The organism is Pseudidiomarina sp. (assembly GCF_048268165.1).
GTDB lineage: Bacteria > Pseudomonadota > Gammaproteobacteria > Enterobacterales > Alteromonadaceae > Pseudidiomarina.
Genome location: NZ_JBLWWA010000001.1, coordinates 346,030 through 461,372, shown reverse-complemented (window position 1 = coordinate 461,372; position 115,343 = coordinate 346,030). Strand labels below are relative to the sequence as shown.

The window sequence follows — 115,343 nt, the reverse complement described above, 5'->3', positions numbered from 1 at the left end:
TCTTGTAACAATTTAAGAATGATGCTGGTTAGATTGACAATATTGAATACAGTTCCCGACACGCTGCCGACAACTATGGCATAAGCTAAGCCGAGTAGCTCTGCAAGCAAGAACCAGCGGCGAATGCGGGTGGGATCATTTAATACAATTGAGCCAACCGTAAAGATAATCGAAGATATGTATGCTAACAGTAATGGTATAAGCGGTTCATGATTGCTCAGTTCCCAACCAAAAAAAATAAAATTTATCGCAACGAAACCCCACAACACAATGGGCCCGCGCCAACGCAGTGCGATCATATTACGCACCACCGCCATTGCCGTCACAACGCCGCCAGCTACCGCACCCAGCATAAAGAAATGTACAGACAAAGCGCCTAACGCGCAGGCGCTGACGATACGATATCGATTCGCGGTGGTCTGCCGGTAGGCGATGAAATTAGCGATTAACGCAAGTAATCCAAAAGTTTCAGCTACAGATATCACAATTCACCATAAAAAAACGGTAATGAAAGCGCGCTGCCTCCATTACCGTTAGCATTAAACAAATAATTACTTACGGTCTGCTGCGCTCGCGTCACGAATACCGCGAAACTCATTGCCCGAATACCAATTTGGCCAGTCGTTGCTATTCGCTAACTCATTCCCTACCCAGTAATAAAGCCATAAGTCTTGTTGTACACCGCGCAGATCCCAATCCGGATCAAATTCATCAGCTGGTTTGTGATAAGCCACTTCCACGTATTCCGCGCGCTTCTGCTTACCATATTCTTCGCCAAACTCAATGTGGTCGTTGCCGCCTTTAGCATACAGCATCGGTACACCGCGTTTAGCTAGATTAAAGTGATCTGAGCGATAGAATGAACCCGCCTCTGGTGTGGGCTCAGGCGCAATATAGCGGTCTTGATGCGCAACATACTTGGCCAGATACTCTTCCATTTCAGAATTGCCATGCCCTACTACAACCATGTCTTTCATTGGGCCGTATACGTTAAGCACATCAATATTAATACCACCAACCGCTTTGCTCAGTGGCAACATTGGGTTGTCCGCATACCAATCCGAACCTAATAAACCACGTTCTTCGGCGGTTACTAACACAAATACGACTGAACGTTCAGGTTGCGGCTGGCTTGCAAAAAATTCAGCTAACGCCATAACTCCAGCAGTTCCGCTGGCGTTATCTTGCGCACCATTGAAAATGCCATCGTCAGGGTTCACCGGATCAACGCCCATGTGGTCCCAGTGTGCCATATAAATCACGTGTTCTTCCGGCTTCGATTTACCTTCAATGTAGCCAATTAAATTCGGTGAATTGAGGTAATCAAACTTAGTCGCTACACTCAACGACATTGCCGTTTCTAACGGAACTGGCGCGAAGTCAGCTTGTTGTGCGGCGGTGCGCATCTCATCATAACTACTACCCAGTCGCGCAAATAACGCATCGGCGCTTTCCTCGGTAATCCAACCTTCAATAGCAACGCGGTCCATGTTTTTGTTGTCACGCGCTAAATCGAAGCGCATCGGCGAACCACCGGCAATAACGCCCCAGCCATAACCCGCCGGACCCGTTTCATGAATCACAATTGCGCCAGCGGCACCTTGACGGGCGGCCTCTTCAAACTTGTAGGTCCAACGCCCGTAATAGGTCATAGCATTGCCATTAAATACTTCGGGGTCTTGTGTGTCATAGCCAGGATCGTTTACCAGCATCACCACAGTTTTGCCTTCAACATCAAGGCCTTCATAGTCATTCCAGCCAAACTCCGGCGCCACGATGCCGTAACCAACAAAAACCATTTCGCTATCCGTAAGTTCAGTTTCTTCTTGAACACGCGGGCTCCAGGCCATCATTTCTGTACGGTAATCAAAGAGTTCTAAATCGTCGGTATTAAAGTTCATCGCCGACACTTGTGTTGGCAACATGCGTACCAAAGGTACTGGTTGTTGATATGAATCGTTTTCAGCATCGTAAGGTTTTAACCCCCATTCACGGAATTTTCCTTCCACAAATGCAACGGTTTTCTTCTCGCCTTCTGATGCTGGTGCCCGCCCTTCAAATTCGTCCGAACTTAACGTTTGGAGATAATCGGTATAGTTTTCATTAAAGCTATACGGATCGACATTTGCGTGCGGCTGTTCTGTTGTTTGATTTGTTTGTTCTGCTGGGCTGCACGCAACGAGCACAAGCCCTGCTGCAGCGAACACCGAAAGGTGTTTCATCATGTTATTCCCCTTATTCACAGCGTTTAAATTTACGCCCTAGATTTATGTTATAGCGTTCAAAATAGCCTTTGTTTACTTCAACCGCACTATAGTACGGCACCCCAGGTCGATAGGCTGGACACAAATCTGGATCAATACTCGGGCAAGGCTCCATTGTAATAATGGAGACAATCTCCATATCTTTGTTTAAATATGCGATATCTAATGGAATCCGAGTATTGTACATCCAGAAGCCAGCACTGCCTGGGCGCTCATCTTGGTAACGAAACCACATACCGGCGTGGGCCGCTAACTCATCCCGCGCCATTAAACCACGTGCGCGACTTTCAAATGTGTCAGCAATTTCAACCTGAATACGATGATCATGCCCTTCAATACACAGCTCGGTCGCTGCCGCTGCGTGCGCAAACCAAGGTAATAGCAGTATTCCAATCCAAAATGGTTTCATAGGCCACCTATGTAATGACTATCTTGTTGAGCAGACTTAGTATCGCCTGAATGGCGCCAGAAAAAAAGGCAAAAAAAAGCCCCCAACGAAGGAGGCTTAACGGGAGCGACGATTACTTACTCAATAGTGACGGTGGTTACCGTACCATCAGCGTTTACCGTCACATTTTGCGCACTGACAAAATTAATGGTGTCATCAACTTCAGGATCATCTGAAGTGTCGCACGTCCAAGCTGCTGTATAGTCGCCGGCAGCAACAAAGCCAATTGCAAAGTTATAAGCTGTTGCGCCATCGAAGGTCACCCCAGTTGCAGTATAAGGTTCTGCTGTCTCACTGCCGCCAAAGTCAGCCATGGTGTCCAGCGCAACATCAGCACCTGAATAAAGGTAAACTGCCGCGACTGACTCGCTGGTATCTGCCGGTGCGACTGTGCACTGATTATCAATCAGTAGCGCTTCAGCCAAGGTGCCTTCAATATGCCCAACTTCCATATTATCAACTAACCGCACACCACGTGGTTTAAGGAAATAACCTTCCTGCCCAACCGGATTAACCAATGCTTGGCGCAAATCAAACTCGATGGTGTAAGCAACATTACTGCCCGCATCAAGTGTGAAGCTATCAAACTTCAGTTCGTTTGAAGGCACGGACAATGGAATACGCGTATCACCTACCAGCACATATGAACCTTCAGCCATTTCTAAGCGCAATTGGCCATAGTTGCCTGCAGGAACCTCAACGCCAGCGAGCAAGTCTTCGGACTCCGATCCCGTGAATTCAAATAAGTTAATCCCGCGCGTGTTTGGAATCACATCACCGTTGGCATCCAGACAGGCATCGTTCGCCTCAATGGTGTTGGTATCTTCACCAATGGTAAAAGTTTGCGGCCCTTGTGCATTGCCAACTAGCTCTACGCTGTGAAAACAAGCCCAAACCTCATCAGCGGCATCCACAGGCGCGTCACTAATAGCCAAACTGAACATTGCTGTGTTCGAGTCGTCAGAATCTGAGCCACATGCTGCAACCAATGTTGATGCTGCAATCACCGCAGCCAATGTCGTAAGTTTTCGATTTGTTAACATAAATCACCTTTTGGATTATGAAAGTTGAATTAGGTATAACACAGTGTGACTTACTTTATACGACTTTTACTTGCCCTTTACCTGCTTTGACAGCGAAAGCTGTATTCAGGTCAAATTACAAGCTCTAGGCACCAGAATCATTGATTGTCAGTGGAATCCAGCTTAAAGTAGCCCAATTAATGAAACCAACATGAAGACAACATGACCCAACAAAACGCAGAGCTCACGTCGCTGCGCCCCGCCCCACACGCCATATCTAAATTGCGCTGCGTAACGGCTATTGGCGGTGGTCACGGGCTTGGCCGAGTGCTGTCCACGCTAGCTTTTTTGGAGCGCAGATTAATTGGTATCGTGGCCACAACCGATGACGGTGGTGCCAGTGGTATGTTGCGCCGTAGCCATGAGTGTATCGCTTGGGGTGACATTCGGAACTGTCTGTCCCAGCTCGCGCAACACCCTTTGGCTGCTGACGTTCTCAATTATCGCTTTTCTTCCGAGCATGAGTTGCATGGCCACAACTTGGGTAACCTATTGCTGTACACGCTTGATCAAGTGAGTGCGCGGCCGTTAGACGGAATTCAATTGCTAAGTCGGTTGTTGAACATCAATACCCGTTTATTACCCATGTCGGAAATGCCGGTGGATCTTGTCGCAGCGACGCATGACGGGCTGGAATGCTTTGGTGAACTGCACGTTGACGGGCTGCTGCATATGCCGCAAAAGCTCGCATTATCGCATGCCGTAACCGCAACACCCGAGGCGCTTGCTCACATTCGCCGCAGCGAACTTATTATTTTAGGCCCGGGTAGTTTTCTCACTTCAGTAATGCCGCCGCTGTTGGTGGACGAATTCGCGCAAACTATCGCAGATAGCAAAGCACCAGTCATATTTATTGATAATCTGGCTGCGGAAAATAGTCCGGCGGGCGAACTATCTGTCAGTCAGCGCTTGCAGTGGATGACGGAACAGCTCGGCATGCCGTTAGTTGACGCGGTGATCACCAATCACCCCGACCAACAACTCAGCGTGCCAGTTTTTAATCACGTAAATGCTGCAACCGAAGCACCGCAACGCCATGAACCGAATTCATTACTTGCAGCGCTCAATGCTGCAGTAACGCACTTTAGTTAAGGAATATCTATGCGTTTTAAACAGTTAATTGCTGCCTCCTGTGTTTTGGCAGCCCTGCAACTTCCGGCTCAAGCTCAATCGCTCGGGCTTGATGTGATTTACGACAAAACCGTACCTACGTTAGAACAGGCGCTCGGTTATCCAGCGGGTTCACGTATCAGCAGCCCGGACGCAATTGAAGGTTATTTTAAACAGTTAGCAGAAAGCTACCCTGAGCGTGTGAAACTTGAATACTACGGCAAGTCATGGGAAGGTCGTAACCTCTATTATGTAGTAATTTCAAACCCAACCCACATTGCCAATTTCGCTGAGTATCAGCAAGGCATGAAGCAACTGAGCGCCGCTGATTCAACCAAGGCGTCAACTGCACAAAACCTTATTAAAACCCTGCCAGCGAGCGTTTGGCTGTCTTATGGCGTGCATGGGAATGAAATCTCTTCTCCAGAAGCTGCAATGTTAACCGCTTATCACTTGGTTGCCGCAACCGATGAAGCCACCAAGAGTTATCTCGATAACGCCATGGTATTTATTGACCCGGTGCAAAACCCCGATGGTCGCTCACGTTTCGTGTCACGCTATTACATGACGACGGGGCTTGAACACAGCGCTGATCGCAACTCAGCCGAGCACAACGAACCATGGCCGAGTGGGCGTTCAAATCATTACCTGTTTGACCTTAACCGTGATTGGCTAGCGTTAACGCAACCTGAAATCAGTGGTCAAGTTGATGCGTTACTTGAAAATATGCCATTGGTTTTTGTCGACTTACACGAAATGGGTGGCGATACCAGCTATTACTTCACACCTGAAGCAGACCCGTACAACCCATTAATCACACCGAAGCAACGTGAAACCTTATGGGCTATTGGTGAAAACAATGGGCGTTGGTTCGATCAGCGCGGTTATGACTATTTCACCCGTGAAATATTTGATGCCTTCTATCCTGGTTATGGCGCCAGTTGGCCGCTCTATCACGGCAGTATTTCCATGACTTACGAAATGGCTTCAGCCCGTGGCCATGTATTCCGTACCAAGGATGGCGAAATATTAACTTACGGTGATGGTGTTCAACGTCACTTTGTTGCATCCATGGCAACCATTGAAAGTGTTGCACAGCAACGTCAACAATTGCTGCAAAACTTCTGGAACTACCGTGAACAAGGTATCGAGTTAGGTAAAGAAAGCAAAAAACGTGTTTACCTGTTCTCCGGTCAAAATGACGCTGCGGGCACGCAACGCCTTTCAGGCTTGCTTACACGCCACGGCGTTGAAGTTCAACAAGCCACCGAAGCCTTTAATGTATGCGGCGTTGACTACCCGGCCGGCAGTTTCTGGGTCGATTCAGCGCAACCAGCACACTATATGGTTCGCACGTTGTTAGACCAAGAAATCGCAATGGACGATGACTTCCTTGCAGAGCAAGAACGTCGCCGCGCCAATAACTTGCCCGATGAAATTTACGATGTAACGGCTTGGTCGCTACCGCTGATGTTTAACCTTGAATACCAAACGTGTAACCGGGTTCCTCGCGCCGACAGTATGGTGGCCTCACGTGATTTAATTAAACCGGGTAAAGTTATCAATAAAGACGCGCAAGTTGCTTACATTGTGCCATGGGGCGATATGAACGCTGGTCGTTTCCTGACTGCAGCGCTACGTGCTGGCAATACAGTAAAACGCGCCGATATGGCATTCACCCATAAAAGTGGACAACGCTACCCTGCTGGCAGCTTAATTTTAACCTTAGCTGAAAACCCGCAGTTGGCATCTAACATTGAACAAATGGCGGAAGCTTCCGGTGCAACCGTGATTGGTGTCGACAGCAGTTGGGTAACAGATGGCCCAAGTTTCGGTTCGAACAACACCAAGCGTGTTCATGCGCCGAATATTGCGATGCTTTGGGACGAGCCCGTATCGAGCCTCAACGCGGGGCACACCCGCTTTGTACTTGAGCAGCAATTTGGTTACCCAGTAACTGCAATGCGTGCGAAGCAGCTTTCTACAGCTGACTTATCACATTATCAAGTACTGATCGTACCGAGTGTGTACGGTAAATTGGACGCTGCATTTGGAGAGCAAGGCAACGAAAACATCACCAAATGGGTTGAACGCGGCGGGGTTTTAATTACGCTTGGCAATGCTACTCAGTGGGCGGTTGACGGTGATTTGTTGAACAGCGCAATTGAGCGTGTCATTAACGAAGACCCTCAAGGACACGGCGACGAAAAGCGTGTTGATGGTTTAGTTATTGAGTCAAAAGCACAACTGATGCACTACATTACGCCAGATGCTGCCGATCCGTACTGGACATCAGGTGTTCTTACCAATCTCGATGTGGACCAAGAACATTGGCTGAGCGCGGGAGTGAAACCAAACTTAGTGAGCATCACTGTTGGCAACCAAATCTATCGTCCGCTTAGCATTGAGCACGGACGCAACATTGTGAGCTATTCAGAAGATGTTTTAGCCAGTGGCTATTTATGGGCCGAAAACAAGAAGCAGTTGCAATATAAGCCCTACTTAATGTGGCAACCGCGTCAGAAAGGTATGGTAATTAGCTTTACCCAAGAACCAACTTATCGCGCATACTTGGATGGTTTAAATGTACTGCTATTGAACGCTATATTCGGCGGTGCCGCTCACGCGACACCACTACGTTAATAGCGTTGTAAGCTACTCTTCTTTGTCGGCGCCAATGCGAGATGCAACGGCGCCGCGCTGATCTTTATATTTTGCGTCTTTACGCTTGCTGTAAGGGCGCAAACAATCTTTATCAAGTAATTCAAAACTCAATGCACCAATTTTCATAAGTGGCCGCAAGGCCAACGGTAATTTCCCGCTATTAAAGAATTCCAGCACCACCTGCCCCGACCAACCTGGGTCAATCCGATGTGCAGTCACGTGCACCATCAAACCCAAACGAGCCAACGATGACCGACCATCGAGCCAACCCACCATATTCGCCGGTAGGGTTACCGACTCGTGCGTTACCGCCAAAGCGAATTCACCGGGATGAATAAAGAACGCCTGGTCGGGTGTTAATACAATCGCGTCACTCATGACCGACTTAATTGCCCGATCAATTTCGTCACGCGGCCCGCTGATATCGATAAAGGCGGCGGCATGGTCCTGTAACACCCTAAACTCATTCCCTAAATGAATATCAACTGTTACGCCGCTAATGTCTTCTGAAAGCGGTCGAGGCTCTAATCCGATGCGACCATCGTCGAGGTATTCTTCTATTTGACCATCCGTTAAACGCATGAGGGCAAATTCTCCTTGTTATTATTCTAAGCTGTGCGCTTTTTATAGGCTTGGCGATAAAGTTCGACTGCCAATTTATAGGCACTGTCTTTCATCAGCTTGCTTAATGGCGCAACGGGCTGGGTAGCAACGAGTGGGTTACCTTCATCAAGACCCGCACGTATGCGCGCATCTAAGGGCCACTGCCCCAGCAATGGTACTTGCTCTCGCTCAGCAACGCGAACGCCACCGTCAACACCGAAGATAGCATCTTGATGTCCGCATTGACTACACTGATAGTAACTCATATTTTCCAGCAAACCGGTGATTGGCACACCGACTTTACGGAACATGGTGATGCCTTTTTCTGCATCAGCAAGCGCCACTGTTTGTGGCGTGGTGACAATCACTGCGCCGGTAATCGGAAGCTTCTGCGCAAAAGTAAGCTGAATGTCACCGGTACCCGGCGGCATATCAACAATCAGATAGTCGAGTCGCGGCCACTTGGTGTCGCGAAATAATTGTTGTAACGCCGCGCTAGCCATTGGACCGCGCCAGATAGCAGCGTCTTTGGTATCAGTCAGGTAGCCCAACGAGCTTGCCCAAATACCGTGCCGCTGATGCGGAATCATTTTTTGCTGCGCGTTAATCTCCAATTTTTGCTCTTGCCCACCCAGCATGGTGGGCAGCGACGGACCGTAAACGTCCGCGTCTAAAATACCAACATTGGCACCCAGTTGCTGCAATGCCAACGCCAATTGCACGCTGACTGAAGATTTACCCACACCACCTTTACCGGACGAGATAACAATCACGTTACCAAAGGTCATTGGCAGTTCAGGTTGAGAATTGGGTAGTTTTTCGATCGCTAATTTTAGCTGCCATTTTAACTGGCCTAAATCGGCATCTGCACGCAAGGGCTCAAGCACGCGTTCATCTGCTGCAAACGGTAAGGTTAACGTTGCATGACCTGCTTCGATACGAACCCAGCTAGATGGAATCGGTGCACCCCACTCAGGCAACGCGACACGTTCAAGCGCCGCAGCGAGTGTTTGTTCCGTAATTAAGGGCGCGTTCGACTCAGGTGCAGCGGTGTCGGGGCTTTTGGATTTTTTAAAACGACCAAACATTAATTTCTCCCGCAACTGGCATGAAACCCGCATGATACGGCTAGTTCGGCTGGATTGCCAGCGCTGATTCAGGTACACTTCAAGGCTTTCAGCAACTCGGAATTAATGGATAAATTCATGCCGACAGCAACCCGCAAAATACTGGTGACTAACGCACTCCCATACGCCAACGGCCCGATTCATATCGGCCATATGTTGGGCTATATACAAGCCGACATTTGGGTGCGTTTCCAAAAACTTCGTGGCCATGAATGCCACTATGTGTGTGCGGATGATGCGCACGGCACCCCTATTATGCTTAAAGCGCAGCAACTTGGTATTGCGCCGGAGCAAATGATTGCCGATATGAATGCTGCACACCAAGCAGATTTTGCTGATTTTCATGTTGCGTTTGATCACTATCATTCAACCCACAGTGATGAGAACCGCGAGCTGGCTGAACTCATTTACACCCGTTTGCGTGATAACGGTTACATTAAGACCAAAACCATCGAACAGCTATTCGACCCCGAAAAAGAGATGTTTCTGCCTGATCGTTTCGTTAAAGGTAGCTGCCCAAAATGTGGTGCTGAAGACCAATATGGCGATAACTGTGACGTGTGCGGTGCAACCTATGCACCTACAGAATTAAAGAATCCTAAATCGGCAGTTTCCGGTGCGACACCCGAACTTCGTCAATCAGAACATTACTTCTTTGATTTGCCTGCATTCGAACAAATGCTCAAAGAATGGACCCGCTCCGGTTCATTGCAAGACGAAATGGCCAACAAGCTTAATGAGTGGTTTGAGTCCGGGTTACAAATGTGGGACATAAGCCGTGATGCACCTTATTTCGGCTTTGAAATTCCTGATGCCCCAGGCAAGTATTTCTACGTGTGGTTAGACGCGCCGATTGGCTATATGGGCAGCTTCAAGCATTATTGCAACACCACTGGCAACGCTGATTTTGACAGCTACTGGCAAGTTGATAGCGATGCAGAGCTTTATCATTTCATCGGTAAAGACATCATCTACTTCCACAGCCTATTTTGGCCGGCCATGCTCAAAGGTGCGGATTTCCGTCAGCCTACTAATGTATGGGCGCACGGATTTATTACCGTGAACGGCACCAAAATGTCAAAATCGAAAGGTACTTTTGTGATGGCACGCACTTATCTGGATCATCTTGATCCCGATTATCTGCGTTACTATTTTGCCGCGAAGCTAACCAATCGTATCGACGACCTTGATCTCAACCTTACCGACTTTGCCCAGCGCGTGAATGCTGACCTAGTGGGTAAAGTGGTTAATATCGCCAGCCGTTGCGCTGGATTTATTAGTAAAAAATTCGATGGCAAACTGGCAGATACAATTACCGACACGACCCTGATTGATGAATTCAAGGCAGCTGGTGAAGGCTTTGCCCAGGCTTACGAGAAACGCGAGTTCTCAAAAGCAATGCGCGACATCATGGCACTCGCCGATAAAGCAAATTTCTATATTGCCGAAAAAGAGCCATGGCAATTGATTAAAGACCCAGCCAAAGCTGCAGAAGTGCATGAGATTTGCTCAATTGGCATCAATTTATTCCGCCTGCTGATGATTTACCTGACCCCTGTGGTGCCAGCGCTCGCTGAGCGCGTGCAAGCCTTCTTGAATGACTCATTCACTTGGGAAAGCCATCAGGAAACTTTATTGGGCCACAGTATTAGCCCATTTAAAGCGCTCTTACAACGCATTGAAATGGATAAAGTAAACGCTATGATTGATGACTCAAAAGCACAAAACGAAACAGCTCCGGCAGTTACCAGTAACGGTGAACTTGAGCGTGACCCTATCAGCGCCGAGATCAGCTTTGACGATTTTGCCAAAGTTGACTTGCGCATTGCACGTATTGCCAATGCCGAACACGTTGAAGGCGCCGATAAACTGCTAAAACTCACGCTCGATATAGGCGGCGAAACACGCCAAGTGTTTGCCGGTATCAAATCTGCCTACGACCCAGAAAAACTGATTGGCCAACACACAGTTATGGTTGCCAACCTTGCCCCACGCAAAATGCGCTTTGGCATGTCAGAAGGCATGGTACTGGCAGCAGGCCCAGGCGGCGAAGAACTCTACATTCTTAATCCGCACGACGGTGCTAAACCAGGGATGCGGGTTAAATAATGGTCGCTACCGTTCACCTGCATGCAGGAAAAGAAAAATCACTGCGTCGCTTGCACCCTTGGGTATTTAGCGGCGCAATCGCTCGTGTGAAAGGCCAACCGAATGCTGGCGAAACAGTATCCATCCATAGCGCCGAAGGTGACTGGTTGGGCTACGCCGCTTGGTCACCACAGTCACAGATTCGTGCGCGCGTATGGAGTTTCAATCAAGGCGAAACCATCAACGCTGAGTTTTTCAATAAGCGCGTCGCGGGTGCAAAAGCGTTACGTGATGGCCTGCAAATAAATAGCAACGCCTACCGTGTCGTGGCGGCTGAAGCCGACGAACTGCCCGGTGTCACAATCGATAAATACGACAACTGGTTGGTGTGTCAGTTATTGAGTACCGGCGCTGAATATTGGCGCGAAGCTATTGTTGCTGCGTTGCGTGCTAACTTTCCTGAATGCAATATTTATGAGCGTTCTGATGTTGATGTGCGCCGCAAAGAAGGCTTAGAGCCGCTGGTTCAAGTTCTGTACAGCACCGATGGTGAACTCCCCCCTGCCACGCTGTGGATTGAAGAGAACGGGTTGCAACTCGGTGTCGACATTCAATCTGGTCACAAAACTGGCTACTACCTTGATCAACGCGACAGTCGTGCTGCCATTCAAAAGTATGTGCAGGGCAAGCGCGTTCTCAATGCCTTTAGTTATACCGGCGGTTTTGGTTTATACGCAGCTGCGGCGGGCGCGGAAGAAGTGGTTAACCTCGACGTTTCGGCACCTGCACTTGCGCAAGCAACCATTAATCATGAACGTAATAACTTGCCAGCGGCCAACTTGGTTAACCGCCAAGAAGATGTGTTTGAAGCGCTACGTAGCTTTCATCAGTCTGGACAGAAATTTGACGTTATCGTGCTTGACCCGCCAAAGTTTGTCGACAGTAAAGCAAACTTGACCCGCGCCTGTCGGGGCTATAAAGACATTAATCGGCTTGCTTGTATGATTCTGAAGCCTGGTGGCACCCTCTTCACGTTTTCGTGTTCAGGTCTTTTATCCGGTGATTTATTTCAAAAAGTAGTGGCTGACGCAGCGCTCGATGCCAAGCGTCCGTTACACATTATTGAGCATTTGTTTCAGGGTGCTGACCACCCTGTGCGTACCAACTTTCCTGAATCGCTTTATTTAAAGGGTTTGGTACTTCGCGGCTGAGTCCGTTAGTATTACTCGTGTAGCATGACTCACGAAATATCTCGCAATAAGGTGGTTAAGCATGAGCACAGCAACAATTTTCGATAAAATCATCGCGAAAGAAATTCCAGCAGAGATTGTCTATGAAGACGAGCTCAGTTTGGCGTTCAAAGACATTAATCCGCAAGCCCCCGTGCATTTGCTGATCATTCCCAAGCAACGCATTGCAACCATCAATGATATTGAAGAGCATGATCGTGAGTTGATTGGCCACCTTTACATCGTTGCTGCGCGGTTAGCCCAGCAATTTGGTTTTGCCAAAGACGGTTACCGGGTGGTTATGAACTGCAATGAAGACGGCGGGCAGTCGGTTTACCACATTCACCTTCACTTGTTGGCTGGTGTAACAATGGGCTGGCCACCGTTTGCCAATAACCGCCCGAAGCAATTAGGTTAGTTGATATGTCGCGTCCACCATTTGAAAAACCTAGCGCCGCCGAATTAAAGCAACGTTTGTCAGACATGCAGTACTATGTTACGCAGCAAGATGGCACCGAACCGCCTTTCCAAAATGCATATTGGAACGAACAGCGACGCGGAATTTATGTCGATGTTGTAAGCGGTGAACCGCTCTACTCATCCAATGATAAATTTGACTCAAGTTGCGGCTGGCCGAGTTTCACCAAAACGATTACCGAAAACGCGGTTGCCAAGAAAGATGATATGAAATTTGGCATGGTTCGCACGGAAATTCGCAGCGCTCAAGCTGATTCTCATTTAGGACATGTGTTTGATGATGGCCCACTACCATTGGGCACGCGGCATTGTGTGAATTCAGCTGCCGTGGAATTTATTCCACTCGAAGAAATGGAAGCGCGGGGGTATGGCGATTGGATCGCTCACATTAAGTGAACGATCCAACCTTAGCCCTTAGTTATTTCCTGCAGCGATACCTTCCCGACGTGGGTCGGCACCACCATACAAACGCCCGTCCGATAGCAAGCTAATACCATGCAATCCGCTATTTAAGTCTTGCACGCGCACCTGATGCCCGCGCTCGCGCAGCGCTTCCGCTAAACCTTCTACTTCGGTATTGCGCTCTAAGCTGGTCACCCCGTTTAAATTCGTCGCGTGCGGTAAATCAATAGCTGCTTGCATATCGAGATTCCAGTCCAATAGCGCAACCAATGTTTGCGCTACATAATCAATAATCCGCGCACCACCGGGTGAACCTACGGCATGTACCGGCTGCCCTTCATTATTGAACACAATCATCGGTGACATTGAACTACGTGGCCGCTTGCCAGCTTCAACACGATTGGCAACTGGTTTTCCGTCAACTTCAGGAACAATCGAAAAGTCGGTGAGTTGGTTATTCAGCAAGAAACCAGCCGCCATCACACCTGAACCAAAACCCATTTCAATGCTGGAGGTCATTGAGAAAACGTTACCTTCAGCGTCCACAATACTCACGTGAGTGGTATTCGGTAACTCAGGCGATTGGTCATCGGCGTAACTGTATTCTGTGAACACACCCGCTTCCGCCGCCCCCATGTCACGCGCGCTAATCAGCTGCGCACGTTCACTCAAATAGCTTTTATCGAGCATGGCGTTAACTGGTACGTCAATAAAATCGTTATCGGCAATGTACCGATTGCGATCGGCGAATGCTAAACGTGAAGCTTGGGTGAAGTAATGCACCGCATTCTCAGAATTAACCGCCCATTGCCCTACAGGAAAATTCTCCAAAATACCAAGAATCTGCAACACCGTAACGCCACCCGAGCTTGGTGGCCCCATACCACAAACTTCATACACACGATATGCCGCACAGACCGGATCACGCACCTTCGCGCGGTACTGCACGAGGTCATCATGGGTTAATTTTCCGGGATTTAATGGCGCGTTCTGTACCGCGTCAACAATTGCATCCGCAACAGGGCCTTGATAAAAACCATCCGCACCATTGGCCGCAATCAAGCGCAATGTTTGCGCGTAGTCGGGATTCCTTTTGACAGTGCCCGCCTTTAAGGGTTCACCATTTGGATAAAAGTAATTATTACCTGGCTCCATAGCCAACAAGCCAGGGCTAAGCTCTAATTCAAGCAAACGCTGCAGTCGTTGCGAGACCACAAATCCATTCTCGGCAGCATCGATGGAGCTTGCAAACAAGTTCTGCCAAGGTAATTTACCCCATTGCGTATGCGCCAACTCAAGTCCACGCACGATCCCTGGAGTACCGACAGAGCGTCCGCCTGTTACGGCGTCCATGAAACTTTCTGGTGGCTGCCCTTGCGCATCTAAAAACAACTCAGGAGTTGCGTTCAAAGGCGCCGTTTCACGCGCATCAATGGTATAGAGTTTCTGGTCAGCAGCATGCCAATACAATATGAATCCACCGCCACCTAAGCCGGACGACTGCGGTTCAGTTAACCCCAGCATCGCTTGCACAGCTACACCCGCATCAATCGCGCTGCCACCAGCCGCAAGTATCTGTTCACCCGCCTTAGCCGCCGCTGGTGTTGCTGCGGCCGCCATATGCTTGGTTGCATACACCCCAGATTTTTCGGTAAAACCCGTAGCAGCTTCTGGGTCAGCTGCTGTTTCTACGGGTTCTGATTTGGCGTTTAGTTTTGATTCTGGTTTTGGCTCGGGTTGCGCTGCTTGTTCAGTGCACCCAAAAAGTGCAGTAGAAAGCACGAACAGAACGAAAAACAACATGTAGCGCATTGTTACTATCCTTATACACGGCAAAATATAACGCGAACGTTTACAGCGAAAGTCATAACCATCTATCATACGTAGACTCACGCTGTTGAACAACGATAAATCCTAGAGGATCCGCATGTCAGAACGCCTCCAAGTTATTATTTGCGCGCTGGTTATCGCCATGATTGCATTGTGGCTGCCCTACTACCAACTTGAAGCTGGCTCCCTATTGAACCAGTATGACTATGCGCGATCAGAAGTCTGGCAGCAGCCATGGCGAATTCTTACCGCACATGTGTTTCACCTGGACGCAACACATGCCATTTACAATGCAGTGGGATTGATTATTGTCACGGGTTTATTTGCGCACCACTTTACCGTGCGTACATGGTTCAACGCCCTCGCCATCATTGCTCTTGTATGTGTTACCACTGTTTGGCTGATTGGCCTGCCTGAGCGTTTTGTCGGCCTATCAGGCCTCATTCATGGGCTCTTGCTAACGAGCTTGTTGCTAGAATGGTCAAAGCAAGGTTATGCCAAAACTGACTGGCTATCGCCTTTAGCAATCGGTTTATTGTGTTTCAAGGTTCTATTGGAAATGCTTAACCTGATGCACAGCAGCGTATTGTTGAGCGCAGGAGACGAATTTGGGTATATTCATTTAGGAGGCTTACTCGGAGGTATCATTGCATGGCGTTTACATAGAAAACGCCTGGCTTCGATTGCAGCACAACCGAAACCAGACGCGTCAACACCGCCCAATGATTAACGACTAGTCGATTACAGCACAATGCGTTCTTTGTTTAAATCAAGCATACGCGGGCCAATTCCTTTCACTTGCATCAATTGATTGATATCAGTGAATTGGCCCAACTGATTACGTAGCTCAATAATATCCTTGGCACGCTTGATGCCCACGCCCGTTAACCCATAAGCAAGCTGTTCAGCATCTGCCGTATTAATGTTTATTGGGTTAACTTGGCTTACCGACTGCACTGGCGCAGCGATTAAGGGGGCTGCTTGTAATGGCGAAATCAGTACCAGCGGCGATAGCATTGAAGCAAAAATTAATGTTTTCCGTAACATAACACTCTCCTAATTAACTAAAATGTTGCGTCGCTTAAAGCGCCACATACCATGCAAGATCAATAAGTTCGTGCATGGTTAGGAGTGTATCTGCTGGGACAAAATGTGGCTAAGAAATATTACGGATTAAGCTGTCAGTGATTGATTAATCGCATGTAGTGCGGCGACTGGGTCGTCTGCCTGCGTTATTGGACGACCAATAACCAATACTTCAATACCTAACGCAGCCGCTTCAGGTGGCGTCATAATGCGACGTTGATCGCCCCGCTCAGCACCCACCGGACGAATACCCGGTGTAACACGAATAAAATCATGACCACACGCATCAGCAATCGATTGCGCTTCCCACGCTGAACAAACAACGCCGTCAAGCCCAGCCGACTTCGCCAATTGAGCTAAATGCAATACATGCTGTTCGGCAGAACTACTGATACCTATTTCACGCAGGTCGTCTTCGGTCATGCTGGTTAATACCGTCACGGCAATTACTAACGGTGGATTCGGCATATCTGCAACTGCTTCACGCGCGGCTTCAAGCATGCGTTTGCCGCCACTTGCATGCACGTTAACCATCCAAACACCGAGTTCAGCAGCGGCATGCACTGCTTTTTTCACCGTGGTCGGAATATCGTGAAATTTTAAATCTAAAAATACTTTAAAGCCGCGTTGAACCAGCTCGCGAACAAAGTCAGGTCCGGCGCTGGTAAACAATTCTTTGCCTACCTTTAGACCACATTCTTGCGGTGACAGTTTGTCGATCAAAGGCCACGCTGATTGTGCATCGGCATAATCAAGTGCCACAAAAACGGTTGTTTGCGTTGTCATTTATTCTCCATCTAAACCAATAATAGGCTTAATCTCACCCCATGTACGACACGACGGGCAATGCCAATACAAGGTACTTCCTGAAAACCCACAATGCCGACAGCGGTACTTCGGTCGTTGTTTCATTTGCTGTTGCACCATGCGTTGTAGCATTTTTAAACTATCACGGGCTTTACCTATGTCTGCCGCGCGAATATGAAAGTCCATCAGCTTATGGAAACCCTTCATAGTTGGGTTTTCCATTAAGGTGTTTTGCACAAATTGCTCGGCGGCTTCAATGCCGTTTTCACGCGCAATCATTTCAGACAACATCACAGCCGCAGAGGTAGAATGCGCACTTTTTATGCACTTATGCAGAAACTGAATCAAGCCGCCAACGTCATCCAATTCATCATAACAAGCTTTGATAAGCGGCAAGGCTTCACTAATAAATTCAGGGTCTTCATCCAAAATACCGACCAGTAATTTTTGTGCCTTGCGATAAGCCCCTTGGTTGTACCACATGCGCCCTAGGGCTAGAGCTGCGCGAACGCAATCAGGATCATGTTGGCGGGCTTTAAGATAATATTTTTCAGCGTGCTCAGTGTCATTTTGACGTTCGGCAAGCTCGCAATACAATTGCGCAACGAGTACCTCGGCGCTGCGGTCGTAGCGCATCAGTTTCAGTGCAACCTTTATCGCTTTATCCCATTCATGGGTCGACTCATACAGTTCCAGTAAGTGTCGTTGGCATGCCTCACGGAATTGTTTATCGCTTTGCAAAGCCAAAAGCATTTCTTCAGCGCGGTCATAAATGCCCGCAGCTAAATAATCCAAGCCAAGCTCAAACATCGCCTGGCGTCGCTCTTGCTCACTAATCGCTGGACGCGACGTTAAATTTTGATGAATTTTTATGGCGCGATCAAGCTCACCTCGGCGTCGGAATAACTTGCCGAGAGCCCAATGTGTTTCCAACGTATCGGAGTCGACATCAAGCAACTCGATGAATAAATCGACTGCTTTATCGGGTTGGTCAGACAGGAGTAAATGAAGGCCAGTAACATACTGACGCGAGAACTGTTCTTGCTCTTGACGGTTTTCGTTGCGAACACTGTTACGCCCCATGAACCAACCATAGGCAGCTGCAACCGGAAGCAGAAGAAACAGTAGCTCTAACATTACGGTGCGCTCTTAGAACTCACCAATTGTTTTTTCATCTTGCGCAGGTCTCGTCGTAACATGACTTGCGCACCGAGCATGCTTAATAAACCAATAATAAAGCCTAACGTTAAAAATATCGCAGCCACGGTGGCAACGCTTACTTGTTGCTGAACCACGATAAAATCAACGGTGATTACGTGCTTATTGAGCGCGCCAAATGCTACTGCAATCAGAAATAGTATAATCAAGGGAAGGCTAACAAAAACGAATCGAATCATATTCTTTCCTGTCTCGCGCATATAAAAAAACGGCATGCTTACTATAGCATGCCGTTCTCGTTAACTCGACGTTAAAATTATCCGATATTATCGACCCGCTCTCGCAGTTCTTTGCCTGGTTTAAAGTGTGGTACGTATTTACCATCAAGCTGCACTTTTTCACCAGTTTTCGGATTACGCCCTTCACGTGGTGCCCGATAATGCAGTGAGAAACTTCCGAATCCACGTATTTCGATACGCCCACCAGAGGCCATATACTGCGCCATCTGTTCGATAAGCTCCTTCACCGCATCTTCAACCTGACGCGGAGAAAGCTCTGGGTACAACTTCGATAACTGGGAAATCAGTTCCGATTTTGTCATCACATGCTCCTCTACTAATGCGTCAATGCTTTCAGGTTCACATAAAGCGTATATTAATCGTCGCTTTTAGCCGCTTTGAAGGCTTCAGCCATTGCGTTAGTGAAGTCAGCATCGTCTGATTGCTTGCTGTTCACTGTATCAAGAGCTTCTTTCTCTTCAACTTCGTCTTTAGCACGAATTGACAGGCTTAAGGTACGGTTCTTACGGTCAACGCCCATGAAACGAGCTTCAACTTCGTCACCAACTTTCAATTCAGTGGTTGCATCTTCAATGCGCTCACGTGAAATATCAGCAACTCGAACATAACCTTCAACGCTATCACCTAGCTCAACTTTGGCACCTTTGGCATCAACTTCGATGACTTTACCTTTAACAATAGCACCTTTTTTGTTGGCCGCTAGGTAATTGTTGAACGGATCTTCTTCTAATTGCTTAATACCTAAAGAGATACGCTCACGCTCAGCGTCAACTTGCAGAACTACAGCTGTAACTTCTTCGCTCTTCTTGAAGTCGCGAACCGCTTCTTCACCAGTAGCGTTCCAGCTAATGTCTGACAAGTGAACCAAACCATCAATACCGCCATCAAGACCGATGAAGATACCGAAGTCAGTGATTGACTTGATCTTGCCTGAAACTTTGTCGCCCTTGTTGAAGTTCTTCGCGAACTCTTCCCACGGGTTAGCTTTACACTGTTTCAAACCAAGTGAAATACGACGACGTTCTTCGTCAATTTCAAGAACCATAACTTCAACAACGTCATCCAAGTTAACAACTTTAGAAGGATGTACGTTTTTGTTGGTCCAATCCATTTCAGATACGTGAACCAAACCTTCAACGCCTTCTTCGATTTCAACGAAGCAACCGTAGTCAGTTAAGTTGGTCACACGACCAGTCAAACGATGCCCTTCAGGGTAACGTGCTGCGATATCAGCCCATGGATCAGCGCCTAATTGCTTAAGGCCAAGTGATACACGAGTACGTTCACGATCGAATTTCAATACTTTCACATTGATTTCGTCGCCAACATTTACCACTTCGCTTGGGTGCTTAACGCGCTTCCAAGCCATATCAGTGATGTGCAATAAGCCGTCAACGCCGCCTAAATCTACGAATGCACCGTAATCAGTAAGGTTCTTAACGATACCCTTAACTTCTTGGCCTTCTTGTAGATTTTCAAGCAGTTCATCACGCTCTGCACTGTTCTCAGTTTCAATAACTGCACGACGTGAAACAACAACGTTGTTGCGCTTCTGGTCAAGCTTGATAACTTTGAACTCTAATTCTTTGTTTTCTAGGTGTGTCGTTTCTCGAACTGGACGAACGTCTACCAATGAGCCTGGTAAAAACGCACGAACGCCACCTAAATCAACAGTGAAGCCACCTTTAACTTTACCGCTAATTAAACCGGTAACAGTTTCTTGGTCTTCATAAGCTTTTTCCAGCTGTAACCAAGCTTCGTAACGCTTCGCTTTCTCGCGTGACAAGATTGTTTCGCCGAAACCATCTTCAACCGCGTCAAGAGCTACATCAATCTGGTCGCCAACTTGAACTTCTACAACGCCTTCAGCGTTACGGAATTGTTCAACAGGGATAGCGCTTTCAGATTTCAGGCCTGCGTCTACAAGTACTACGTCGCGGTTAATCGCAACGATGGTGCCTTTAACAATTGAACCCGGGCGAGTTTCGACCGTCTTTAGGCTTTCTTCAAACAGCTGTGCAAAATTTTCTGTCATATGTGTTAACTACTTTCAGTTAAGTACGTCCACCAAGCACTCCCGAATGGCGGGGTTGTTCAAATTAATCTGTTCGCATTCCTTGCTACAGACCCCTAAGCTGGTAGCTACTATTAGCTACCGGTCTCAGATTTTGAGAGCTTGCCGTGGGCAAACTCGAGAATTTGATCCACCACATCATCGATGCTCAAATTCGTTGAATCTATAAATAGCGAACCCTCAGCAGCACGCATTGGCGCAACCGAGCGGTTGGTATCCCGATCATCGCGTTCGCGAATTTCGGTGATTAATTGGTCGATTTTAGCATCTATTCCCTTTTCCTGCAATTGCTCAAAGCGGCGTTTTGCACGCTCTTCGGCGCTAGCAGTTAAGAAAATCTTTGCCGCAGCATCTTTAAACACCACAGTGCCCATATCGCGGCCATCCGCAACCAAGCCAGGTAACTCTTTAAACGCACGCTGACGGCGCAGTAGCGCTTCACGAACGCGCGGTAAAGCTGCAACTTTGGAGGCCATATTCGCAACATCCTGGGTACGAATGGTCATGGTGACATCTTCGCCTTCCAGAATAATGTGCGTTAGCTCCGGATCTTCCTCAACATCAAATTTCACATCCAATGAACCGGCTAATGCCACAAGGCTTTCTTCATCATCAGGCGCAAAGCCATGATGCAAAGCAGCCAACGCTAAAACGCGATAAATCGCGCCGCTGTCGAGCAGGTGCCAACCGAGTTTATCCGCAAGAATGCGACTGACAGTTCCTTTGCCAGAGCCACTCGGGCCATCAATCGTGATAACGGGTGTGTTTTTGGTCATGCGATCCTCTACCAAATAAAAGCGCCGCAATTATACGGAACTGGCAGAAAATTGCATCCTAAATTGGTGATACTTCGGTGAAATGTTCATGAACTTTGCGTGATCTGGCAAAAGTCAGTGAAGAAATTCGGGTAAGTTTTACGGCAACAATTCGGGTCTAGAATGGTTACACCAACCTCGCTAAAACCCAACAAAGCGAAGCTCATGGCCATTCTGTGATCGTTATAGGTGTCGATAATGCCATGTTGCAAATGAGCCGGTGGCGTAATTGAAATTGCGTCTTCCGTTTCGACAACATGCGCGCCTACCTTACGCAGTTCTGCTGCCATCGCTTGCAGGCGGTCAGTTTCTTTAATGCGCCAATTGGCGATATTACGAATGTGAGTTGTTCCCTGTGCAAACAACGCGAGCGTGGCAAAGGTCATTGCGGCATCTGGAATCGCATTCAAATCGGCATCAAGCGCGCGCAAAACGCCCTTTTTAACCGTAATTGAATGTTCGTCAATGGTCACTTGCGCGCCCATTTGTGCCAAATAATCCGCGAATTTCACATCGCCTTGAATGCTATGGCGCCCCACACCGTGAACTGTCAGCGGTCCGCCGCCAAGAGCACCCGCCGCGAGCCAGTAAGATGCAGCGCTGGCATCGCCTTCCACCCAGTAAACACCCGGGCTCTGGTAAACCTGCTGGCCTGGAATCATAAATTCTTGGCGACAGATTTGGTGCACAACAATGCCAAAGCGTTCAAGCATCGACAATGTCAGTTCAATATATGGCCATGACACCACTGTACCCGTTAGCTTGAGTACGCTGTCTGTTTCTAGTAACGGCAACGCCATTAATAGGGCTGAAATATACTGACTGGACTCGGTGCCATCAATTTCAATCATGCCACTGGTTAAGCCACCGGAAATTTCAAGCGGCGGGTAACCTTCCTGCTGCAGACAATCAATTTGGGCACCGCCAGCACGCAACGACTCAATCAACGCTGCGATGGGTCGCTCTTGCATGCGTGCATCGCCCGTTAATATACAACGATTGCCGTGCAAAGTTGCACTCAGCACCGCAAGCAGCGGCCGCATGGCAGTACCCGCGTTACCTAAATCTAAGGCTTCAGGGTGCTGCGGCCAATTCCCACCACAGCCAGAAATGGTGATGTGCGTTGGATCATGCTCAGCAATGGCAGCAGTCACCCCCAAGTCGCCCAGCGCTTCTAACATGCGTTGGGTATCATCACTTCTTAATACGTTGGTAAGCACCGTACTTTGACCTGCGCCGCATAACGCAGCCATAAGTAGTGCGCGGTTGGCAATGCTTTTGGAACCCGGCAAGGTCACGTTACCATGACATTGCCGCAGTTTTTTGAGGGTAATTGAACCAGTATCAGCCATGCAGCAAGGTCGTCATGGCATCAATAAATGCCTGATTTTCTGCCGGCAGACCAATGCTTACGCGCAAATGGCGCGGCAACTGATATCCAGCAACTGGGCGTACAATAACGCCAGCATGCAACAGCTTTTGATAAATGTCTGCTGCTGCATCACCCACTTCAATGGTCAAGAAGTTGCCATGCGAAGGGATATAATTTAAGCCGTTCTGTTCACAAAACGCCACCAATTGCTTCATGCCTTCTTGGTTTACGCGGATTGATTCATCAAGATAAGCTTGGTCGTCGAGCACCACTTCAGCCGCGCGCAGACTTAAGCTATTCATGTTGAATGGCTGACGAATGCGGTTCATTAAATCAGCCACTTCAGGATGCGAAATTGCATACCCTGCCCGCAACCCCGCTAACCCATAAGCTTTAGAGAACGTACGGCTAACAATTAGATTCGGATACTGTGCCACCCACTCTACCGATGGCGCGCGTTCTGCTGCTTCAACATATTCATAATAAGCTTCGTCCAGCACCACCAACACATTGGACGGCACCTTCGCGATAAAGTCTGCCAGCTCTTCTTTACTGAGAAACGTGCCAGTTGGGTTGTTTGGGTTGGCAATAAAAATCATCCGCGTGTTCGGCGTAATTGCCTTCAACATTGCGGGCAAGTCATGGCCATAGTCTTTCGCAGGTACCGCAATACCTTTCGCGCCAATGGCTTGTGTAACCAGAGGATAAACGACAAAGGCGTGTTGCGCGAAGATAACCTCATGGCTGGCATCAACAAACGTACGCGCCAGTAGTTCCAACACGTCATTCGACCCATTACCTAAAGTTATTTGGTTGGTATTCACACCGAGCTTTTCGGCCAATTTAGTCTTTAAATAAAACCCATTTGCATCGGGGTAACGGGCTAAACCTTTTAGAGCGTCCTGCAATGCCTGCTTCACCTTCTCACTCAATCCCAGCGGGTTTTCGTTAGAGGCTAATTTAATAATATTTTTAATCCCAAGCTCACGCTCAACCTCTTCAATAGGTTTTCCCGCTTGATATGGGCTTAAAGTACGAACCCCAAGGTTCGCCAGTTCTTTCGCATTAAAATCAGTCATAAAGCTCTCGTTGTTCGTTTACTTCGTTGTTCGTCCACTTCGTTATTCGTCCGCTCCGCTATTCGAACAGTGCGAAGCACGGACGAACAGTGAACAAAGTGAACGGACGAAAACCGAATAACGCTTTTGTGTTTAGGCCTTGCGCTCAAATTCGCGCATGAATCCAATCAGCGCATCAACGCCAGCCATCGGCATCGCATTATATATGCTCGCCCGCATGCCGCCGACAAACCGATGGCCTTTTAACCCTAACAACCCAGCCTGTTGGGCTTGCTGCAAGAATTCACCATCAAGGCGTTCGTCAGCTAACAAGAATGGTACGTTCATTATTGAACGATAGTTAGGGTTAACTGGATTACTGTAGAAGTCAGAACTGTCAATAAAGTCATACAGCTTGGCCGCTTTCGCATGATTCATTTGCCCCATGGCAGCAATGCCACCTTGGCGTTTGAGCCATTGGAATACAAGTGCTGACAAGTACCACGCAAAGGTGTTCGGCGTGTTATACATCGAACGTTCCTTGGCTTGCACCGTATAATCCATAATCGTTGACGTATTACCCTGTGGATGCCCAAGTAAGTCATCGCGCACAATCGCAATAGCAAAACCCGATGGCCCGATATTTTTCTGTGCACCCGCATAAATCACACCAAAGCGGCTGACATCAAGCGGTTCAGAGAGAATATTGGAAGACATATCAGCAACCAGCGGTGCTGGCACATCAGGTATTGCATGTACCGCGATACCATCAACGGTCTCGTTCGGGCAATAATGAAAATACGCCGCGTTTTCTGAGAGTTGCCATGCATCGGCAGACGCAATCGCTTTGCCCTGATCCGTTTGAACTGCAGCACCCACTACGTTGACGTGCTGCACATACTTTTTGGCTTCACGAATGGCAAACTCAGACCAAATGCCACAATTCAAATAATCTACCGTGGCGTTCGGCCCGGCAATATTCTGTGGCACAGCACTGAATTGTCCGCGACCGCCACCGTGCATAAATAACACGCGGTAATTATCGGGAATATCCATTAAATCGCGCAAGTCCTGCTCGGCTTGTTCTGCAAGCCGAATGAACGCGGGATCACGATGACTAATTTCGAGTACTGAAATGCCCAAGTCGTTCCAGTTAAGGAATTCCTCTTGGGCTTGTTTCATAACCTCTGCCGGCAACATTGCCGGCCCCGCAGAAAAGTTAAACGGGGCACCCATGCAATTATTCCTCAGTTACTGCGTCATCATCCGCATCATCGTCTAATGGCTCGCTGCTCTCTTCACCTTCTGCAGGCTCGTTCAGCAACGCATCGGTTTCATCATCTTCATCAACTTCATCAATACGCTGCATGCCGACAACTTGTTCATCTGCACCGGTACGAATTAAGCGAACACCCTGAGTGTTACGCCCTACTACCGACACTTCAAGAACGCGCGTCCGTACCAGCGTGCCTTTGTTGCTGATAAGCATAATCTGGTTGGCTTCAACCACTTCCATGGCACCAACAACCTGACCATTTCGCTCACTTACTTTGATTGAAACGACACCTTTAGTGGCGCGGCTCTTCGCCGGATAATCGGTAATCGGCGTGCGTTTACCAAAACCGTTCTCAGTTACGGTAAGAATGCTTGGCACTTCGTCTTCAATGGTTCGCGGCACGATGAGTGATACCACACTTTGCCCTTCAGCAAGGCGAATACCACGTACACCGGTTGCGGTACGACCCATTGAGCGCACTTGGTCTTCACTAAAGCGCACCACTTTACCACCGTCTGAGAACAACATGATCTCATCACCGGCAGTGGTCACATCAACACCAATCAGTTCATCGCCATCATTCAAGTTCAGGGCGATAATACCGCCACTGCGCGGACGCGAATAAGCTTCCATTGGTGTCTTCTTGACCGTGCCCTTACGGGTGGCCATAACAATGTATTTGTCGTCTGGATAATCACGCGTTGGCAGAATTGCGGTAATACGCTCATCAGCCTCTAGCGGCAACAAGTTTACAATTGGGCGGCCGCGCGCCGTGCGTGTCGCCAACGGTAATTGATAAACCTTCATCCAGTAGATACGACCCCGCGTTGAGAAACACAGAATCGTGTCATGTGTATTGGCAACCCATAACCGTTCAATGAAGTCTTCGTCTTTCATCTTCGTGGCGGACTTGCCTTTACCACCGCGACGTTGCGCTTCATATTCAGTTAATGGTTGATACTTCACATAACCGTGATGTGACAATGTCACCACCACGTCTTCTTCATTAATCAGATCTTCCATGCTGATATCGTGGGCAGCAGCCGTGATTTCTGTGCGGCGCGCGTCACCATATTCAGCTTTAATTTTTTCTAACTCTTCACGGATAACTTCCATTAAACGTTCTGAGTTATTCAAGATGTACAGCAACTCTTCAATCTGTTGCAGCAACGACTTGTATTCTTCCAGGATTTTTTCGTGCTCAAGGCCTGTTAACTTGTGTAGGCGCAAGTCCAAAATCGCTTGGGCTTGTTCTTCAGTTAAGTAGTATTGGCCATCGCGAATACCGAATTCCACACTGAGGTGATCAGGGCGTGCCGCGTCAACACCAGCGCGCTCAAGCATCGCTGCTACATCGCCAAGATTCCACGCACGCCCGCTTAATCCAGCTTTTGCATCAGCGGCAGTTTGTGAACGGCGAATCAATTCAATAATTTCATCAATGTTAGCCAGCGCAATCGCTAAACCTTCAAGAATGTGTGCCCGCTCCCGCGCTTTACGTAACTCGTAAACTGAGCGACGGGTAACCACTTCACGACGATGCAGAATGAAGCATTCAAGCATGTCACGCAGGTTAAACAGGCGCGGCTGGTTTTTATCCAAAGCAACCATGTTAATCCCGAATACCACTTGCATTTGGGTATTGGCATACAGGTGATTCAGGACAACTTCAGCAACTTCACCACGTTTTAGTTCGATAACAATGCGCATGCCGTCTTTATCAGACTCGTCACGCAAACCACTGATACCCTCTAAGCGTTTTTCTTTAACCAACTCAGCAATTTTCTCAATCAATCGGGCTTTGTTCACCTGATACGGAATTTCCGTAACGATGATTGCTTCACGATTATTGCTGTCGGTTTCAACTTCAGCGGTTGCACGCAAATGAATGCGGCCACGCCCAGTTTTATAGGCTTCAATAATACCTGCACGACCTGAAATACTTGCCGCAGTCGGGAAGTCAGGGCCAGGTATATAATCCATCAATTCTTCAATTTGAATATCTGGATTGTCGATCATTGCCAAACAGCCATTTACAACTTCAGTTAAGTTGTGCGGCGGAATGTTGGTCGCCATACCTACCGCAATACCGGACGAGCCGTTTACTAATAGGTTGGGAACACGGGTTGGCAATACATCTGGAATTTGTTCTGTGCCGTCATAGTTTGGCACAAAGTCGACCGTTTCCTTGTCGAGATCGGAGAGCAGTTCGCTGGCAATTTTAGCCATACGAATTTCGGTATAACGCATTGCTGCTGCCGAGTCACCGTCTACAGAACCAAAGTTACCTTGGCCATCAACCAACATGTAACGTAGCGAGAACGGCTGTGCCATCCGTACAATCGTGTCGTAAACGGCGCTATCACCGTGGGGGTGATACTTACCAATTACGTCACCGACAATACGCGCTGACTTTTTATACGGCTTGTTAAAATCATTGCGCAATTCGTTCATCGCGAATAAAACGCGACGGTGAACTGGCTTGAGACCATCACGAACGTCCGGCAATGCACGGCCTACAATTACACTCATGGCATAATCGAGGTAAGAACTTTTTAACTCATCTTCAATATTGACCGGAACGACTTCTCTGGCGAGATCACTCATAGTAGTTATATCCCTAAACGATCTGTCTTCTTTCTTATAATTCGTAAGATTACGCATTGTACCCATAGAGGGCTGCTATCGCATCTTTTTTTATCCCTGTAGGTTGAGTACACTGTACCGACTTTTAAGCCTTAGCAGAAGCCCTATGAAAGCAAATTCGAATGTTGATCCTGCAGAAATCGAAAAATTTAGTGCCATCGCATCACGTTGGTGGGACCCCGAAGGTGAGTTTAAGCCGCTTCACTTAATTAATCCGCTGCGCCTTGATTACATCATGCAGCATTGCGATGGTGTGTTTTCAAAGCAGGTTCTTGATATCGGCTGTGGTGGCGGACTGCTTGCTGAAGGTTTAGCGCGTGCGGGCGGCAAAGTTACCGGTATCGACTTAGCAGAGCAATCCTTGCAGGTTGCTCGTTTACACGCGTTGGAAAGCAAATTAGCTATTGATTACCAATGTATCGCCGCAGAAGAGTTTGCCAGCGAGCATCCACAGCAGTTCGACGTGGTTACTTGTCTGGAAATGCTCGAGCACGTTCCTGACCCCAGTGCTATCGTGCAAGCCGCAGCTGATGCGGTAAAACCCGGTGGTTACGTGTTTTTTTCAACCTTAAATCGCAACGTGAAATCCTGGTTACTTGGTATCGTCGCGGCCGAATACGTGCTCGGCTGGGTTCCTAAAGGCACCCATCAGCATCAAAAGTTTATTCAACCTTCTGAACTGCTGCGCATGTCCGATGCAGCTGGTTTAGACCCGCTTGCAATGACTGGCATGCATTATTTGCCTTGGCGTGGCTTTTATCTTGATCAAACCAATGTGGATGTGAACTATATCGTATGCCTGCGCAAACCCAACTAAATATGAAACGCGCAACAGCGCCTACAGCTGTCTTATTTGACCTTGATGGCACCCTGCTGGACACTGCACCAGACTTAGGCGCTGCGTTAAATGCAGTGCTTCAGGCAGAACAGCGGCCGCTGGTATCAGCTGCAGAATATACACCGTTAGCATCGCACGGTTCCGCCGGGTTGTTGCGTTATGCATACGGTGATGAATTCGAGCGCCGCCGCGATGAATTGCGAGACGCGTTTCTAACAGCATATGCCCGTAACATTGCTGCAAACACCCAATTATTCGAAGGCGTCACACAGTTGTTGCTGCAACTGCAAGCCCAAAATATCGCTGTGGCTATTGTCACCAATAAACCCCATGCTTTAACTACCCAGTTGGTTCCTCACTACCCGGAACTGGCTGCAATCAAGGTTATCATTAGTGGCGATACTCTTGCGGTTGCGAAGCCCTATCCAGCGCCGTTATTGCACGCAGCTCAGTTGCTTGGCGTACCAAAACACCAATGTTGGTACGTGGGTGACGCACAACGCGATATTGAAGCGGGTCGTCGCGCCGATATGTTCACCGTATTGGCACGATATGGTTATATTAGTGTGCATGATGAGCCGCAAAATTGGGGGGCAGACGCGCACATTGATCATCCAGCAGAATTGACTAACTTGTGGTTGAGGTGACACCCAACCACAACATCTTGTGTGTTATCGGTGAAAACGCTCAAAATCTTGTAAAAGCCTTGTTATACGTGGCTTATAAATTTGTTATCTGAAGATGGGTGTTAACAGACAAAAAAATAATAAGAAATAAATTTTTATATCTTGATTTTCCTAAGTCGCTTTATTGGCAAGCGTTTTAGCGAAAGCCCCCACTAATCCCGATCCAAATCAGTCATTTCACCACAGTAAATTCACTTGATCAGTGTGCGATAAGTGCTAGGATACAGGTCATTCGATCAACCCAAGATATTGTGTAAAAAACGCACGAGCGACCCCCTAAGACACCATATCTTGTGGCTAGACTAACAAATCATAACAACAACGAATATGGATGCGCCTCATGAATCAACAGCTCTTCGTAACTAAACGTAGCGGCGAACGTGAACCCCTGAATTTGGACAAAATCCACCGCGTTATCAGTTGGGCTGCCGAAGGGCTCAACAACGTGTCAGTTTCACAAGTTGAAATCAAATCACATATTCAGTTTTACGACGGCATTAAAACTGAAGATATTCATGAAACCATTATCAAGGCAGCGGCAGATTTAATATCTGAAGAAGCGCCTGATTACCAATACATGGCCGCTCGCCTCGCAATATTCCATTTGCGCAAATTAGCCTATGGCAAATTTGAGCCACCGCATTTATATGACCAAGTTACAAAAATGGTTGCTGGCGGTCGCTATGACAAGCATTTGCTGGATGACTACAGCAAAGAAGAATTCGAACAGATGAATGATTTCATCGACCATGCTCGCGATTTAAACTTCTCTTACGCTGCAGTAAAGCAGCTTGAGGGCAAATATTTGGTGCAAAACCGTGTCAGTGGCGAAATCTATGAGAGCGCTCAGTTCTTGTATTTATTGGTTGCTGCCTGCTTGTTTGCAAACTACCCAAAAGAAACGCGCCTGAGCTACGTAAAACGTTTTTATGACGCGACCTCGCTGTTTAAAATTTCATTACCAACGCCAATTATGTCGGGCGTACGTACACCAACGCGCCAATTCAGTTCGTGCGTATTAATTGAAGCTGGCGACAGTCTCGATTCGATTAACGCAACCGCTAGCGCTATCGTGAAGTACGTGTCACAACGCGCCGGTATCGGCATCAATGCAGGTCGTATTCGCGCTTTAGGTAGCCCTATTCGCAGCGGTGAAGCCTTCCATACAGGCTGTATCCCATTTTATAAATACTTCCAAACCGCTGTTAAAAGCTGTTCGCAAGGTGGGGTTCGTGGCGGCGCAGCCACCCTTTTCTATCCACTGTGGCATCTTGAAGTTGAAAGCCTGTTGGTATTGAAAAATAACCGTGGTGTTGAAGAAAACCGCGTGCGTCACTTGGACTACGGTGTGCAATTTAACCGGGTCATGTATCAGCGTTTGATCAAAGACGATTACATCACACTGTTTAGCCCGTCTGATGTACCGGGTCTGTACGATGCCTTCTTCGCAGATCAAGACGAATTTGAACGCTTATACAAACAGTACGAAGCCGACGAGTCGATTCGTAAAAAACGTATTAAAGCGATTGAATTATTTAGCTTATTTATGCAGGAACGTGCCAGCACTGGCCGTATCTATTTGCAAAACGTAGACCATTGCAACACCCATAGCCCATTTGATCCTAAAGTGGCGCCGATTCGCCAGAGCAACTTATGTCTGGAAATCGCCCTGCCAACCAAACCGTTGGCGCACGTGAACGATGAAGAAGGTGAAATTGCCCTTTGCACGCTGTCCGCCTTTAATCTAGGCGCGATCAAATCACTGGATGACTTAGAAGAGATGGCTGAATTAGCCGTGCGCGCGCTCGACAGCCTACTCGACTACCAAGAATATCCAGTACCGGCAGCGCGTAACGCCACCATGGGGCGTCGTACCTTAGGTATCGGTGTCATTAACTACGCGTATTACCTCGCGAAACACGGTGTACGTTATTCGGACGGTTCAGCCAATGCACTTACGCACCGTACATTTGAAGCCATTCAGTTCTATCTTATGAAGGCTTCAATGAACTTAGCGAAAGAACTTGGTGCCTGTCCTAAATTTAACGAAACCACGTATTCGAAAGGCATTATGCCAACCGATACCTATAAAAGAGACCTCGACGCAGTTTGCAGCGAAGCGTTGCATTTAGATTGGGATGGCTTGCGCGCTGGTATTAAGAAATACGGCATGCGTAATTCAACGTTGTCGGCATTGATGCCGTCAGAAACCTCATCACAAATTTCGAATGCAACTAACGGCATTGAACCGCCACGCGGGCACATCAGTATTAAAGCATCGAAAGATGGCATCACCAAGCAGGTGGTTCCCGAGTACGAAACGCTAAAAGACGCTTACGAATTGCTGTGGCAAATTCCGAGTAATAAAGGATACATCGAGCTTGTCGGTATTATGCAAAAATTCGTCGACCAGACCATTTCAGCAAATACCAACTATGACCCAAGTAAATTTGAGGGTGGCAAGGTTCCTATGCGCCAGTTGCTACAAGATTTGTTGTATGCGTACAAACTGGGTGTGAAGACCTTGTACTACCACAATACTCGAGACGGTGCTTCTGACAATCAAGTCGATTTGCGTGACAAAGTAGATGCAAAAACGCGTGAACAGGAAAACCAACAAGCAACCGTAGCAATAATAGAAGAAGACGATGATTGCGCCGGCGGAGCCTGCAAAATTTAACGTTCGAGAAGAACAGTAAAAGGTGCGCTAAAATATGAGTTATTCGACGTTTAATAAAAATCAAATTAACCCGCTACTGGAGCCAATGTTTTTTGGTAACTCAGTGAACGTAGCGCGTTATGACCAACAAAAACACAGCATTTTTGAAAAGCTTATCGAAAAGCAAATCAGTTTCTTTTGGCGTCCAGAAGAAATTGACGTTAGCCGAGATCGCGTTGACTTTAACGCGTTAACGGAAAGTGAAAAGCACATTTTCATCTCAAACTTAAAATATCAAACGTTGCTTGATTCTGTGCAAGGTCGTAGCCCTAACATCGCGCTGCTGCCGATTGTTTCTATCCCGGAACTTGAAACCTGGATAGAGACTTGGTCGTTCTTTGAAACCATTCACTCACGTTCATATACGCATATATTGCGTAACTTATTTACTGACCCAAGTGAAGTATTCGAAGACATCGTCATCAACGAAGAAATTCAGATGCGTGCCAATGATATTTCGCAATACTACGATGACCTGATCTTTTATACGCAAATGTGGCAAACCCACGGCGAAGGTCAATGGGAAGTGGACGGCGAGGTACATAACGTCACCATTCGTGAGCTCAAGAAGAAGCTTTTCTTGTGCATCAACTCAGTGAATGCATTGGAAGCAGTACGCTTTTATGTCAGCTTTGCCTGCACCTTTGCGTTTGCTGAACGCGATTTAATGGAAGGCAACTCAAAAATCATTCGCCTGATTGCCCGTGACGAAAACCTTCACTTGGTTTCCACTCAGCAAATTATAAACTTGTGGCAATACGGTAAAGACGACCCTGAAATGAAAGAAATATCTGAAGAGCTACGCGAAGAAGCCCTGCAGATTTTTATGAAAGCCGTCGAACAAGAGAAGCAATGGGCGCATTACTTATTCCGTAATGGCTCAATGATTGGTTTGAATGAAGAAATGTTATGCCAATACGTTGAATACATTGCCAACATGCGCATGGAAGCTATTGGTTTCGATGCACCGTTCAAGCAACGCAGCAACCCGCTACCTTGGATGAACAAGTATTTGGTATCAGATAACGTACAAGTTGCACCACAAGAGTCTGAAATCACTTCATATCTGGTCGGCCAAATTGACAGCGAAGTCAGTGCTGCAGACTTGGGAGACTTCGAACTCTAATCGTCCTATGAGCCAGCTCTATAAGGTTAAAGTCAACGGTCAGCATGAGCTGACCGTTGACGCTTCAAAAGGTACAACCCTGCTCGAAGCTATGGAACAAGCTGGGTTAGACCCCCACTATCATTGCCGCAATGGTTTTTGTGGTGCATGCCGCGTGCAGCTTGTATCCGGCGATGTCAATTACGTTAATGACCCACTCGCATTCATTCGTCCAGGCGACTGTTTGGCATGCTGTTGCGTACCTGCCACGGATATTGAAATCAATCAATAACCAGCTATCGAACTTTTCGATAACCCAAATCAACTAAAGTCATTGGAATCACGCCCGAATTTATAGGACAATCAGCAGCAATTATTGCTTTCGAAACGAGGAGTAGCGAATGTTTACTGTAATCTTTGGCCGTCCAGGCTGTCCGTTTTGTGTACGCGCAAAACAAATCGCTGAAAAGCTAGAAGAAAATCGTGATGATTTCGAGTTTAATTACATCGATATGCAGGCCGAAGGTATCAGCAAAGCCGACTTAGAAAAAACCGTTGGTCAACCCGTACTCACCGTGCCACAAGTCTTTATCGATGAAAAACACATCGGTGGCTGTGATGAATTTGAAGCTTATGCCCGCGAACATTTAGGTTTGTACGCTCGTTAATGCCTGGCGCACCCGTTTTTCTGAGATAGGGAAACGGGTGCCTAACGTCTGTGCAAAAAAGCTCACACGCAGCTCTTCTATCATCCAACGAATATCGCGTACACTTTCCGGCAGCTTCTGTCCTTTTGGAAATTTACTCAGCAATGCCTGATAATCTTGCTGTAAATCCGTAATGGTTATGGTGTGTAATCGGTCTTTATTTGGGTCAACCGGTAACTTCTCTAAGCGCCGTTCAATGGCCTTCAAGTAGCGCGGAATATCCGCCAAGCGCTCTACCCCAACATCACTCACGAACCCCTTATAAACAAGGTGATCAAGCTGATCTTTAATGTCGCCATGGGCTTGAATTTGATCCAGGCTCACTTTGCCCTTTAACCGCTTGCGAATTGCCTGACTTTGCATCAAGCAAGGCTCAACGGCCTGCGCAATGGCGCTAACACGTTCATTAAGCTCAGCCCTCGCCAATTCGTATAAAGCTTTATACGAATCAGAATCTCTTGCTGGGTGGGCATCAATCATTGCGTCCAGTGCGGCGACAATACAATCCTGAATCAAATCATCGACTTTTCCCCAAGGGTTATAATACATCGCCAACTTCGCCTTATTCGACAACGATTGCTGCAAATAGCGCACCGGAGAAGGCAACTGGGCTAATAGCAGCTGACGCAAACCTTGCTTATGGGCTTGTTCAGCCTGTGCAAGCGTGTCAAACAACTCCTGACGCACACCTTCGCCATCAGGCACCAACGCTGGGTATGCCTTAATCGCATAACCACGCTGCTGTTGCTCCAGAGTTTCTGGCAATGCACCGAACACCCATTCGGTGGCGGCGCGCTGCTGCTTGTCCTGTGGCTGCGCAACCGCTTGCTTTAATGCGTCTTTTACCTGGCCCTGCATATTCTGCTGCAACTGCACGAGGTCTCGGCTTTGACGTAACGTGTTACCTTGTTCATCAACCACCGCAAAGTTTACCTTCAAATGACGCGGTATCTGCGCGGCATCCCATGCATCAGCGGGTATAGTCACCCCTGTCATACGCCGCAATTTGGCAGCGAGTGCATCCAAAAGCGCTTGCTTGGCGATAAGTTCCGCGTTGCAATCCGCAATAAAGGCTTGCGCATAATTTGGTGCCGGCACAAAGTTGCGCCGCAAAGTTTTTGGCAGCGACTTTATCCAGGCCACAACAAGATCAGTACGTAATGCTGGAATAAGCCAGTCAAAGCCTTCAGGCTTCACTTGATTCAGCAGCGCTACCGGCACTTCAACGGTTACTCCATCATCTTCGGCGTTGGGGTCAAATACATAACGTACATGCAGCTTTAAGTTACCCTGCTGCCAAGTATCCGGATAGTCCAGTGATGTTACATGGCTGGCATCCTGCGCCATCAAGTCATCACGCTCAAACTGCAGTAACTTCGGTTGCTGTTTTACAGCCTTATGCCACCAGCCTGCCAGCAGTTGTTCATTATAAATACCAGCCGGAATATCGTGGTCATAGGCTGTAAATAGCGCTTCATCGTCAACCAAGATATCTCTTCTACGCGACTTATCCTCAAGCTCTCGTACTTGCGAAATCAACGCTAAATTATGTGCAACAAATGGCAGCGGCCGCTTTAATTCACCTTGAACCAGCCCTTCACGAATGAAAATCTCACGTGCGGCAACGGCGTCTATCGGTCCGTACTGCACCTTGCGGCGTGGTACGATAATTAAACCAAACAAAGTCACTTGTTCATCGGCAACGACCGAGCCCTGCTTCTTGGAAAAATGCGGTTCAAAATAATTACGCTTTACCAGATGCTCGGCAGCTGGCTCAATCCACTCAGGCTCAATACGCGCATTCATTCGCGCAAATAAACGGGAAGTTTCAACCAACTCAGCAGCCATGACCCATTTCGGTGACTTTTTGAATAACCCCGAACCCGGGAAAATATAAAATTTACGGTTACGGGCGCCGAGGTATTCATGGCCCTCTTGCTTCTGCCCTAATTGCGACAGCATACCGGTTAATAAAGCACGATGAATGGCTTCATAACTGGCCGGTTCTTGATTGATACGAAACCCTAATCCACGAACAGTTTGCCGCACCTGAGTATAGACATCTTGCCATTCACGAACGCGCAGAACATGCAGAAACTCTTGCTTTAAGCGCTTTCTGAATTGCGTTTTAGACAATTCATGCTGCAGGTTTGATAAATACTGCCAGAGCTTCAAAAAGCTCATAAAGTCAGAATCTTTATCGTGAAACCGCTGATGGAACTCATCCGCTTTCTGCGCTCCTTGTTGTGGGCGCTCGCGCGGGTCTTGAATACTCAACGCAGAAACCATCACCATCACTTCTTGCATGCAACCGAATTCGTTTGCCGCAAGCACCATACGCGCCAAACGCGGATCCAAAGGTAATTGCGCAAGTTGTCGCCCGACAGCAGTTAACCGCGGCCCTTGGTAACCGCGCTTATTCTTCTTAGGGCGCGCTGCCGAAGCTAAGGCATGCAACTCTTGTAAGAGGTTCAAGCCGTCATTGATATAGCGTTCATCAGGGCGCTCAATAAACGGAAACTTGCGAATATCGCCCAGTTTGGCTGACGTCATTTGCAAAATAACGGCCGCTAGATTGGTTCTCAGAATTTCAGGGTCGGTATAAGCGGGGCGAGCCAACAAATCTTCTTCACTGTACAGACGAATACACACACCAGGTGCAACGCGGCCGCAACGCCCCGCACGTTGATTTGCGCTCGCTTGTGATATTTTCTCTATGGGGAGTCGTTGTACTTTGGTTCGGTAACTGTAACGGCTTATCCGTGCCGTACCTGGGTCAATCACGTAGCGAATTCCCGGTACCGTCAGCGATGTTTCGGCAACGTTGGTTGCAATCACGACTCGGCGGCCGCTATGTGATTGAAATATTCTATTTTGCTCAGCTGCAGATAACCGTGCGAATAACGGCAATATCTCGGTATTCGCCAGTTTTAACTCACTAATCGCTTCAGCAAAATCGCGAATTTCGCGCTCGCCACTGGCAAATAGCAATACGTCCCCCGCAGCTTCGCGCTGCAACTCCAATAACGCATCACACACGCCTTGCACCACGTCAGCGTCATCTTCACTGGCGTCGGCATCTTGCAGCGGCCGATAGCGCACTTCTACTGGATAGGTGCGCCCACTGACAGTAATAATTGGTGCTTGATTAAAATGTTTGGAAAATCGCTCTGTTTCTATGGTCGCTGACGTAACAATCAGCTTTAACTCAGGGCGTTTGGGTAAAATGGTGGCTAATACGCCAAGCAGAAAATCAATGTTCAAACTGCGTTCGTGCGCTTCATCAATAATGATTGCATCGTACTTCGACAGCAGGCGATCATTTTGGAGCTCCGCCAACAACATGCCATCAGTAACCAGTTTAATACGGGTGCCTGGCGCCGTTTGATCGTGAAAACGCACCTTATACCCCACCACCGCACCCAGCTCAGTCTCGAGTTCTTGCGCAATACGTGCCGCTACGCTTCGAGCCGCTAGTCGCCGCGGTTGAGTGTGACCAATCATGCGTCCTTCATCGGCGTTACCATAGCCCAACTCAAGCAGCATTTTCGGTAACTGAGTGGTTTTCCCTGATCCCGTTTCACCCGCAATGATCACCACTTGATGCTTCTCAATGGCGGCTTGAATCGTTTGCTTTTCTTGTACAACGGGTAAGTCAGCTGGAAATTGAATGGCGCGCACGTGTGTCCTAACTCATTAAAAAGGCTGACGCTAGTTTACCAGCGTCAGCCTTTGATGTTAACGGCGAATGTTATCGGTACGTGTAGCCATCACGTAAATGCAGGTCTATTGCGCGTAATATATCCGTGCGGGTTATGACTCCAACCAACTGTCTGTCGGTGTTGATTACTGGGTACATCTTCGGTTTGTTGGCAGTCATTTGCTGCGCCAAATCGGTTACCGATGTGTTTGCATCCACCGTCACAACTTCACCTTGATACATGCAATCACTCACGGTTGCGCTTTGTTCATTGTGGTAGGTGTCACGCAACATTGCGGCTAAACAGTCTTGCTCCGACAAAAAGCCAACCAGTTTGTTTTGCGTATCAACTACAGGCCCGCCACGCTGACTGCTTTGCAGCAATATCGACACGGCAGCCTCAATTGACATATCAGGCGCAAAACGAACCGGATGCCGATTCATATAATCCACAACTTTTAATGAATGCATGGTATACCTCTCATTCTTCACCAACCATGCATTCAGTATAGTCAATCGTTGTAAATGGCAACCTCAAGCGGTTGATTTGCAACGCGCTTAGCGCGGTACATACCTTCAGTATTGAATGGCATATGCACATTACCATCTTTATCGACAATAATAACGCCACCGGTGCCACCTGCTGGCAACAACACGTCATGAATGACTGTATCACCAGCAGTCACCACGTCGAGTTGTTGGTATTTCATGCGTGAACAAATATCTGCGGCAACTTGATAACGAATAAAATATTCACCGTGCCCTGTTGCAGAAACCGCACAGCTGGCATTGTCAGCCCATGTACCCGCACCAATAATAGGCGAATCACCAACACGACCATAGCGCTTACCGGTCATGCCGCCAGTTGAAGTCGCGGCGGCCAAGTTACCGTGTTTATCTAAGGCAACAGCACCAACGGTGCCGTATTTAAAGTTATCATCCATAGTCGCCCAAGCTTGCTTGTCTTGAGGGTTGCCAACTTGTTTCTTCATGCGCTGTAACGACTCATAACGCCATTCTGTATTGAAGTAGCTGTTGTCAACGAGTTCTAAACCCTGCTCTTTCGCAAAGGTTTCAGCGCCTTCGCCGCTAAGCATCACGTGTACCGACTCTTCCATTATTTTACGAGCTAAAGCAATTGGGCTTTTCACCGTTTTCACACTAGCCACAGCTCCAGCTTCGCGAGTGGCGCCATTCATGATTGAAGCATCTAACTCGTGAATCCCATCCCAGTTATATACAGCACCGCGACCTGAGTTAAAAAGTGGCGAGTCTTCCATAATTTGTACCGCAGTCACCACCGCATCCATACTGGTGCCGCCATTGGCAAGAACCGCGTGTCCGGCATTAATTGCTTCGGTAAGCTTTGCCGTATAGGCGCGCTCACGCTCCGGCGTCATACTCTCACGCGTGATGGTTCCCGCACCACCGTGAATAGCAATTGAAAACTTAGCATTATCATTAGCGTTTTGAGCGAGAGCATTTGGTGCAAGTAAAGCTGCGCCAGATACCAAAACCGCAGATACTAAAAGCGAGCTTACAGTTGTAGGGAGTTTCAGGTGTTTCATAGTTGCCTCAACGTTTTAATACTATAGCCTTCAACTCTAACTTGCTGCTGCCACCTGAGCAAGGGACACCGACCCCGAAATAGCGGCCATTTAACGCGGGTTAATGCGTCATGTACCCCCTCGAAGTAACTAGGTATCTGAGTGCGTTGTTAATCTTTGTCATTAAAAGGTGCATAAGGTAGTCTTGTTAATACGAGTAAATGCCGCAAAGTAACAGGAAAACGATGACTCAGCCGACTTTCTATTGGCACGATTATGAAACTTGGGGTGCGAATCCACAAACCGACCGGCCAGCACAATTTGCTGGTTTGCGAACCACCTTAGATTTCGAACCGGTTGGCCGCCCCTTAACCATTTATTGTCAACCGACCCCTGACTTTTTACCGCACCCTGAGGCTGTTTTAATTACTGGTATAACGCCACAACATGCGTTAGCTCAAGGCATGTGCGAATCAGCTTTTGCTGAGAAAATTGCGACACAAATGAGTGAACCGAACACCACCATTATCGGATACAACAATATTTCCTTCGATGATGAAGTTACGCGCAACTTGTTTTACCGAAACTTCATTGATCCTTATGCGCACACGTGGCAGGACAATAATTCGCGGTGGGACTTAATTGATCTGATGCGTGCCTGTTATGCACTGCGCCCTGAGGGTATCGAATGGCCGTACCATGATGATGGCCGCGTCAGCATGAGGCTAGAAGATCTTACCCGTGCTAATGGCATTGAACATGGCCAAGCTCATGACGCCATGGCTGATGTGCATGCCACCATCGCCATTGCCAAAAAAGTGAAAGCTGCGCAACCACGCTTATTTGATTATGCCTACGGCTTACGCCGCAAGCAGGCTGTAAAAGAACTGGTGCAGTTGACAACCTTTACCCCATTAGCGCACATCAGTGGCTTTTATGGCGCAAACAACGGCTATTTGAGCGTCATTATGCCGTTGGCTTTTCACCCAGAACAGCCGAACACGGTTATCTATTGGGATTTGCGTTGCAATCCAGACCACATTGCCACCTTGTCCGATAGCGAACTGGTTGAGCGTCGATTCAGCCGCCGTGCCGAACTTTTCGAGCAAGGGCTGGAACACTTCGGGGGCGGCAGCTTTGCATTAAACAAATGCCCTTTTGTCGCGCCGCTCAAAGTAATTGATGAGAACGCTCAAGCCCGCTGGAATATTAACTTTGACGCGATTGAGCAGCACCGTCAGCAGCTTCTGGCCAGCCCCGAGTTGCGAGAGCGCGTAATAGCAGCAACCATTCACAGCCGGGAATTTGAACCGACCAATGACCCCGATCTTATGCTGTATGGCGGCGACTTTTTTAGTGACCAAGATCGTTCAAACATGGCCATAATTCGTGCTACCGAACCGAATCAACTGGCTGGCCTTGAACTTAACTTTGTTGATAAACGTTTACCTGAAATGCTGTTCCGTTTTCGCGCACGAAACTACCCAGCAACACTTACTGACAGTGAGTTGCAACGCTGGCGTACGTTCTGCCAGAATCGACTGATGGCGCCGCCAGGCCGCGCGTTAAGTGCCGAACAATTTATGCACACACTTGAACAATTGTCACAACAACATGCAAACTCCAGCAAGAATATGCGCTTGTTGCAGGACTTGTACCGTTACGTACAAAGTTTGTAGTTTCTAACAGAACACCAAAGGGATACGCCCATGAGCCCATCGTCACTGCATTTTGATTACATTGTTGTTGGCGGCGGTACCGCCGGGTGTGTGTTAGCAAACCGACTTACCGAAGATGGACGTTTTAAAGTCGCGCTATTTGAAGCGGGTGGAGACGGCAAGTCATCGTTCAGCGACATGCCCGGTGGCGTTATTCGCTTTATGCATAGTCGCGTGTTTAATTGGCTTTATCGCAGTCAGGACACCCCACCCTTACGAAACGGGAAAGGCCTTTATACACCGCGCGGCAAAGGGCTTGGCGGCAGCAGTATGATTAACGCCATGATTTATACGCGCGGTGTGCCCAGCGACTATGAACACTGGGCCGCAAATAGTTCGTCAGATTGGGGCTGGTCGAATGTATTGCAGCGCTTTCGTAAGCTGGAATGCAATCAACGCGGCGCCAACGCGTTTCATGGCGATAAAGGCCCCCTGCATGTCAGCGATGTGCCAACCTATTTCACTGCAGCCCAAAAGTTTATTGATGCTGGTGTGGCAGCGGGTATTCCAAATAACCCCGACTTCAATGGCGCCACACTGTATGGTGTTGGCGCGTTTCAGTTCACGATATACAACAACGCCCGTTGGAGCGCGCGCAAGGCATTTCTTGACCCAGCGCGGACGCGGACAAACTTGACGGTATTTACCAATAGCTTGGTTGAACGCGTCACCTTTGAAGGCAACACAGCAACCGGTATCCAATTTCGTCAAAACGACAAGGCTTACGTGGCGCGAGCTGAACGTGAAGTGATTGTTAGTGGTGGCGCAATCAACTCACCGCAACTATTGATGCTATCAGGTATCGGCCCAGCCGAGCATTTGCAGCAACATAATATTCAAGTGATAGCGGACCGCACCGACGTTGGCAAAAATCTGCAAGACCACGTCGATGTGATGGTGCATTATCGCAATCGGTGCAAAGACGGCATTAGTTTAACGCCGCTTGGACTGCTCAAAATGACCGCTGCTTGGTGGCAGTATCGCACCAAGCGTACCGGCCCTCTCGCTGTATCACCCGCTGAAGTGGGTGGGTTCTTAAAAAGCCGCTCAGAATTGTCAGATCCAGACCTGCAGCTGCATTTTGTTTCCACCCGTTTTAATGACAGCGGTTGGGACTTGCGTCCAGCTTTTCATCATGGTTTTGCCTGTCATGTCTGCGTATTACGGCCAAAGGCCCGAGGTGAGCTGCTTTTAGCTAGCGACAACCCCGCGGAGCCACCGACATTTCGTTATAACTTTCTAAACAATGAACAAGACCGTGCAGCCCTGCTCTCGGGAGTTCGTCAAGTTCGAGAAATTATGCAGCAAGCCCCACTTAAGCAGCACAATGGCGGTGAGGTATGGCCAGGCCCTACGCAATCAGATAAAGAGCTTTTGGAGCGAATCGAGAGCAATATTGGTTTGATCTATCACCCCACCAGCACGTGCCGTATGGGTAACGATGCGCACGCCGTGGTTGATGCCAAGCTTCGCGTTAATGGCGTTAGTGGATTGCGGGTTATTGATGCGTCAATCATGCCGACGGTTTTGAGTGGAAATACGAACGCGCCCACAATGGTTATTGCCGATATTGGCGCCGACTATATTCTAGCCGACGCCGACATATCGAACGAACAACACTAGTGGATAGGCTTACCGAAGCGCGCGAAGAAGCGCGCTAAGGCTGGAATGAGAATCAACGCACCCAGCATGTTCCATAAGAACATGAAGGTAAGCAGAATACCCATATCCGCTTGGAATTTAATCGGTGAGAAAATCCAAGTCGCAACACCAATAGCTAGCGTTAACCCAGTGAAGCCAACCGCTTTACCGGTGCTATCAAGCGCATATTTGTAACTGTCATTCAAATGCATGCCCTGCGCCAAGCCTTCGCGGATTTTGGTGTAAATATAGATACCATAGTCGACACCAATCCCCACACCGAGCGCAATAACCGGCAACGTCGCTACTTTCACACCAATACCGAGTACCGCCATTAAGCCTTGGCTCATGATGGTTGTCAGCATCAACGGCAAGATAATACAGGTTACGGTGCGAATGCTGCGGAATGTAATCAAACACAACACAATAACCACGCCATAAACCCACAACAGCATTTTGGTTTGAGCCGCTTCAATCACCGAGTTTGTGGCAGCTTCAATACCTGAGTTACCCGCAGCCATCAACAGCTCTAAACCTTCTTGCTGATATTGCTGATTAAAGGCGTTGACCGACGCGACCACTGTTTGCAATGTCTCTGCTTTATGGTCATTCAAGTAAATGATAATCGGCACCATCGAACAGTCGGGGTTAATTAACCCTGGCGGCGTACGCCCCGTGTTGGCGTTCAGCACATACTGGTTACGATTAAGGCTAAACCATTTGAGGTTACCCTCATTCAAACCAAACGAGCCCATTTTAGCCACGTAAACCACTGATTTTACGTCTTGCACACCCGGTGTATTTTCCATGTGCCAGGTAAAGCGGTCCATAACTTCAAGGTTGTCGTACGCAATGCATTGGCTCGGCGCCGTTTCAGCCATCACTACAAAAATATCGGTACTGGAGCTGTAGTTATCAACAATAAACTTATTATCCAGATTATACCGGCTATCTGGGCGTAACTCCGGTGCGCCAGCGTCTAAGTCACCAATTTTTAATTGCTGGCTATACACAAGCCCCCACGTAACCCCAACCAATGCCAATACCAACGCACTGTATGCCCATTTGGGCTGCGAAAAGCGGCTAAAGGTGGTTAGCACCGGATGATCTTGTTCGCGTGCTTTACGGGTGTATTCAGTGCCTTTTGGCGAAATGCCAACATACGACATGATAATGGGCAACAAACCTAAGTTGGTCAGTACCACCACGGCAACACCAATACTTGCCGCAATTGCGAGCTCTTGTATCACCTCAATATCAATAACCATCAAGGTGGTGAAACCAATGGCATCAGAGATTAACGCAGTTAAACCTGCGATATAGAGCGAACGAAATGCCAACCGAGTGGCTGCAAATTTGTCATGGCCATCAACACGGTTGTTACTGATCGCATTAATGATCTGTACCCCGTGACTCACCCCGATAGCGAACACGAGAAATGGCACCAGCATTGAGTAGGGGTTAATGCCCGAACCAATCAGCTTAATAATACCTAACTGCCATACCACCGCGATTATTGAACACGACAACACCGCAAACGCACTGCGCCAGCAACGGCTGTACCAATAAAGCATCAGCAAGGTGATAACTATCGCGATAAAGAAGAACAAACCAACTTGATACGCACCTTCAATTAAATCACCAATAACTTTGGCAAAACCGGTGATATGAATTTTGACGTTTTCAGTTTGGTATTTATCCCGAATGTTCTCTTCTAATTTTTGCGAGAATTCCTGATAATTCAGCGCTTCGCCGGTATCTGGATTAATTTCATTTAGGGGTACGAAAATTAACGCCGACTTAAAGTTGTTGGCAACTAAATTTCCCACTTCGCCTGAGCGCAGCACGTTGGTGCGCAGCTTATCCAGTGACTCTTCAGAAGCATCCCAGTTGTCTGGAATAACCGGCCCACCCACAAAACCTTCTTCGGTTACTTCACTCCATCGCACATTGGGCGTCCACAGACTTTTCAAGCCACTGCGGTTAACCCCAGGAATAAAAAACACTTCGTCAGTAATTTCTTGCAGTGTTTTTTGGAATTCCGCGGCAAATATATCGCCTTCAGTTGTTTCAACTGCAATTCGAACCACGTTACCTAAGCTGGCTAAGTCTTCTTGGTGGGTAAAATAGTTCTGAATAAATTCATGCTGGGTTGGAATCATTTTGGTAAAGCTCGCCTCTGGGCGAACCATACTTGCATGCCAAGCTAAAAAAGCGGTTGCAACAGCAAACATCACAAACCACAACGGGCGGAAGTTGAAGAGCGCGCGCTCTAACCATACGCTTTTAGTTTCAATAGACTGTTCAGACATCGGCTATTGTTCCTTTGTTGTCGTTTGTTGAATTGAGCTAAATTGCGGAATTTCTATCACACCACGCTGCCCCACCACCGTCAAACTGCCATCTTTATTGGTGATCAGGTCAGTGAGTGCGGCGCCAGACGCGTGTGTCATATTTTCGATATCGCCTTGCTGATTTACCCAGCCAATCACACCGGCGTTACCAACCAAATAAACACCACCAGCGGCAGCATCAACAACTGCATTAATATTCACAGTGTCTTCCAGTTTAATTTGACTAAAGCTTTCGCCTTGATCAGCGCTCATGAAAATATTACCGCGCAAACCAACAATCCAAAGGTTTCCTTGAGCATCCACATGAAGGCCGAAGAACGACCCGTAATACGGTGAATCCAAAGTTTCCCAGGTAGAGCCTTGGTCAGCACTGCGAAATACCTGACCGCTTTCGCCGGCTAAATACACATAGTCATTATCCGCAGCCAACGCATTAAAATGAAAGCCATCCGGGTTCTCAACGTAATTATCCAGAATGTGCCAGCTGGCACCACCGTCCGTTGAACGAATAAGCGAACCATAGGCGCCTACCGCTAAAATCACTTGCGAAGATAATGCACGCACATCTAAGAATGGTTTGGTTGGGCCATCTTCTTCGGCAAGCGATGCCATTTCAAGCGCAAATGCAGCATTGTCGAGTGCCACGAACAATTCTTCTTCAGCATCAGGGTCTGAGCCATCAAGCTCTTCTTGTTGCGCGGTTAATTCTGCCACCAAATTTTGAAAATGCGTTTTTTGTAACTGGATGTATTCAAAACCATCAAGTTGTCGCTGCCAGGTTTTACCGCCATCTTTTGTGGCTGCAATCACACCATGGTGGCCCACGGCCCAACCTTGATTTGCGTCAGCGAAATCGACTGAGGTGAACAATACACTGGTAGGAACTTCGGCTTGTTGCCAAGGTTGATCATTGCTATCGCGGTAAATAATTACGCCGTAATCGCCAACTGCGATGGTTCTATCGCCAGCGTAGGTAATTTCCGTAAGCACTGTCTTAGGCGCTTTGGTGGCCTGCATTGCTGGTGCATAAATGACTTCATAGTCAGTGACAGTATCGGCTTGTGCGGCCGGCAATAGTGCATGCATTGCCGCCCCAACAAATGCCCCAGCATACGCTGTAGCTTTTATCATGGAACCCTCTTGATAATTCTGAGTCTTATAATTGTTTGGTAAATAGTTGCAAATTTCCAATTCGCGATACATGCTATGGAAAAATAACTAGAGGTCAAACCAGCTGCTACCTTACAACGAACCTCGTTCTAACGCTAGTATCAGTTGGGCATTTAAATTTGTTAAGATTTGATGTAGCTTTATTGCGTATAAAGAATGCGTATCTAGAACAACAAGGAAAAGCACAATGAATAAAATGATGCTGAAAGCCGGTATTTTCGCGCTATCTGTGGTGTCAGTGAGTGTCATGGCTAAAGTTAGCCCTGAAGAAGCTGCGCGCCTCGGTAATGACTTGACTCCGGTCGGTGCAGTAAAAGCAGCTAACCAAGACGGCAGTATTCCAGCTTGGGACGGCGGCTATAGCTTGCAAGCAGAAGGTGAAGCGCCAGAGCGCCTTGCTGACCCGTTTGCAGACGAACAACCGCTATACACCATTACTGCGGAAAACGTCTCACAATATCAAGATCTGCTTTCAGCAGGTCAAATGGCCATGTTTGAAAAGTACCCTGAGTACAAAATGCATGTCTATCCAACCCACCGCACAGCGGCTTACCCACAAGAAGTTTATGACGTGATTGCGAAAAACGCAGTGAACGCTGAGCTTGTTGCTGGCGGCAATGGTTTATCGAATTTTGATAAACACATTCCATTCCCGGTGCCAAAAAATGGTTTAGAAATCATTTGGAACCACGTTACCCGTTATCGCGGTGGCGCAGTACAACGTTTGGTTAACCAATTCCCAGTACTGGAAAACGGCGATTTTGTTCCAGTGCTACTGCGCGAGTCTTTGGTATTTCCTGAGTACCTGAAAACTGGCCGTGAAGCCGCGGACGACAACGTGCTGTTTTACTTTTTGCAAGAAGTACTTGCGCCAGCACGTTTAACTGGCACCGTACTGTTGGTTCATGAAACGATTGACCAAGTAAAAGAATCACGTCGCGCGTGGCTATACAACGCAGGACAACGTCGCGTTCGTAAAGCGCCATCAGTAGCCTATGACGGTCCAGGTACAGCTTCAGATGGGTTACGTACTTCTGACGGCCTTGACATGTTTAACGGCGCACCAGATAAATACAACTGGGAACTGATCGGTAAAAAAGAGATGCTTATTCCATACAACAACTACAAGTTGATGGATACCGACCTAAGCTATGACGATATCATTGGCCCGGGTCACATGAACCAAGACTACGTGCGTTACGAGAAGCACCGTGTTTGGGAAGTGAAAGGCACGTTGAAAGACGGTGAGCGTCATATCTATGCAACGCGCCACATGTTCATTGATGAAGACACGTGGACAGCGTCTGTGATTGATCATTACGACGGTCGCGGTGAATTATGGCGTGTAGCCGAAGCTTACAACACCCAGTTCTACTATAACGACACCCCGTGGATGGCTGCTGAAGCACTGTATGACCTGAACTCTGGTCGTTACATTCTGCTTGGCTTAGCGAACGAAGAAAGTGAATACATGAACTTCGATATCGAGCCAGAGCGTGGCGACTTCTCTACTGGCGCACTCCGCCGTATGGGTATTCGTTAAGCTTTAATGAAAACAGAGCACATAAAAAACCCAGCTTCGGCTGGGTTTTTCTTTTCTAACGCATAAAAACTACTTACGTTCTAAGCGTGCCAGCAAACTGGATGTGTCCCAACGCGAACCACCCATTTTCTGTACTTCAGCATAAAACTGATCTACCAGTGCCGTCATTGGCATACTTAACCCTTGACGTTCCGCCTCGCTCAAAGCAATTTTCAAATCCTTACGCATCCAATCAACCGCAAAACCATGTTCATAGTGTTGCGCCCACATGGTGTTATAACGATTTTTCATCTGCCATGAGCCTGCCGCACCCTGACTGATGGCATTAATCAACGTATCTGGGTCCAAACCAACTTTACGTGCCAGTTGCAGCCCCTCTGACAAGCCCTGCACAACCCCAGCAATACAAATTTGATTGACCATTTTAGCCAACTGACCATGTCCTGCTGGCCCCATATATTCACGGGTTTTGGCATAGCAAGCTAAGGCAGCATCAGCACGCTCTAGGGCGTCACGATCACCGCCGATCATAGCTGTTAACACACCGTTTTCTGCGCCTTGTTGACCACCTGATACAGGCGCATCCAGAAAACCGATGCCACGTTCTTTGGCTGCTTCTGCAAGCTCTTTCGCGAGCTCTGCCGAAGCGGTGGTGTGATCAACCAAAATACTACCGGCCTTCATGGTTGCCAAAACGCCATCATCGCCATAAACAACACTACGTACATCGTCATCATTACCAACGCATAACATGACCAGGGTTGCGCCCTCGGCTGCTTGCGCGGGTGTATCGGCAGACGTACCAGCATACTCACTGGCCCAGTCTTGGGCTTTGCTGTGGGTACGGTTATACACTGTGGTGGTAAAACCACCGCGCTGCAAATGACCTGCCATGGGATAGCCCATAACGCCTAAACCAATGAATGCGCATGTCATACTCATGTTACTACTCCCCAGTTCGTTCGAAACCTAATCTTTGACCGTACCCCGCAGGCACCGTCACATAAATTGCCTCAGTAAGCACAGAAACACTTACGGGGCCCTGAAAATGAATATCGCCGTCTAGTTCTACTGGATGCTCACTGTCTCCAATAGAGAATTGCTTGCCCGTACTAAATTCGAGAGCTGGTGTTTGCTCAACTTTATTTTGCATAACCCGCAATAATGCTTTGAGTTGCGCCCAGCGCTGCATTTGAGGAATACCAATGCGCGCCATTACTCCTTTGCCTCTATTCGCATTTGGATGCACCGGTATGCCACCACCAATATACCGCCCTAGCGCCACGATTTGACCGTCATCCCAATGCTGCTCATGGTGCACCCGCGAACGATGGTTGAACGAGCCGAATAGATAGCGCAACAAGGCAATTGAATAGCTCAAGCGCCCTGCGCTTTGTTTCAGCCATGCTGGCTGTAAATGCATTAAATCAACACTCAAGCCGGTGCCAACGTGGTTGACAAAATAGCATGTGTTGGCAACGCCCAAACACTCTTTAGATGTTGTGATAGGCTTTCGCATACGCCAGCGCCAATTGCACAACCCGTGGTCACGGGCAAAATCATTACCGGTACCAACGGGGATAACCGTTAATTTCACCGATGTTTTAACCACCACGTTTGCGACAATATTGACACTTCCATCACCACCAATCACCACACACTCACTGGCTGTTTGGCACGCTTCTCGCAGCAGCCCGATATCGTGATGACGACTTGCCGAGCTTGGTAAAACCACCACCGAACCTGCGTTTTGCTGGCTCAGGAAATAGGCTTCGAAATAAGCTTCATAGTGCCGTGCAAATCGTCGCGCACGGCTACTTAGTGCATTAAAGTAAATAACAATATCAGGCATGGTTAATTTGCCAGTGCAGGTAGCGGCCAATATCAACAAATGGCGACTGTTGGTTGTAGCGTAACTCCAGCGCTAATAACTCATCAAAACGCTGCTGGTCATCGCGGTTGCGTAAATAGTCGTGAAAACAGCGCACGCCAGTCTTTTGCGTAACCTGCAAACCAAGGTGTTCCAACCACTGCGCCACATCGGCTGGTGAAAGAGGTTGTTGCGGGCTCATTCGAACCGTCTTTTTAACCTTTAAGTCAGCTTGCACGTAGTCAAAATTACCGAAAATGATATTTGCTAATATTTTGGCATCGCGATTGTAAAACATCAGCGACAGTTGCCCTGCCGGGGCCAACAATTGTTTTAACGTAGCAAGCGCCTGTTGAGGCTCAGCAAGCCATTCCAGCACCGCATGGCACAGCACCACATCGAAGCGTTGCTGCAGCAAATTAGGCAGTTGTTGCAAGGGAGCAACGTGATATTCATAATGCGCTGAGAGCCCTTCGCGTTCATGCAAAGCTTTTGCTTCAGCCACAATTTCTGGTGATATATCGGTATGGGTTACCTGACACCCTGCGCGCGCAAACATCTGTGACAATTGCCCCATACCCCCGCCTACATCCAACACGCGCAACGATTTATTCTGGGCAGCATCCAACCAAGGCTGTAAATCGCGCTGCAGAACGGCCAAGCGCAATTTGCCTTTATTGGTGGCATAAATATTACGAGAAAACTTTCCAGTTATTCCCTCAAAACTATGGTCGTTCGACATGATGTATTAGGCCGGATTATCGATATCAATAAAATGATGCTGCAGGTCAAACCGGCTCGCTAAATGCTCACCCAAGGCTTTTATGCCGTACCGTTCGGTCGCATGATGCCCTGCAGCAAAATAAGCTACGCCTTGCTCGTGCGCACTGTGCGTTGTTTGCTCCGAAATTTCACCGCTAATAAAAGCGTCAAATCCAGCTGCGGCGGCTTGGTCAATATAACCTTGCCCACCACCTGTGCACCACGCAATTTTTTGAATCGGTGTGTCACAATCAATACGTACCGTTAATCTACGTTGTAAGCAGTTTTCAAGGTGTTCGCCCAGCTCGCGTGAGCTCATTGGCGTGGCCAACGTGCAGCCCATAACCACGCCTTCCGGTTCAGCTGATAGGAGTGCTTGCGGCTGTGGCCACCCAAAAAGCTTCGCCAACTGTGCGTTATTGCCAAATTCCGGGTGTACGTCTAACGGCAAGTGATAGCCAAATAGATTAATGTCCGCTTTGAGCAAAGCTTGAATCCGGCGTTTTTTCATGCCGGTGATAACGGCTGGTTCATTTTTCCAAAAATAACCATGGTGAACTAAAATCGCATCTGCTTTAAGCGCAATGGCTTGGTCAACCAATGCCTGACTGGCTGTTACCCCAGTGACAATGGCTTTGACCTGCTCGCAGCCTTCAATTTGCAAACCATTCGGGCAAAAATCACGAATACGGTCTATTTGTAATAAATCATTGAGATAATGTTGTAGCTCTGAACGTTGCACAATGTCCTCGTTTCAGCCTTTGAATTTCGATGAATATCGGATGTTTTTAGCATATTTTACTGACGAATGTTTCACACATTAGACAATATGCTCAAAAAACGGTATAAAAATGGAACACACTAACGTAATAGCGATAGGATAATATCCATGAGCAAACTTGATAAAGACCAAGTGCTTGCTGATTTTACTGCAGCATACCAGCAAGCTCACGGCAAAAAACCGAAAGTTGAAGCGAAAGGCGGCTGGTATAGCGTCGATGGCGGCAAAAATGTGCGCCTAGCTCAACTTGCTGAAGAAGCCGAGACACTAGCCGGTGGCAAAGCAGCTAAACCAGCTGCCAAGGCGACCAAAGCGGCAGCAAAACCTGCAGCAAAAAAAGAAACCAAGAAAGCTGCAGAACCAGCCAAGAAAGCACCAGCTAAAAAAGCGGCGGCTAAAAAGCCTGCTGCAAAAACTGCAAAAGCAAAAGTTAGCAAGAGTGCAAATGGTGGGCTTACAGCAAAAGAATTGTGGCGCCAGCGCTTAGAGCAAGATAGCACCTTATCGCGTTTACCACGCGGCTATGATTAAGCTTTAAAGCCAGTCATAACACCAAAAGAAAAAGGGAAATAAGCGCGCTTATTTCCCTTTTTTATTACTTTTCTTACGTTATTTCTTACCTGTTACTTCTTACCAATATAAAGGGTTATCTCCCCAACTGGCAGCCCGTATTTGTACATCTGAGTACGATTAATCATGTTGTCGGAATCTACCAGATACAGCCAGTCATCTAAATTAACCGCAAACGGTTCACCATCACGCTCAATGATCAGCGTGTAGCTCCAGTTCAATACGTTTCCTGCCGTAGTGCCTTCAGCGACACCTTCAACATCACTTGCACGCCCTTCATAGCTATTCTCACCGGTTTTTGTGATGTACCAGATACGCTCTTGCTGGCTGCCATCGGCATAATAAAATTGCTCGTCTAAAACACCCTCATTGCCGTTCCAAGTGCCTTTTAAATCCGCATGAAAGCGTTGAATAACTTTACCGCTATAGTCTTGCACCATACCGTACGCGACCAGGTCGCCATTGAAAAACTCTTCAAGTTTTAACTGGGGCTGTTCACCTTGATAATCTTCAATTTGTGCCGAGCACCCTACTAGCAACACTATTAGGGTCGCGATAAATGCCGTTTTTAGTACCATCAGGCGGTTCATTACTGTGCTCCTATGAGCGCGTTCCGCTCATCTTTGAATCGTGAGTTTTCAGAAAGCCAAATCGCTAAGAAATCATCGGTAAACTGCGCCGACTCAATGGTTCCCAATCGACCTTCCGGGCCATAAAACTCGGCATGCCCCGCATCATTTTCAACGACCGTAATGCAGTCGCCCTCGCGCACATCAGGCCACATATTGCGCAGTTCATCTAGCCATTGCTGATGCGCTTCAGTATTTTCAATTTTTAAGCGTTGCCATTCTTCGGCTGTGGTATCAACAAGATCATCGGCATCAATGTTACGGAGATAGCTCAGCTGCAAAGCCCGCTGCTCGGAGTCTTGGTAAGCCCCCGTATCGGTTCGAAGCTCGGCATCATAAACATCCCAGAACCAGACTTTTAAGCGTGTTTCACCCACCATTTTGAGATCATCAAATGCCGCGACGCTGCATTGGCTAGCGTAAACGGGCTGTACGCTCAATACGGCACAGGTAAGTACCAAAAAAAACGCTTTAATTTTCATCGTGCCCTCCTTCAGAGTGCAACTCAGAGTGTGACTGTGCGGCAGCGAAACGCTGCATCAGTACCGCGAATATGACCATATAAATGGCCCACAACACTGCATAGACGACCCATAGTAGCCATTCGGCGCGCAATAACTCGGCTGCGCCCAAGCGTATTCCAATTGCGTACGTTAGCGGTCCAGAAGCGATACCGAGCAATGCTGCCCATACTGGGCGCCCTGCTAAATCACTTAAGGTGTTCATTAACATGCCCGCGAAGCCCAGCCAGAGCAAAATTAACCACCAAGGCAAAAAGCCGCCGTCAAAGGTTAATATTCCAACGCCAACCACCGTAGCCTCAAGCGCTAACCCTAACGCCACAAACAACGCGTACAAACGCCAGCTAAAGGCACTACTTCGTATTGCTAAGGCAACCTGAAGGCTCACCAACAATAAAGTCGCCACTAGCCATTCAGAACGCCCTGCTACAGCGCTTATCCAAACTAGATCAAATAAAAACAGACCGACCAGTTTTGGTAGCCACCGTTTAACACGGCCGTTCATTAACGGCATTGAGGCTTCGTCGCAACTAACTGAACAGCGGACACCGCACGTTCAAGAAATCCACCCTCGCAATAGCACAGGTAATAATTCCACATACGCCCAAAGCGCTCGTCATAACCGTGTTGCATCAATTGCGGATGCGCCTTATTGAACTTTACCCGCCAATCAGCCAACGTTCTGGCGTAATCAAAGCCAATGTCATCAACATGGCGAATCACCATGTTGGTGTGTTTCGTAAACATTTCGCTCATCATGGTTATTGACGGCAAAAAGCCACCCGGGAATATGTATTTTTGAATAAAATCTACGGAGTTCGCGTAGCTTTTCATGCGCTGATCAGCAATGGTAATGGCTTGCAAAGCCATTTTACCGTTGGGCTTTAACAACCGGTTGCAGGTGCTAAAAAATGTAGCCATGTATTTACGGCCAACCGCTTCAATCATTTCAACTGAAACCAGTTTGTCATAAGTTCCAGTCAAATCGCGATAATCGTTTTTAAGTAGCGTAATTTTATCGCCCAAATTTTCTTGGGCAATCAGCGCCTCAGCGTAACGAAACTGTTCTTCCGAAATGGTGGTGGTGGTCACGTGGCAGCCATAATGCTTTGCCGCGAATACCGCTAACCCGCCCCAGCCAGTGCCAATTTCTAACAAATGATCTTCGGGTTTAAGTTCCAAGCTATCGCACAGCCGTTTGAGTTTATGCTGCTGTGCCTCCGCTAAATCGGCATCAACGCGCGGATACACCGCACTCGAATACTGCAATGACGGGTCTAGAAATGCCCGATACAAGTCATTACCTAAGTCATAATGGGCAGAAATGTTCTCTTTCGCCTGACGTTTGCTGTTATTGCGACGCCAATGCTGAAATTTTTGAATCGGTAGGAGTAACCAACTTAATTTAGCCTCAGCTGCATCAAGTGCAGGTAGATTTCGTGCAAAGATTTGAATCACATGGGTCAGGTTAGGCGTCGTCCAACTCTCATCCATAAACAATTCCGCCGCACCAATACTGCCGCCAAATAGAAAACGGCGATAAAAATCGCTTTTTTGAATGTCAATCTCAGCCTTCAGGTCGCTTTTATCGGAGCCGAATTTGCCGACCACTTCGCCGCGTTCTTTCACAACCAAGTAGCCTTCGGTGAGCTTATTCAAAAGCCCCAACACGGTCTTTCGCAACACCTTGTCTACACTTGTTAAATCGTTCTGCATAACCGCTAATGCGTCTTCTTTGTACATGAAGCTAACCCTTATTTTCACTCATCTGGTTTGGGGTGCGCGTACACGGGGGTGCGCTTTAACCACAATCGCAAAGCCTGCCAGTAAATTGCACCGACGGTGCTTAACGTATTTATCGGATACCTCAATAATACGTTGCGAATCGATTTCGAGTTCAATTCAACCCGCGTTAATTTCACGGTCGCGCTAAAATGGCGCTTTTCTTTATGCACATCTAAGTGAATCATCGCGCGATGATTAGGGGTTTGTTGCGGTGGAATAAGCTGCCAATGGTAACGCATATTTATTGGGTTAAACGGGGATACATGAAACGCCTTGTCATGCACCAAGGCTTCATTTAAATCGAGCGCATAGTAATGGCGCTCATTCCAGGGGGTATTGCTCACTTCGGCAAGCATGTAGCTGTAGGTATCACTCCCTTCTGGTTGCACGAAATAGCAATTAAGTGGACTAAAATACAACCCAAAAGTGCGCAGCGCTCCTAAAAAAAATACGCGCCCCTGAACGGGTTTACCAATCTGCTTAGCGATTTCTACACGAACCGCTTCTGCAAGATCCCCTTCACTGCCGCGTAAGTAGTCGTTGCGACGAAACCACAGTGGCGCAAACTTACTCACTGACAACCAGCGACTTCGACTCGCCACTTGCTCCAATTCATCCAACGCAAACCACCACTGGGTAATGCTGTAGTCAAATGCATGTTTGGTCGGCCGATAGCGCGCGTGGTGCACACGGCCGCTCAAGATGGCACTAGCTAACATGCCAGGTTACTCCAAAACGCTTTGCCACATCCACAGCACTGCGCACGCCATCTTCATGGAAGCCGTTGTACCAATAGGCGCCGGTAAAGTGGGTGTGGTTGTTCCCGCAGATGCGTTCGCGCTGCGCCCGCGCCTGCATAGAGGCAACGCTGTAAACAGGATGCGCGTAGTGGTAGATACCGAGCACCTTTTCGGGATGAATAGCGGTGGTGTTATTCAGCGTGACACAGAACACTTCTGGCGCCTCGATACGTTGCAGAATATTCATATTATAGCTCACCGAACTTGGTCGCGTGCGCGCTTCAGCATCGGTGTGCAATAAATAGTTCCAACTGGCCCAAGCCAACTTGGCGCGCGGCAACAAGCGCACGTCGGTATGCAGCACAACTTCGTTCATTTGATACGGTATCGCGCCAAGCACTGCGTGCTCTTCCGCAGTCGGGTTCGCCAATAAAGCGAGTGCTTCGTCACTGTGGCATGCAAACACAACTTCATCAAAGTCTTGCATCGTACCGTCGGCAAACTCAATCGTTACTGCGCCCTCGCGGTCAGCGACCTGACGGTGCACCGCTATAATGTTGGCATTGCAATGAATATGTTTAGCAAAGTTCTGCGTTAACGGCTCAATGTATGCGCTTGAACCACCAATAATGGTGTGCCATTGCGGGCGATCCGCCACATTTAGTAAACCATGGTTCGAGAAAAAGCGCAGGAAAAACCCAAGTGGGAATGCTTCAGCTTCTTGCAGGCTAGCGCTCCAAATAGCAGCGACCATTGGTAAGATATAAAGCTCGCTTACTTCTTGCGGGATGTTTTGCTCGCGCAGGAATTCGCCTAAGGTTAACTCATCAAGGTTAGCACCGGTTTCGTAAGCGCCTTTAGCTGCCTTATTGAAACGCAAAATGCCATTGATAAGCCGATAAAATTTCGGCGAGAATAGATTCTTACGTTGCGCAAACAAAGTGTTGAGGTTGTGGCCGTTGTATTCCAAACCGCTTTTGGGGTCGCGCACACTGAAACTCATTTCAGTATCTTGCCAGGCCACACCTAACTCGCGCATCAACGCACGAAAATTAGGATAAGTACGGTCGTTAAACACAATAAAACCGGTATCAATGGCGTAATCTTTGCCATGCACGTTAACTGTTACAGTGCGAGTGTGCCCGCCAACATAGTCATTTTTCTCAAATACAGTAACCTGATGTTCTTTATTCAACAGATACGCAGACGTTAAACCAGCGATACCTGAGCCGATAATGGCAATCTTCATGTAAAAACTACTCCGTTAGGAATTACGTCATGCGCTTTGAAAGCGCCACTTGCCATGCCTGCGGCAGGCGTGACATTAACTTTAAAAACAAACCGAATGTTGTTGGAAAAGTAATGTCGGTGGTTTTTTTACGAATTCCCTTACGGATTCGATCAGAGGCAAATTCAACACTGACCCGCATCGGCATTTCAAAATCATTGGCATCTGTCATTGGCGTTTCGACAAACCCTGGCGACACGGTTTGCACGCAAATACCACGCGGTTGCAAATCAACCTGTAACGTACGCGCTATGTACTGCATTGCTGCCTTTGAACCGCCGTAGGCTTCGGCCCGTGTAAACGGCAACAATCGCGCCGTGCTGCCCACCAGCACCAATTGACTTCCGCGTTTTAAGTTAGGCAACAAAGCTTCGACGCAACGCATCATGCCAAATACATTCACGTTAAAAACCCGCTCAAACATTGCAGCTTCAAAGCGGTCAATATCGACATATTCACAGACCCCCGCAGACATGATCACAACGTCAATATCGGTATAACTGGCGAGCGCTTGCATGGTTTGATCGGCATCAGTCACGTCAAGGCGTTGACCGGCAATATTATCAGGAAACCGCTGTTCGAGTTCTGCAAGCACATCGGTGTTACGCCCGCAGGCAATAACGGTGTGCCCCTCAGCCGCATAATCCAGTGCAACCTGTTTGCCAATGCCTGATGTCGCGCCAGTAATTAAAATATTCATGACGATTTTACTCGTGTTTTCACCTTGTTAATTACGAAACCAATAAACGGCAAATGTTCATAGAGCATAGCCCCGGCATCGTAATAATCGGTTTGTGACAGAATTTTATCGTTGTCCAGTTTTAAGTGACTGGTGCCGGGCACAATAATTTCGCGCCCCTCGGCAAGCTTTGGATGTTTCAAACGCATTTGCCAAGTCACAAAAACATCGTCGCCCTGTCGGGCGCGATCAGCAAAGGCAAAGTGACAGTACTCAACACCCTTAATCGTGTTACGGAAGTATGTTTTGAGGTTATCCAAACCTTGCACGTGGTGAATTGGGTCAACAAAACTAACGTCGTCACAATACAATGAATCTAACGCATCAATACTTTCGGCGTTTAAGTCGTCATAGAGGTGTTCAAGCTGCTCAACAATATCTGCCACACTTGTCATGCTGTTCTCCTGTGCTGCTATTGGTTGTTCACCGAACCGTTATAGCGCTTTGAATGCTGCTAAAAACCGCTCCCTCGCCTGCTTGTGATTCACTATTGGAGTCGGGTAATCGTCACGTCCTTGTTGTTTCAGCCACGCCGCTGGCGCATGAATCTGTTTGGCCGGACAATCTTTTAATTGCTTCACCCATTTACGGATATAACTGCCGTCAGGATCAACTTTCTCGCTCTGTAGCGTTGGGTTAAACACCCTAAAATAAGGGGCTGCGTCGGTACCCGTTGATGCACTCCATTGCCACCCACCGTTGTTCGCAGCAAAGTTGCCATCAATCAAGTTCTGCATAAAAAATTTCTCGCCCCAGCGCCAATCAATCAGCAAGTCTTTTACCAAAAAATGCGCAACAATCATGCGTACCCGATTATGCATCCAGCCCTCGTTGGCTAACTGGCGCATACCTGCATCGACAATTGGATAGCCTGTTTCACCATTGCACCACGCCTCAAAAAGCGTTTTATCGCGATGCCAGCGCATTGCGTCGGTATGTTGTAAAAATGCTTTGCCATAACTTAAGCGTGGCACATGCTGCATCAAGTGCAAATAGAACTCACGCCAAATCAGCTCGTTTAACCAGGTATCAGCGCCTTTATTGAGGCCTGCAGGAAATTGCGGGCTCATCTCAGCCATTAAGCTCACCGCTTGCCACGGCGACAGGAGGCCCAATTCCCAGTATGGAGACAACCGCGATGTGCTGTCTAAACTCGGAATATCCCGTTCAGCAGCATAGCTCTCTACATGTGTCGTCAAATAGTCACGCAGCGCTTGTTGAACAGCTTTTTCACCCACCACCCATGCACTCGAATCGCGGCGCGAGTAATCGACAACGGGTATCGTAGCTGGCGCAACGGCGGTGCGCTCCAATAAAGTGTGAGTTCGCGGTATGCCATGTTGGCTGACGTAATCGCGCCACGCGCGTGAAAACGGTGTAAATTTTTGGTAGATATTGCCGGCTTGGGTGGTTATCACCGGCGGAACAACAAGGCTGCCATGATGGCGTTCTACCTTCATGCCATGTTCCTCCAGCACAGCCGTTACAGCCCTATCGCGGCGTTGTTCATGTACCGGGTATTCGGCGTTGTAATGCACTGCCGTTAACTCATGTTTTTGTGCGAAACGCTTCACACTTTTTGCTGCGTTTGACCACGAATCAATCACTTCAATGGTTAACGAAATCCCTTTGGCTGCCGCATCATCCACAAAACTTTCAAGGTGCCGACACAGTAAATCCCATTTTATCGGGGCCCAGTCATGTGCTTCCATTTGTTGCGGGCAAAGTAATAGCAATGCAGGAATATCACGCTGCTGCCCGTTTACTTGGCTGGCAGCAGACAGAGCTGGGTTGGCGGTTAGCCGCACGTCGTTACGAAACCAAACACCTGCATAATCACTCATAATGCGTACCTCAGCTTCAAATCAACCGGGTATGGATTCAAATAACGCTGGCCTGACAAATAGCTGTTGGGGTACTCGCGCAAATAATGCCGCAGCAACGTTAATGGCGCGAGTAACGGTTGCACGCCATCGCGATAATCAAGGATCAGCTCACTCAACTCTGCTTTTTGTTGCTTGGTGAGTTGATCGCCAAAATAGCCCTGAATGTGTTGCAAAACATTGGTGTGATTGGCTCGTGTTGCTGGCTTGCCTAATGCAGCCATGATGTCTTCTATATATTGCTTCGCGAAAGCCTCATTAATATCGCTTTGCTCAGCCACAACCCTGCCCAAACGCCGATACTCTTGCTGGTTGTGCGCAAGCAGCAACAATTTCAATTCGGTATGAAAGCTCAACAAGTCTGATTTGCGTAGTGGCTGTGGTAAGTGCTGCCACGCATTGAATAAAAACACACGCATAATAAAGTTCTCACGCAACGGCGCGTCATTCAGTCTGCCGTCTTCTTCTAAGGGCAATGCTGGGTGCAATTCGCGCAAACGCTGAACAAATATACCCTGTGCTTCTTTGCGAGCGTATCCGGTTTCTGGATCGTACAGCTTTACACGCTCCATGCCGCAGCTTGGTGATTTTGCGCACAATACATAGCCGCTAATTTGTTTTAGATGCGGTTCCGCTTTGTCAGCAAACTGCGCCAAGCGCTCGGTAACATCGTCGCCCGTTTTTGGAATTACTGCACGCACGCCATCCGCGTGCTGCTCTAGCCGAATGGTTGGCCGCGGTACCGGTAGGCCAATCCCAACTTCTGGACACAACTTGACGAACTCGACATGCCGTTGCAGTTCGTTAGCGCAGAAGTCTGAACGTTTATGCCCGCCATCAAAGCGCACTTGATCACCCAATAAACAAGCACTGATACCAACTTTTATCGCCACCGGCACACTCCTTTTCGGTTGCTGTGATTACCTATAAAACGACTATAAACCATCATTCTTCATTCTACCCTGACGAAAAATACGAAAAATTGCTACAAAAGTTCACCCTAAATGAATCCATTTCACCGTAAACCTCGTAAGTTCAACAGTGAAAATAACGAGGTAAAATTCAGTATGTCTGATGCGCAGCAAACTATTCCACTGTTTCCTTTGTCCGGCCATATATTGCCCGGCGGAACCATGCGCTTGCGCATTTTTGAGCCGCGTTACGTGCGTATGGTAAAAGAGTCGTGCAATGGCACCAACTGCCGACCTATCGGTATGTGTATGTTAAACGACCAAGGTAATACTGGCAGCAATACACACATACATCCAATCGGTACTGCGGTGACTATCGTCGATTTTGAACAATTACCTGATGGCTTGCTCGGCATTACAGTAGCTGGCAAGGGTTTATTCCGTATTACGGACATGAATGTAGAAGAAGACGGCTTGCGCGTTGGCCATTTTGAAGACCACCCGGTATGGCCGTCACAACCTCTTAGTAATGATGACACGTTCTTAGCGGAACAGTTGGTAGAGATTTACAAAACCTATCCCGAATTGGCTGTGGATTATACCGATGAACAGTTGAAGCAAGCCGATTGGGTGTGCTTACGTTGGTTGGAATTAATTCCGGTCGGTGCACAAACAAAGCAAGAATTATTACAGAACCCGAGCGTCGAAGGCACATTAACATTTTTACGTGATTTAGTGGAAGCAAGCCAAGAATAAACAATATCTGGTGATCCGCTAAAGTTTATTGCGCGTAAAAGAGAGTAATTGTTGAATATCCCAGTGGGTATAACTTACTATGCAGACAGCAACTGACCTAATAACAAAACGGAAAACTATGCCTTCTGCGCAGCCGGATAATCCGGAACATGCTGCCGATCTACTCGCGAAGATAGCTTCAGAGCAATCACGCGCTGCATTTAGCGAATTATTTCGTTATTTCGCGCCACGCCTGCAAGCATATGCAACGCGTCAATTCGGTAACGAGCAAACTGCTATGGACCTGGTTCAAGAAACCATGACGAACGTGTGGCACAAAGCACACTTGTTCAAGCCTGACCGCGGTTCTGCAGCTACTTGGATATTCACCATTGCCCGTAATATCCGCTTTGATTTATTGCGTAAGAACAAACACCGTCAAAACGATTTAAGTGCCGATGATTTGTGGCCTGTGTTAGCTGAGCAAAATGACTCGCTTGACGACGATTACGCACTGGACAACGACTTACTAATGCAGCAACTTGCTGTGTATTGTGAGCAGTTACCCAAAGCACAACGGACCGTGATAGAGCTGATTTACGTTGAAGGCAAATCGCAGCAAGAAGTTGCCGATGCCCTTGAAATTCCGTTGGGTACGGTAAAGTCTCGCACCCGTTTAGCATTACAGAAGTTGAAAGAGTTGATAAAGCACGATGATTAAATTCCATCCTTCAGAACAGCACTTAGTGCTCTATACCGCTGGCGAATTAAGCCCTGCCATGTTGATGATGGTTGGAACGCACGTTGATATGTGCGCGCACTGCCAATCACATGTTCAGGACATTGAAGAACAGATGGCCAGCAAACTGTTTGGTGACAACGAGCAGTTGGCTCGCCGCGCTAGCTTCGACGAGCAGCAAATGTTGCAGGCGATATTTAATTCGCAAGCACCTGCTGCCTCTGTACCAATAGCGGCGAACGATAGTTTATATCTTGAAGGGCAACGCTTTGCGTTACCGCCAACCTTAGCACGTAACCATCATCACATTGGTGAATGGAGCCGACTGCCGGGTAAACTATGGCGTGCTCCGGTTCGTGTCGGTGGTGAAGAAATGCTTAACTTCATTTACATGGCAGAGCATGCGTCACTTCCTGAGCATACACACAAAGGTAACGAAGCCACGCTGGTAGTTAACGGTGTGTTTAACGACGAGCACAATGAATACCGCGACGGCGACTTCATGTTATTGGACGGCAGCCACAAACATTCGCCGGCCACCCAAAATGAAGACTGCTTAACCATCGCTGCGCTCGAAGGTCCGTTACATTTTACAACGGGCTTAAGCCGATTGCTTAACCCTTTCAGTAGCTTATTCTTTAAATAATAAGCACTGTCGCAAAAACAAAAAAGCCGCTCATAGAAGCGGCTTTTTTATATTACTTTCGCTTATTCAGAAGTCTTCGCATGGCTAACACGCTGCTTAAGCTTCTGACCAGGGCGGAAGGTAACCACCCGGCGCGCAGAAATTGGAATGTCTTCACCCGTTTTTGGGTTACGTCCCGGTCGTTGGTTTTTGGTGCGTAACTCAAAGTTACCAAAACCAGAAAGTTTCACCTCTTCCCCACTTTCCAGAGAACGTCTAATTTCCTCAAAGAAGTTTTCGACCAGATCTTTTGCATCACGTTTATTCAAACCAAATTTTTCGAACAAATGTTCCGCCATTTCTGCTTTGGTCAGCGCCATAGCTTACTCCCTTAGGGTTGCCCCGAATTCAGATGTGAGCATTTCAACCACAGCGGCTACCGCTGCATTGATTTCGTTGTCTTCAAGAGTGCGCTCTGGATGTTGCAGTGTCAACGATAAGGCTAAACTGCGATGCCCATCGGCTACGCCAGCCCCTTGATATACATCGAATAAGTTTAGGCCAACTAAATGATTTACGCCAATATTTTCAATTGCCGCGATAATTTCGCCTGCTGCAATGGTATCTTTAGCCACAATTGCTAAATCACGGCGAATTGACGGGTACTTTGAAATCGGCTGTGCCTGCGGCACGTAGCGCTGTTGTATCGCTGCGAGCTCCATTTCAAACACAAAGGTACGGCCATTCAAACCAAGTTTTTTCTCAAACTGTGGATGCACTGCGCCAATGTAACCTACCCGTTTATCACCACGGAAAATGGCCGCCGACTGGCCTGGGTGAAGTGATGGGTGCAAATCTGCTACAAAGCGAAACTCATGCGCAGCACCCGTGAGTGCTAATAAGGCTTCAACGTCACCTTTGATGTCGTAAAAATCTACCGCACGCTCACCATCACTCCAGTGCTCAGCATGGGCTTTACCCGCGCGGATGCCGGCGATCATCGGCTGTTGTACCACACCATTTTCGGCTTGTTCATCTGGCAAGAAACGTAATCCCGTTTCACAAAATGCCAAACTCTGCTGCTGACGCTTCTGGTTATGCGCAACAGCACCGATAAGGCCTGGCCACAGACTTACGCGCATAGACGACATGTCGACTGAAATTGGAAACGGTAAGGTTAACGCAGCTGTTTCATCAAACAACATGGCTTGATGTTTCGGGTCTACGAAGCTATAGGTAATTGCTTCTTGGTAGCCGCGATCAATCAACGTGTTTTTGAATATGCTGGCGGTCAATTGCGCTTCTTGACGCGGTATCATCCGCAACTGTGCAGCAGGTGCCGCCGCTTCAATACGGTGGTAGCCGTAAATTCGCGCAACTTCTTCAATCAAATCTTCTTCAATGCTGATGTCAAAACGGAACGTTGGTACCGTTACATCCCAACCGGCATCGGCAACCGCCACGGTAAATTCGAGGCGTTGTAAAATCTCAGTCACTTCATTGGCAGCGATATTGATGCCCAACACGCGTGCCAAACGTTCCGCACGCAAGGTCACCTGTGCAGCTTGCGGCAGGTGTTCATCTGATTTTGCTTCAACAATTGGGCCAGCTTCGCCACCACAAATTTCGAGTAAGAGCGCGGTGGCACGTTCCATCGCTGTACGTTGCAATTCTGGGTCTACACCACGTTCATAGCGGTGCGATGCGTCGGTATGCAAACCAAACCGACGCGCGCGGCCAGCAATGGTATCTGGGTCAAAAAATGCACTTTCTAAAAATACGTTGGTGGTGGTTTCCGTCACACCACTGCCTTCGCCACCAAAAATACCCGCCATTGCTAAAGCTTTCGCTTCGTCAGCAATGACTAGAACGTCGTTTTGCAAGGTTACTTCAGTGCCGTCTAACAACGTCAGTTTTTCGTTGGCTTCAGCCATACGCACATGCACTGTGCCTTGCAGCTTATCGTTATCGAACGCATGCATGGGGTGACCCAGCTCAATCAACACGTAATTGGTGATATCAACGACTGGGTCAATGCTACGAATGCCACTGCGGCGTAAACGCTCTTGCAACCACAACGGGGTGTCAGCGTTTAGGTTAATGTTACGAACAATACGGCCTAAATAACGTGGGCATGCAGCAGGTGCATCAAGCACCACGGCACGTTCGTCATCATGAACAGCGGGTACGTCTTTAATTTCTGGCTCAGTCACTTCCAAACGGTTTAACACGCCAACTTCACGAGCAATACCACGCACACCTAAACAGTCAGCGCGGTTGGGGGTTAAATCAACATCCAAAATTACGTCGTTAAGGTCTAGGTAGTCACGATAGTCTGTGCCCACCGGCGCATCAGCTGGCAGCTCAATGATACCATCGTGGTCATCACTTAAACCCAACTCTGAGTTAGAGCACAACATGCCGTGTGAGGGCTGACCACGCAACTTCGCTTTCTTAATTTTAAAATCGCCAGGTAATACTGCACCCACAGTTGCCACAGCAACCTTAAGCCCTTGACGGCAATTTGGTGCGCCACAGACAATCGTTACCGGCTCACCGGTACCTAAATTCACTTCGGTAACTTGCAGTTTATCGGCATCAGGGTGCTGCCAACATTTGACAACTTCGCCAACCACTACGCCCGAAAACACTTCAGCCACCGGCTCAATGCCGTCAACTTCAAGACCCGCCATACTCAACTGCTCTGACAACGCTACGCTATCAAGTGCAGGATTGACCCAGGTACGTAACCACTGTTCACTAAATTTCATCTGCTTACCCGGCTTTTAGTTGAATTGTTTCAAGAAACGCACGTCATTTTCAAAAAATGCGCGCAGGTCATTGACGCCATAGCGGAGCATAGTTAAACGCTCAACGCCCATACCGAAAGCAAAGCCGGTATACTTTTCGCTATCAATACCAACGGCTTGTAATACACTTGGGTGCACCATGCCGCAGCCTAAAACTTCCAGCCATTTGCCGTCTTTACGGCGCACATCCACTTCCGCTGAAGGTTCTGTGAATGGGAAATAGGATGGACGGAATCGTACTTCCAACGCTTCTTCAAAAAAGTTAACCAAAAAGTCTTCTAAAATCCCCTTCAATTGGGTGAAGCTCACGTCGGTGTCAACCATCAAACCTTCCACCTGATGGAACATTGGTGTGTGGGTTTGATCGTAGTCATTACGGTACACGCGGCCCGGCGAGATAATGCGCAGCGGCGGCTGTTCCTGTTGCATGGTACGAATTTGAACGCCTGAGGTTTGCGTTCGTAGCATGGTTGTTGGGGTAAAATAGAATGTGTCGTGATCTGCTCGCGCCGGATGGTTGGCTGGAATATTCAAGGCATCGAAGTTGTGAAAGTCATCTTCCACTTCAGGGCCTTCAACGGTACGGAAACCTAAGTCACCAAAGAACGCTTCAATGCGCTGAATGGTTTTGGTAACCGGGTGAAAGCCACCTACTTGCGCCCGACGGCCCGGAAGGCTCACATCGATACGCTCTGCGGCGAGCTTTTGTGCCAGCTCAGCCTGCTTTAATTCGTTATTACGCGCGTTGATAAGCTCTTGTACACGCTGCTTCGCATCATTAATCGCTTGGCCAGCGGCTGGACGCTCTTCGGGGCTTAATTTACCTAGGCTTTTCAACTGTTCTGTAAGTTGACCTTTTTTACCCATGTAATCAACCCGAACTGCATCAAGTTCTTGCGGGGTGGTTGCCGTAGCAACGGCTGCTTCAGCGGCAGCTACAATGTCAGATAACGCCATGATCGTCCTCAGTTATGACCAACGCGGTTTCGCTTTGCTTTCGTCAAAATATCAAAGTGCTCAATGATACCGAAAAAGCATAAAAAAAGGGAGCGATTACGCTCCCTTTTTCAACTTTTCAACTTACTTACAGAGAGCCTTTCGCTTTCTCTACCAACGCAGCAAAACCGTTTTGGTCATGAACAGCGATGTCAGCAAGGATTTTACGATCGATTTCTACAGATGCTTTTTTCAAGCCATTGATAAAGCGGCTGTATGACAAACCGTTTTGACGCGCTGCAGCGTTGATACGAACAATCCACAATTGACGGAATTGACGTTTCTTCGCACGGCGGTCGCGGTATGCGTACTGACCTGCTTTGATAACTGCTTGCTTCGCTACGCGATAAACACGTGAACGAGCACCATAATAACCTTTCGCCTGCTTCAGGACTTTCTTGTGACGCGCGCGCGCTGTCACACCACGTTTAACTCGTGCCATTTGCTATCTCTCCTTCCCTTACGCGAATGGTAACATACGCTGAACTAAGCCTACGTCAGACACGTGCACCATGCTTTTCGCACGTAGGTGACGTTTCCGCTTCGAGCTCTTTTTGGTCAGGATGTGACGCAAATGAGACTGTTTACATTTAAACCCGCCTGAAGCGGTTTTTTTGAAGCGCTTCGCTGCGCCTCGTTTCGATTTCATTTTCGGCATGAAAATAACTCCGCATTGTTAACAACAAGTGTAACAGGGTGAGTTTGGTTGTTGCTGGCAAATTGCCATCAATAACCGCCCTACTTGCAAACCACAGTTACTTCTTAGCAGGGGCCAGAACCATAATCATCTGGCGACCCTCAGCACGTCTTGGGAACGATTCGCAAGTTGAGATTTCGGCTAGGTCATTCTTAATGCGCTCTAGCAATTCGATACCCAACTCTTGGTGTGCCATTTCCCGGCCACGGAAACGGATAGTGACTTTAGTTTTGTCACCTCCCTCCAGAAAGCGAGTCAGGTTGCGCAGTTTTACCTGATAATCGCCCTCGTCAGTTCCAGGACGGAATTTAACTTCCTTAACCTGGATCTGTTTCTGGTTTTTCTTTTGCTCTTTCGCGTTCTTAGCTTTCTCGTAGAGGAACTTACCATAATCCATCAGACGACAAACTGGTGGCTCCGCATTCGGGCTAATTTCCACCAGATCAACACCAGCAGCTTCCGCTGCCTCAAGAGCTTCTTGAATACTCACGACACCAATCTGTTCAGCTTCCACGCCAATTAATCTTACCTCTTTGACGCGAATATCTTCATTGATACGATTTTTGTCCGCAGCTTTCTGAGTTCTTTTTCCGCCTTTAATGGTCATTCCTCCAGTCAATTAACTAATCTTGCGGCTGTTTACTTCGTCGCTAAGTTCTGCAATAAATTGCTGCAACCCTTTAACACCGTGGTCTTCACCGCGACGAGTACGCACCGCAACCGCTTTGTTCTCGACTTCTTTATCGCCGACAACCAACAAATATGGAACACGTTTTAAAGTGTGCTCGCGGATTTTAAAGCCTATCTTCTCATTTCTCAAGTCAGCAATGGCTCTAAATCCAAGTTTATTCAATTCTTTTACCGTTTCGATAGCATAATCACGCTGATTATCGGTAATATTCATCACCACAACCTGCGTTGGCGCCAGCCAAGTTGGGAAATAACCCGCATATTCTTCAATAATAATACCCATGAAGCGTTCAAGCGAGCCCAATATAGCACGGTGTATCATCACCGGCGTGTGGCGTTCGTTGTCTTCGCCAACATAAGTTGCACCTAATCGGCCTGGCAACGCAAAATCGAGCTGCACAGTACCACACTGCCATGCACGACCGAGACAGTCATGCAAAGTAAATTCAATCTTCGGACCATAAAAAGCGCCCTCACCCGGCAAGTATTCGAACTCAATGCCGTTGTTCTTCAGTGCGTCAGCTAATGCTTGTTCAGCACGGTCCCATGTCGCGTCATCACCCAAACGTTCTTCTGGGCGGGTTGACAACTTCACCACGATGTCTTGGAAACCAAAAGTTTTATAGGTTTCATAGACCATCTTAATACAGCCACTGACTTCTTCTTGCACTTGCGCGTCGGTACAGAATACGTGCGCATCGTCTTGCGTGAAACCGCGCACACGCATCAAACCGTGCAAAGCACCTGATGGTTCATTCCGATGGCACGAACCGAACTCGGCCATACGCAATGGTAAGTCACGGTATGACTTTAAACCTTGATTAAATATTTGCACGTGGCCTGGGCAGTTCATTGGCTTAATCGCATACTCGCGATTTTCTGATGCTGTCGTAAACATCAGCTCTGAGAATTTCTCCCAGTGACCAGAACGCTCCCACAACACGCGGTCCATCATGAGTGGACCTTTTACTTCTTGGTAGTTGTATTCACGAAGTTTTTCGCGAATAAACCGCTCAAGTTCTAGGAATACAGCCCAACCATTATTATGCCAGAACACCATGCCCGGCGCTTCTTCTTGCCAATGGAATAAGTCTTGCGTTTTACCAATTTTACGGTGATCACGCTTTTCAGCTTCTTCCAAACGCTGCAAGTACGCTTTTAATTGCTTTTTATCAGCCCAAGCAGTGCCGTAAACGCGCTGCAACATTTTGTTGTCAGATTTACCGCGCCAATAAGCCCCTGCAACTTTCATAATTTTGAAATGTTGGCAAAAGCGCATGTTCGGTACGTGTGGCCCACGGCACATATCCACGTACTCTTCATGATGGTACAAACCTGGACGATCATCTTTGCTGATATCGTCATCCAGGATTTCAATTTTGTACGGTTCATGGCGGCTGACAAAGGTTTCACGTGCTTCAGCCCAGCTCACCTTGTTCTTAACCACTTCATATTCAGTTTTTGCCAGCTCAAGCATGCGCTTTTCTAGAGCTTGCAAGTCATCTGCAGTTAACGTGTGTTCCATATCAACATCGTAATAAAAACCGTTGTCGATAACCGGACCAATCGCCATTTTCACATCTGGGAACATTTGCTTCAGCGCATGGCCAAGCAAGTGCGCACAGGAGTGACGAATAATGTGAACACCATCGTCATCTTTTGGCGTAATGATCTGAACGGTTGCGTCGTCGGTAATTAAGTCACATGCATCAGCCAGTTCGCCATTAATGCGACCAGCAACTGTTGCTTTGGCCAAACCGGGGCCAATATCTAGAGCAACATCGAGAATAGATACAGGTTTATCAAATGTACGTTTACTACCGTCGGGAAGCGTTACTACAGGCATGAATTTGTCCTTTTCACAGTGGTGGCACCTACCAAGTGTCACTTGTTATTTTAGAAAGGCCACACTATAGCGTATGATGCCCGCCATGGAAAGCCTAGTCACCTCTTTGATTGGTCCAATTGCGGCTCTTACAGCGGCATTATTTTGGGCGCTTGCGACGCTACTTTATAGTCAGGCGGGTAGTTTTTTGTCCGCCAGCCAATTGAATTTGGTCAAAGGCGTTATCGCATGTCCACTATTGCTGCTTGCGGGCTGGTTCACCGGTCAACTGGTTGCGCTGGAAGGCAATACCGCCACTTACTTGCTATTAGCCAGCGGCGTTATCGGTATTACCTTGGGTGACACCCTCTATTTTTCTGCGTTACGTCGTCTGGGCCCATGGCACACCATGCTGCTGGAATATCTGGCGCCCCCTTTTGCAGCCTTGTTGGCGTGGATAGTGTTGTCACAGGGCATGCGTGGTTATGAGATTTTGGCTGCGCTGGTGATTATCTTCGGAATTTTTGTGGTGATAAGTGAAAAGCCACGCCATGCCGAGCGCGTTGCGCTGAGTGCTAGCGGCATAGCCGCCGGTGTCGGCGCCGCACTCTGTCAGGCGCTTGGCCTGGTAATGTCATTTCATGCGCTGCAAGCGTTTGATATGAACCCGCTCAACGCAGCACTGCTGCGCCTGCTAGCGGGTACCGTTGCACTAACTATCGCGCTGCTGGTGTTACGCCCCTCATTAATTGGCACCACGCGTGCAGCACTTCGCCATACCTCTATTCCTTGGCTGCTTACCGCCATTGTTATGGGTACTTTCTTGGCTATTTGGTTACAACAAACTGCCATTGCCTATATCAACCCAGGCCTCGCACAAACCCTTTTAGCTACCGCACCGCTGTGGCTCATTCCAATTCAATGGTTACGCGGTCAAGCGCTTTCCGCACGCAGCATAACCGGGGCACTCATTGCAGTGGCCGGAATTTCACTGTTATTTGGAATTCAATAGGTTAGATAAAACCGCGTTAAATTGAGGTCAAATCACAAGCAATTTCTGCAATCTTAGCCATACTCATAATAACGGTTCACACGCATCAGGAGGCTTACTTATGAATGCGGATAAACTTTACGACGCTGGCCTAAGCTGTCCCTATTGTGGGCATCATATACACGTAAGCATTGACGCTTCGGCAGGCGATCAGGATTACCAAGATGAGTGCCGCGCTTGCGGCGCAGACATTCACTTACTCGTCAAACTCGACGAAGTGAACGACAAAATCTTAGTGCGTGTGGCCAGCGACGACGAAAACTATTATTAACGTTTCACGACTTCAACCGGCATTTCAGCCAGCCGCTGTAGCAATTGCTTATGGCGAAACAATGGCCACCATTCGTAGAGAAATATTTGTAATGGTTGCCACATGGCCACCCAACAGACAATGAGTAACCCTTCCGAGACGAAGTCTAACGGTTTCGATTGTGGAAAATAGTGTTGAAGCGCATCGCTTGCTCCAAAGCAAACCACCAAAAATAGAAGACCTACTAATAAGCTAAAGCGCCCACGCCGCATAAGACGGCTAAACTCTTGGCTTGCACGCCCTACACTTGCCGTGAAATAACTCTGTACGGCGTCACTTACTCTCAATTGAGCCCGATCGATATCAGCGACCTCGGCAACAGTAATGTGTAACTTAAACGCACCTTGACTTGGGTGTTCTTGCGCCCAACTCAAAATAAAGTCTTCTGCAGCAGGGTCAAGGTCGCGTCCAACAAAAGGCGACGGATCAAGCGAATTGAAAAGCTGCTCTACGGTGCTTAACTGAAGCTTGATGATATGTTCATTATTGCCCACACCGCGTTACCTCGTTAATTTGAGCTCGCTGCACGTTGCCGTAACACACGTTCGACTGTTTCGACAATTGTCATCGTTTGTTGATCGAACTCAAGGTTAACCATTTTAGCATGCTCCAAATTGGTTAAGCGCAGCGTTTCTGGAATTAAATGTAAGCTAAAACGGTTACTTTCTACCTGCCCTACGGTCAAACTGGCACCATTTACGCTAATGAAGCCTTTCGGCAACACATACGCTTGAAACTGCGCTGGAAACTCAATCCATAACGCTAAGTTATCTGCACTTTGTTCACGCTTCACAATCGTGCCTAGTCCATGAATATGGCCTGACACATAATGCCCACCCATTTCATCGCCAACTTTCAACGAACGCTCAAAGTTAACCGTATCGCCCACGGCTAGCCGACTGAGGTTGGTTAATCGTAATGTTTCATCAATAATGTCAAAGCTTACCGTGTCTTCAGTAAAAGCAACTACGGTTAAACAGCACCCGTTAATTGCGATGCTGGCACCCAGCGCAACCTGCGCAAGATGTTCCGGCGCAACCTTCACGGTTAACTGACGGAAGTTAACACGGTCGTTAAGCTGGGCAACGGTGGCTTGAGTTTGTACAATTCCTGTGAACATCGATTCTTCTTTTAAGGCTATTGGAATGCGACGAATTGTAACGTTAAACGCCTTTCTTGGCTATATAGCCCTGTTTATGGTGAGTGCCTGTAGCCCAGCGCCAACAGGCTTGCATCAGTTGCATGACTATCAACAGCGCGTTGCCAATACGCTGGCTGTTGCGCCTATAATTTATGATCCTTTGACAGCGCTGCGCGCCCCAACCGCGCGTGATGTGCAGTTGACGATACCAAGGTTGCAGCTGTCATTGCTGGATTCCATGCGCTTGGACACCTGCAAGGCGGGACAACTGATCGCGGAACGCAATAGCGCCCTTGGCCGACTTGAAGCCGGCATGATGCGCTATTATAGCGACCGTAAGCTGTTAGCTGCGCTCTATGAATGCAGCACGGAGCTGGCCCAAGATAATCCGGATTTAGCGGCGCGTGTACTGGAACAGGCTCAAGCTAAAGCCCAACTTATGCCCCTGTTGCTACTGCAAGCTCTAAGCAACGATAAGAGTGTTCGTAACGTTGTGTCGATGGCCGACAGGCCGCTGGCAGTTGCCGACAGCAGTATTCTTGCCACGCGAATTGATTCACTCAATACGGTGCTGCGGGTTATCAACACTGATGCGGAGCTTCCCAACGAAGCTGAGCTTTCGACGGCGCTTGAACAACTTGAAAAAGACCGCTACATAGCGCAACTTTGGCGCGCATTGCAGGAAAACAGAAAGTACTTGCAGCAACTCCAACCGTTAGTCGCCGAAATGAGTGCTCCGGCTGGATGTTTGAGTGCTGGGGTACCCAACCGGGCACGTGTTTTGAGGCAAGTGTTTATCAGTACGTTTTCGGGGCCAGTACAACAGCACATTGGCGAACTGACACGACAAAGTCGGCAACTAACACCGTACTTAGAAGCCTTAGCTGCTGCTACCAACGCCGCTGAAATATGGCAAGAGCATCTGCGGCAAATTGGCACACTCGATGATCAATTGATTGACGCTACCCGTAATCACGTTGAGTATTGGCAGCAATTCTTTGCGGACTGTAATTTTGAACCCGGAGCTTAGTGTAAGCGAATACACCTAAGCAGTTGGCGAACACGTAGAATTATGATAGCTTATTGATAACAATTCTCATTTGTATATGGGTTTTAAAATCACTCGTCTTGGCTGTAGGAGGCCCTATGAAACTTATTCCGTTATTAACTGCGTTGACCTTTTCTTTAACTTTAACGGCAGCGCCTGCATTTGCGAGTGACGACGATAAGCGCCCCGATCATTTCAAAGGCAAGCCTTCTGAAACCCTTGAACAAGCGTTAGATAACTTGCGTGAATACAATGCAAAATTAGCAGAAGTCATGACGGGTGAATTAAACCCACAAAAAATGGCTGAAATTCATCAGCTCACCTACACCCTTGAAGTCGCGTTGCAGCGCTTAGACAAAGAAGTTGATGACCTGCAAGACGTTTTAGAAGACGTGCATAAAGGTTCAGAACACATGGACTTTGACAAAGTAACGAAGAACGCGAAACAATACCTCGATACATCCAATAAAATCGTGAACTAGTTGTTCTTCCGACTGAGGAAATCATGAGCTTTAAAAGCACAGATAATTACATCGTGGCCGATGACCTCGGCCTTGCGGTTAACGCCGCTGTTACGCTCGAAAAACCTTTGCTGATTAAAGGTGAACCGGGCACCGGCAAAACACGGCTCGCTGAAGAGTTGGCGGAAAGTCTCGGGGTTCCCCTGCTACGCTGGCAAATTAAGTCAACCACCAAAGCCCAACAAGGGCTGTACGAGTATGACGCAGTATCGCGTTTGCGCGACAGCCAGCTTGGTAGCGACAAGGTGCACGACATTGCCAACTACATTAAGCCTGGGAAGCTGTGGCAGGCTTTTACGGCACCAGAACGGCCGGTATTGTTGATTGACGAAATCGACAAAGCGGACATTGAATTCCCAAATGATCTCTTGCACGAACTCGATCAAATGGAATTTCACGTGTACGAAACTGGCGAGCAAGTACGCGCCGAACACCGCCCAATTGTCATCATTACCTCAAATAATGAAAAAGAGCTTCCCGATGCCTTTTTGCGCCGCTGCTTTTTTCATTATATTAAATTCCCAGACGCGGAAACTTTGGCACAGATTGTTCAAGTGCATTATCCCGACATTCGTAAAAACCTGCTCAGTACCGCACTCGAGGTTTTCTTTGACTTGCGCGGTGTGCCAAATTTAAAGAAAAAACCTTCCACGTCAGAGCTTATTGATTGGCTAAAACTGCTCTTAGCAGAAGACATTAGCCCAGCTGAACTGAACAAGCGTGATGGCTTAATGCCCATGTTTGGTGCCCTGTTGAAGAACGAGCAAGACGTGCAGTTAGTTGAAAAGCTTGCATTTATGTCACGCCGCAACGCGTAGGTTTTATTATGCTCATTGAGTTTTTTCTGTGTTTACGCAAGCACGGACTTAAAACCAGCCTCACCGAGTTACTCGATTTACTCGGCGCGCTTGAACGTGGCCTAATATTCGCCAGCGTGGATGACTTTTATACCCTAGCACGTATGGTGTTAGTGAAAGATGAAAGCCAGTACGACCGGTTCGACCGAGCCTTTGCTGAATACTTTGAAGGTGTTGAGCAGGTCGACTTGGCGCAAGCGATTCCAGCCGAATGGCTCGAGCGCAGCTTGCAACGTCAGCTTAGCGATGAAGATAAAGCCAAACTCAAAGCCCTTGGCGGCCTTGATGACTTACTGAAAACCTTTCGCGAACGCTTGGCTGAGCAGCAAAAACGTCATGCGGGCGGCAACAAGTGGATAGGTACCGGCGGTACTTCACCGTTCGGTGCCTACGGCTACCACCCCGAAGGCATTCGTATTGGCCAAGACGGCAGCAACCAGCGCCGCGCCGTAAAAGTTTGGGACAAGCGCGAGTTCCGTGATCTCGATGGTGATGCTGAGTTGGCCAACCGGAATGTGCAATTGGCTTTGCGTAAATTACGTAAGTTTGCCCGCACCGGCGCCGCTGAAGAGCTTGACCTCAATGCCACCATTCGCGCCACCTCACAAAAAGCTGGTTTGCTCGATTTACAATGGCAGCCGGAACGCCACAATGCAGTAAAAGTGCTATTGCTGTTTGACGTGGGCGGCTCAATGGATGATTACATTTACGAGTGCGAGCAACTGTTTGGCGCGGCACGGAATGAATTTAAGCATCTCGAGTTTTTCTATTTCCATAACTGTGTGTATGAACACGTTTGGAAAGACAATAGCCGCCGCTACGAAGATAAATTACCGGTGCTTGAGCTGATCAATCGTTATGGCCGCGACTACAAATTAATATTCGTTGGCGATGCAACCATGGGGCCGTACGAAATTGCATACCCTGGTGGCAGCGTGGAGCACTGGAACGAAGAACCTGGCGCCCTATGGATGCAACGTTTACTGCATCACTTTTCCGATTCTGTATGGTTAAACCCACAGCCCACCAGTCATTGGCGCTACTATCAATCTATTGATTTGATGCAGCAGTTAATGAGCCAACGTATGTATCCGCTAACGCTCGACGGAATTAGCGCCGCAATTACGACGCTGTTGAAAAAATCTGTCGCAGTTGGGGCGCCTGCGCCATCAAACTCTTAAGTGTGTAGTGATTGAGGTAGTCGTAGAACAGCTCTTTACCGCGGGCCACAATGCCTTTTAATTCGCAGGCGGGCAGCGCAACGCAATATGGATTTTCGCACTCTATCCACTTTTCGTCGCCCTCAAGCTGACGAATAACAAACGCCAAAGAAATATCTTCTGGTCGTTTTGCTAATAAGAAACCACCGTTTTTACCGCGGCGTGTTTCAATCAGCTCCAGTCGGCCTAAATGGTGCACCACTTTATTCACGTGATTGGCTGATAAACTAAAGGTATCGCATATTTCCCGAATGGTCGCTAGCTTGGGTTTCTCGTCGCCCTGCTCCGCTTCAAAACTTGCCAGATACATGAGTATCCGCAATCCATAATCCGTGTATTTTTTTAATTGCATAACAAGTTCCAAGCTAAGCCGCGAAGTTTTAAGGCAGAATCATAAGGTGCATTTCGAACGCATTATAGTACACAAGAATAATCCAATCACTCAATCCTTGATCTTCATCAAACATACATTCATAATGCACGTATAAACATGCATTAAGGATGTAGGTTATGAATACTTCCAACTCAGCCAACTCACTTCTAAAACGTGCCAACACCGCCATGGTGGTCTTTTTGGTATTGTTTCTTGTTGTCGCTTACCTTGCATGGGGGCTTGAAGCGCAGTTCCCACTCATGTTGATTGCTGTTTTGCACTTTTTGCAAATATTGCTCGCTGGCCTATTCAAACTTTCCTACGTGGTGCGGTTAATAGCGCAGAACCAACTTGGTCAGCCTCTGCGCTAGAATAGCGTTAATAACCTTCCATAGCTGCAAGGCCAATTCCGCCGAGTATTGCCATCAACATGAACAAGACTATCGCGATAACCACCCAGAGCAACATCGCCCGGGCCCAGTTTCGTTTACTTAAAGGTGTTGAATGACTCGATGCCCACACAATTAATAAAATAAGTCCGACTAACGGTATGCCCACTAAAAAAATAGATAGAAACCAGTTTCCGGTACTTGTGTGTTCCGGATTTACATAGGGGGCTGAGACGTTATTTGATGCGGGGGTATTTGATTGTTCCATGGATTTATTCCTGTTTTTATTATGATTTTTAAAGACTTTTCACAATTTTCATTGTGAATTTAAGCATAAGTTACCGGTTAAAATTTGCAAACAAATTAATTTTGGGTAATTGGCTTGACCAAACTCAAGGAATTCTCGACCTATCAGCATATACTGATACTCACATACACTTCAGTTGTGGAGGTGATCATGGACGTTGTGCTAACCCATCACCATGATGTACTCGCTGCGCTGCGTGCGCCTGAGCAATTTAGTAACAAGGTTTCCTCGCATTTAAATGTTCCCAATGGCATGGATGGCGCCGAGCACCTAGCCTATCGCGCACTCATTGAACCGTTTTTTAGCGCCGCAGTGCTGACACAGTTTCAACCCAAGCTACAGGCCATCATTGACGAACTGTTGGACAACGTTGCCATCATGGACACGATTGGCCATCAATTTGCGCTACAGGCGCAATGTGCATTTATGGGCTGGCCGGTAGCACTCGAACAACGCTTAACCGCGTGGATGGCTGCGCAGAAAGCGGCAACCGTGGCACAAGATCGCCCTGCACTGCATGCTTTAGCCGCAGAATTTAGTGCTCTTGTTATAAAGCAGCTAGAGCGCGCGCGCCACGGCGAGAACGATCCTCAATCGGTCACCGCAAAACTCACACAGTTGCGATTAGATGGCGAACCGTTGTCAGATGAGTATCTGGTCAGCATTATTCGTAACTGGACCGTCGGCGAGCTGGGTACCATAGCGGCGGCAGTTAATTCGATTGTTGAATTTTTAGCGGCAAACCCAGTTGTGCAAAAACAGTTGCGCATGGCGCCCGAGCATATCGATCATGCCATTGATGAAATATTGCGTATTGCCGCGCCATTGCCAAGCAACCGTCGCCGCACCACATGCCCAGTTACGCTTGGTGAGCAACATATCGACAGCGATACTCTGGTACGTATTGATTGGCGCGCAGCAAATCGTGACCCACAGGTGTTTGAACAGCCCGAACAGTTTCAATGGCATCGTGACCCATCACTGAATCTACTTTATGGCGCGGGCATTCATGTATGCCCCGGTAAACCATTGGCACGGCTGGAATTGCGTTTATTTACTGAGGCACTACTGGCGCGCGTTTCGCATATTGAATAGATGCCAACGATAGGCGTTGACGGAAAAACTCAATAGTGTTTCACTTCTTTAAATTGTTAGGAGTTAAACCATGAGTGATCGCGACAAGTACCTTGCCCAAACCCACACCGTCGAAAACCAACCGCCGGCGCTTGAAAATTACAACTTGTATGCCGAAGATCACGCTCTGCAAGCCGCTGTAAAACGCGAAGGCGCGGCATGGGCCGAACAAGATATCGCGCGCTTCGGTGCCGAATGCGGTCTACCCGAGCGCATTGCGCTTGGCTTTGCAGCTAATACCAATAAACCAACGTTACAAACCCATGATCGCTTTGGTGAGCGCATTGATCAGGTCGATTTTCATCCCAGTTATCACCAGTTGATGGACATAGCCATTACTGAAGGCCTGCACGCCAGCCCTTGGTCGAACCCCGGTCCTGGGGCCCACGTGGCGCGCGCAGCTAAGTATTACCTGCATACCCAAGTGGAAGCAGCGCACGGTTGCCCCATTACCATGACCTTTGCAGCCATTCCGGCGTTGCACCATCAACCTGATTTATTAGAACAATTTGGCGCGAAAATCATGGCGCCACAATACGATGGCCGCAATGTACCGGATACGATGAAACGTGGCTTAACCATTGGTATGGCCATGACCGAAAAGCAAGGCGGCTCAGACGTACGCACGAACACCACCAAAGCCTATGCAATTGATGCGAGCGGCCCGGGCGAAGCGTATGAACTGGTAGGCCACAAATGGTTTGTTTCAGCACCTATGTGCGATGCTTTTTTAGTTCTCGCGCAGGCCCCTGGCGGTTTGTCGTGTTTCTTATTGCCCCGTTGGCGCCCTGATGGCAGCAAAAATGCGCTGCAAATTCAGCAGTTGAAAAATAAGATGGGCAACGTGGCCAATGCCTCTAGCGAATGTGAACTGCGCGGCGCCTTAGCATGGATGGTTGGCGAAGAAGGTCGTGGCGTGCGCACTATCATTGAAATGGTTGCCATGACCCGCTACGACTGCATGATTGGTTCGTCATCAGGCATGCGCCAAGCCACCGTGCAAGCCCTACACCATGCGCACCACCGTTCAGCATTTGGCGCCCGGTTAAGCGAGCAGCCATTAATGCAAAACGTATTGGCTGATTTAGCCTTAGAAAGCGAAGCCGCAATGACCCTTACCATGCGTATGGCACGGGCTATGGACCAGCAAGACAATGAACACGAACGGCTGTTGGCCCGCGTCGCCACTCCAATTGGCAAATACTGGATATGTAAACGTGCTCCGAACCATGCCTACGAGGCGATGGAAGCTATTGGTGGTATGGGCGTGATGGAAAATACCATTATGCCGCGCCTATTCCGCGAATCGCCGGTGAACTCAATTTGGGAAGGCAGTGGCAACGTGCAATGTTTAGACATTCTGCGCGCAATTCAAAAAGAACCCGAAGTACTGGATGCTTACTTTATTGAGCTTGCCAAAGCAAAAGGTGCACACGCACTGTTTGACCGCTTTGTTGAAGCGCTGCAGCATGATTTTCGCAGCATTGCGCCAGAACAATGGCAATATCACGCGCGCCAAATTGCTGATCGTATGGCCGTAGCCTTGCAAGGCGCGTTACTGCTGCAACATGCGCCAGATTATGTCGCAGAAGCTTTTTGTGCCAGCCGCCTCGCACCGCAAACACATTTTAATTACGGCAGTTTACCCACAGGCCTTGATGTGCGTGCCATTATTAACCGCGCCACCCCGACTTTATAAAGGACAACTAATGATTATCCCAGCATACGTAGCCCGCAACGCACGTAAGTTTCCAGACCACGAAGCCGTGATTGATACCGGGGTGCGCAGCACTTGGCTTGAGCTTGACCAACATGTTAACGGCTTCGCGGAAGTTCTGGCCAATGATTACGACATTAAGCAAGGTGATCGAGTTTGTTTAGTGCTACCTAATAACTACGCCTTTGTTGTTGCCCATTTTGCCATTCAGCGCCTTGGCGCCATTGTTGCGCCGATCAACGTCAAGCTAACCGCAAATGAACTGGGCTATATATTTGACAATGCCGAAGCCAGCTTAATCATTACCTGCGATCTGACCAGCGCAGGCGCGTTGGCAGCGGCCCAGCAAGCCAACCTCAATCATTTGCTGATTAACGACATGCCGGCTTTTGTTGCAACTAACAGCAGCGGCCGAGCCTTCAGCAAGCTTGACGAATACGCCATTACCGAGTCAGCTACCCTACTCTATACCTCCGGCACCACAGGACGACCGAAAGGCGTGTTGTTTGACCATCGCGCGTTATTGTTTGTGGGCATGATGTTCGCCACCGAAATGAATTACGCCCCAGAAAGCCGATTGCTGTCGTTGATGCCATTTACCCACTCAGCACCTTTGAATCTGTCGTTGGTGGGCGGCACACTGATGGGCTGTACTCACATCATAGCGCCAACCTTTACGCCCGATTTATTGCTCAACTTGGTGGAACAAGAAAGCTGCACACACTTTTTTGGCGCACCCGTAGCGTATTTACTCACCGCCCAGCACCCACAAGTGAGCAACACCAACCTAAGCAGCATGACGCATTGGATATATGGCGGTGGCCCATTAGCCGGTGACCATGCCCACCGCGTACAAAAAGCATTCGGCAGTGACCAGTTTTATTGTGTGTACGGTTTAACTGAAGCCGGTCCAACCGGTAGCCTGTTACTGCCCCATGAGCACAGTGACAAAGCTGGCTCAGTTGGCCGCCGCGCCGCTGCCTTTACCGAAATACGCGTGGTGAATGCCGATGGCGATATTGCTGGCGTTGATGAAGCCGGCGAAATACATATTGGCGGCGAAGGCATCATGCGCGAGTACTGGCGCAATCCCGAAGCCACCGCAGAAATATTCACCGCCGATGGGTGGATACGCACCGGTGATATCGGTGTGCGCGACGCCGATGGCTTTTATTGGGTAAAAGACCGTATCAAAGACTTAATTATTACTGGTGGCGTAAACGTGTATCCGCGCGAAGTAGAAGACGCCCTGGCAAGCCATCCTGCGGTGCTTGAAGTGGCGGTTATTGGCGTGCCGCATGACCAATGGGGCGAAAGCGTGAAAGCCTATGTGGTACTCAACGAACCGCTAGACGAAGACGCCCTACGCACCCATGTCGCCGAGCGCTTGGCCGATTATAAACGCCCGCGGGTGTATCAGTTTGTCAATGAACTACCACACAACGCCAACGGCAAGGTACTCAAACACCAGCTGCGGTAATTGCTGGGGTTGCACACAAACTAGACACTCGGCACGCGGGCGGCAAAAAACGCTTGCGCCTGCGCGTCGAAATTACTAATATAGCGCCCGTTCCACGCCTGTGGAGCCACTTCCAAAAATGTGCGTCCGTAGCTCAGTTGGTTAGAGCACTACCTTGACATGGTAGGGGTCGGTAGTTCGAGTCTACTCGGACGCACCACTTTTCTAGAATTCATATTCCGATTTAATCATCACTCCAGTATCAGTTTTGCTGACACACGCGCTAAGGTATCGGGTTCAGCCACCGATTCACCGGGTAGTTTTCTTGGTGATAAAACCATGACGTGTTGGAATGATTGTATCCATTGTTACCCCGCTGACATTCCAACTAATTCATGTATCACGCTTTCAATTTGCTCACCATTTACCAAGTGATCTCCAAAAATTTCACACAAAGCTTGGTCAAGAGCAGCCTCCATGACCATGCCGTGCTGTATATTTTGGAGTACTGACAGTGCGATTGTCTGGTACTCATTCTTGCTATCGTTTTCGCCGCAGCGTGTATGCATGGGGTCTGCCTCATAGAGCGCAGCGTTAATGACTTCAACACTCATACACTTCAATTGGCGCGACGGACGCGGTCCTTTATAGCCGCGCTCATCCAGTGCAGCATGCAATTCATCAACTCGCACTTGACGACCGTGCATTGCGATTGAGCTAACGCACGGTAGCGTTTGTAAGCGCTTGAGCTGATGAATGATTTGGTAAATAGAGGTTGTGTTCATTAATTCTCTTTTATTAATTATTTTTTTAATATTTTTTAAACAAGAATACTATACCTGACGCTAGCGACACTTTGTGTCGTATATTTTCAATCAGAGGCGTATCTATGCTCTTGGCGGAGGCTAAACGGGGGAATGGAGAAACGTGTTGAAGGCCGCACACGTCACTGTACGTTAAAATTTGATCAGTTAGCGGTCTTACTTGGCTTTTTATATGGCGAATGCTGTGTAGATATGCCTAGCACCATGGACTGTTCAAGCGAAACCTAAAGTCGACGCCCTTGAATAACCCGAATCACTATCACAACCAGCGCAATAACCAATAAAATATGGATAAAGCCGCCTAGGGTGTATGACGAAACCAGCCCCAACGCCCAAAGTATAATCAGTAGAACAATAATTGTTTCTAACATCATGGTCTTCCTATAACACGAGTAATTAACTCACTGTATCGCAGTAAAAGCGCGAGCTCTGTGCGTTATCGCACAGTGCAGCAAGTTTTATCGGCGTATTCTCGATGGTTGTGGCGCATCACCAAAGCTAAAGTAAAACCCATCGCGCGTTTATGCCCAAAAGGATTAAATATATGCCAGCAACAACCTTGTTCTCCGCAACAAAGCCAATGGGGCTTGCTGGCATTCATTCTCCCACCCAAAATGATCTGCTGCGCAGTTTGCCAGCAGAGGTTCAACAGCGTATTTTTCCGCATCTTGAAATTGTCGACATGCCACTTGGCAAAGTACTTTACGAATCAGGTGAATTGCTGCGTTACGTCTACTTCCCGACTAGCTGCATTGTATCGTTGTTGTACGTACTTAGGGATGGTGCGTCTGCGGAGATTTCCGTAGTTGGTCACGATGGTTTGGTTGGGGTTTCATTGTTTATGAGCGGCGGCACCACCACCAGTCGCGCCGTTGTGCAAAGTTCAGGCTTCGCCTACCGTTTAGCAACCGTGCGCATTAAATACGAATTTAATCGCCATGGTGACCTGATGCTGTTGGCGCTGCGCTATATTCAAGCGTTACTGACGCAAATGTCACAAACCGCGGTTTGTAATCGACATCACAATATTGAGCAACAATTATGCCGCTGGCTCCTGCTTTCGTTAGACTTGCTCAATGACAACCATTTGGTGATGACCCAAGAGCTTATCGCAAATATGCTGGGGGTGCGCCGCGAAGGAGTAACTGAGGCTGCTGGACGCCTGCATAAACAAGGCGTCATTGACTACAGCCGCGGTCATATTTTAGTTACCAACCGCCCGAAACTCGAGCAATTATCTTGTGAATGCTATGCGGTGGTAAAAACCGAGATTGATCGTTTAATGCGTTGAAACCATACCACTAATATAATCACGCTCAGGCGACGTGCGCGGTCCGTCCAGGTCACGCTATGCTCAACTTGAGAGGTGTCGTCGCAGCTGCGCCGTACCCCCATTACAAACCCTAACAATGCCGCAAACAACAGTGCGCGCGGCGAGCTTAGCTTCCCGTTTACAGCTTGTTTCAAAGCCACCGACCGCTGGCGCAAATTCAATTGCTCGTTGGGTAACTCTTGCAATAAACGCCCAATTCGAGCGTTCAGATTGGCATTAATCATCACTTTGCTCCTTGTTCACCGATAGCAACACAGTCAAGCTTCGTAGCGTAGCTGGAAAACTGAGAAAACGGCTGTAATATCGGCACCGCCTAATCATCCACCAAATTCCAATTAAATTCGCTACCATCGCCAGCCCAAGGGCCTGCGCCATCGAAAACGAGAAGGATTTAATAAAAAGAATAAGTTGCGTCAAAACTGCAAACCACAAACTCAAGCTTAATAGCCCAATGAGTAGACTAAAAATAAGTAAACCCACCATGCTTCTTGCGACGCGCTCGCCTTCCAAAGCCATGATTTCTAGCTCGGTGTCGAGTAATTTAGACGCCTGTTGCCACCACGATAGCAGCGCTGCTGCGACCGGCCCTATTTCACTGGGTAAAGCACCCGGGTTAGCGGGTGCTTTAGTTGAACTTTTCGACATTACTTCGCGTCACTTTTCTTGCTTAACCACAACCCTAGCAGCGCCCCACCGGCCATCGCTATACCCAATGCTAATAACGGGTGTTCACGAACTTGCGAGCGGGTGCCATTGGTTAGTTTATGTTGCAGGCTATTTAACTGTTCACCTTTGTGTACAACAGCGTCGGCCGCATAGTTAGCGCTATCTGCCATTTTATCTACAGTGTGATGCGCCACTGGCAACACGATCAATAAAGGGGCTGGCCGCTTCTGATGCATGGTCAATCGCTTTATGGGCAGAATCTGATGCTGACTCAACACCACGGTTAAACGAACTTGACGAGGCACTTTTTTCAACTGACTTTTTCATAACAACTCCAATATTACCAAGACAACAGCACCATTGCTGTTGTCTAAATCACTGCTTAGAACACCAATTTGTCAGAATTTACGCTCTTAACACCGCGAACGTGTTCTGCAAGTTCTATTGCTAGCGCTTTTTCGGCGCCGCTGCTTACCCGACCATCTAAGGTCACAATGCTTTTGTCGGTGCTAACATTGATGTCAAAACCCGACACATTGCGTGAATAAAGCAGGCTGGATTTAACTTTGGTAGTTATCCAACTGTCCGCAATCATGGTGCCTTCTTCAGTTTTCTCTTTACCGTAAGCTTTGCCTTTAGTGGTCTTATCGCTAACCACAAGTTGGTTTTCGACTGAGCGGACACCTTGGGTATCACGCGCTAGCTTTTCAGCTAATTTTTTGGTTTGATGAGTTCCTACATTGCCAATCAGCACCACATTGCCATCCAGAGTAGTAACTGTTATGTCCATGCCATCAGCATGTTTACTCCAGATCAGTTTGGATTTAATCGCAGCATTAACCTCAGCATCACTCACTAGCCCAGCATACCCGCGCTTGCCGTGGGTCATAGGCGCTTGATAATTTCTGTCAACCACAATCCGATTGTCCACACTGGTGACACCTTCAACACCCGCGGCAATTGCACCGGCGAGTTCTTTTTGTACTTCGTCAGAAACACTACCAGAAAGCATAACTTTCCCATCTTGCACAACCACATCGAGCGCATGCGCTTTCAGGTAAGGGCTTAAAGCATAGGTCGTTGAAATTTGTGCTTCTTGACGCGCGTTATTGACAGCCTCTTGCACCATAGTTTTATCCCCAGCATTCACACTGCTGAAGCCAAGCGCTAGCGCTACAGCGACAGCCACTAAAAGTTTCGAATTTAAAATAGTCATACAGTTTTTCCTCACAACTCGGGTGAGAGGCGATTTTGCGGGGATTGCAGGCGTCTGTCGGTACGCCAACGCACATATAGCGAAATTTTTCAGGAAGGTATTGGGTGATTAACGCGCGAATTTACCACCGAATTGAATTCACATGGGCTTTAAAGAAAACGAATTCTTCATCCGTACCCAACATATTGGCTGCCTCAACATAAAATGGAACACGGAAACCTTGCACCTCACGAAAGTCACTCAAGGTACCTCCGAACGGCTGAAGTTGATATTCTTTCGTTGGGTTCGCATTACTCCATCGCAAAAATTCTACTCTATGGGGTTGCCCATTCTTGTGAATATGCACATCAGCACATTGTTCCACGTTGCTATGCCTGACATGCACACGAATGCAGTCATCACTGCGAGCACTCCAGATAACATCGGCAGCAGGCAATAGGGACGCCGGTGACCAAAATACGGCCTCAGCTATATAGCGTCCAAAAGCCGCACGTTGGTGGTCAACATCACCGCCTAATCGTGCAACAGGGATTAACCCCAGAATTCTAAATCGTGTCCAGCGCGCACTATCGGAGCCCGACACCATCAAAGCGCCACCCAATCGCACTGACCATAAAAAACCCTCGGGCGCTGCCAAAACTTGTTCAGCCTGCATTTTTTGGGAGTTAGGATGTTGTGGCGTACCCAGACTAAATTCGCCTGCCATGCTTATTTGAGCAACCGTTTTTAGTGGCGCGTCGGGTAATATCATATAGTTAAAAAAGCGACGCACCGGCTCGGGCATATCACTGACTAGTTGCGAACTGAATTTCTCGGGGAAATTTGGCTGAAAGTCAATTAAACGACGCCGCTCCTTTCGATCTAGATAGCAATCGAAACCGCGCAGCACCACCAGCAGAACAATGAACACTATTATTAGTGTGGAAATCCAAATCATTATCTTAGCTCTAAAGCAGCCTAGGCTGCGCCCTTAGCTTAAAATAGGAAGACTTTTAATGTAGCACACCCCAAAATAAAGTTTGACTTACCTGTGAATAGGCGTACAGTGGCCCTCGTTGGTTAAGAAACAGCAAGTTAAATCTCCTCTACGTCGCATTATTAGCAGTATATCTTCGTCCTGTAGTTTTAAGTTTCATTTTTTACCCCGCATGATCCCGTTCATGGCATTGGCTATGGCGGCAAATTAATTAAAATTTTCAGGATAATATTATGTCTAATACAGTAAATGGCGTTGTAAAGTGGTTTAACGAAGCGAAAGGTTTTGGTTTTATTGAGCAACAAGGTGGCGCAGACGTGTTTGCTCACTTTAGCGCAATCGCCAGCACCGGTTTCAAAACCTTAGCCGAAGGCCAACGTGTATCGTTCTCGATCACTCAAGGTCCTAAAGGCCCACAAGCTGAAAACATCGTAGCGATTTAATCGCCGTTGTTAGTTTGATAAAAAGGAGCGTTTTCGCTCCTTTTTTTGTGCCTGAAATTCACCTATTCGTCGAGTGAACACTGCACGCAGCGTTCTTTACCGGTGATAAGTTTTGAAATACCGTTTCGGTTACGCGCAAAATACAAGTAGCCTTTATCAGCAAACCATCGAATTAACGGCCAACGTAATATGGCTGTCATCCAACCTCGCCCTACAGCGGACCAAGCTGCATGGGTCACGTCCAATCCATAAATCATTTCACCATTTGCTTTTTGCCCGTGCAAAATACGATTCGCTTCAGCAATATCAACCTGCGGATAACGCTCGGCAAAGTCAGACGCCCAAATATTCTCAAAGCGCAGCTTTTCTTTTTTGTCCTTGGCTTTTAAATGACGCATTTCTTTGACGCAAAGCGGACAACCGCCGTCGTAAAATAAAACCAGCTGTGTTGTCACAAATACTACCTCGAAGTGATTTAGTGCTCACTTTAGTATACGCCTTTATCGTTCGCGCCGATCACCCTTTAACTTTTGACTTTAGGCAGGCTTGTTCATAAAATCTGCGCCAATATATTTAAGGTATTACTAAATTACGGTGACCAACGACTATGAAAAGGCTGATTTTTCCTGCATTAATGAGCTGCTATATGGCGCTCCTGATGACCTGCTTGATCACGTGGATAAATACTGGATTTGACTCAGGTTTTTTGGGGCGCTGGTTCACAGCGTTTTACATCGCCTGGCCGATTGCAGGGCTGCTCGTTTTCCTCGGCGGTCAGCGCATTCGCGCATTAAGTGAACGACTCGCCCAAACGCTTTAATGAAAAAGGGGTGCAGTCCTAGGACTGCACCCCTCCTCTTTTCGCACAAGGCATAGTTAGAAGGTGTAGCGTAAGCCCAACATGGCCACGGTTGGATCGATTTCGACCGCCACAGTTTCTATGGTCGTGCCATTCAGGCGCACATCCGCGTCAGTATCGATATCCATCTTTGAAACCATGAAATGAACGCCCCACTTGTCGGTTAACTTCCAGTTCACACCTGCTTGCAACGCATAACCAAAGCTGTCTGATAGAGCTAGGTCAACGTGATCGCCGGAGGTTGCAACGCCCAATGCTCCCAACGTATCAACCAATTCATTCGATACGTTGTCTTCAAAAAACGTGGTGTAATTTAAGCCAAAGCCGACAAACGGCTTCACATTATCTGAACCGATATCAAAGTGATATTGCGCTAATAATGTTGGTGGCAAGTGCTTGGTTTCGCCAATTTTCATGCCAGCCAATGCACCTGTACCCTGAATTTCATGGCTAAATGGCGTTGCCGCCACCAACTCTAACGTCCAATTGTCAGTAACTTTGTAATCAAAAGTAAGGCCTAATTGCGTGTTGTTATCTACGGTGACCCCAGTGCTACCATTTGCTAGGCCAGCAACAGTTTCAATCACAGGTAAATTGGAACTGCTATCGTTTGGCATGACACCAATGGCGCCCACATTCACACTAAATGTATCCGCGTATGCTGGTGCTGCGCCAATCGCCGCAAGTAAACTACAAACCAATAATGACTTTTTCATACAGCTCTCCTTAGTAATTTCCACACATTTTATAAGGTCACTGCCTAAAAAAATTGATCTTGGTCAACAAACTTAACCACAAGAAAATTATGGGTAATTTCAATCCAAGCAACTACCTACAAGGTGATATAATTAGCGAAAATATTCAGAAGGAACACGCAGATGAAATTAACCGTAGACATCAGTAAATACCCACTGACCGAAGATTACATCGAGCCCATTCGCGGCTTTATTGATGAACTGACTAAGTTCGATAAGGTTCATATCATCACCAATACGCTCAGCACCCAACTGTTTGGTGATTACGATGATGTTATGGAAGCACTACAAGTTTGTATTAAATGGTCATTCAATAAATACGGTAAAGTCGTATTTGTTTGCAAGTTCCTTCACGGCGATCTGCGCCCTTCTTAACCCTTTTATTACAATTAGTTACAAATGGTTCTGTTGTAGCCGTTACATCGACAGAATAAACTAAGCGGGATAACTAAAACACAAGGAACCCCCCGTGAATAAATGGACTAAAATTACTAGCGCTATTCTATTAACCACCGCCTCAAGTGCAGTTGCAGCGCAAGAAGAAAGTACAGCTCCCAACTTCGATTATGTCAGCCTTAGCTATTTGAGCGCTGATGTTGACGGCGATACCGCAAGTGGCTTTGCTGCTTCTTTCAATAAATCCTATTCAGATAATGTATTTTTTGCTGCCGATTACATGACCGCTAGCGATGACTTTGAAGATCTGCGCGGCGATATCGCATTTCGTGCTGAAGCAGAGATTTCGCGTTTTTACGGCAACGTTGGTTACAAGTTTTACAATGAAGGCAACACTGCAGCCTATGTGTCTGGTGGCTTAGCTTGGGTTGAAGCTGTCGTGAAAACCAATACCTTTGGTGATTACGGCGCGAATGAAGCTGGCTGGAATCTGCAAGTTGGTATCCGTAGCCGACTTACTGAAGCCTTCGAAATTGATGCAAGTGTTCGTCATTACGACGTCGACAATCTTGATGACCAAGAGTTAAACATCAGTGGTCGCTATTTTGTGAATTCAAACTTCAGCTTAGGCGTAGGCTATAGCTTAGTGAATAGTGAAGAAAGTCACACTTTCTTAACTGGGGCCTACCACTGGTAATAATCAGGTTAAAGTCAGGGTGCAGTCCAAGGACTGCACCCCACCTCTTAAACTATTGCGCGTCGGAATAAATTCTCAAAACGCTCAAGAGCTTCATCTAATACTGACTCTTCAATAGTCAGCGCAGGTAAGAATCGAATCACATTCCCGTAATAACCGCAGACCAGAAGTATCACCCCGTATTCTGGTGCCAAACTAATAATACGCTGCACCAGCGCAGTGTTTGGTTTATTCGCATCGCCCTCGCTGACGAGTTCAAGTGCAATCATTGCACCTAATTGACGCACCTCAAGAATCAACTCTGGAAATTCGCGCTGCAATATCTGCAAAGTGGCGGAAAATTTCTCTCCTACCCAACGTGCACGGTGCACTAATTGCTCGTCTTCAATAACCTGCAGTACCGCGAGTGCCGCAGCACAAGCGACCGGTGAACCACCATAAGTTCCGCCTAACCCGCCAGGGTGTGCCGCATCCATAACTTCAGCTTTACCCACCACGACGGCTAACGGCAAGCCACCCGCGATACCTTTGGCCATTGTCATTAAATCAGCTTCCACGCCACTATATTCAGCACAAAACATACGCCCTGTTCGTGCGAACCCGGTTTGGATTTCGTCGAGAATCAATTTAATTCCATACTCATCGCATAATATTCGTAGCGCCTGCAAGAATTCAGGCGAAGCTATGTAGAACCCGCCCTCTCCCTGCACCGGTTCAACAATGATTGCCGCTACATCACAGGGCTCAATGGACGCTTTAAATAGGTGCTTTAAATAGCCTAATGTGTCGGCAACGCTTACACCGTGGGCTTCATTAGGAAATGGAACATGATAAATATCGGCTGGAAATGGGCCAAAATTCGACTTGTACGGAGCATTTTTGCCCGTTAGCCCCATGGCCAGGTTGGTACGCCCATGAAAGCCTCCGGTAAAGGCAATCACACCGCGCCGCCCAGTCGCTGCTCGAGCAATTTTCACGCAGTTTTCTACCGCTTCAGCACCAGTACTCACAAACAATGCTTTTTTAGGTGAGCTTCCCGGCGCCAACGCTGTTAGTCTTTCTGCCAGTTCAATGGCCACTTCGTATGGATTAACCATCACGCAAGTGTGAGAGAAATCCTGCAACTGCTTAGTTGCCGCCGATACCACAGCTGGATGCGAATGACCGGTGTTACACACAGCTATCCCAGTGCCCAGATCAATATAACGGTTGCCTTCAACATCCCACACTTCCGAATTTCTGGCTTTTGCTACATATACCGGATAAACATTACCTTGCCCGCGAGCAATAACGGCTTGTTTACGTTGTTGCAACTGGTTATTCGTTGTCATTCTAAGTATCTCCTACACATCGCTGGCTTAGCAGTAATCAGGCTAAGCCACCGAAGCTTAAATATTTTGTTTCAAGGTAGTCATCCAGCCCGTATTTGGAGCCTTCTCGACCGTATCCACTTTGTTTCATGCCACCAAAAGGTGCTGCAGCGTTAGAAATAGCCGCATCATTTATGCCGACCATACCGAATTGCAATCGTTTACCCATGCGCATACAGCGACCAATATCACGGGTGTACACGTAAGCTGCTAATCCATATTCTGTATTATTAGCAAGCTGTAACGCCTGCCCTTCGTCGCTAAAGCGCACTACGGTAACAACAGGACCAAAAAGTTCGCTTTGAGCTAGCTCCGATTGGTTCGATACGTTTTCCAGAACAACCGGCTTGAACCATGCGCCTGAGGGTGCTGGTAATTCAGGCTCACTATGGGCACCGTTAGCCACTGCACGCTGCACTAATTCATATAAGTTAGTAGCAGCTTTAGGGTGTATTAAAGGCCCCAGTTCGAGCTTGGTAATTTTTTCTTTCAAAGCCTCAATAAACTTATCGGCGATAGCCTCATGCACCAATAATCGATTAGCGCAAACGCAGGTTTGTCCCGCATTTCGAAACTTAGCCATCAGAAAGCCTTCTACAGCAGCTTCCAAGTCAGCGTCATCGAACACCACAAATGGCGCGTTTCCGCCCAGCTCCAATGACACACGTTTCACCGTGCTCGCACATTTTTCCGCAAGTAATCGTCCTACCCGTGTTGAACCGGTAAAACTAAATTTTGCAATCGCTGGATGCTGCGTGAGAACATTACCAATTGCGGCTGAGTCAGTACCCACAACGAGGCCGAAGGCACCGTTTGGTACACCACTTTGCCTTGCTAATGCCTGCAACGCATAGGCTGACAGCGGCGTTTCATGCGCAGGCTTGGCTACTAAAGTACAACCTGCGGCAAGCGCTGCGCTTGCTTTACGTGCCAACATCGCCATCGGAAAGTTCCAAGGCGTAATCACGCCAACAACACCAACCGGCTGTTTGATAACCATGATGTGCTTGGTGCTATCAGACGCGGGAACGGTGTCGCCATATACGCGCGGTGCTTCTTCGGCAAACCAATGTAAATAACTGGCGCTGTAATCAATCTCACCAAGTGCTTCAGCAAGCGGTTTACCCTGCTCGTAACTCAACAGTGCTCCCAGCACCTCACGGTGTGCTAGTAGGGCATCGCCCCAACGGCGAATAATTTCCGCGCGCTGGCGTGCAGGCAATTCCGACCAATCGGTAAAAGCCATAGCGGCTTCATCCACGCGCTGCTGCGCTTCAAATTCGGTGTGATTATCCAGCCATGCGAAGTCTTTCAACGTGGCTGGGTTATTCACCGCAAATCGTGAATGATCATCTTTACCGGCTTCAAACCAACCCGCTGGAACCATCCCTGCATCGACCGCTTTCGCCAAAAAGTCCGCACCCATGCCTTTACTCCTGAACTGCTGTGTTCAACCGCATAATCCGAATATCAAAGAAGCCATATACAACTGCAATGACCGGCGTTAGAAGACAAAGAAATGCCCATGGTGCATAATCGAAGGTTGCAACGCCCAAGCTCGCAGCCATAAAGGCACCGCAGGTATTCCAAGGTACTAACGGCGATGTCATGGTGCCGGCATCTTCCAGTGTCCGCGAAAGACTTTCCGGAGCTAAACCACGTCGCTCAAATTCAAGCTGATACATGCGTCCTGGCAATACAATGGCGATATATTGGTCAGCCGCTACCACATTCAAACCGATAGAGGTCAGAACGGTAACTAGAATCAATGAACCCGTGCCCTTTACGCCCCTAAGCGCTGCTTTCACTAAGCGCTGCAGTAGGCCGGTTTTTTCCATCATGCCACCAAAACACATCGCGGAAATAATTAACCACACGGTGGTTAGCATGGCTTCCATGCCTCCGCGTGACAGCAGAGAATCTAAAGTGTCATTACCTACTGACGCTATAAACCCAGAGGTCATAACACCCCATATTCCTTTAAAGTAGGCCAGCCCTACAGCAAGCTCACCCGCTGGGTCCGCAAATTGCAGCACCACGTCAGACTGAAAAACTACCGCCACCACACACCCTGCCACGGTACCCGCAACAATGGTTGGTAGTGCCGGCACTTTGCTCCACGCCAAAACCAACAACAAAATTAATGGCACAAAAGCAAAAAAGCCTAAGTAGAACTGGTCATCTAACAACGTTTGGGTTTGTTTGATTTCACGCAACGTACCGGCCGCATCCGTAACATCGCTGCTAATTAGGCTGAATAAAATCACTGAAATAACGGCGGCGGGAATTGTGGTCCAAAGCATATTACGAATATGGCTGAACAAGTCGGCACCGACCATCGCGGGCGCTAGGTTTGTTGAATCAGACAATGGCGACATTTTATCGCCAAAGTATGCGCCAGAAATAATTGCGCCTGCTGCAATTTCTGGCTGTAAACCAAGAATTTGCGCAATACTGATTAACGCTAATCCCACCGTGGCAGCAGTGGTCCAGGAGCTTCCAATTGAAACAGAAACCAAAGCACAGATAATGAAACAGGCCGGATAGAACCAACTGGGATCTAATATGCCCAAGCCAAAATAGATAATTGCTGGCGCAGTACCAGCTAACATCCAGGCCCCGATCATGGAGCCAACCATCAGCAAGATCAGACAGGCCTTAAAGGTTAGCGATATACTTCGAATCATTGCTTGTTCAAGTTCATCGTACTTCTGCCCAAGCAATAGGCCAATCACTGCGGTAAACACCGCGGCAAATATTAACGCCAACTGGCTAGGGCCGCTTGATGCATCGTCTCCAAACAGTATTACGGCGGCACCTAACAGCAAAATCAAAAACAGTATCGGTAGCGCTGCAACGAGTAATGATGGCTCTCGTGTTTGTACTTGTTGTTCTGACACGGGCATCTCCTTTAATTATTATTTTTGGGTATATGCACGTAGAAATGCAGTCAAGTTTGCAGCTAAAGAAGAGCTAATGTAACCGCCCTCTTGGACAATGACGGTCGGCCCAGAAAATGCACTTTTTATGGTTTGCCCAATATGATGGAAGCCATCGGTAGAAACAGCCAACCCACCAATAGGGTCGTCGATTGATGCATCAATACCTAACGCAATCACCAAAGCATCCGGCGCAAAGGCTTCAATGCGTGCCAAGGCTGTGTTTAGAGCTTTCAAAAACACTTTATCGTCCGATTGCCGTGGTAATGGCAGATTTAAGTTGTAGCCTAATCCTCTGCCTTCACCGCGTTCATCGGCATGTCCCCAAAAGAACGGATAAAATCGCACTGGGTCGGCATGAATGGACACAGTAAATACGTCGTCGCGCTTGTAGAAAATCTGCTGAGTGCCGTTCCCATGATGCAAATCGACATCTAGAATCGCCACGCGTGGGTATTTTTGCTGTAACTGGACTGCTGCGATTGCGCTGTTATTGAAATAGCAAAAACCACCAGCCACCTCTGCGCTAGCATGATGTCCTGGTGGGCGACATAGCGCAAACGCATGCGTGTCACCGGCCAATACAGCATCAGCAGCAGCAACCGCGGTCCAAGCGCTCCAACACGCGCTGGTCCACGTATCGGCACCTATTGGTGCCGCCGCATCTGACATGTGATATCCAGCTTGGGCAACAACGGAAGCGGGGTAAGCCCCATCACGGGCGACTGGCCGAATGTCGGCAACAACAGCTTCTGACGCACCCTCTATGTAACTCCAACGGCGATGCGCATGTTGCAAAAAATGCAGATATTCAGGCGTATGTACCGCTGAAATTGGCCCTAACCCGCTATTTTTTGGCTGCTGAAATTCGCACCCGGCAGCCAGCGCACCTGTTTTTAAATGATCGATGCGCGCTGGATGTTCTGGATTATCAACGAAAACTCCATTAACCAAGTAGTCCTTTGGATAGTGACACTTCTGATCGTCATGTAAGAAAGCTTTCACAACAGTTCCTTTCTATAGTCTTAACTCACGCATAAATTTCTTCATGCTTACGGTGAGTTTTTCGAGAATTTCGTCAATGTGGTTGTCATCAACAATGAACGGCGGACAAATCAATACATGATCGCCCTCATAACCGCCGCGCGTGCGGCGTGGATAAATCACTAAGCCCTCGGCGTACGCCAGCTCAGTGAGTTGTAAAAAGGCATTTTGCGACGCCGGTAACGGAGCCATAGTGACGGGGTCAGCGACTAATTCAATAGCCGTTAATAAACCTTTACCGCGCACATCGCCTATAACCGGAAAGATTTGTTGCAATTGCTGCAAACCTTGCTTTAATTTGGCCCCCATATTGCTGACATTTTGCATCATGTTCTGACGCTCAATTTCTTCGAGTACTGCCAGCCCCGTTGCACAAGCAATTGGGTTTCCCGCATAGGTGTAACCATGCTGAAAACCGCCATCACTAAGCACGGCCTCAACAATGTGGTTCTTCGCCGTCACAGCGCCCAGGGGCACATAGCCTGCACCAAACCCTTTCGCTAGCGCCACAATATCGGGGTTAATATCCCAATGCTCTGCGGCTAAGAACGTACCGGTGCGACCTACTCCCGTCATTACCTCGTCATAGATTAATAACACCCCATACTGCTGACAGATTTCGGCAATACGACGATAGTAACTGTCCGGTGCTACCAGCGCGCCAGTTGATGCGCCACCAATGGGCTCCATGACAAACGCTAATACCGACTCAGGCCCCTCATCTTCAATTTTGGCACGCAACATTTCGGCGTAGCGAATACCGCGCTGCTCATCGGTTAAATCATTACGGTCTAAGTAGCATTGCGGCGCCGGAATTTTTGGCATGGCCGTTGTTAGCGGAATAAATGGATCGTTTAACGGACCATAGCTTGTGAGCGATAAAGCCCCCATAGTGGAGCCATGATACGAAGGTGAACGTGATATAACTTTCCAACGCTGTGATTCGCCATTGGCAACGGCGAACTGGCGCGCCAATTTCATTGCACTCTCGACGGCCTCAGAACCACCTGAAACAAAAAATACTTTTTCGTGTCCGGCAGGACTCAAACTTGCCACCTTGGCAGCCAAGGCCTCGGCTGGCTCGTTTTCGAAATGCATGCGATAGCCAAAAGTCGATTTCGCCATCTGAGCTTGCATTGCAGCTAAAACACTGGGGTTGCTATGGCCAATATTCGATACCATGGCGCCACTTGACCCATCAAGGTAACGCTTGCCTGACCTATCCCAAATATAAACTCCCTCGGCGCGGTCCAATAGCGGTCTGCGTGAGCGAGACTGATAAAACAAATGCGATTCAGACATTAAACTTATTCCTAATAAGAACAGCCATAAGTGCGCTCATGAAGCGGTGTTTGCTCGATGCGCTGGGTGAGTATTTCTAAAAATTTTGCTTCGGCGCGATTTAACTTCGCATGCGGATTCTGTACCAAGTGAATATCAATACTCGGCGTGTTCGTGTATGGCGGTAATTGCCACAAACGCCCAGCTTTAATGTCGGCTTCAATCACGTGAATAGGTAACGGGCCATAACCTAAACCGGCACCAATCATTCGCCTAACTTCTTCCAAATGGTCAGAAACACCCGCTAACTGTTCGGATAAGTTAGCTTGCTGACGAAGCAATGCCACCGAGCGGAGGTAACCCGTTGCCGAGTCGGTGTAGAAGCTGACACGTTCATAATCGCGCAAATCACTTAATTGCAGGTTAGAACGCCCAAATAATGGATGCGGTGGGCCACAAAAAAAGCCAAAGTGCTCACGGTAAAATAAGGTGCCGTCAACGTCGTCGCTGTAGTCATGTGCCAAACACACACCAAAACTTGCTGTTTTATCGCTTACCGTTTTGACCACCTGACGACTATTACTGACTGTCACTGAAAAACGGGTTTTTGGATAAAGCTGATGGAACTCAGCCAAAGTTTCATCAAGCAACGGTGTAACCACGTGACTCGCCAAGCAAACGCGAATTTCTCCGCTTATCTCATCATGTAAACTTGAGAATAAATCGGGTAAACGTGCCACTGAACCAAAAATTTGTTTGCACTCTAAATAAAGTGCCTCGCCTGCAGCTGTAAGCACGAAATTACGCGGATCACGCTCAGCTAACTGCACCTGCAATCCGTCCTCTAAACGGCGCAGTGCACTGCTAACAGAAGGCTGCTTTAACCCCATCTGTTCCGCAGCCCGGGTAATACCATTGCATTCGGCTATGACCAAAAAGGTGCGGAGCAAATTCCAGTCCACCGACCAACTAAAACCACGCAATGGTGACGCCTGCGTCACGCTATCATCTCTTTCATTAGTCATATCATTGCTCAAAACTATGGTTGACTTGAGTATCATTTTATTAATTAATCACATGACCAGAGAAAAATAAACAACTTTTTAAATGAGGAATCAGAGTGAGTAGAAAAGTCATCATAACCAGTGCGATCACCGGTTCAATCTACACGCCGACGATGTCTCCGTATTTGCCGATAACCGGTGAACAAATCGCCGAGCAGTCTATAGGCGCGGCGCAGGCGGGAGCTTCTATCATTCATTTGCATGCACGAGTGCCCGAAAATGGCAAACCAAGTGCTGAAGTTGAACACTTCCGTGGATTTATTCCGCAAATCGCAGCAAACAGTGATGCCGTGCTAAACATTTCCACCGGTGGCAGCTCGCTCATGAGCCTTGAAGAACGCTTACGCCCTGCCACTGCCATGGAGCCAGAAATGTGCTCATTAAATATGGGCTCCATGAATTTCGGAATTTTTACGCTAAAACGTCGTTATTCGAACTGGAAGCACGAGTGGGAGCCTGAATTACTCGACGCCACGAAAGAAAGAATTTTCGCCAATACTTATGCCGACATAGAAAACACCATCTGTCATCTCGGACACGACCTTGGTGCCAAGTTCGAGTTTGAATGTTACGACCTCAGCCACATCGAAACCCTCGCCTATTTCGTCCGTAAGGGCTTTCTAACAGGGCCGTTGTACGTGCAATTTGTATTGGGCGTTATGGGTGGTGCTGGTGCCACGCCTGAAAATCTAATGGCAATGAAAAGTAGTGCTGACCGCTTACTCGGTGATCAGTATCGATTCTCTGTTCTAGCTGCTGGCAAACATCAAATGGAATTGGCCACCATGGGTATAGTTTTAGGGGGGCACGTGCGTGTTGGGCTAGAAGACAGCTTAACCTTGCCAAATGGCGAATTTGCAAAAACCAACGCCGAACAAGTCGCGACCATACGCAGCATTATTGAGGCTTTGGGGCACCAAGTTGCAACACCGGATGAAGCCCGCGAAATGCTGAAACTAAAAGGTGCCAACAAGGTGAAATCATTATGATTACTATTCGACTCGCTACCGCCGACGATGCACCGAAATTGCAGCAGATGATTGTGCAACTGGCTGAAGGGCTTGGTCAAAGCGAAGACATTCTAAGCAATGCGCAAAACCTTGCAGAGATTGGACTGACGCAAGTGCCGGGCTTTCATGCACATATTGCGGTTGATACCGACACCGACCAAGGTGTCGGTTTAGTGTTTTTCTTCCCTGAATATTCAACGTGGCGGGGGCATGCCGGCGTTTACATTCAAGACCTGTACGTTGATGCCAGCCAGCGCGGCACGGGGCTCGGTAAAAAACTGCTGCAAGCAGCAGCTCGCACGGGACAACAATGGCAGGCAAAGCACCTGCGTTTAGCCGTCGACTATGACAATCAAGCCGGTCGAGATTTTTACACCCACGTCGGGTTTAGTGAGCAGCCCCACTATTGCATCACGCAATTACATGGCGAAGCTTTTATTAATTTACTTAAGGCGAACTCATGAGCACGCCACGCAGCTTTTATCTCAGTACCCTAGCCATGACGCTAGCAACAGTTGCATGCTCACCAGTTTCGATTGCGGCGCAAGAAGAGGCAGTGCGTGTGCCTGTGTTGGAGCAAGTAAAGCATCCACACAGCTATTATTGGCGCGAAATGTATGCGCCGCAGCTCACAAACGGTCCCAGCGGCGCCAGTTTCACACCTGACGGTACCAAATTGATATACAGTATGGCCGGCTCGCTGTGGTTGCAAGCGATTGACCAAGATACAGCTGTTGAACTTACTCGCGGTGCGGGTTATGACTTTCAACCCGACGTTAACCACAATGGTAAGTTGGTTACCTTTGTGCGCCAACATGACAATCGCACTGAACTTATGCTCTTAAACCGTGAAAACGGTAACCTGAAGGTTTTGGGAAATACTTCACACAGTTACTTTGAGCCGCGCTTCAGTCCTGATGGCAGCAACATTGCTTATGTACGCACCAATGAGAATGGTCACTTAGGTGTATACGTCGCTACTGTAAGTTCCGAAGGCATCCGTAATGAGCGCGCGATTGTGTCAGGCCATGTCAGCGACAAATACAGATACTACTATTCTGCTGCCGACCATGCCATTAATCCATCGTGGACGCCCGACGGTAAAGCGCTATTACTGCTAACCAATAAAGATACAGCGTGGGGATCTGGGGGGATTTGGGAAGTTCCTGTCGATCATCCAAATCAAGCAAAATTATTGGTTGATGAAGAAACAACTTGGGCCGCCAGCCCGCAACTTGCCAGCGACGGTAAACGACTGCTCTACAGCAGTTACCGCGGCCGCCAATTTCAGCAGCTTTGGTTAACTAGCCGTGAGGGTGAGTACCCTTTGCCGCTTACCTTTGGCGAATTTGATCTACGTGCACCACGCTGGAGCCCTGACGACAAGTCTTTGGTATACATTTCAAACGAAAGTGGCTCGCCACAGCTTATTTTGCATGAGTTTGTTGGTGGAAAAACGAAGGTTATTCAAGCCAACAAGCGCATTTATAAGAATCCCATGCAAACCGTCACGGTGCAATTATTAGACGACAAAGGGCAGCCAGTAAGCGGTCGTGTAAGCCTACTGGGAAACGATGGACGACACTACGCTCCTGCCGATGCATGGATCCGTTCAGATGACTTTGTTGACCAAGCGCATGGCGATCATGAAGCCCATTATTTTCATTGCCATCAACAGTGTACTGTCGATATACCAGAAGGCGCATTTGAGTTGTTTGCCATGCGTGGCTTTGAATACCAATCAGTTAATCGAAATATTAATCAGGTTGAAGATAACAAAGTTACCGTGCAGTTAACTCGAAATGCACTCCCGGAAAGGTTTGGTGAGTTCACTAGCGCCGATTTTCATGTGCACATGAATTATGGTGGTCAGTATCTGCACACTGTCGATACCCTTATTGATGGCGCTCGTGCCGAAGATCTTGACCTGGTTTACAACACTATCGTCAATAAAGAAGAGCGTATTCCTGACATTAAGCAGTTCAAAGTTGAGCCTGATAGTCGCGCCGGGGTAACGGTTTATCAAGCTCAGGAATATCACACCAGCTATTGGGGTCACCTTGGCTTAGTTCATTTAGACTCGCACTATTTGTTACCAGATTTTTCAACATATTGGCACACAGGTCTCGCCTCGCCGTACCCAGCCAATACACAGATTCTTGATTTAGCAAAGCAACAAGGCGCCCTAACAGGTTATGTGCACCCATTTGATTGGTTGCCTGATCCTGAACAAGAGACCACCACCCATGGCTTGCCGCTCGATGTTGCACTGGGTAAAGCGGATTACTTTGAAGTTGTATCCTTTGCTGATCACTTTGTCACCAACGCGATTTGGTATCGCCTGTTGAACCTCGGTTTTAAAGTTACCGGTGTGGGCGGTACTGACTTTATGGGTAATTATGCCTCTGTGCGAGGCCCTATTGGCTTAAACCGCAGCTACCTACCGAATATTAATCCCGAACAACCAGACACCATTAAGCGTGCAGTGAAACACGGGCAAGGCTTTGCCACCAACGGGCCATTATTGGGGCTTTTGGCAAATGGTCAGCCTGCTGGAGCTGAATTGCAGCTAGCTGATAACGAGACCGTAGAGCTCGACATTGCGCTGCGCTCGTTAGCGCCTGTTAGTCATTTAGAGCTCGTTCACAATGGTGAAGTGGTGCATCAATTCGAACTTGATGAACAAGGCCTTAACGCGAATCACACGTATACCTTCATGCCAAAAACCAGCGGTTGGGTTTTACTACGTGCCTATCGCAAGGCGCCCAATAAGGAAGTGCAAGACACCGCAACCTACGCCACAACCAATCCTATTTGGCTTAATGTTACCGACCAAAGCTTAAACGCAACCGCCGAAGCAGAATATTTCATTGCTTGGCTAAATAACATGGAACAGCACGTGCTCGAAAATGATGACTTTAATCATGAATGGGAGCGCGAAGCTATTTTGCAGGACATTCACAAGGCCCGCGAAGTCTACGAGGAACACCTAGAATGAAATTAATCACTTTAGCACTATCAGTAACTTTGGCGTTGCCTGTTGCAGCGCACGCAGAAAAAGTCCCCTTTTCCGTAGCCGACACCAATGCAGCCATTGACGTGTCATCGCCAACTTTAAACGCAGATGGCAGCCTAGTAGCTTGGTCGGTTGGAACCGAACACAAAGCCAGTGACAGCTTCACCACAGACGTATGGTTAGCAGCCAGCAATGGAACAAAGCAAAAAAACATCACACAAACCAATGACAAAAACGAATGGGCGCCTGCATTTAGTCCAGACCAACGTTACTTAACCTGGTTGGCAGAAGATGAGAAAGGCCTGAGCCAAGTATTTGCCTACAACTTAAAAGAGCAGTCCGTTAAACAACTCACCCAACTCGAGCAGAGCATTGAGGGCTATTTATGGTCGCCAGATAGCAAGCGCTTATTGCTAACCTTAACTATTGGTGCGATGCCTCCCAATGATGCTGGCACACCAGCGCCCGTCGTTATTGATCGGTTTAAATACCTTGAAGATGTGGTTGGCTACCTCAGTACGCAACGCACCCACCTATTTGTCTATAGCCTTGCTAATGCCAATCTGGAACAAGTTACTGAAGGTGATTACGACCATTGGTTACCGTCGTGGGCGCCGAACGGCAACGCCATTGCCTATTATTCTCGTCGTGATCTCGAGCAACACCGCTCAATTAACTATGACGTATTTATTCGCGATCTTGATGGCGATAAACAGGAACATCAAATTAGCACCTTTGAAGGCTCCGACGGAGATCCCTACTGGATTTCACCGCCGGCTTGGTCACCTGACAGCAAACGCTTAGTGTGGTTGCAAGGTGGTAAACAGAAATGGATGTATTACCATCCTTGGCAAATGGTCATGGCCGATTTAGAAAGTGGCCAAACGAGCAACCTTGCCCATCTCGATCGCAATATTTATTTACCGCGTTGGTCAGCAGACGGTATGTCTGTTTACGCATTGATGGAAGATAAGCATGTTACCCCGCTAATCCAAGTCGACGTTGCCTCGGGTGAAGTCTCTCAGCTGACACACGGCAAGCACTTCTTAATGGACTATGCCATTAGCGCTAATAACCAAGAAATTGTGGTGCAGCGCGGAACTGATAATCAGCCTTTTGAACTCTACTCAGTGACGCAAAACAAACCACTCACTAATTTTAATGCGTGGATTGAACAGCGCCAGTTCGCAAACACAACTACGTTCAGCTACACCAGCGATGGCCACACCATTGACGGGTTTTTAGTATTACCTGCCGATTACCAGCACGACAAACCACTACCCACTATTTTCCGCGTTCACGGCGGTCCTGTTTATCAATTCAGTCATGAATTTATGATTGACTGGCAGGTTTATGCAGCCAATGGATTCGCAGTCGTAGGCATTAACCCGCGAGGCTCTTCTGGTAAAGGCTTTGACTTCGCCAAGCACATTTATTCGGATTGGGGCAGCGTGGACGTCGATGATTTATTGGCGGGTATCGACCATTTAAGTAAACAAGGAATTATCGATAAAGACCGGCTTGGCCTCGGCGGCTGGAGCTATGGCGGTATTCTGACGAATTGGACGATAGCGCAAACCACCATTTTTAAAGCGGCAGTAAGCGGCGCTGGCACCGGCAACACCCTAGGCAACTATGGCATGGACCAATATGCCATCGACTTTGAGATTGAGTTGGGTACACCTTGGGAAAACTTAGATAACTACCTGCGCGCGAGCTATCCATTTTTGCACGCCAATAAAATCAAAACCCCAACCCTGTATCAGTGCTCTGAAGAAGACTTAAACGTAATTTGCGGTGGCTCCATGCAAATGTACCAAGCCCTGAAGTCTGTTGGCACGCCAACCCGATTAATTATTTACCCAGGACAAAACCACGGTATCAATGTGCCGAGCTATTTGACTGACCGTATGCAACGTAATCTTGGTTGGTATCAAAAATATCTAAACGACAACCAGTCATCAGCGGCTGAGTAACAAGGAGATATTTATGTCTATTGCTCCCTCAACTGCCGGTTCGAAACCAAGTGTGGCTCATATTCCGAATCCGGTTAAAGAAGCGCTTGCGGCTTTTTACGACGGTAAAATAGCGGTTGCTGAGAAGCTTTGTCGCCAATGGCTAACTCATCAGCCGACAGATGTTAATGCTATTCGTCTGTTGGCTGATATTGGAAGCCGCTTGGGCAGGTATGGCGACGCACAGAATTTACTTGAGCGCTGTCTTGAATTGGCCCCCGACTTTCACCTTGCGCGTTATAACTACGCCAGCGTGCTTAGCCGCCAAACGCAATACGAAAAAGCCATCAAAGAAATAAATTTCCTTTTAAAACATGATGCCGAAAAGCCCAATTATTTAATGCTAAAAGCATCAACGCTTGTTCGTCTAGACCACTACGCGGAAGCTATTCGAATTTACGAACAACTGGTCGCTCACAAGCCTTCACAACCAAAGCTTTACTTAAGCTACGGACACGCGTTAAAAACGGTAGGACGCACTGACGAAGCGATTTCAGCTTATCGTCACGCTATCCAGCTGGCACCAACGCTCGGTGAAGCCTATTGGTCACTGGCCAACCTCAAAACAAAACCATTAACCGACGCTGAAGTAGCTACGCTTGAGCAGGCGCTAAAGCAACCAAGCCTGAAACCTGATGATGCGGCGCAATTAAGCTTTGCACTGGGTAAAGCATTAGATGACCGCGGCGATATTGATAAAGCGTTCAAACATTACGCCGAAGGGAACGAAGTTCGCAGACGCTTAGTGCAGTACAGTGCCGATGAGCATCAGCAGCGCACAGAAGAAACTATCAATACCCTAACGGCTGATTTTTTCAATTCACGCCAAGGTATGGGGCACGATGACGACGCGCCTATTTTCATTGTCGGCTTACCGCGCGCTGGCTCAACTTTGATTGAGCAAATATTAGCCAGCCATAGTCAGGTAGAAGGAACCCACGAATTACCCAACATCATTAATATGGCACGCCGTTTGAGTGGCAAAGCACGTCCTGCCGATCCTTCTCGCTACCCTGCGATACTTCACGATTTAAGCGCCGATGAATTACAGCAACTCGGCCAAGAATATATTGAGCAAACCAAGCGTTACCGTTCTGGTAAACCTTATTTTATCGACAAGATGCCAAACAATTTTGAGCACACAGGGCTCATTCACGCGATGTTACCCAACGCCAAAATTATCGATGCACGGCGCCATCCTTTGGCCTGCTGTTTATCAGGCTTCCGCCAATACTTTGCCCGCGGTCAGCGTTTCAGTTACAGCCTTACCGACATTGGCCGCTATTACCGCGACTATGTTGCACTCATGGATCACTATGACGCGGTGCTGCCTAACCGTGTCTATCGTGTGCAGTACGAAAACATGGTGAACGACACCGAAACAGAAGTTCGACGCTTGCTTGATTACTGTGGCCTGCCTTTTGAGGAGCAGTGTCTGACTTTTTATAAGAATAAGCGTGCGGTTAAAACCGCCAGTAGCGAACAAGTTAGGCAACCGATTTTTACCAGCGGCATGACGTATTACCGCGATTATCTCCCCCACTTAGGGTCGCTCATCGACGCTTTAGGCGATGACGTATTAGCCCGTTATTCAATCCATAAATAAAAACTAGAGGAATGCTTATGGCTACCCAAAAGAAACAGAACAATAACGGATGGTTTAAACGCCATCCGCTACATGTTGCTGTCTCATTTGTGCTTGCGAGTCACTTGCTACCTGCCTACGGGCAAGAAGTTGACACCGCGCAAGACCAAGCAGAACAACAAGTTGAAGAACGCTCCGGTCAAATTGAGCAAATTACGGTGACTGCTACCAAGCAAGCAACAAACATGCAAAAGGTGCCTTTATCCGTCAACGCGTTAACCAATGAGACGCTGGAAAACCTTAATATTCAAGGCTTTGAAGACTACATCAATTTCTTGCCTACGGTGTCTTATTTGTCGTACTCACCGGGCCTTGCGCAAATATATATGCGCGGTATTTCATCTGGTGGTGACGGTATTCATTCGGGTTCACAGCCAAGTGTAGCTGTATACCTTGATGAGCAGCCAATCACCACAATAAACAACGTACTAGATGTTCATGTTTATGACGTTGCCCGTATTGAGACGTTGGCCGGCCCGCAAGGCACGTTGTATGGCGCCAGCAGCCAAGCCGGTACCATGCGAATTATTACGAACCAGCCGGACAATACATACTTCGATGCAGGCTTTGACGTACAAGCCAAAACCATCAAAGACGGCGGTGCGGGTTATACCTTTGAAGGTTTCGTGAACGTACCGATTAATGACGCTGCTGCTTTGCGTGTCGTCGCTTGGTATGACAAAGAGCCTGGCTACATCGATAACGTGTATTCTGAGCGTCTTTTCCGTGCTTCTGGCATTCGTATCAATAATGCCGATTTAGTTGAAGAAGATTTCAATGAAGTCAATACGGAAGGTTTACGTGCTTTATTAAAGGTTGATTTGAATGAAAACTGGAGCGTTACGCCAGGGATTACCGTTCAAAGCTCTGATTCAACTGGTGTTTGGTCGCATAATCCGGACAAACAAGGTGATCTGAAGACCGGCAGCTTTAACGACGAGTTTACCGATGACGAATGGTACCAAGGCAGCCTTACCGTCAACGGTAAAATCGGTGATCTCGACGTCGTGTACGCCGGTGCGGTTATGGATCGTGATTACTACAACGAAACCGACTACAGCGCCTATGCCGAATATATGGAAGACTTATATGCGGAATACGGCTACTACTGCTTATATTACGATGACATGTACAACTGTGTGAACCCAAATCAATACATCAGTAGTGACGAAACGTTCTCTAAGCAAAGTCATGAAATTCGTTTTTCTTCTCCGCAAGACGAGCGCTTTCGCTGGATAGCCGGAGTGTTTTATCAGAAGCAAGAGCATGATTTTGATTTACGCTGGGTTGTTCCGGAATATCCAACCACCGAAGATTATACGCCGATAGTTGGTGAGCCAGTGGTATGGGTAACGGACCAATTGCGCACTGACAAAGACATGGCTGTTTTCGGTGAGGCCTCCTACGACATTACCGAAAAGCTTACCGTTAACGCGGGCTTACGTTTCTATGAATTGGAAAATAGCTTGTTTGGTTACTATGGCAACAACGGTTCTTCGTATTGCGCTGCGCAGCCGTGTTTGGACTATCCGAACTTAGATAAAAAAACCGATGAGAGTGGCAGCACGTGGAAAGCGAACGCCTCATACGAGGTCACCGATGACGCTTTAGTTTATGTCACCTATTCGAAAGGTTTCCGTCCGGGTGGTACTAACCGAGCGCTAACCGGAACCGTTGCACCATCGTACAAGCAAGACTTTGTTTACAACCATGAATTTGGTTGGAAAACATCGTGGATGGATAACCGGTTGCGTTTCAATGGTGCCGCATACTTCATGCGTTGGGATGACTTCCAATATGCGTTCCTAGACTACCAGGTGTCACCAGTAACGTTGATTACCAATGTGGGACAGTCTGAAACCTTAGGTTTTGAGTTTGATACTGCTTTTGCAGCAACACCTGATTTAATGTTGAATTTCTCAGGTAGCTATAACGACGCAACCTTGCAGGAAGATTATTATCAAACTATCGACGATCGCGAAGCTGGCATTATTAGTGCTCCTAAAGGCACAAAAATGCCATTAGTTCCAGAGTGGAAGTTGACCGGTAGCGCGCGTTATCACATGGAGGTAGCCGGATTACCAGCTTACATGCAACTTGCCGCTTCATATACTGGGGCAAGCTGGAACCTACTGGAAACCGACTGGCGTACCGAGCAAGATGCCTATACCTTGTTGAACTTCAGTGCCGGTTTCGAGCATGAAGATGGCTGGAATATGGAGTTCTTTATCAACAACATTACTGATGAACGTGCGCAGGTGCATATTCCATGGAGCTTCGGCATCGATAACCCCGAATACACCACAACGCCACGCAAGATGGGCATTCGATTTGGTTGGCGTTATTAAGCTAATTTGAGAGTAGACCTAGGGTGGATTGAGCGTGGTCATGCGCTCAATCCACTTTCTTGTTTTTATTGAGGTTACTTATGAAGTTTGCGAAATTATTAATTCCTTTTATGTTCGCTTCACCGTTGGTGTTAGCGGAACAAGTCGCGACTCTGGAACAAGAAGAAGTGCCGTTTCACCGCGCAGCTTTCGATTTGCTGAAGCAAAGCATTCCGATACAAACCGTTCCTGGTACTGGCGAAGTACCGCGTTATGCGGCGTTAATTAAAGAAAATTTACTGAGTGTTGGGTTTTCAGACCAGGACGTAAAAATTATTCCCTATCAAGATACTGCCGCCATGCTAATCCGTTACCGTGGCGACGGAAGTAGTGGTAAAAAACCAATTTTATTCTCGGCGCACCTCGACGTGGTGCCGGCTGATCCGGATGATTGGGAACGTGACCCGTTTACCCTAATAGAAGACGAAACGTTCTATTATGGCCGTGGTACGAGCGATAACAAGTTTGATGTTGCGGTTATTACAGCAACCTTCATGCGTTTAAAATCAGAGGGTTTTGTACCTAATCGTGATCTTGTCATTGCCTTTACTGGCGATGAAGAAACGGATATGGCAACCACAATGTTACTGACCCGTGACTATCACGACGAAATTGATGCCGAATACGCCTTCGTAATAGACGGCGGTGGCGGCTTACTCGATGATGCTGGCAATGCCACCCAATATATCGTCAACAGCGCCGAAAAAACCTATGCGACCTTTACAGTTACTGCGCGCAACCCTGGTGGTCACAGCTCAGTTCCGCGTCAAGATAATGCGATTTATGATTTAGCCGCAGCTCTGCGCAAACTTGATGAATATGAGTTTCCGGTTCGCTATAACGAGCTAACCTTGTCTTATTTCAAACAAGCGGCGAAATTTGAAGGGGGCGACTTGGGCGCAGCAATGTTAGCGTTCGCTGAAAACGTAAATGACAAAAGAGCATTGGCGAAATTGCGAAGCGAACCAACCATGATCGGCAATACAGGTACTACCTGCGTGCCGACTATGCTTAAAGCGGGTCATGCCGAAAACGCCCTGCCACAATCGGCTACGGCAACTATCAACTGTCGCATTTTTCCCGGCATTTCAGTAGAGGAAACGTTATCACGAATACAGCGTGTTATGAGCAATCGTGATCTCGATTGGGAAATACTTGGAGATCCCATAGCCAGCGATGCATCACCACTTTTACCTGAGGTTTTTGCAGCTATCGAGAAAAGTATCCGCGTTGACTATCCAGGCATTCCGATTGTACCTAAGATGGCCCCTGGAGCCTCTGACGCTCTGCATTTTCGTGCAGCGGGCATTCCAAGTTACACCATGACTGGAATTTTCTTACGTCCTGAAGATGAAATGTCACATGGCTTAAATGAACGCGTGACAAAGTTTAGCTTGCCACGTTCACTAACGCTGTGGCACAACATGATTAAAACCCTAGCCAGCAACGCCGACGATTAGTCGGCTAACTCAGGCTGGTTAGCAATAATTGCTGCGCGTAAATCAGTTGGAATACCAGCTGCTTTACGCGTTTTTTTATCAACGAAAACTTGTGTCATCTGCCCTTTCGCGAGCATTTCTCCATCATCATTCTTTAATTCGAATACCACGTCCGCACTACTCGACCCTAAACGTTGGTACCCAACATGACATCGGATGTGCTCATTTGCTTGGCATTCTTGAAGGTAATCACATTGAATGTTGACCATATAGATCAGGCAAGGTGCTAACTGCGGATTCATCGCACTGTAACCGAGCTTTTCCATGAACTGGCACAACGCTTCATCGGCGTAAACCAAGTAATTAGCAAAGTATAGATGCCCTTGGCTATCCACATCGCTAAAGCGCACCCGAATTACTTCATAAAAAGGCAATTCACTTGGTTTCACAGCTTTTTCCTTCCTGTTTAATTTGAACTACTTAACATAGCAAAAAGAGGGGTGCAGTCCAAGGACTGCCCCCCTCCTCTTACGCATGATAAACTAACGGCAAACACGTAATCACCAAGGTTGTTTTTATGCCGTTTCGCCCAGAGCACAGTTACCAAGAACTCTCCGATCAGCTATGTGCATCTTGCGAGCCAACAGCAGTACAGGCACCGCAATGGATAGCGTTTAATGAAGCCTTGGCGGCGGAACTGGAGCTACCAGAAAACCTCTGGTTGTCCGAGCAAGGCTTGCAGGTGTTTTCTGGTAACCAAGTGCCCGAGTGGGCAAAGCCGGCAGCGCTTGCCTATGCGGGCCATCAATTCGCGAACTTTGTCCCCCAATTGGGCGATGGCCGTGCACTTCTATTAAGCGAAGTGGTCGATAAACACCAACAACGCTTCGACATTCAGCTAAAAGGTTCCGGCCGCACGCCATTTTCTCGCGGCGGTGATGGCCGCTCGCCAATTGGTCCGGTGTTACGCGAATATACAGTCAGTGAAGCCATGCATGCGCTTGGGGTGCCAACCACCCGCGCATTGGCGGCAGTCGCCACAGGCGAGCTGGTGCGACGTGAACAAGCCGAACCCGGTGCTATTTTGACCCGTGTAGCTGCCAGTCATCTGCGCGTTGGCACCGCACAATACGTGTTAGCGTTAAAAGACTTTGAGTTACTAAAGAACTTTGCTGATTATGTGCTACAACGCCATTATCCCGATGCTGTATCAGATGAACAGCCCTATCTGATGTTACTGCGCCAGGTCATGAACAGCCAAGCGAAATTAATTGCAAAATGGATGAGTATTGGTTTTATTCACGGCGTAATGAATACCGACAATATGACGCTAAGCGGTGAAACCATTGATTACGGCCCCTGCGCGTTTATGGAGGCTTATGACCCAGCCACCAAGTTCAGCTTCATCGACAAACGCGGGCGCTACGCGTACCAAAATCAGCCCGCTATTGGGCTTTGGAATATTGCACGATTCGCCGAAACTTTGTTGCCGTTGTTAGCAGACGACCCTGATCAAGCTGTCGCCATCGGTACCGCCGAAATTGAAAAGTTCCAAGGCATTTATGAGCAGTATTACTGGCAAAATATGAGCGCCAAGATTGGATTACCTGTTGAAACCGCACAGCCGCTAGTTACCCGCTACTTAACACTAATGCAGCAGCAACACATTGATTTTACTCTTGGGTTTCGTTATCTCGGTGATTCCAACCAAGACCGTTTACAGAAACTATTTAACAACAGCACAGATTGGCAGGCATGGCATGCAGATTGGCTGACGGCGATTGGTAAGCGCGATATTACAGCGTTGAAAACCAAACTGAATACCGTCAATCCGGCGTACATTCCTCGAAATCACTTGGTGCAGCACGTTATTGAGGCTGCAAGCGAGCAAGGCTCATTAATCGAGTTTAACCGATTGAACAAAGCCCTTAGTAAGCCTTATTTAGAACGCAGTGAGTTTGCTGACCTCATGCAACCGGCTGCCAAAGAGCAAGCTGTAACGCAAACCTTTTGCGGCACCTAGCCAAGCGAGCAAACACACCACTAGCTAGAAGCCAACCTGTTGGCAATAACTATTACTTTGCTGCACAACACCATCGCGATAGCATTGCTCCAAGTTGTTCAGTGCTGGGTCATGGTATTTAATAAAGCCGTCGTTGAGCCCATTGCGCATCACCGACGAAATTTGGCGCTTACCGTTAAGCCAGATTTCTAATTTCTCACGTCCATCTGAACGATAGTTGGTCTTGATAACCCGCGTGGAACGAGAATTCGGTATCGCTAACAACTGCAGCTCATCTTGCACCCGCTGGCCGTTGTTAAACTGCACCAAACTTGCGCCAACATCGGTGGCAGCCATGGAGTCTGACTTGGCTTGTTGCAGCCAAATCCGTTTTAACTCACCGTGCAAACGCCCATCAATGAACTGCCCTTCAACACGACCATACATGTCAGATATTTGTTGGTAGGCGCCCGTACTGAACCGATGCGGATGCGTATAATGTGCCACGAATCGGCCCTGTATTGTTCCGTCTGTGCATTGCCCCTGGCTAACGATAATATCCGCGGCACCATCATCGTAATCAAAGTTGTGTTTTCGCTGTGCGGCACGTTGCGCGGCATGTTCATCAGCGGTCAATTGAAACAAAATGTAGCTCTTAGTATCGGCATCGAGTAGACATTCTTGTTGACTGCCTGGGGTCAATTGCGCAGCAACATCCCCTGCAAGCATTGTGGTGAGCTTAGGCATATAAGAGGCCGCGTTGGCACTAGCCAAGGTTGCGTTTGAAGGTGGCTTCAGCCACGAATAAAAACCGACGGCTGGCACGTTCCATGTTCCGCCAGTGACAGACTCAGCGGATGCTGATGAGGCCGCGGTTGTGTTAGCGTCAGGCGTTCTCGAAACAGGTGCTGTGGCAACTTCTCCGAGCGATTCTACCCGCGCATAGTCAGCTGGTGCTTCTACGCGCTTAAGTTGCGCCAAACTTGGAGCTATTTGATGGCAATATGCAGTAACCGGCAGCTGCTTGCCCGCGCGGTAGCATGACGAGGAGTCCTTCAACACGGCACTGGCGAATTCCATCCAGCCATCAATTTGGCCATTCAAGGTATGATAACGCGTATTCGGTCGGCCATTCATCCAACTATTTATTAATGCACGGTTTTGCTCTAAATGCTGAGTTACTGTCACGGATCGTCCGTCGTCATTGCCGGCAACATTCACATGATCACCAACTGGCTTGCCATTGTCATAAACGCCAATATTAAAGTAACGTAGCTCACGCCATGACCCATTAAAGTTTGACCTATCAATGGTGATAACGCGGGCTTCACCGTGCAGCACACCGTCTTTGAAGTGGCCATCAATACGACCTGTTATTTGGGTTTCGCCAGAAAAAAACTCGGTGCGCGAGTACGAATTATCCGTATACACCGCGCTAACTGGTCCATTTAACTTACCTTGCGCACAATCGCCGGAAAGCACAGTAATCGACTGACCGCGCTGCTCAGTTTGCACTAAATCCGCCGTACTCTGGCGCACACGAGCAATCGCTTCTGGTGTCATTTGATGCATAACAAAACTTGAAGTCACGTCGTCGAGTGGACAATTCAAGCCATCACTCGCCTGCATCAAGCCATCGATATTTTGCTGCGTAAGTTGTTCTAAATAGGTGAGGTAACTCTGACTTTTGGCGTTGGGGATTTGCCATTTCGGCCCAGTCGCACCCGGTTCGTTATGATGCTTGTCCATCATCTCATTCCATTGGTGCGCTCGGGCGCGGTCCATTGCGCGTTCGTGTTCTTCCATCCAACTGCTGCAACCCGTAAGCAAGGAAACTAGCACGGCAATAGATCCAATTTTTACGACTGTCATTGCGTTACCCCTTCAAAATTAAGTTGTTTTAACTTTAGTCGGGATTCCGCATTGATCAAAAATTAACTGACTTTATTCGACACCTTCGCCGTCAAGGTAATACCAACGCCCATTTTCACGCACGAAATGTGATTGCTCTTCCATGACGCCAATGTCGTCATCAATCTGAAAATAAGCTTTGAAATGAACATAGCCGCGATTGCCATGGGTGCCGGTGGCCAAAATCTGTAGTTGCAGCCATGTTGGATTATCATCGGCTAAATTAAAATCACTCGGCAGACTGCTGGCATGCCACGTGTCACGCAGGTACTGCTCGCGGCCTCGGGCATAGGCGCTATAACGCGATCGCATAAGCTCTTCCGGGGTTCGAGCATGTTTCGTTCCCGCGTGAAATGGCTCACAGCATTTCGCATATTTACCGCCACCACACGGGCATTTTTTTGAAACCGGTTTAGTCATACGGCCAGCCTTTTTTGGCCTTCACCGGCGGACGACGCTTCGCACCTGTTTTCGCTACACCAGGCCTAGCTGTGCCGGGCTTTTCTGTTCCGGGTTTTGCTGTTCCGGGCTTTGGCCGACGGCTACGGTGCCCCTCTGGCGCTAAACCAGAGGAACCTTCAATAGATTTCATGAGCTGCGATAATTCATTCTCGGTTAGATTGCGCCATTGCCCGACCTGCAAGTTGCCAAGCCGTATATTCATAATACGGGTGCGCTCAAGCTTGCGAACCTCATAATCAAAGTATTCGCACATGCGTCGAATTTGGCGATTCATACCTTCAACTAAGGTTAACCGAAACACAAAGGTGGACAGTTGCTCTACTTTGCAGCGTTTGGTTCGGGTGCCCAAAATTGGTACACCGCTTGCCATGCCTGAAATAAAGTCCGGCGTAATTGGCCGATGCACAGTGACCACGTATTCCTTCTCATGCTGATTCCCCGCACGAAGAATTTTATTCACCAAGTCGCCGTTGCTGGTAAGAAAGATCAACCCTTGTGAGTCTTTATCCAAACGCCCAATTGGGAAAATACGCTCGCGGTGACGAACAAAGTTAGTGATGTTGTTACGCTCAGCAGAGTCGGTTGTGCACACCACGCCAACTGGCTTGTTCAGCGCAATAAAAACAAACTTTTCTTTGTTCTGCGCTTCAATTAAACGGCCATTCACTTTAACTTCGTCGCCAGCGCCAACTTTATCGCCAACGACTGCGGTGCGCCCATTTAAGGTCACCACACCTTGCTCAATAAAGCGGTCTGCTTCGCGCCGCGAGCAGATACCGCTTTCACTGATGAACTTATTTAACCGAACAGATTCACGTTCTTGCATTAGGGTCCTAAACGTTTAGCTTTGTGGTACACGCACCCAGCCTTCCATGAGAACCCGCGCACTGCGGCTCATAATGGCTTTCGTCACTGTCCATTCACCATTTAATTTTTTTGCTTCTGCACCAACGCGTAAGGTACCTGACGGGTGCCCAAACACAACCGCATTACGGTCACCACCGCCGGCGGCTAAATTCACCAGGGTTCCAGGAACTGCAGCTGCGGTTGCAATAGCCACGGCTGCTGTGCCCATCATTGCATGGTGTAGCTTACCCATCGACATTGCACGCACCAAAACGTCGATATCTGATGCGTTAACGGTTTTACCGCTTGAAGACACATAGTCAGCTGGCGGTGCCACAAAAGCAATTTTCGGCGTGTGTTGACGTGCGGCAGCTTCGTCAATGGAATCGATTAAACCCATTTTTACGGCGCCATGCGCGCGCAGTTTTTCAAACATCAACAGCGCATCCGCGTTTTCATTAATGGCGCCTTGCAGTTCGGTACCGGTATATCCAATGTCAGCTGCATTCACAAAAATGGTTGGGATACCGGCATCAATAAAGGTTGCCTGCAGCTTACCTAAGCCTGGCACCTCAAACTCGTCAACCACATTTCCGGTTGGAAACATGGAACCACCCTCGCCGTCTTCATCCGACGCGGGGTCCATAAATTCAACTTGCACTTCGGCCGCGGGAAAGGTCACGCCATCAAGCTCAAAATCACCAGTTTCTTGCACTTCACCGTTAGTAATAGGCACATGCGCAATAATGGTTTTTTGAATGTTCGCCTGCCAAATACGCACCACAGCAGTACCATTTTCAGGAATGCGAGCAGCGTCAACCAAACCGTTACTTATAGCAAACGAGCCTACCGCAGCGGTTAAGTTGCCGCAGTTGCCGCTCCAATCAATAAACGGTTTATCAATCGATACCTGACCAAATAAGTAATCCACATCGTGATTTGCACGTTCACTGCGCGACAAAATCACTGTTTTACTGGTACTTGATGTCGCCCCGCCCATACCATCCGTATGCTTACCGTACGGATCTGGACTACCGATAACACGTAACAATAATTTGTCACGCGCGGGGCCCGCGGTTTGAGCTGCTTGCGGCAGATCATCCAGTTTAAAAAAAACACCTTTAGAGGTGCCGCCACGCATATAGGTGGCGGCGATTTTCAATTGCGGAGGAAACGCCATACTAGCTAACCTCACCGGCTAAAAAGTCTTGTGCAAAACGCTGCAAGACGCCACCGGCAGAGTAAATCGACATTTCTTCAGCGGTGTCTAAACGGCATTTCACCGGCACTTTGACGGTTTCGCCATCCGCACGGTTAATGACCAAGGTCATCTTCGCGCCCGGCTGGATATCGCCTTCAACATCATAGGTTTCGCTGCCGTCAATGTTCAACGTTTTACGTGTTGTGCCTGCTTCAAACTCAAGCGGCAACACACCCATACCAATTAAGTTGGTACGGTGAATGCGCTCGAAACCTTCCGCAACAATACATTCAACACCAGCAAGGCGAACACCTTTCGCTGCCCAGTCGCGCGATGAACCTTGACCATAGTCCGCACCGGCAACAATGATCAGTGGCTGTTTGCGTTCCATGTAGGTTTCAATGGCTTCCCACATGCGCATGGTTTTGCCTTCGGGCTCAACCCGCGCTAGTGAACCTTGAATCACCTCGCCATTTTCATCACGCACCATTTCATTAAACAATTTCGGGTTGGCAAACGTGGCACGCTGCGCGGTCAAGTGGTCACCACGGTGAGTTGCGTAAGAATTAAAGTCTTCTTCCGGCAAGCCCATTTTGTGCAAATATTCACCCGCTGCGCTGTCTAACATAATGGCATTGGACGGCGACAAATGGTCAGTAGTGATGTTATCACCAAGCACGGCTAACGGGCGCAACCCCTTCAGACTATTGGCTGATGCAAACGAACCTTCCCAATACGGTGGTCGACGAATATAAGTGCTTTGCGGACGCCATTCATACA

At 48.1% G+C, this 115,343-nt stretch carries 111 protein-coding genes, 1 tRNA gene and 1 pseudogene (2 of these 113 only partly in view); 44 read left to right on the top strand and 69 right to left on the bottom strand.

Annotation, left to right across the window (positions count from 1 at the left end; translation table 11 throughout):
* The 4 genes from ACN0UY_RS02135 to ACN0UY_RS02120 form a co-directional block, all read right to left on the bottom strand.
* Positions 1-485, bottom strand: the 5' portion of a protein-coding gene (locus ACN0UY_RS02135) for a YgjV family protein (RefSeq protein ID WP_417665165.1). The gene continues 34 nt to the left of window position 1, outside the view; the window shows 485 of its 519 coding nt (coding positions 1-485); its start codon is at positions 483-485; its stop codon lies beyond the left edge, outside the window.
* 66 nt (positions 486-551) lie between these two features.
* Positions 552-2,225, bottom strand: a complete 1,674-nt coding sequence (locus ACN0UY_RS02130) for a M28 family metallopeptidase (RefSeq protein WP_417665164.1) — start codon at positions 2,223-2,225, stop codon at positions 552-554.
* A 10-nt stretch (positions 2,226-2,235) separates the two neighbouring features.
* Entirely contained in the window at positions 2,236-2,673 is a 438-nt protein-coding gene (locus ACN0UY_RS02125; protein WP_417665163.1) for a DUF192 domain-containing protein, read from the bottom strand.
* 116 nt (positions 2,674-2,789) lie between these two features.
* Complete coding sequence (locus ACN0UY_RS02120; RefSeq protein ID WP_417665162.1) at positions 2,790-3,755, bottom strand: DUF4382 domain-containing protein; 966 nt, start codon at positions 3,753-3,755, stop codon at positions 2,790-2,792.
* A 201-nt stretch (positions 3,756-3,956) separates the two neighbouring features.
* Here ACN0UY_RS02120 and ACN0UY_RS02115 point away from each other — a divergent pair, with 201 nt between their 5' ends.
* Together ACN0UY_RS02115 and ACN0UY_RS02110 are read left to right on the top strand one after the other, a co-directional pair.
* Entirely contained in the window at positions 3,957-4,886 is a 930-nt protein-coding gene (locus ACN0UY_RS02115) for a gluconeogenesis factor YvcK family protein (RefSeq protein ID WP_417665161.1), read from the top strand.
* A gap of 9 nt (positions 4,887-4,895) precedes the next feature.
* Positions 4,896-7,547, top strand: coding sequence for a M14 family metallopeptidase (locus ACN0UY_RS02110; protein ID WP_417665160.1), 2,652 nt, complete (start codon positions 4,896-4,898; stop codon positions 7,545-7,547).
* 12 nt (positions 7,548-7,559) lie between these two features.
* On the opposite strand, the gene dcd is transcribed toward ACN0UY_RS02110, so the two are convergent.
* Positions 7,560-8,150, bottom strand: a complete 591-nt coding sequence (dcd, locus tag ACN0UY_RS02105; RefSeq protein ID WP_417665159.1) for a dCTP deaminase — start codon at positions 8,148-8,150, stop codon at positions 7,560-7,562.
* 26 nt (positions 8,151-8,176) lie between these two features.
* Positions 8,177-9,259 carry an iron-sulfur cluster carrier protein ApbC gene (gene apbC / locus ACN0UY_RS02100; RefSeq protein ID WP_417665158.1) on the bottom strand — a complete coding sequence of 361 codons (1,083 nt, stop codon included), beginning with the start codon at positions 9,257-9,259 and terminating at the stop codon, positions 8,177-8,179.
* Between the two features lie 117 nt (positions 9,260-9,376).
* Here apbC and metG point away from each other — a divergent pair, with 117 nt between their 5' ends.
* The 4 genes and pseudogenes from metG to msrB form a co-directional block, all read left to right on the top strand.
* Positions 9,377-11,407: a methionine--tRNA ligase gene (gene metG, locus ACN0UY_RS02095; RefSeq protein ID WP_417665157.1), complete on the top strand. Its 2,031-nt coding sequence runs from the start codon at positions 9,377-9,379 to the stop codon at positions 11,405-11,407.
* Positions 11,407-12,597: a class I SAM-dependent rRNA methyltransferase gene (locus tag ACN0UY_RS02090; RefSeq protein ID WP_417665156.1), complete on the top strand. Its 1,191-nt coding sequence runs from the start codon at positions 11,407-11,409 to the stop codon at positions 12,595-12,597. Before metG ends, ACN0UY_RS02090 begins: the two co-directional genes overlap by 1 nt.
* A 61-nt stretch (positions 12,598-12,658) precedes the next feature.
* A complete protein-coding gene (locus tag ACN0UY_RS02085; protein WP_417665155.1) occupies positions 12,659-13,033 on the top strand; it encodes a histidine triad nucleotide-binding protein in 375 nt (124 codons plus the stop codon).
* A 38-nt stretch (positions 13,034-13,071) separates the two neighbouring features.
* A pseudogene (gene msrB / locus ACN0UY_RS02080) lies at positions 13,072-13,488 on the top strand (peptide-methionine (R)-S-oxide reductase MsrB); the annotation flags it as partial.
* A gap of 18 nt (positions 13,489-13,506) precedes the next feature.
* On the opposite strand, the gene ggt reads toward msrB, so the two are convergent.
* Positions 13,507-15,306, bottom strand: coding sequence for a gamma-glutamyltransferase (gene ggt, locus ACN0UY_RS02075; protein WP_417665154.1), 1,800 nt, complete (start codon positions 15,304-15,306; stop codon positions 13,507-13,509).
* Positions 15,307-15,421: 115 nt separating this feature from the next.
* Between ggt and ACN0UY_RS02070 the strand changes: the two genes are divergently transcribed.
* A complete protein-coding gene (locus ACN0UY_RS02070; RefSeq protein WP_417665153.1) occupies positions 15,422-16,054 on the top strand; it encodes a rhomboid family intramembrane serine protease in 633 nt (210 codons plus the stop codon).
* Positions 16,055-16,065: 11 nt separating this feature from the next.
* On the opposite strand, the gene ACN0UY_RS02065 is transcribed toward ACN0UY_RS02070, so the two are convergent.
* The 11 genes from ACN0UY_RS02065 to gyrA all read right to left on the bottom strand — a co-directional run bounded on the left by ACN0UY_RS02065 (position 16,066) and on the right by gyrA (position 27,876).
* Complete coding sequence (locus ACN0UY_RS02065) at positions 16,066-16,371, bottom strand: ComEA family DNA-binding protein (RefSeq protein ID WP_128351458.1); 306 nt, start codon at positions 16,369-16,371, stop codon at positions 16,066-16,068.
* A 126-nt stretch (positions 16,372-16,497) separates the two neighbouring features.
* A complete protein-coding gene (gene pyrF / locus ACN0UY_RS02060; RefSeq protein ID WP_417665152.1) occupies positions 16,498-17,196 on the bottom strand; it encodes an orotidine-5'-phosphate decarboxylase in 699 nt (232 codons plus the stop codon).
* On the bottom strand, positions 17,197-18,354 hold the full coding sequence (lapB, locus tag ACN0UY_RS02055) for a lipopolysaccharide assembly protein LapB (RefSeq protein WP_128351456.1): 1,158 nt from the start codon (positions 18,352-18,354) through the stop codon (positions 17,197-17,199). It abuts the gene before it with no gap.
* On the bottom strand, positions 18,354-18,614 hold the full coding sequence (locus ACN0UY_RS02050; protein ID WP_417665151.1) for a lipopolysaccharide assembly protein LapA domain-containing protein: 261 nt from the start codon (positions 18,612-18,614) through the stop codon (positions 18,354-18,356). Before ACN0UY_RS02050 ends, lapB begins: the two co-directional genes overlap by 1 nt.
* Positions 18,615-18,691: 77 nt before the next feature.
* A complete protein-coding gene (gene ihfB / locus ACN0UY_RS02045) occupies positions 18,692-19,003 on the bottom strand; it encodes an integration host factor subunit beta (protein WP_417665896.1) in 312 nt (103 codons plus the stop codon).
* 26 nt (positions 19,004-19,029) lie between these two features.
* The gene (gene rpsA, locus ACN0UY_RS02040; RefSeq protein WP_128351453.1) at positions 19,030-20,709 is read right to left on the bottom strand and encodes a 30S ribosomal protein S1; all 1,680 of its coding nucleotides are present in this window, start codon (positions 20,707-20,709) and stop codon (positions 19,030-19,032) included.
* A 113-nt stretch (positions 20,710-20,822) separates the two neighbouring features.
* Positions 20,823-21,524 (bottom strand): (d)CMP kinase, encoded by a 702-nt coding sequence (cmk, locus tag ACN0UY_RS02035; RefSeq protein ID WP_417665150.1) that lies wholly within the window; start codon positions 21,522-21,524, stop codon positions 20,823-20,825.
* 86 nt (positions 21,525-21,610) lie between these two features.
* Positions 21,611-22,915 carry a 3-phosphoshikimate 1-carboxyvinyltransferase gene (gene aroA / locus ACN0UY_RS02030; RefSeq protein WP_417665149.1) on the bottom strand — a complete coding sequence of 435 codons (1,305 nt, stop codon included), beginning with the start codon at positions 22,913-22,915 and terminating at the stop codon, positions 21,611-21,613.
* Entirely contained in the window at positions 22,908-24,014 is a 1,107-nt protein-coding gene (hisC, locus tag ACN0UY_RS02025; RefSeq protein ID WP_417665148.1) for a histidinol-phosphate transaminase, read from the bottom strand. Before hisC ends, aroA begins: the two co-directional genes overlap by 8 nt.
* 132 nt (positions 24,015-24,146) lie before the next feature.
* Positions 24,147-25,229 carry a 3-phosphoserine/phosphohydroxythreonine transaminase gene (serC, locus tag ACN0UY_RS02020; RefSeq protein WP_417665147.1) on the bottom strand — a complete coding sequence of 361 codons (1,083 nt, stop codon included), beginning with the start codon at positions 25,227-25,229 and terminating at the stop codon, positions 24,147-24,149.
* 4 nt (positions 25,230-25,233) lie between these two features.
* The gene (gene gyrA / locus ACN0UY_RS02015) at positions 25,234-27,876 is read right to left on the bottom strand and encodes a DNA topoisomerase (ATP-hydrolyzing) subunit A (RefSeq protein WP_417665146.1); all 2,643 of its coding nucleotides are present in this window, start codon (positions 27,874-27,876) and stop codon (positions 25,234-25,236) included.
* A gap of 145 nt (positions 27,877-28,021) precedes the next feature.
* On the opposite strand from gyrA, the gene ubiG reads away from it, so the two are divergent.
* The 6 genes from ubiG (at position 28,022) to ACN0UY_RS01985 (ending at position 33,931) form a co-directional block, all read left to right on the top strand.
* Positions 28,022-28,732, top strand: a complete 711-nt coding sequence (ubiG, locus tag ACN0UY_RS02010; RefSeq protein ID WP_417665145.1) for a bifunctional 2-polyprenyl-6-hydroxyphenol methylase/3-demethylubiquinol 3-O-methyltransferase UbiG — start codon at positions 28,022-28,024, stop codon at positions 28,730-28,732.
* Between the two features lie 2 nt (positions 28,733-28,734).
* Entirely contained in the window at positions 28,735-29,400 is a 666-nt protein-coding gene (locus ACN0UY_RS02005) for an HAD family hydrolase (RefSeq protein ID WP_417665144.1), read from the top strand.
* A 379-nt stretch (positions 29,401-29,779) separates the two neighbouring features.
* Entirely contained in the window at positions 29,780-32,119 is a 2,340-nt protein-coding gene (gene nrdA / locus ACN0UY_RS02000; RefSeq protein ID WP_417665143.1) for a class 1a ribonucleoside-diphosphate reductase subunit alpha, read from the top strand.
* Positions 32,120-32,153: 34 nt separating this feature from the next.
* Entirely contained in the window at positions 32,154-33,284 is a 1,131-nt protein-coding gene (nrdB, locus tag ACN0UY_RS01995) for a class Ia ribonucleoside-diphosphate reductase subunit beta (protein ID WP_417665142.1), read from the top strand.
* Positions 33,285-33,291: 7 nt separating this feature from the next.
* Positions 33,292-33,555, top strand: coding sequence for a class I ribonucleotide reductase maintenance protein YfaE (yfaE, locus tag ACN0UY_RS01990; protein WP_128351443.1), 264 nt, complete (start codon positions 33,292-33,294; stop codon positions 33,553-33,555).
* Positions 33,556-33,664: 109 nt separating this feature from the next.
* Complete coding sequence (locus tag ACN0UY_RS01985; RefSeq protein WP_417665141.1) at positions 33,665-33,931, top strand: GrxA family glutaredoxin; 267 nt, start codon at positions 33,665-33,667, stop codon at positions 33,929-33,931.
* Here ACN0UY_RS01985 and hrpA read toward each other — a convergent pair.
* The 3 genes from hrpA to ACN0UY_RS01970 form a co-directional block, all read right to left on the bottom strand.
* On the bottom strand, positions 33,911-37,651 hold the full coding sequence (gene hrpA / locus ACN0UY_RS01980) for an ATP-dependent RNA helicase HrpA (protein WP_417665140.1): 3,741 nt from the start codon (positions 37,649-37,651) through the stop codon (positions 33,911-33,913). The genes ACN0UY_RS01985 and hrpA overlap by 21 nt on opposite strands.
* A 70-nt stretch (positions 37,652-37,721) precedes the next feature.
* Positions 37,722-38,141 carry a CBS domain-containing protein gene (locus ACN0UY_RS01975; protein ID WP_417665139.1) on the bottom strand — a complete coding sequence of 140 codons (420 nt, stop codon included), beginning with the start codon at positions 38,139-38,141 and terminating at the stop codon, positions 37,722-37,724.
* A gap of 41 nt (positions 38,142-38,182) precedes the next feature.
* Entirely contained in the window at positions 38,183-39,238 is a 1,056-nt protein-coding gene (locus ACN0UY_RS01970; protein WP_417665138.1) for an isoaspartyl peptidase/L-asparaginase family protein, read from the bottom strand.
* Between the two features lie 224 nt (positions 39,239-39,462).
* Between ACN0UY_RS01970 and sbcB the strand changes: the two genes are divergently transcribed.
* Positions 39,463-40,896, top strand: coding sequence for an exodeoxyribonuclease I (gene sbcB / locus ACN0UY_RS01965; RefSeq protein ID WP_417665137.1), 1,434 nt, complete (start codon positions 39,463-39,465; stop codon positions 40,894-40,896).
* Between the two features lie 30 nt (positions 40,897-40,926).
* Positions 40,927-42,558, top strand: coding sequence for a GMC family oxidoreductase (locus ACN0UY_RS01960; RefSeq protein WP_417665136.1), 1,632 nt, complete (start codon positions 40,927-40,929; stop codon positions 42,556-42,558).
* Here the strand turns inward: ACN0UY_RS01960 and ACN0UY_RS01955 are convergent.
* On the bottom strand, positions 42,555-44,888 hold the full coding sequence (locus tag ACN0UY_RS01955) for an efflux RND transporter permease subunit (protein WP_417665135.1): 2,334 nt from the start codon (positions 44,886-44,888) through the stop codon (positions 42,555-42,557). The two genes, ACN0UY_RS01960 and ACN0UY_RS01955, sit on opposite strands and share 4 nt — an antisense overlap.
* A 3-nt stretch (positions 44,889-44,891) precedes the next feature.
* Positions 44,892-46,061 (bottom strand): YCF48-related protein, encoded by a 1,170-nt coding sequence (locus tag ACN0UY_RS01950; RefSeq protein WP_417665134.1) that lies wholly within the window; start codon positions 46,059-46,061, stop codon positions 44,892-44,894.
* Positions 46,062-46,287: 226 nt separating this feature from the next.
* On the opposite strand from ACN0UY_RS01950, the gene ACN0UY_RS01945 reads away from it, so the two are divergent.
* On the top strand, positions 46,288-47,643 hold the full coding sequence (locus ACN0UY_RS01945; RefSeq protein ID WP_417665133.1) for a DUF1329 domain-containing protein: 1,356 nt from the start codon (positions 46,288-46,290) through the stop codon (positions 47,641-47,643).
* A gap of 69 nt (positions 47,644-47,712) precedes the next feature.
* Here the strand turns inward: ACN0UY_RS01945 and ACN0UY_RS01940 are convergent, their stop codons facing one another.
* From ACN0UY_RS01940 to ACN0UY_RS01925, 4 genes are read right to left on the bottom strand one after another with little or no spacing between them, the layout of a single operon-like run.
* On the bottom strand, positions 47,713-48,585 hold the full coding sequence (locus tag ACN0UY_RS01940) for an NAD(P)-dependent oxidoreductase (RefSeq protein ID WP_417665132.1): 873 nt from the start codon (positions 48,583-48,585) through the stop codon (positions 47,713-47,715).
* Positions 48,586-48,589: 4 nt separating this feature from the next.
* Positions 48,590-49,495, bottom strand: coding sequence for a diacylglycerol/lipid kinase family protein (locus ACN0UY_RS01935; RefSeq protein WP_417665131.1), 906 nt, complete (start codon positions 49,493-49,495; stop codon positions 48,590-48,592).
* Positions 49,488-50,255: a methyltransferase domain-containing protein gene (locus ACN0UY_RS01930; RefSeq protein WP_417665130.1), complete on the bottom strand. Its 768-nt coding sequence runs from the start codon at positions 50,253-50,255 to the stop codon at positions 49,488-49,490. The genes ACN0UY_RS01935 and ACN0UY_RS01930 overlap by 8 nt, the downstream gene beginning before the upstream one ends.
* Positions 50,256-50,261: 6 nt before the next feature.
* Positions 50,262-51,020 (bottom strand): Nif3-like dinuclear metal center hexameric protein, encoded by a 759-nt coding sequence (locus ACN0UY_RS01925; protein WP_417665895.1) that lies wholly within the window; start codon positions 51,018-51,020, stop codon positions 50,262-50,264.
* Positions 51,021-51,164: 144 nt separating this feature from the next.
* Between ACN0UY_RS01925 and ACN0UY_RS01920 the strand changes: the two genes are divergently transcribed.
* Complete coding sequence (locus ACN0UY_RS01920; RefSeq protein ID WP_417665129.1) at positions 51,165-51,587, top strand: hypothetical protein; 423 nt, start codon at positions 51,165-51,167, stop codon at positions 51,585-51,587.
* Positions 51,588-51,679: 92 nt separating this feature from the next.
* Here ACN0UY_RS01920 and ACN0UY_RS01915 read toward each other — a convergent pair whose 3' ends face one another.
* From ACN0UY_RS01915 to ACN0UY_RS01870, 10 genes are read right to left on the bottom strand one after another with little or no spacing between them, the layout of a single operon-like run.
* Positions 51,680-52,216 carry a DUF3833 domain-containing protein gene (locus ACN0UY_RS01915; protein WP_417665128.1) on the bottom strand — a complete coding sequence of 179 codons (537 nt, stop codon included), beginning with the start codon at positions 52,214-52,216 and terminating at the stop codon, positions 51,680-51,682.
* Positions 52,216-52,737 carry a chalcone isomerase family protein gene (locus tag ACN0UY_RS01910; RefSeq protein WP_417665127.1) on the bottom strand — a complete coding sequence of 174 codons (522 nt, stop codon included), beginning with the start codon at positions 52,735-52,737 and terminating at the stop codon, positions 52,216-52,218. The genes ACN0UY_RS01915 and ACN0UY_RS01910 overlap by 1 nt, the downstream gene beginning before the upstream one ends.
* Positions 52,727-53,290 carry a DUF2878 domain-containing protein gene (locus ACN0UY_RS01905; RefSeq protein ID WP_417665126.1) on the bottom strand — a complete coding sequence of 188 codons (564 nt, stop codon included), beginning with the start codon at positions 53,288-53,290 and terminating at the stop codon, positions 52,727-52,729. The genes ACN0UY_RS01910 and ACN0UY_RS01905 overlap by 11 nt, the downstream gene beginning before the upstream one ends.
* Complete coding sequence (locus tag ACN0UY_RS01900) at positions 53,281-54,519, bottom strand: class I SAM-dependent methyltransferase (RefSeq protein WP_417665125.1); 1,239 nt, start codon at positions 54,517-54,519, stop codon at positions 53,281-53,283. The genes ACN0UY_RS01905 and ACN0UY_RS01900 overlap by 10 nt, the downstream gene beginning before the upstream one ends.
* Positions 54,520-54,536: 17 nt before the next feature.
* Positions 54,537-55,280, bottom strand: coding sequence for a DUF1365 domain-containing protein (locus ACN0UY_RS01895; RefSeq protein WP_417665124.1), 744 nt, complete (start codon positions 55,278-55,280; stop codon positions 54,537-54,539).
* The gene (locus tag ACN0UY_RS01890) at positions 55,270-56,550 is read right to left on the bottom strand and encodes an NAD(P)/FAD-dependent oxidoreductase (RefSeq protein ID WP_417665123.1); all 1,281 of its coding nucleotides are present in this window, start codon (positions 56,548-56,550) and stop codon (positions 55,270-55,272) included. The genes ACN0UY_RS01895 and ACN0UY_RS01890 overlap by 11 nt, the downstream gene beginning before the upstream one ends.
* Positions 56,551-56,572: 22 nt before the next feature.
* Entirely contained in the window at positions 56,573-57,289 is a 717-nt protein-coding gene (locus ACN0UY_RS01885) for an SDR family NAD(P)-dependent oxidoreductase (RefSeq protein WP_417665122.1), read from the bottom strand.
* Positions 57,286-57,723 (bottom strand): nuclear transport factor 2 family protein, encoded by a 438-nt coding sequence (locus ACN0UY_RS01880; protein WP_417665121.1) that lies wholly within the window; start codon positions 57,721-57,723, stop codon positions 57,286-57,288. The genes ACN0UY_RS01885 and ACN0UY_RS01880 overlap by 4 nt, the downstream gene beginning before the upstream one ends.
* A gap of 39 nt (positions 57,724-57,762) precedes the next feature.
* Positions 57,763-59,172, bottom strand: a complete 1,410-nt coding sequence (locus tag ACN0UY_RS01875; RefSeq protein ID WP_417665120.1) for a cryptochrome/photolyase family protein — start codon at positions 59,170-59,172, stop codon at positions 57,763-57,765.
* Positions 59,169-60,104 (bottom strand): YbgA family protein, encoded by a 936-nt coding sequence (locus ACN0UY_RS01870; protein WP_417665119.1) that lies wholly within the window; start codon positions 60,102-60,104, stop codon positions 59,169-59,171. The genes ACN0UY_RS01875 and ACN0UY_RS01870 overlap by 4 nt, the downstream gene beginning before the upstream one ends.
* Positions 60,105-60,278: 174 nt before the next feature.
* On the opposite strand from ACN0UY_RS01870, the gene ACN0UY_RS01865 reads away from it, so the two are divergent.
* The 3 genes from ACN0UY_RS01865 to ACN0UY_RS01855 all read left to right on the top strand — a co-directional run bounded on the left by ACN0UY_RS01865 (position 60,279) and on the right by ACN0UY_RS01855 (position 62,242).
* Positions 60,279-60,878 carry an LON peptidase substrate-binding domain-containing protein gene (locus tag ACN0UY_RS01865; RefSeq protein WP_417665118.1) on the top strand — a complete coding sequence of 200 codons (600 nt, stop codon included), beginning with the start codon at positions 60,279-60,281 and terminating at the stop codon, positions 60,876-60,878.
* 118 nt (positions 60,879-60,996) lie between these two features.
* Positions 60,997-61,578: a sigma-70 family RNA polymerase sigma factor gene (locus ACN0UY_RS01860; RefSeq protein WP_246013874.1), complete on the top strand. Its 582-nt coding sequence runs from the start codon at positions 60,997-60,999 to the stop codon at positions 61,576-61,578.
* Positions 61,571-62,242, top strand: coding sequence for a ChrR family anti-sigma-E factor (locus ACN0UY_RS01855; protein WP_417665117.1), 672 nt, complete (start codon positions 61,571-61,573; stop codon positions 62,240-62,242). The genes ACN0UY_RS01860 and ACN0UY_RS01855 overlap by 8 nt, the downstream gene beginning before the upstream one ends.
* 62 nt (positions 62,243-62,304) lie before the next feature.
* On the opposite strand, the gene ACN0UY_RS01850 is transcribed toward ACN0UY_RS01855, so the two are convergent.
* From ACN0UY_RS01850 to thrS, 7 genes are all read right to left on the bottom strand, one after another.
* A complete protein-coding gene (locus tag ACN0UY_RS01850) occupies positions 62,305-62,601 on the bottom strand; it encodes an integration host factor subunit alpha (RefSeq protein WP_417665116.1) in 297 nt (98 codons plus the stop codon).
* A 3-nt stretch (positions 62,602-62,604) separates the two neighbouring features.
* Positions 62,605-64,992, bottom strand: coding sequence for a phenylalanine--tRNA ligase subunit beta (gene pheT / locus ACN0UY_RS01845; protein ID WP_417665115.1), 2,388 nt, complete (start codon positions 64,990-64,992; stop codon positions 62,605-62,607).
* A 15-nt stretch (positions 64,993-65,007) separates the two neighbouring features.
* Positions 65,008-65,988, bottom strand: a complete 981-nt coding sequence (pheS, locus tag ACN0UY_RS01840) for a phenylalanine--tRNA ligase subunit alpha (RefSeq protein WP_417665114.1) — start codon at positions 65,986-65,988, stop codon at positions 65,008-65,010.
* 127 nt (positions 65,989-66,115) lie between these two features.
* A complete protein-coding gene (rplT, locus tag ACN0UY_RS01835; RefSeq protein WP_128351415.1) occupies positions 66,116-66,469 on the bottom strand; it encodes a 50S ribosomal protein L20 in 354 nt (117 codons plus the stop codon).
* A gap of 18 nt (positions 66,470-66,487) precedes the next feature.
* Positions 66,488-66,685, bottom strand: coding sequence for a 50S ribosomal protein L35 (gene rpmI / locus ACN0UY_RS01830; RefSeq protein WP_128351414.1), 198 nt, complete (start codon positions 66,683-66,685; stop codon positions 66,488-66,490).
* Between the two features lie 97 nt (positions 66,686-66,782).
* A complete protein-coding gene (gene infC, locus ACN0UY_RS01825) occupies positions 66,783-67,331 on the bottom strand; it encodes a translation initiation factor IF-3 (protein ID WP_281277713.1) in 549 nt (182 codons plus the stop codon).
* A gap of 12 nt (positions 67,332-67,343) precedes the next feature.
* Entirely contained in the window at positions 67,344-69,260 is a 1,917-nt protein-coding gene (gene thrS / locus ACN0UY_RS01820; RefSeq protein WP_417665113.1) for a threonine--tRNA ligase, read from the bottom strand.
* Positions 69,261-69,345: 85 nt separating this feature from the next.
* Here thrS and ACN0UY_RS01815 point away from each other — a divergent pair, with 85 nt between their 5' ends.
* Together ACN0UY_RS01815 and ACN0UY_RS01810 are read left to right on the top strand one after the other, a co-directional pair.
* Positions 69,346-70,251, top strand: a complete 906-nt coding sequence (locus ACN0UY_RS01815) for a DMT family transporter (RefSeq protein WP_417665112.1) — start codon at positions 69,346-69,348, stop codon at positions 70,249-70,251.
* Between the two features lie 100 nt (positions 70,252-70,351).
* A complete protein-coding gene (locus tag ACN0UY_RS01810; protein WP_417665111.1) occupies positions 70,352-70,561 on the top strand; it encodes a CPXCG motif-containing cysteine-rich protein in 210 nt (69 codons plus the stop codon).
* Here the strand turns inward: ACN0UY_RS01810 and ACN0UY_RS01805 are convergent.
* Complete coding sequence (locus ACN0UY_RS01805; protein ID WP_417665110.1) at positions 70,558-71,094, bottom strand: hypothetical protein; 537 nt, start codon at positions 71,092-71,094, stop codon at positions 70,558-70,560. The genes ACN0UY_RS01810 and ACN0UY_RS01805 overlap by 4 nt on opposite strands.
* A gap of 14 nt (positions 71,095-71,108) precedes the next feature.
* Positions 71,109-71,720, bottom strand: a complete 612-nt coding sequence (locus ACN0UY_RS01800) for a riboflavin synthase subunit alpha (protein WP_417665109.1) — start codon at positions 71,718-71,720, stop codon at positions 71,109-71,111.
* A 25-nt stretch (positions 71,721-71,745) separates the two neighbouring features.
* Here ACN0UY_RS01800 and ACN0UY_RS01795 point away from each other — a divergent pair, with 25 nt between their 5' ends.
* The 4 genes from ACN0UY_RS01795 to ACN0UY_RS01780 all read left to right on the top strand — a co-directional run bounded on the left by ACN0UY_RS01795 (position 71,746) and on the right by ACN0UY_RS01780 (position 75,348).
* Entirely contained in the window at positions 71,746-72,771 is a 1,026-nt protein-coding gene (locus ACN0UY_RS01795; protein WP_417665108.1) for a DUF3080 family protein, read from the top strand.
* A gap of 116 nt (positions 72,772-72,887) precedes the next feature.
* Positions 72,888-73,271 carry a DUF6746 family protein gene (locus tag ACN0UY_RS01790; protein WP_417665107.1) on the top strand — a complete coding sequence of 128 codons (384 nt, stop codon included), beginning with the start codon at positions 72,888-72,890 and terminating at the stop codon, positions 73,269-73,271.
* Between the two features lie 23 nt (positions 73,272-73,294).
* Positions 73,295-74,128 (top strand): AAA family ATPase, encoded by an 834-nt coding sequence (locus ACN0UY_RS01785; protein ID WP_417665106.1) that lies wholly within the window; start codon positions 73,295-73,297, stop codon positions 74,126-74,128.
* An 8-nt stretch (positions 74,129-74,136) separates the two neighbouring features.
* The gene (locus ACN0UY_RS01780) at positions 74,137-75,348 is read left to right on the top strand and encodes a vWA domain-containing protein (RefSeq protein WP_417665105.1); all 1,212 of its coding nucleotides are present in this window, start codon (positions 74,137-74,139) and stop codon (positions 75,346-75,348) included.
* Here ACN0UY_RS01780 and ACN0UY_RS01775 read toward each other — a convergent pair.
* On the bottom strand, positions 75,290-75,739 hold the full coding sequence (locus ACN0UY_RS01775) for an RrF2 family transcriptional regulator (RefSeq protein ID WP_417665104.1): 450 nt from the start codon (positions 75,737-75,739) through the stop codon (positions 75,290-75,292). The genes ACN0UY_RS01780 and ACN0UY_RS01775 overlap by 59 nt on opposite strands.
* Before the next feature lie 158 nt (positions 75,740-75,897).
* Here ACN0UY_RS01775 and ACN0UY_RS01770 point away from each other — a divergent pair, with 158 nt between their 5' ends.
* Positions 75,898-76,131, top strand: coding sequence for a hypothetical protein (locus ACN0UY_RS01770; protein WP_417665103.1), 234 nt, complete (start codon positions 75,898-75,900; stop codon positions 76,129-76,131).
* Between the two features lie 7 nt (positions 76,132-76,138).
* Here the strand turns inward: ACN0UY_RS01770 and ACN0UY_RS01765 are convergent, their stop codons facing one another.
* A complete protein-coding gene (locus ACN0UY_RS01765) occupies positions 76,139-76,417 on the bottom strand; it encodes a hypothetical protein (RefSeq protein ID WP_417658195.1) in 279 nt (92 codons plus the stop codon).
* Between the two features lie 189 nt (positions 76,418-76,606).
* On the opposite strand from ACN0UY_RS01765, the gene ACN0UY_RS01760 reads away from it, so the two are divergent.
* From ACN0UY_RS01760 to ACN0UY_RS01745, 4 genes are all read left to right on the top strand, one after another.
* Positions 76,607-77,551, top strand: coding sequence for a cytochrome P450 (locus ACN0UY_RS01760; protein ID WP_417665102.1), 945 nt, complete (start codon positions 76,607-76,609; stop codon positions 77,549-77,551).
* Positions 77,552-77,621: 70 nt separating this feature from the next.
* Positions 77,622-79,289 (top strand): isovaleryl-CoA dehydrogenase, encoded by a 1,668-nt coding sequence (locus ACN0UY_RS01755; protein ID WP_417665101.1) that lies wholly within the window; start codon positions 77,622-77,624, stop codon positions 79,287-79,289.
* Positions 79,290-79,299: 10 nt separating this feature from the next.
* Positions 79,300-80,787 carry a class I adenylate-forming enzyme family protein gene (locus ACN0UY_RS01750; RefSeq protein ID WP_417665100.1) on the top strand — a complete coding sequence of 496 codons (1,488 nt, stop codon included), beginning with the start codon at positions 79,300-79,302 and terminating at the stop codon, positions 80,785-80,787.
* Between the two features lie 122 nt (positions 80,788-80,909).
* Positions 80,910-80,986 (top strand) — tRNA-Val (locus tag ACN0UY_RS01745).
* A gap of 148 nt (positions 80,987-81,134) precedes the next feature.
* Here ACN0UY_RS01745 and ACN0UY_RS01740 read toward each other — a convergent pair.
* Positions 81,135-81,551, bottom strand: coding sequence for a hypothetical protein (locus ACN0UY_RS01740; protein WP_417665099.1), 417 nt, complete (start codon positions 81,549-81,551; stop codon positions 81,135-81,137).
* Positions 81,552-81,814: 263 nt separating this feature from the next.
* The gene (locus tag ACN0UY_RS01735) at positions 81,815-81,964 is read right to left on the bottom strand and encodes a lmo0937 family membrane protein (RefSeq protein ID WP_417665098.1); all 150 of its coding nucleotides are present in this window, start codon (positions 81,962-81,964) and stop codon (positions 81,815-81,817) included.
* Between the two features lie 206 nt (positions 81,965-82,170).
* Between ACN0UY_RS01735 and ACN0UY_RS01730 the strand changes: the two genes are divergently transcribed.
* Positions 82,171-82,881 (top strand): Crp/Fnr family transcriptional regulator, encoded by a 711-nt coding sequence (locus tag ACN0UY_RS01730; RefSeq protein ID WP_417665894.1) that lies wholly within the window; start codon positions 82,171-82,173, stop codon positions 82,879-82,881.
* Here ACN0UY_RS01730 and ACN0UY_RS01725 read toward each other — a convergent pair.
* From ACN0UY_RS01725 to ACN0UY_RS01705, 5 genes are all read right to left on the bottom strand, one after another.
* The gene (locus tag ACN0UY_RS01725) at positions 82,839-83,147 is read right to left on the bottom strand and encodes a hypothetical protein (RefSeq protein WP_417665097.1); all 309 of its coding nucleotides are present in this window, start codon (positions 83,145-83,147) and stop codon (positions 82,839-82,841) included. The genes ACN0UY_RS01730 and ACN0UY_RS01725 overlap by 43 nt on opposite strands.
* Complete coding sequence (locus ACN0UY_RS01720) at positions 83,140-83,568, bottom strand: hypothetical protein (RefSeq protein WP_417665096.1); 429 nt, start codon at positions 83,566-83,568, stop codon at positions 83,140-83,142. Before ACN0UY_RS01720 ends, ACN0UY_RS01725 begins: the two co-directional genes overlap by 8 nt.
* Positions 83,568-83,903, bottom strand: a complete 336-nt coding sequence (locus ACN0UY_RS01715) for a hypothetical protein (RefSeq protein ID WP_417665095.1) — start codon at positions 83,901-83,903, stop codon at positions 83,568-83,570. Before ACN0UY_RS01715 ends, ACN0UY_RS01720 begins: the two co-directional genes overlap by 1 nt.
* Before the next feature lie 68 nt (positions 83,904-83,971).
* The gene (locus tag ACN0UY_RS01710) at positions 83,972-84,805 is read right to left on the bottom strand and encodes a BON domain-containing protein (RefSeq protein WP_417665094.1); all 834 of its coding nucleotides are present in this window, start codon (positions 84,803-84,805) and stop codon (positions 83,972-83,974) included.
* Between the two features lie 121 nt (positions 84,806-84,926).
* On the bottom strand, positions 84,927-85,742 hold the full coding sequence (locus ACN0UY_RS01705) for a DUF6544 family protein (protein WP_417665093.1): 816 nt from the start codon (positions 85,740-85,742) through the stop codon (positions 84,927-84,929).
* A 272-nt stretch (positions 85,743-86,014) separates the two neighbouring features.
* On the opposite strand from ACN0UY_RS01705, the gene ACN0UY_RS01700 reads away from it, so the two are divergent.
* Positions 86,015-86,224 (top strand): cold-shock protein, encoded by a 210-nt coding sequence (locus ACN0UY_RS01700; protein ID WP_128351799.1) that lies wholly within the window; start codon positions 86,015-86,017, stop codon positions 86,222-86,224.
* Positions 86,225-86,286: 62 nt separating this feature from the next.
* Here ACN0UY_RS01700 and ACN0UY_RS01695 read toward each other — a convergent pair whose 3' ends face one another.
* Positions 86,287-86,679 carry a thiol-disulfide oxidoreductase DCC family protein gene (locus tag ACN0UY_RS01695; RefSeq protein ID WP_417665092.1) on the bottom strand — a complete coding sequence of 131 codons (393 nt, stop codon included), beginning with the start codon at positions 86,677-86,679 and terminating at the stop codon, positions 86,287-86,289.
* 152 nt (positions 86,680-86,831) lie between these two features.
* Between ACN0UY_RS01695 and ACN0UY_RS01690 the strand changes: the two genes are divergently transcribed.
* Positions 86,832-87,044: a DUF2798 domain-containing protein gene (locus ACN0UY_RS01690; RefSeq protein WP_417665091.1), complete on the top strand. Its 213-nt coding sequence runs from the start codon at positions 86,832-86,834 to the stop codon at positions 87,042-87,044.
* A gap of 56 nt (positions 87,045-87,100) precedes the next feature.
* Here the strand turns inward: ACN0UY_RS01690 and ACN0UY_RS01685 are convergent, their stop codons facing one another.
* Positions 87,101-87,799, bottom strand: coding sequence for an OmpW/AlkL family protein (locus tag ACN0UY_RS01685; RefSeq protein WP_417665090.1), 699 nt, complete (start codon positions 87,797-87,799; stop codon positions 87,101-87,103).
* A gap of 162 nt (positions 87,800-87,961) precedes the next feature.
* On the opposite strand from ACN0UY_RS01685, the gene ACN0UY_RS01680 reads away from it, so the two are divergent.
* Positions 87,962-88,213, top strand: a complete 252-nt coding sequence (locus ACN0UY_RS01680; protein WP_417665089.1) for a YkoF family thiamine/hydroxymethylpyrimidine-binding protein — start codon at positions 87,962-87,964, stop codon at positions 88,211-88,213.
* Positions 88,214-88,307: 94 nt separating this feature from the next.
* A complete protein-coding gene (locus ACN0UY_RS01675) occupies positions 88,308-88,931 on the top strand; it encodes an outer membrane beta-barrel protein (protein ID WP_417665088.1) in 624 nt (207 codons plus the stop codon).
* Between the two features lie 47 nt (positions 88,932-88,978).
* On the opposite strand, the gene gabT is transcribed toward ACN0UY_RS01675, so the two are convergent.
* Genes gabT through ACN0UY_RS01645 form a run of 6 tightly spaced genes read right to left on the bottom strand, consistent with a single transcriptional unit; the run spans position 88,979 to position 96,590 of the window.
* Positions 88,979-90,262 carry a 4-aminobutyrate--2-oxoglutarate transaminase gene (gene gabT / locus ACN0UY_RS01670; RefSeq protein ID WP_417665087.1) on the bottom strand — a complete coding sequence of 428 codons (1,284 nt, stop codon included), beginning with the start codon at positions 90,260-90,262 and terminating at the stop codon, positions 88,979-88,981.
* A 37-nt stretch (positions 90,263-90,299) separates the two neighbouring features.
* Positions 90,300-91,727, bottom strand: a complete 1,428-nt coding sequence (locus tag ACN0UY_RS01665) for an NAD-dependent succinate-semialdehyde dehydrogenase (protein WP_417665086.1) — start codon at positions 91,725-91,727, stop codon at positions 90,300-90,302.
* Positions 91,728-91,731: 4 nt separating this feature from the next.
* Complete coding sequence (gene nhaC, locus ACN0UY_RS01660) at positions 91,732-93,207, bottom strand: Na+/H+ antiporter NhaC (RefSeq protein WP_417665085.1); 1,476 nt, start codon at positions 93,205-93,207, stop codon at positions 91,732-91,734.
* A gap of 12 nt (positions 93,208-93,219) precedes the next feature.
* Positions 93,220-94,245 carry a histone deacetylase family protein gene (locus ACN0UY_RS01655; protein ID WP_417665084.1) on the bottom strand — a complete coding sequence of 342 codons (1,026 nt, stop codon included), beginning with the start codon at positions 94,243-94,245 and terminating at the stop codon, positions 93,220-93,222.
* A 12-nt stretch (positions 94,246-94,257) separates the two neighbouring features.
* Positions 94,258-95,586, bottom strand: a complete 1,329-nt coding sequence (locus ACN0UY_RS01650) for an aspartate aminotransferase family protein (protein ID WP_417665083.1) — start codon at positions 95,584-95,586, stop codon at positions 94,258-94,260.
* 11 nt (positions 95,587-95,597) lie between these two features.
* Positions 95,598-96,590, bottom strand: a complete 993-nt coding sequence (locus tag ACN0UY_RS01645) for a LysR family transcriptional regulator (RefSeq protein WP_417665082.1) — start codon at positions 96,588-96,590, stop codon at positions 95,598-95,600.
* Between the two features lie 95 nt (positions 96,591-96,685).
* Here ACN0UY_RS01645 and ACN0UY_RS01640 point away from each other — a divergent pair, with 95 nt between their 5' ends.
* The 7 genes from ACN0UY_RS01640 to ACN0UY_RS01610 all read left to right on the top strand — a co-directional run bounded on the left by ACN0UY_RS01640 (position 96,686) and on the right by ACN0UY_RS01610 (position 108,162).
* Complete coding sequence (locus ACN0UY_RS01640; RefSeq protein WP_417665081.1) at positions 96,686-97,618, top strand: 3-keto-5-aminohexanoate cleavage protein; 933 nt, start codon at positions 96,686-96,688, stop codon at positions 97,616-97,618.
* Positions 97,615-98,103: a GNAT family N-acetyltransferase gene (locus tag ACN0UY_RS01635; protein ID WP_417665080.1), complete on the top strand. Its 489-nt coding sequence runs from the start codon at positions 97,615-97,617 to the stop codon at positions 98,101-98,103. The genes ACN0UY_RS01640 and ACN0UY_RS01635 overlap by 4 nt, the downstream gene beginning before the upstream one ends.
* A complete protein-coding gene (locus tag ACN0UY_RS01630) occupies positions 98,100-100,637 on the top strand; it encodes a CehA/McbA family metallohydrolase (protein WP_417665079.1) in 2,538 nt (845 codons plus the stop codon). Before ACN0UY_RS01635 ends, ACN0UY_RS01630 begins: the two co-directional genes overlap by 4 nt.
* Positions 100,634-102,631, top strand: a complete 1,998-nt coding sequence (locus ACN0UY_RS01625; RefSeq protein WP_417665078.1) for a S9 family peptidase — start codon at positions 100,634-100,636, stop codon at positions 102,629-102,631. Before ACN0UY_RS01630 ends, ACN0UY_RS01625 begins: the two co-directional genes overlap by 4 nt.
* A 13-nt stretch (positions 102,632-102,644) precedes the next feature.
* A complete protein-coding gene (locus ACN0UY_RS01620; RefSeq protein WP_417665077.1) occupies positions 102,645-104,276 on the top strand; it encodes a tetratricopeptide repeat-containing sulfotransferase family protein in 1,632 nt (543 codons plus the stop codon).
* Positions 104,277-104,293: 17 nt separating this feature from the next.
* On the top strand, positions 104,294-106,663 hold the full coding sequence (locus tag ACN0UY_RS01615; RefSeq protein WP_417665076.1) for a TonB-dependent receptor: 2,370 nt from the start codon (positions 104,294-104,296) through the stop codon (positions 106,661-106,663).
* A gap of 80 nt (positions 106,664-106,743) precedes the next feature.
* Positions 106,744-108,162 carry a M20/M25/M40 family metallo-hydrolase gene (locus ACN0UY_RS01610; RefSeq protein WP_417665075.1) on the top strand — a complete coding sequence of 473 codons (1,419 nt, stop codon included), beginning with the start codon at positions 106,744-106,746 and terminating at the stop codon, positions 108,160-108,162.
* Here the strand turns inward: ACN0UY_RS01610 and ACN0UY_RS01605 are convergent.
* Positions 108,159-108,590, bottom strand: coding sequence for an acyl-CoA thioesterase (locus ACN0UY_RS01605; protein ID WP_417665074.1), 432 nt, complete (start codon positions 108,588-108,590; stop codon positions 108,159-108,161). The genes ACN0UY_RS01610 and ACN0UY_RS01605 overlap by 4 nt on opposite strands.
* Before the next feature lie 128 nt (positions 108,591-108,718).
* On the opposite strand from ACN0UY_RS01605, the gene ACN0UY_RS01600 reads away from it, so the two are divergent.
* Positions 108,719-110,164, top strand: a complete 1,446-nt coding sequence (locus ACN0UY_RS01600; RefSeq protein ID WP_417665073.1) for a protein adenylyltransferase SelO — start codon at positions 108,719-108,721, stop codon at positions 110,162-110,164.
* A 24-nt stretch (positions 110,165-110,188) separates the two neighbouring features.
* On the opposite strand, the gene ACN0UY_RS01595 is transcribed toward ACN0UY_RS01600, so the two are convergent.
* The 5 genes from ACN0UY_RS01595 to acnD all read right to left on the bottom strand — a co-directional run.
* On the bottom strand, positions 110,189-112,015 hold the full coding sequence (locus tag ACN0UY_RS01595) for a hypothetical protein (protein WP_417665072.1): 1,827 nt from the start codon (positions 112,013-112,015) through the stop codon (positions 110,189-110,191).
* 72 nt (positions 112,016-112,087) lie between these two features.
* Entirely contained in the window at positions 112,088-112,474 is a 387-nt protein-coding gene (locus ACN0UY_RS01590) for a YchJ family protein (protein ID WP_417665071.1), read from the bottom strand.
* Positions 112,467-113,342, bottom strand: a complete 876-nt coding sequence (gene rluF, locus ACN0UY_RS01585; RefSeq protein WP_417665070.1) for a 23S rRNA pseudouridine(2604) synthase RluF — start codon at positions 113,340-113,342, stop codon at positions 112,467-112,469. Before rluF ends, ACN0UY_RS01590 begins: the two co-directional genes overlap by 8 nt.
* Positions 113,343-113,357: 15 nt before the next feature.
* Positions 113,358-114,542, bottom strand: coding sequence for a 2-methylaconitate cis-trans isomerase PrpF (prpF, locus tag ACN0UY_RS01580; RefSeq protein ID WP_417665069.1), 1,185 nt, complete (start codon positions 114,540-114,542; stop codon positions 113,358-113,360).
* Position 114,543: 1 nt separating this feature from the next.
* On the bottom strand, positions 114,544-115,343 hold the 3' portion of the coding sequence (gene acnD, locus ACN0UY_RS01575) for a Fe/S-dependent 2-methylisocitrate dehydratase AcnD (RefSeq protein WP_417665068.1). Its footprint extends 1,798 nt past the window's final position; 800 of the gene's 2,598 nt are visible here — the last part of the coding sequence; its start codon lies off the right edge, out of view — the gene reads right to left on this strand; the stop codon is at positions 114,544-114,546.

Bases quoted from the DNA above. Each gene is read 5' to 3' on its own strand.
- ACN0UY_RS01590 (WP_417665071.1), bottom strand. From the start codon at position 112,474: ATGACTAAACCGGTTTCAAAAAAATGCCCGTGTGGTGGCGGTAAATAT.
- ACN0UY_RS01880 (WP_417665121.1), bottom strand. From the start codon at position 57,723: ATGACAAGTGTGGCAGATATTGTTGAGCAGCTTGAACACCTCTATGAC.
- ACN0UY_RS01795 (WP_417665108.1), top strand. From the start codon at position 71,746: ATGCGACGAATTGTAACGTTAAACGCCTTTCTTGGCTATATAGCCCTG.
- nrdB (WP_417665142.1), top strand. From the start codon at position 32,154: ATGAGTTATTCGACGTTTAATAAAAATCAAATTAACCCGCTACTGGAG.
- ACN0UY_RS01910 (WP_417665127.1), bottom strand. From the start codon at position 52,737: ATGAAAATTAAAGCGTTTTTTTTGGTACTTACCTGTGCCGTATTGAGC.
- apbC (WP_417665158.1), bottom strand. From the start codon at position 9,259: ATGTTTGGTCGTTTTAAAAAATCCAAAAGCCCCGACACCGCTGCACCT.
- pheS (WP_417665114.1), bottom strand. From the start codon at position 65,988: ATGGCGTTATCTGACATTGTAGCTGCCGCTGAAGCAGCCGTTGCTACG.
- rpsA (WP_128351453.1), bottom strand. From the start codon at position 20,709: ATGACAGAAAATTTTGCACAGCTGTTTGAAGAAAGCCTAAAGACGGTC.
- ACN0UY_RS01855 (WP_417665117.1), top strand. From the start codon at position 61,571: ATGATTAAATTCCATCCTTCAGAACAGCACTTAGTGCTCTATACCGCT.
- gabT (WP_417665087.1), bottom strand. From the start codon at position 90,262: ATGACAACGAATAACCAGTTGCAACAACGTAAACAAGCCGTTATTGCT.
- ACN0UY_RS01775 (WP_417665104.1), bottom strand. From the start codon at position 75,739: ATGCAATTAAAAAAATACACGGATTATGGATTGCGGATACTCATGTAT.
- serC (WP_417665147.1), bottom strand. From the start codon at position 25,229: ATGGGTGCCCCGTTTAACTTTTCTGCGGGGCCGGCAATGTTGCCGGCA.
- metG (WP_417665157.1), top strand. From the start codon at position 9,377: ATGCCGACAGCAACCCGCAAAATACTGGTGACTAACGCACTCCCATAC.
- ACN0UY_RS01685 (WP_417665090.1), bottom strand. From the start codon at position 87,799: ATGAAAAAGTCATTATTGGTTTGTAGTTTACTTGCGGCGATTGGCGCA.
- ACN0UY_RS01760 (WP_417665102.1), top strand. From the start codon at position 76,607: ATGGACGTTGTGCTAACCCATCACCATGATGTACTCGCTGCGCTGCGT.
- yfaE (WP_128351443.1), top strand. From the start codon at position 33,292: ATGAGCCAGCTCTATAAGGTTAAAGTCAACGGTCAGCATGAGCTGACC.
- ACN0UY_RS01815 (WP_417665112.1), top strand. From the start codon at position 69,346: ATGGAAAGCCTAGTCACCTCTTTGATTGGTCCAATTGCGGCTCTTACA.
- ACN0UY_RS01950 (WP_417665134.1), bottom strand. From the start codon at position 46,061: ATGATAAAAGCTACAGCGTATGCTGGGGCATTTGTTGGGGCGGCAATG.
- ACN0UY_RS01755 (WP_417665101.1), top strand. From the start codon at position 77,622: ATGAGTGATCGCGACAAGTACCTTGCCCAAACCCACACCGTCGAAAAC.
- ACN0UY_RS02130 (WP_417665164.1), bottom strand. From the start codon at position 2,225: ATGATGAAACACCTTTCGGTGTTCGCTGCAGCAGGGCTTGTGCTCGTT.
- ACN0UY_RS01790 (WP_417665107.1), top strand. From the start codon at position 72,888: ATGAAACTTATTCCGTTATTAACTGCGTTGACCTTTTCTTTAACTTTA.
- ACN0UY_RS01610 (WP_417665075.1), top strand. From the start codon at position 106,744: ATGAAGTTTGCGAAATTATTAATTCCTTTTATGTTCGCTTCACCGTTG.
- sbcB (WP_417665137.1), top strand. From the start codon at position 39,463: ATGACTCAGCCGACTTTCTATTGGCACGATTATGAAACTTGGGGTGCG.
- rluF (WP_417665070.1), bottom strand. From the start codon at position 113,342: ATGCAAGAACGTGAATCTGTTCGGTTAAATAAGTTCATCAGTGAAAGC.
- ACN0UY_RS01850 (WP_417665116.1), bottom strand. From the start codon at position 62,601: ATGGCGCTGACCAAAGCAGAAATGGCGGAACATTTGTTCGAAAAATTT.
- ACN0UY_RS01895 (WP_417665124.1), bottom strand. From the start codon at position 55,280: ATGTTAGCTAGTGCCATCTTGAGCGGCCGTGTGCACCACGCGCGCTAT.
- ubiG (WP_417665145.1), top strand. From the start codon at position 28,022: ATGAAAGCAAATTCGAATGTTGATCCTGCAGAAATCGAAAAATTTAGT.
- ACN0UY_RS01785 (WP_417665106.1), top strand. From the start codon at position 73,295: ATGAGCTTTAAAAGCACAGATAATTACATCGTGGCCGATGACCTCGGC.
- nhaC (WP_417665085.1), bottom strand. From the start codon at position 93,207: ATGCCCGTGTCAGAACAACAAGTACAAACACGAGAGCCATCATTACTC.
- ACN0UY_RS01730 (WP_417665894.1), top strand. From the start codon at position 82,171: ATGGGGCTTGCTGGCATTCATTCTCCCACCCAAAATGATCTGCTGCGC.
- dcd (WP_417665159.1), bottom strand. From the start codon at position 8,150: ATGCGTTTAACGGATGGTCAAATAGAAGAATACCTCGACGATGGTCGC.
- ACN0UY_RS01625 (WP_417665078.1), top strand. From the start codon at position 100,634: ATGAAATTAATCACTTTAGCACTATCAGTAACTTTGGCGTTGCCTGTT.
- ACN0UY_RS01920 (WP_417665129.1), top strand. From the start codon at position 51,165: ATGAGCAAACTTGATAAAGACCAAGTGCTTGCTGATTTTACTGCAGCA.
- ACN0UY_RS02120 (WP_417665162.1), bottom strand. From the start codon at position 3,755: ATGTTAACAAATCGAAAACTTACGACATTGGCTGCGGTGATTGCAGCA.
- infC (WP_281277713.1), bottom strand. From the start codon at position 67,331: ATGACCATTAAAGGCGGAAAAAGAACTCAGAAAGCTGCGGACAAAAAT.
- ACN0UY_RS01890 (WP_417665123.1), bottom strand. From the start codon at position 56,550: ATGAAGATTGCCATTATCGGCTCAGGTATCGCTGGTTTAACGTCTGCG.
- ACN0UY_RS01915 (WP_417665128.1), bottom strand. From the start codon at position 52,216: ATGAACCGCCTGATGGTACTAAAAACGGCATTTATCGCGACCCTAATA.
- gyrA (WP_417665146.1), bottom strand. From the start codon at position 27,876: ATGAGTGATCTCGCCAGAGAAGTCGTTCCGGTCAATATTGAAGATGAG.
- ACN0UY_RS01875 (WP_417665120.1), bottom strand. From the start codon at position 59,172: ATGAGTGATTATGCAGGTGTTTGGTTTCGTAACGACGTGCGGCTAACC.
- ACN0UY_RS01650 (WP_417665083.1), bottom strand. From the start codon at position 95,586: ATGTCTGAATCGCATTTGTTTTATCAGTCTCGCTCACGCAGACCGCTA.
- ACN0UY_RS01690 (WP_417665091.1), top strand. From the start codon at position 86,832: ATGAAAAGGCTGATTTTTCCTGCATTAATGAGCTGCTATATGGCGCTC.
- aroA (WP_417665149.1), bottom strand. From the start codon at position 22,915: ATGGCTGATACTGGTTCAATTACCCTCAAAAAACTGCGGCAATGTCAT.
- ACN0UY_RS01970 (WP_417665138.1), bottom strand. From the start codon at position 39,238: ATGAAACACCTGAAACTCCCTACAACTGTAAGCTCGCTTTTAGTATCT.
- ACN0UY_RS01770 (WP_417665103.1), top strand. From the start codon at position 75,898: ATGAATACTTCCAACTCAGCCAACTCACTTCTAAAACGTGCCAACACC.
- thrS (WP_417665113.1), bottom strand. From the start codon at position 69,260: ATGCCTGTAGTAACGCTTCCCGACGGTAGTAAACGTACATTTGATAAA.
- ACN0UY_RS02115 (WP_417665161.1), top strand. From the start codon at position 3,957: ATGACCCAACAAAACGCAGAGCTCACGTCGCTGCGCCCCGCCCCACAC.
- ACN0UY_RS02125 (WP_417665163.1), bottom strand. From the start codon at position 2,673: ATGAAACCATTTTGGATTGGAATACTGCTATTACCTTGGTTTGCGCAC.
- ACN0UY_RS01720 (WP_417665096.1), bottom strand. From the start codon at position 83,568: ATGTCGAAAAGTTCAACTAAAGCACCCGCTAACCCGGGTGCTTTACCC.
- ACN0UY_RS02085 (WP_417665155.1), top strand. From the start codon at position 12,659: ATGAGCACAGCAACAATTTTCGATAAAATCATCGCGAAAGAAATTCCA.
- ACN0UY_RS02090 (WP_417665156.1), top strand. From the start codon at position 11,407: ATGGTCGCTACCGTTCACCTGCATGCAGGAAAAGAAAAATCACTGCGT.
- ACN0UY_RS01615 (WP_417665076.1), top strand. From the start codon at position 104,294: ATGGCTACCCAAAAGAAACAGAACAATAACGGATGGTTTAAACGCCAT.
- ACN0UY_RS01765 (WP_417658195.1), bottom strand. From the start codon at position 76,417: ATGGAACAATCAAATACCCCCGCATCAAATAACGTCTCAGCCCCCTAT.
- hisC (WP_417665148.1), bottom strand. From the start codon at position 24,014: ATGACTGATTTTAATGCGAAAGAACTGGCGAACCTTGGGGTTCGTACT.
- ACN0UY_RS01740 (WP_417665099.1), bottom strand. From the start codon at position 81,551: ATGAACACAACCTCTATTTACCAAATCATTCATCAGCTCAAGCGCTTA.
- ACN0UY_RS01860 (WP_246013874.1), top strand. From the start codon at position 60,997: ATGCCTTCTGCGCAGCCGGATAATCCGGAACATGCTGCCGATCTACTC.
- rplT (WP_128351415.1), bottom strand. From the start codon at position 66,469: ATGGCACGAGTTAAACGTGGTGTGACAGCGCGCGCGCGTCACAAGAAA.
- ACN0UY_RS02110 (WP_417665160.1), top strand. From the start codon at position 4,896: ATGCGTTTTAAACAGTTAATTGCTGCCTCCTGTGTTTTGGCAGCCCTG.
- ACN0UY_RS01940 (WP_417665132.1), bottom strand. From the start codon at position 48,585: ATGAGTATGACATGCGCATTCATTGGTTTAGGCGTTATGGGCTATCCC.
- pheT (WP_417665115.1), bottom strand. From the start codon at position 64,992: ATGAAATTTAGTGAACAGTGGTTACGTACCTGGGTCAATCCTGCACTT.
- ACN0UY_RS02005 (WP_417665144.1), top strand. From the start codon at position 28,735: ATGAAACGCGCAACAGCGCCTACAGCTGTCTTATTTGACCTTGATGGC.
- ACN0UY_RS01680 (WP_417665089.1), top strand. From the start codon at position 87,962: ATGAAATTAACCGTAGACATCAGTAAATACCCACTGACCGAAGATTAC.
- rpmI (WP_128351414.1), bottom strand. From the start codon at position 66,685: ATGCCGAAAATGAAATCGAAACGAGGCGCAGCGAAGCGCTTCAAAAAA.
- ggt (WP_417665154.1), bottom strand. From the start codon at position 15,306: ATGCGCTACATGTTGTTTTTCGTTCTGTTCGTGCTTTCTACTGCACTT.
- ACN0UY_RS01900 (WP_417665125.1), bottom strand. From the start codon at position 54,519: ATGTACAAAGAAGACGCATTAGCGGTTATGCAGAACGATTTAACAAGT.
- ACN0UY_RS01930 (WP_417665130.1), bottom strand. From the start codon at position 50,255: ATGTCGAACGACCATAGTTTTGAGGGAATAACTGGAAAGTTTTCTCGT.
- cmk (WP_417665150.1), bottom strand. From the start codon at position 21,524: ATGACCAAAAACACACCCGTTATCACGATTGATGGCCCGAGTGGCTCT.
- ACN0UY_RS01705 (WP_417665093.1), bottom strand. From the start codon at position 85,742: ATGATTTGGATTTCCACACTAATAATAGTGTTCATTGTTCTGCTGGTG.
- ACN0UY_RS02070 (WP_417665153.1), top strand. From the start codon at position 15,422: ATGTCAGAACGCCTCCAAGTTATTATTTGCGCGCTGGTTATCGCCATG.
- ACN0UY_RS01905 (WP_417665126.1), bottom strand. From the start codon at position 53,290: ATGCCGTTAATGAACGGCCGTGTTAAACGGTGGCTACCAAAACTGGTC.
- ACN0UY_RS01800 (WP_417665109.1), bottom strand. From the start codon at position 71,720: ATGTTCACAGGAATTGTACAAACTCAAGCCACCGTTGCCCAGCTTAAC.
- ACN0UY_RS01725 (WP_417665097.1), bottom strand. From the start codon at position 83,147: ATGATTAATGCCAATCTGAACGCTCGAATTGGGCGTTTATTGCAAGAG.
- ACN0UY_RS01780 (WP_417665105.1), top strand. From the start codon at position 74,137: ATGCTCATTGAGTTTTTTCTGTGTTTACGCAAGCACGGACTTAAAACC.
- ACN0UY_RS01975 (WP_417665139.1), bottom strand. From the start codon at position 38,141: ATGCATTCATTAAAAGTTGTGGATTATATGAATCGGCATCCGGTTCGT.
- ACN0UY_RS01635 (WP_417665080.1), top strand. From the start codon at position 97,615: ATGATTACTATTCGACTCGCTACCGCCGACGATGCACCGAAATTGCAG.
- ACN0UY_RS01600 (WP_417665073.1), top strand. From the start codon at position 108,719: ATGCCGTTTCGCCCAGAGCACAGTTACCAAGAACTCTCCGATCAGCTA.
- ACN0UY_RS01945 (WP_417665133.1), top strand. From the start codon at position 46,288: ATGAATAAAATGATGCTGAAAGCCGGTATTTTCGCGCTATCTGTGGTG.
- ACN0UY_RS01955 (WP_417665135.1), bottom strand. From the start codon at position 44,888: ATGTCTGAACAGTCTATTGAAACTAAAAGCGTATGGTTAGAGCGCGCG.
- ACN0UY_RS01665 (WP_417665086.1), bottom strand. From the start codon at position 91,727: ATGGGTGCGGACTTTTTGGCGAAAGCGGTCGATGCAGGGATGGTTCCA.
- ACN0UY_RS01935 (WP_417665131.1), bottom strand. From the start codon at position 49,495: ATGCCTGATATTGTTATTTACTTTAATGCACTAAGTAGCCGTGCGCGA.
- ACN0UY_RS01620 (WP_417665077.1), top strand. From the start codon at position 102,645: ATGTCTATTGCTCCCTCAACTGCCGGTTCGAAACCAAGTGTGGCTCAT.
- ACN0UY_RS01865 (WP_417665118.1), top strand. From the start codon at position 60,279: ATGTCTGATGCGCAGCAAACTATTCCACTGTTTCCTTTGTCCGGCCAT.
- ACN0UY_RS01810 (WP_417665111.1), top strand. From the start codon at position 70,352: ATGAATGCGGATAAACTTTACGACGCTGGCCTAAGCTGTCCCTATTGT.
- ACN0UY_RS01630 (WP_417665079.1), top strand. From the start codon at position 98,100: ATGAGCACGCCACGCAGCTTTTATCTCAGTACCCTAGCCATGACGCTA.
- ACN0UY_RS01885 (WP_417665122.1), bottom strand. From the start codon at position 57,289: ATGAATATTTTAATTACTGGCGCGACATCAGGCATTGGCAAACAGGTT.
- ACN0UY_RS01700 (WP_128351799.1), top strand. From the start codon at position 86,015: ATGTCTAATACAGTAAATGGCGTTGTAAAGTGGTTTAACGAAGCGAAA.
- lapB (WP_128351456.1), bottom strand. From the start codon at position 18,354: ATGTTAGAGCTACTGTTTCTTCTGCTTCCGGTTGCAGCTGCCTATGGT.
- ACN0UY_RS01645 (WP_417665082.1), bottom strand. From the start codon at position 96,590: ATGACTAATGAAAGAGATGATAGCGTGACGCAGGCGTCACCATTGCGT.
- ACN0UY_RS01595 (WP_417665072.1), bottom strand. From the start codon at position 112,015: ATGACAGTCGTAAAAATTGGATCTATTGCCGTGCTAGTTTCCTTGCTT.
- ACN0UY_RS01750 (WP_417665100.1), top strand. From the start codon at position 79,300: ATGATTATCCCAGCATACGTAGCCCGCAACGCACGTAAGTTTCCAGAC.
- prpF (WP_417665069.1), bottom strand. From the start codon at position 114,542: ATGGCGTTTCCTCCGCAATTGAAAATCGCCGCCACCTATATGCGTGGC.
- ACN0UY_RS01985 (WP_417665141.1), top strand. From the start codon at position 33,665: ATGTTTACTGTAATCTTTGGCCGTCCAGGCTGTCCGTTTTGTGTACGC.
- nrdA (WP_417665143.1), top strand. From the start codon at position 29,780: ATGAATCAACAGCTCTTCGTAACTAAACGTAGCGGCGAACGTGAACCC.
- ACN0UY_RS02065 (WP_128351458.1), bottom strand. From the start codon at position 16,371: ATGTTACGGAAAACATTAATTTTTGCTTCAATGCTATCGCCGCTGGTA.
- ACN0UY_RS01960 (WP_417665136.1), top strand. From the start codon at position 40,927: ATGAGCCCATCGTCACTGCATTTTGATTACATTGTTGTTGGCGGCGGT.
- ACN0UY_RS01735 (WP_417665098.1), bottom strand. From the start codon at position 81,964: ATGATGTTAGAAACAATTATTGTTCTACTGATTATACTTTGGGCGTTG.
- ACN0UY_RS01710 (WP_417665094.1), bottom strand. From the start codon at position 84,805: ATGACTATTTTAAATTCGAAACTTTTAGTGGCTGTCGCTGTAGCGCTA.
- pyrF (WP_417665152.1), bottom strand. From the start codon at position 17,196: ATGACAACGCAAACAACCGTTTTTGTGGCACTTGATTATGCCGATGCA.
- ACN0UY_RS02050 (WP_417665151.1), bottom strand. From the start codon at position 18,614: ATGATTCGATTCGTTTTTGTTAGCCTTCCCTTGATTATACTATTTCTG.